This window comes from Micromonospora salmantinae, assembly GCF_022230905.1.
Taxonomy (GTDB): Bacteria; Actinomycetota; Actinomycetes; order Mycobacteriales; family Micromonosporaceae; genus Micromonospora; species Micromonospora salmantinae.
Map to the genome: position 1 here is coordinate 1 of NZ_JAKKFG010000023.1, position 114,249 is coordinate 114,249.

The following is a 114,249-nucleotide window of genomic DNA, read 5'->3' on the forward strand; positions in this document are numbered from 1 at the left end:
GGCGGCCCCGGCGCGACGCCGGGTCCGCCCGTTTCAGGTTTGCTGATCTCGCCCTGCCGTTGGTCCATCTGCACACAGTCGAACGTGCTGCGAACTTGGCTGTGATCAGCGGGCGAGGGCGGCGAGTCGGAACTGTTGGTTGGTTTGTCCGTGGCAGTCGTAGAGCTGGATTTGGGCTCCGTTGGTGGTGCTCCAGGCGTCGAGGCATCGTCCGGATTGGACGTTGCTGATGGTGCCGTTGGAGTTGACGTTCCACTGTTGGTTGGTCTGGCTGTGGCAGCTGTAGATCTGTACTGCCGCGCCGTTGGCGGTGCCTGCGGCGTCGAGGCACATGTTCCCGTACACCTGGAGTTGTTTGGTTGTGGTGTAGGTCCATGCCTGGTTGGTTTGTTTGTTGCAGCCGTAGAGCTGGACCCGGGTGCCGTTGTTGCGTGAGGCGTTGGGTACGTCGACGCACCGGCCGGATTGGGTGCCGACGATCTCGCTGGCGGAGCCGGGCGGAACGGTGGGTGAAGGGGTGGGGGTCGGCGGGTCGGTGGGGGTCGGCGTCGGGGTGGGCGAGGTCGTGCGGTCCAGCCCGAAGAACTGGATGGCGACACGCGCCATGCCGCTGGAGGGCAGGCTGTGCCCTGCGCCCTGGATGGCGTACGCCTCGACCTGGGTGCCGAAGCGGCGGCGGTTCCAGTTGGGCTGCGGGGTGTCGGTGGACGTCGGAGTCTGGCTCAGCCCGTGCACGTTGGTCCACTGCTCGACCGACTCCTGCAGCAGTGAGTAGGGCACGAGGGTGTCGTTGGTGCCGTGCCAGAGCTGGATCGGCGGGCGCGGGCCGGTGTAGCCGGGATACGCCGCCCGGACCATGTCGCCCCATTGCTGCGGGGTCCGGTTCATGCTGCCGTTGGTGCACGGCCCGCCGGGTGGGTAGGCGGCCGCGTTCGCGAAGCAGTTGAAGGGCACGCCCATGAATGACGCGCCCGCTTTGAACAGGTCGGGGTAGACCGCGAGCATGTGCTGGGTCATCATCCCGCCAGACGAGCTGCCGGTGGCGTAGACCCGGTTGATGTCACCGCCATGCTGCTGCCGGGCGTAGTTCACCATCGACTCGATGGAGACCGGGTCGCTGCCACCACCACGGCGCTTGGACGCGTCCGACCAGGTGTCGAAGCACTTGCCGAACCCGGCCTCCTGCATGGCGCTCGGGTAGATGACGATGAAGCCGTACTGGTTCGCCAGCGAGGCGAACTCGCTGCCCGAGTAGAAGCCCGGGCCGGAGCCGCCGCAGCCGTGCATGGCGACCACGATCGCCGGGTTGGCCGGCCGGGCGTCGGGCACATAGATGTGCATCCGCATCCCGCCCGGGTTGTTGCCGAAATTGGTCACCTCGGTCAACGAGGCCGCAGAGGCTGGTTTCGTCAGTCCGGGTATCACCAGTGCCAGGCCAGCCGCCGCGAGGAACACGGCGAAGCCGACCAGCAGCCGTCGATAGGGTTTCACGCTTCACTCCCTTGACGCTTGATTGGACACGGTGAATCGCGCCACCGGGCACCGGAGGCGGTACATCACTGTGGTTGGACAAGACGCGCCGGACCGGCCTCACCGTCAACCCGTCCATGGTGAAGTGGGTCGCGGCAGGTTTATGCCGGTCGGCTCGTCAGGTGACCTCCGCCCGGGGAGGTCGGTCAGCTGCCCGCTGGCTTTGCGCGCTCCCGCAGCGCCAGACGCATTACAAAAAGTGTCTCTCTGGTCGGTGAAACTGTCAATCGACGGATCGCTATGGATGCGGCGAGGTGAGCGGAAATCAGCTCCGGATGACGGGGGGCGGACGAACGTGGCCGGGCACCTGCCACAATCGGATCTACTAGCGGTCTTCCCCGATCTGCGCCGGAGCGTCGTGTGGTCAGCCCCTTCAACATCGACGAGATTTTTCCCGACAGCGCGGACGGCTCCACCCGACTGCCCCGCAGGCAGTCAGGCAGCTCACCCCAAGGCTTGGCCGTGACGCTGCTGGCCGACTACACACTTCAGGGCCGCACCTGGCTACCCTCCGCCGCCCTCGTGGCGTTGCTTGCCGAATCGGGCGTCAACACGGCCGGGGCGCGGACCGCCATCAGCCGCCTGGCGCGCCGCGGAGTGCTTGAGATCAACCGTCAGGGACGGAACAGCTTCTACCGGTTGACCCAGCCCGCCGCCCACAACCTCGCGCGCGGCGCACGCCGGATCGCTGTCTTTGATGCGCAGGCCGAGTCGTGGGACGGCTGGTGGACACTGGTTGCGTTCTCCCTGCCGCAGGAGGCGAGCGCCGAGCGACGCGTCCTCCGCGGACAGCTTCGATGGCTCGGGTACGCACCCCTGTACGACGGACTGTGGGTATCACCGCACAATCTCGGCCACACGCCCAGAGCGAAGCTCTCGGCCATCGCGCTCGGCGCCACGACCGTGTTCCGCGCTCGGCACGTGGAGATCGAGGCGCACACCAATCGGGTACCGATCGACGCCTGGGACACCGCCGCGCTCGTGCAGCAGTACGACTCATTCATCCGACGCTGGGATGCCCTGTTGCCAGGTGTCCGGTCGGGAGACATCACGGGGGCGGCTGCGGTACGGGCGCGTACCGAGGTGATGGATGCCTATCGGCGCTTCCCCATCCTGGATCCGCTGCTGCCGATCGAGCTGATGCCTGCGGGATGGCCCAGGAGGGACGCGCGGGCGGTGTTCGTCGCGGTGTACGACGGGCTCGCCGACCCCGCAGAGGAGCACGTGCGGGCCGTAGCTCACCGGTACGCCATCGGACCGCAACCCGACATCCGGGCCCACCGCGTCGACCAGCTTGGAGACCTCTGGGCCGATTGCGGCGACCCTCGCCCTGCTGCGATGTTCGAGGAAATGAATCAATAGGGGACCGGCTCGCGTGGAGTGTCCCGGCAGCGAGGCGAGCTGATGGGACAGGCCCGGTGTTTCCGTGCGGCCGCCGGGACCGCCAGCAGCTTCAGCTGCTCGAACCGACGGCGTTCCGCCGACGCGGTGGCTGAAAATTCGCGCCGAAAGCCGGTAACCAAATCGGCTGGCCAACCCGTCAGGTCAGTGACGGATCGCCACTGGGGGCGGCCGGCCGAGGAGGAACAAGGGACATGGGCGACGTGCGTGGGCGTTTCAGGGACGACCTGGCCCAACATCCCGCCCCGCCACTGGGTGACCTGGTCCAGCAGTCGGTGGTGCAGGGCCGCCGACTTCGTCGCCAACGCCGCCTGGCGCAGTTCGGCGTCGGCGGATCGGCGTTGGCGATGCTGCTCGTGATCGGCCTGGCCGCCGGGCCGTTCGGCGTCGGAGCGGATGACGCCGGTCAGCCCGGCGGAGCGAACGTGGGCTTGCCGGGCGGATCGGTCGACACCACCACGCCGTCCCCGGCTGGGTCCTCCGGTGGCGCCCCGGGCGGGCTGGAAGAGGGCGCCGAAGGAAACCTCTTCCGGTCAGCGCCGCCGACTCCCTCGACCACGGTGATCGACACCGTGAGGATCGGGGCGGGGCCGGACGGTGAACTGCTGACCACCACACCGCAGGGCGCCCTGGAACTGCTGACCCGGCTGCTGCCCAGGGGGAAGACCAGCGGTTACGCGAGTCTGGAGAGCAGCGGGTCAGGCCCCGGCATGCCGTACGTCCAGCTCTACCTGGACCGAGGCGATGGACCGGGCATGCTGCGGCTCTCCATCTACCGGGACCGCGTCGGCGGCGACCCCGCCCCGGGGACGGTGGAGCTGACCGAGGTACCCGACAACTGCGTGCAGAACCAGACGGTCACCGTGCACCACCGCGCTGGCCTCCAGGTCGATCTCATGATCGCCACCTGTCTGGTCTGGGACGCCAAGGGAACGTCGCCGGCGCCGCCCGTCCTCTCCGTGAAGGAGGCGATCGCGATCGCCGCGAACCCGAACTGGGGGACGACACTGCCGGCCGAGTACGTCGTCAACGGGACCAAGAGGTTCCCGAAGCTGGCCCGGTCGAATGGCTGACGAAGACTTCGTGGAGTTCGCGCAGGCGACCGTTGGTCGGCTGCGCGACGCGGCCTTCCTGATGTGCCGCGACTGGCATCTCGCCCAGGACCTCACCCAGACGACGCTGGCCAAGGTGTACGCCAACTGGAGGCGGGTCCGCCGGGCCGACGACCCCCACGCGTACGCCCGCAAGATACTGCTGCGCTGCATGATCGACCAGCAGCGACGTCGCTCCAGCCGCGAGTTGGCGATGTCGGCGCCGCCGGATCGGGGCGAGGAACATCCGGCCGAGCTGCGCATGACGTTGCTGGACGCGGTCGCCACATTGCCGTTGCGGGATCGGGCGATCATCGTCCTGCGTTACTGGGACGACCTGAGCGTGGAGACAACCGCCGAGGTTGTGGGCGTCTCCACCGCCGTTGTCAAGAGCCAGAGCATGCGCTCCCTCAACCGCCTGCGTGAGTTGCTCGGCGAGACCCGTGCCGAGCTGTTCGCCGAGGAACGCCATTGACGGGTCCTGTCTGCGGCCGGGGTGTGGCGGATCCCGATGGTGTCGGACCGTTCGGCCGGTAACCGCCGCGTCGGTGCTGCGGCGGCGGCGAACGTGCCGCCCCGCGTCGTCGGCTGAGGCGCCACCTGCGGTGGCAAGTATCTGCGTCTGGGGAGGTTTCGGTGTTCGTATCGAGCAGCAGGACGAGCCGAGGCCGGATCCGCGGCAGCGGCCGAGGTTCGCTTGCGGTCGTGCCGGCGGTCCTGGCGGCGTTGATGGTGATGGCCGCGGGGTGCCATCGGGGGGAGTCCGGTATCGGCCCCGACGAGCGACACACCGCAAACGCGGAACGGGGCGATCCGAGCCCGCTGCTGGGGGCGGGCGATCTGGGAGCGGACTGGCGTGCGGACGACGCGCGAACCGGTCTGCCGCCCTGGCCGTGGGAGCAGGACAGTTGCCCTAGTTATCGGAGCAGCGACTACCCGGCCAAATCGCATCGGCGCGCTGCCGTGGAGCGCTACTACCGGCCGTCTGACGGCTCGTCGCCGGCCCATCACGTCGTGGAGACGTACGAACCTGGATGGGCCGAGCGGAACGTCGACGACGTCCGTCGGGTCCTCCTGCGGTGCGCGAGCTACCCGGTCCTCGGATCGCAGGTCTCGTTCGACGTCGTCGACCCGCGATATCTGGACGGCGCCGGCATGCTCGTTCGAGGTCGCATCGCGCGTGCGGACACCTCGAACACCGTCACGTACTTCGTGATGGTGCAACGAGGCGAGACGGTCTCGACGGTCCGCCTGCCCGATCCGGGCAGCCAGGCCGCGGTGGACGAGATCGCGGCGAGGGCGGTGGCCCGCCTTGGCTGAGCGGAAAGGGCGGCAGCTGCCGCGACGCTGGGTCATCTCCGCTGTCACCACGTCGCTGGCCGGCGTCGCGACGGCCGCCCTGGGTGCCACGCGCGGCCGCGACGGCGACCGAGCCGGACCATCGCAGGGTTCCTCCCCTGCCACTCCGATCCCCACGACGCCGGCCGTCGACCGGATCGACCAGGCGAGAACGCGCATCAAGGCCTACGTGCAGCGGTACGACGGCCACCTGGCGGTCGCGGCACTGGATCGACAAGGAACGGCTGCGGTGACGGTCGGCGCCAAACGGTTCGAGACCGCCAGCATCGTCAAGGTCAACATCCTCGCGGCCCTTCTGCTGCGCCAGAACCCGCCGGGCAAGGCCCTGGGTTCCGACACCCGGCGGTTGGCCGAGGCCATGATCGTGTCCAGTGACAACGATGCGGCGGTCGCCCTCTGGCAGCGGATCGAGGGCTCGCGCGGCCTCACCGCCGCGAACCGCGCGCTCGGTCTGCGCGAGACGAAGCCCAACTCGCACTGGGGCCTCACCACGACCACGGTCGCCGACCAACTCCGTCTGCTGACCGCGCTGACGTCACCGACAGGACCGCTGACCCCGCAGGACCGTACCTTCGTCATGGGCCTCATGAAGAAGGTGATCCCCGAGCAGCGGTGGGGAGTCACCGCCGCGCGGGAGGCGGGCAGTCGTTCGGAGTACGTCAAGAACGGTTGGGACACCGCTGATGTCGACGGGGGCCGCTGGCTGGTCAACAGCATCGGGCGGATCGTCGAGGCCCGTCATGACTGGCTGATCGCCGTGCTCTCCGACCATCACGTGAGCCAGAAAGAGGGCATCCGCGTCGTCGAGAAGGCTGCCACGTACGTGCTCAAGGAGCTGCGTACCGCCACTGCGGGCGACGGCCCGTCGCAGGGGTAGCACTCGGCGCCGCTCGCCCGCTCGGCCTGGGGCCGGGGCTGCGCTACCGAGGGGCCGCTGGCGGTCCTGGCCCACGGCTTCGACGATCCCACCGAACCCGACGGGGCACTGCGTCCGAACGTCCTGTTCGGCATTTCCCGCAGTGTGCGGATGTGACGGTCTCCGATTCGGCGCCCCGATTCGTCGAGCACCTGCCAGAGTGGTTCATGCCCTTGAGTACGTACCACCTCAGAGCCTCGGTCGCCGTGTCCGACATTCAGACGGCCGTGGCCTTCTACGAAGGCGCGCTGGGCCTGCGGGCGTTGCGGTCGGGCCCCAGCGCCACCATCGCCGACGGTAGCCGTGTCTATGGCTCCGGTGGCGGGCCGGCGCTGAACGTGTATCAGTCGGTCACTGCCGGGCAGACCTCGGCGACGGTGGCGACGTGGTACGTCGACGACATCGACCAGATCGTCGACGAGCTCACCTCGTCCGGCGTCGAGTTCGTTCGCTACGAGCAGTTCGAGCACGACGACAAGGGGATTACCGCGCGGGCCGGAGGTGGACGTATCGCCTGGTTCCAGGACCCGGACGGCAACACCTTCGCTCTCGAAGCCGACGCGTGACCTCCACCTGAGACAACCAATCCGGCTCAGGGCGTTGACGCCCTGAGCCGGAATAGTTCTGTAGCTGTTGGTACTGCCGATCAGGTGACGTTGATGTCGCTGCACCACATGTAGGTCTGGTCCAGGTGCGACGCCCTCCAGAGCACGAACAGGATGTGGTTCCCGCTGCGCGACGGGAGCGAGACGTTGAACGAGATGTTCTGCGCCGGCGCGTAGCGCCCCGTCGTCGTGATCAGGTCGAGGTTGCCCCATCCGAGCTTCTGGGTGGCCGGGTTGAACCCCTGCTTGGTGACGTAGACCTGGAAGTAGTCAGCGCCGTGACTGGCCTGGTCGTACAGCTGGACCGTGAGGTTGCGGCTGACGGTGGTCGTCTTCCACGCCCCGGGCTGGTTCACGCTGTCGTTCCTGGACAGGGCGTTGCTGCACAGTTGACCGTCCGGGGTGCGGGCCTGGTACTGGCCGCCGAGGCCGTCGCGCAGCTGGCTCATCCAGTTCCACATGGTGTCGGGATTGGCCTGGAACGCCCGCCAACACATGGGGTCTTGCTGCTGCATGGCGGGGTTCATGTGCTGGTTGCCCCACGCCTTCCAGCATTGGTAGGCGCGACTCATCGGGTTGATGATGGTGCCGTGGGCCTGGGCTGCCCCGGTGAAGGGCAGCATGCCGGCCACGATGGCGAACACCATGACGAACGCTCGAAGGGACCGACGGACTGGTGACCGGGATCGTCCGCCGGATCGATCGGACTTGAGTGAACGCACTGTTCATCCTCCGCTCTTCGGGACTACAGATCAGTATGGGAACGCTCCCAAACCAACTGTTGCATCTATCGACTCAAATATCAATCGTTATCTATCTATGGTCGGATGTGGATCGAGCTGACCGGGCTGTCCGCAGCCGCCCGGTTCGGATCCGGGTGCGGGTAACGACCGCGCCGCCTGCCGCCCGGCACTGTCACAGGCCGGCTGCGGCGTCGTATCGGCGGCGCTGGTCGACCATCTCCGACTCGGACAGCGCCTCCTTGAGCGCCAGCTCCGCGTACTTGGGCGGGAGCATCTGCCGCACCCGGTCGGTGAACATGACCTCGGCGGTCGCCTCGACCACCTGGATGCCCGGAGGCTGGGTGGACATGTCCATGACCACGGGTCCGGCCAGTTTGACCGCCACGTCCCAGGGGCGCTTCTGTTCGGCGACCCCGCAGAGGTGGAAGCCGTAGACCGTCTGCACGTCGGCGAGCGCGGTGGCCTCGGTCGGCTCGTAGCCGTAGACGCGGACCCCGCAGATCACTGCCGGCTTCTCCGTGGTGGCCGCCTGCTGGGCGCCGTGTCCGGCGTGGTTGTGCTGCCCCGGGTCTGCCTGTTCGAGCGTCGTACGCATCCGGGCGATGATCTGTGATTGCAGATCCGCCGGCTTCGCCTCCGGGCCGGCCCGGTTGACCAGTACGACCGCGCCGGCCGACACCACCAGCAGGATCACCGCCACCCACACGAAGCGGTTTCGGTACCAACCCGCGAAGTTCTCTCGGGAAATCATGATTGCTTCTCACCTCGTCGCCGGTTTCTGGTGCTGGCAGGCCGAATCGGACGCCCCCGGCGGGTCAGGCGTCGAGCGCGTCAGCCGTTGGGGGGACACGTGCCGGGGGTTACCTACGGCGGGCGAGAGTGGTTGCCCGGCAAGGCGCCCGTCGTCGTAGAGGTGACCCGGCGATTCGCCAGGCGAGCGTCCGCCAAGGCGGCGCGCTGCCGGCGCTGCGATGCTCCCGTGCTGGCCGTTCCCAGCGCGGTTGCCCCCGCGCTGCGGCGATATGAGCCATTCCAACACGTCTGGATCGACTTTGGCAACATCGACGGGCATCAGCGTGCTTTCGGGGCCGGTCCACCCGCGCCTTCCTCGCGCACGGGTGCTGTCGCCGCACCACCGCCGGTCCCCCGGACCTCGACGTCGACAAGCCGATGGGCGCCGCCGTCTACGGTGTGCGGGCCTGACTAATGTCATGAGTACCTGTGCACCCCGCATCGAACGTCGTGACTAAGCGCACTGGAGCCCACTCGTCCCGTCGATGAGACTCGATTCATCGCCGGAACAACAGCCGGCCGAGTTCGAGGGGCGGCGGGACGGTGGACGAACGCTACGACAGCTACTGCGCCGCGGATCGGCTGTTCTACGACTCGCTCGGCAGCGCCGTCGCACAGCCGATCTTTCCGGCCGCCGAACGGCCGACGCCGACCGGCTGGCGCCGCGAGCCGCTCGACGACTGGCTGATCTACGCGCCCGACGGCGGCTCCCTGCCGCAGCAGGGCTGGAAGATCCATGTGTCGGCGGGTCTGGCGAACGCCGAACGGGTGCTGGACGCGGTCTGGAACTACTGCGTCCCCCGCGGCCTGTCCTTCAAGTTCCTGCGCGGACCGCGCACGCTGCTGCTGCGCAATTCCAAGTACGCCGCCCGGGCCGCCAGCGGCAAGTTCATCACTGTCTATCCGTGCGACGACGCGGAGCTGGAGTTGGCCTGCAAGGAACTCGACGAACTGCTGACCGGCGAGACCGGGCCGTACATCCTCAGTGACCTCCGCTACGGCGCCGGCCCGGTCCACGTGCGCTACGGCGGCTTTGCCGCCCGCTACTGCCACTCGCCGGACGGCCAGGTGGTGCCGGCGATCGAGGACGACGGCGGCACGCTGGTGCCGGACCGGCGGGAGCCCGTCTTTCACGTACCGTCCTGGGTCACCCTGCCGGACTTCCTCGGCCCGCACCTGGCCGCCCGGAGCGGCACCAGCACCGACCAGGTGCCGTACCGGATCGAGCGGGTGATCCACTTCTCGAACGGCGGCGGGCTGTACGTGGGCAGGGACCTGCGTACCGACACCGAGGTGGTGCTGAAGGAGGCCCGACCGCACGCCGGCCTGGACGCCGACGGCACCGACGCCGTCGCCCGGCTGGCCCGCGAGGCGCAGGCCCTGCGGCAACTCGCCGACCTGCCGCAGGTGCCTCGGGTGCACGACGAGTTCGTCCTCGGCGAGCACCGGTTCCTCGCGCTCGAGTTCATCGAGGGCCGGCCGCTGAACAAGGTGCTGGTCGACCGGTACCCGCTGATCGACGCCGACGCGACCGACGACGACCGGGCGGCGTACGCCCGGTGGGCCCGCCAGACCTACGAGCAGGTCGAAGCCGTCGTGGCGGCGATCCACGAGCGCGGCCTGGTCTACGGGGACCTGCACCTGTTCAACATCATGATCCGGCCGGACGACCGGGTCGCCCTGGTGGACTTCGAGGTGGCCGCCCCGATCGCCGGGCACCGCCGACCCGGGCTGCGCAACCAGGGCTTCGCGGCACCGAGGGACCGCAGCGGGCCGGCGGTCGACCGGTACGCCCTGGCGTGCCTGCGGTTGGCGCTGTTCCTGCCACTGACCCAGCTGGTCCGGCTCGCCCCGGCGAAGGTGACTCACCTGGCCGACATCATCGCCGCCAACTTCCCGGTGCCGAGGTCCTTCCTCGATCCGGCGGTCGAGGAGATCACCGGTGAGCCGTGTGTCGCCGCGGAACCGCGAGGGAATCTCGGCACTGATGACTGGCGCACCATGCGGGACCGGCTGACGACGGCGATCGTGGCCAGCGCCACCCCCGAGCGCGACGATCGGCTCTTTCCCGGTGACATCGAGCAGTTCCGCAGCGGCGGCCTCAACCTCGCCCACGGGGCGGCGGGGGTGCTGTACGCGCTCGACAAGAGCGGTGCCGGGCGGTGGCCCGAGCACGAAGACTGGCTGGTGCGGCGGGCGACAACGCCCCCGTCCGGCACCCGCTGCGGCTTCTTCGACGGGCTGCACGGCGTCGCGTACGCGCTGGTCCACCTCGGACGCCGGCAGGACGCGCTGGACGTTCTCGACATCTGCCTGCGGGAACCCATGGACGGGCTCGACCACAGCCTGGCCAGCGGACTGTCCGGGATCGCGCTCAACCTGGCCGAGTTGGCCGCACGCACCGGGGAGGTGTCGTTGCGCGACGCCGCCTGGCGGGCCGCCGAGCGTGTGATCGGGCAGCTGGCCGACGACCCGGGCCCGGACGTCAGCGGCGGCCGTAACCCGTACGCCGGGCTGTTGCGGGGCCGGACCGGACCGGCGCTGATGCTGTTGCGCCTCTACGAGCTCAGCGGCGACGACGAGCTGTTGGGGCACGCCGCCACCGCGCTGCGTCAGGATCTGCGGCGGTGTGTGCTGCGCCCGGACGGTGCCCTGGAGGTCAATGAGGGCTGGCGCACCATGCCCTATCTGGCCCACGGCAGCGTCGGTATCGGGCTGGTCCTCGACCAGTACCTGCGCCACCGGGCCGACGACCGGTTCGCCGAGGCGAGCGCCGGGGTTCGGCGCGCGGCGCGCTCACCGTTCTACGCACAGTCCGGGCTCTTCGCCGGCCGGGCCGGCATCATCGCCTACCTCGCCGCCTCGACCGACGAGGCCGACCGCGGCGAACTCCGCGCGCAGATGGATCGGCTGGACTGGCACGCGCTGCCGTACCGGGAGGGGATCGCATTCCCCGGCGAGCAGTTGCTGCGGCTCTCCATGGACTTCGGCACCGGCACCGCCGGCGTGCTGTACGCGCTGGCCAGCGCGGAGCACGACCAGCCGCCGACGCTGCCCTTCCTCGCGCCCCTGCCGGGCGCGAACAGACTCCCCCGCGACAGCGGGGGCGACCTGATCGGCGAACGGAAGGAAGGGAGGTGAACGACATGGCACTTCTGGACCTCCAGGGCCTGGAGATGGCTCCGGCCGACCGCACCGGTGGCGGTAGCCGGGCGAGCCTGCTGCTCTGCGGCGACAGCTCGCTCTCCGTCACGACCTGCAACTGATCCACGCACACGTGGGGCCCTGGGTGGGTAGACGTGCCCACCCAGGGCAACCGCGTACCAACGGGAGGACCGATGCCGACGTTCGCCGTGGGGGACAGGCTGCTGCGGCAGACGGTCCTGGCGGGCGGCGGCTGGACCGCTGGACTCGCGGCGGTCGCGCTGCTCGGCGCGGCCGCCGAACTGTTGCTACCCGCGGCCCTCGGCCGCGCCGTCGACGCCGCCCTCGACGGCGGCTCCGCCTGGTGGGCGGTGTCCGCCTGCGCCCTGGTCGTGGTCCTCATCTGCGTCGACACCCTGACGGACCTGGCCAGCGGCTTCGGTGCGGCGCGCGCCACCGCCGGGCTGCGCCGACGCCTACTGCGTCACCTGTTCGCCATGGACGTCCGCGTCACCCGCCGGCACCCGGTGGGTGATCTCGTCGGCCGGTTGGTCGGCCAGGCCGCCGACGCCGGACAGGCCGGCAACGCCGTGGTCCTGGCCATCGTGGCGGTGCTTCCGCCGCTGGGCAGCGTCGTCGCGCTCGCCATCATGGAACCGGTCCTCGGTCTCACCCTGCTCGTCGGTCTCACCCTGCTCGCCGTCCTCATGCGCGCCTTCGTGGCCGACGCCTCGGCGGCAACCGCCGGGTACCAGCGGGTGCTCGGCAACATCGCCGGCCGGCTGTTGGAGTCGCTGACCGGTGCCCGGACCATCGCCGCCGCCGGCACCACCCGTCGCGAGGAGGACCGGGTGCTGGCGGCCCTACCGGAGCTGGACCGGCACGGCCGGCACACCTGGGGACTGCTGGCCCGGGCGAGTGCGCGCACCTCGGCCGTGGCGCCGCTGCTGAACCTGAGCGTCATCGCGGTCGGCGGGTACGCCCTGACCGCAGGCTGGCTCACGCCGGGTGAACTGGTCGCCGCCGTCCGGTACGCGGCCATGGGCGCCGGGCTCGGTGCAGTGCTCGCCACCCTGAACCACCTGGTCCGCAGCCGCGCGGGAGCACACCGGGTCGCCGAGCTGCTGACGCAGTCCGCCACGCCGGCAGGCGATCGGCCTCTTCCACCCGGCGGCGGCGCCCTGCGACTGCGCGGGGTGTGCGTGCACGCCGACGACGGCCGGCCCATCCTGGACGGCGTCGACCTGGACGTGCCGGCCGGCGCGACAGTGGCAGTCGTCGGAGCGTCCGGTGCCGGCAAGTCGACCCTGGCGGCCGTGGCGGGACGGCTGTACGACCCCGACGGCGGTGAGGTGCGACTGGACGGGGTGCCGCTGCGGGACCTCGACGCGGCGGCGCTGCGCCGGGCCGTCGGCTACGCCTTCGACCGGCCCGTGCTGATCGGCGCGACAGTCCACGACGCGATCGGCTTGGCGCTGCCGGTCGACGCGGCGGCACCGCCGGCCGATCGGAGCCCGGCCACCCCGGAGGTTCTGCGAGCGGCCCGGATGGCGGCCGTCGCCGACGTGATCGAACGTCTGCCCAGCGGTTACCGCACCCCGCTGGTGGACACACCGCTGTCCGGGGGTGAGAACCAACGCCTCGGCCTGGCCCGCGCGTTCGCCGCCGAACGCCTGCTCATCCTTGACGACGCGACGTCCAGCCTCGACACCGCTACCGAACACCGGATCACCGAGGCGGTTCTCGGGAGCGCCGGAGGGCGTACCCGACTGGTGGTCACCCACCGGACCGCGGCGGCCGCGGCGGCCGACCTCGTCGCCTGGCTGGACGGCGGTCGGCTGCGTGGCCTGGCACCGCACCGGCAACTGTGGGCCGATCCGGACTACCGTGCCGTCTTCCAGCCTGCCGACGGTGGATCGTGAGCCGTCCCGGCGTACGTCGGGTGACCTGGCGGGCGCTGCGCGCCAGTCGGCGGGAGCTCGCCGGGCTCGGCGGCTGGTCGCTTGTCGAGTCGCTGCCCGCGCTACTCGCCGGCTACCTGGTCGCCCGCGCCGTCGACGAGGGTTTTCTGGCCGGACGTCTGCTCAACGGCCTGGCCTGGTTGGGGGTCCTCGCCGTGGCCGTACTGGTCGGCGCGGCGGCCACCGGTCGGACGTACCGGAGCCTCGGCGCCGTGGTCGAGCCGTTCCGCGACGAGGTGGCCGCCCAGGTGATCCGCGGCGCGCTACGCGACGCCACCCGGACGGGTGGCCGCCCGGACAGCGCCGCCGTGACCCGGCTGACCCACCAGATGGAGATCGTCCGCGACACCTTCGCCGGTCTGCTGATGGTGACCCGCGGTTTCCTCTTCTCCGCTGGCGCGGCCCTGCTCGGCCTGCTCGCCCTGGCGCCGGTGGTGGCGGCGCTGGCGGTCGCGCCGCTGGTCGCCGGTCTGGTCGTGTTTCTCGCCGCGCTGCCGGCGATGGTCACGCACCAGCGCGCCTACGTCCGGGCCGGTGAACAACTCGGCCAGTCGGCGGCGACCGCGCTGGCCGGTCACCGCGATGTGCTGGCCTGCGGCGCACAGACACGCGTGGCGGCGGAGGTGGCCCGCTGGGTGTCGGCGCAGGCCGCCGCCGAACGCGTGCTCGCCCGGATGGCGGCGATCCGCAGCCTCAGCCTCGGCATCGGCGGCTGGCTGCCACTGCTGGTGCTGATGGTGGCCGCCCCGTGGCTGGTCGAGCGTGGTCTCACCGCCGGCGCGGTGCTGGGCGCGCTGATCTACGTCTCCACCGGGCTGCAACCCGCCCTGCACACACTGGTGCAGGGTCTCGGCGGCGGCGGGCTCCGCTACGCGGTCACGCTGGAGAACATTCTGCGCACCTGTCCGGTCTCCGACGACCAGCGCCCGCCGGCCCTCGCCGCCCGGATGCCCCGCCGCCGACCACCCGCCGGTCCGGCCGGTCGCCCGCCAGCCCTCGAGGTCCGGGGACTGACCTTCGGCTACGGCCCGCACGCCCGGCCCGTCCTGCAGAACTTCTCGCTGACACTCGTCGACCGGGACCATCTCGCCGTGGTGGGCCCGAGCGGTGCGGGCAAGTCCACCCTGGCCGCCCTGATGGCCGGTCTGGTGCCGCCGCAGGCAGGCACCGTCCACCTGGCCGGCACGAGGGTCGCCGAGGTCGAGCCCGCCGCTCTCGCCCGGATGCGAGTGCTGGTGCCCCAGGAGGCGTACGTCTTCACCGGCAGCCTCGCCGACAACCTCCGCTACCTCCGGCCGGACGCCGACGATCACACGCTGGAGGTCGCCCTCGACACGCTCGGCGCGCGTCCCCTGGCGACCCGCCTGGGCGGCCTGGGCGCGCCGGTCGCGCCGGCCCTGCTCTCCGCCGGCGAGCGGCAGCTCATCGCGGCTGTCCGGGCCTGGCTGGCACCCGCCCCGCTGGTGGTCCTCGACGAGGCGACCTGCCACCTGGACCCGGTGCTGGAAGCGACGGTCGAGGCCGCCTTCGCCCGGCGGCCCGGCACCCTCGTGGTGATCGCGCACCGGATCAGTTCCGCGCTTCGGGCCGCACGGGTGCTGGTCCTCGACGGCGACGAGCCCGTGGTCGGGACGCACGAACAGTTGATGGCCCGCTCGGCCACCTACCGGGTGCTCGTCGGCTGCTGGGACGACCCGGTGGTGCCGTCCCCGGCGGTGTCGACGCGTCGAGGCTGAACCTCGCACATGCACGCCGACGGCGCCGGTCAGATCCAGCCCGCCTCGCCGGCCATCCGCACGGCCTCCACCCGGGTACGCGCACCCACCTTGCGCGCGATCCGCCCGAGATGGTTGCGCACGGTGCCACGGGTGAGCCCGAGCGACACCGCCACCTCGGCGACCGGCGCACCCGCGGCCGTCAGCCTCAACACCTCCGTCTCACGGCTGGTCAGTGGGCCGTCCGAGCGCAGCGCCGCGACGACGAGATCCGCGTCGAGCACGGGCTCCCGGCGGGCGAGCCGCCGGATCCCGTCGATGACCCGCTGGGGCGCGGCGTCACTGCGCAGGATGCCGACCGCCCTGGTCGGGCACAACATGCCCCGCAGTCGCCGGGCCCGATGCGGGTGGGCCAGCACCAGGACGGGACACCGGCCGAGACGGTCGGGATCGACTCCCTCGACGAAGTCGAGGTCGGCCACCACCACGTCGGGGCGTTGGGCCCGAACGGCCGCGGAGACCGCGTCACCGCGATCCACCTCCGCCACGACACGGATGTCCTCCTCAGCGGCGAGGACCAACGACAGCGCGCCCAGAACCAGGGCACCGTCCAAGGCGAGCAAGGTACGGATCACGATGAACCTTCCCGCACTCCGATGGTGATCACACAACGTCAACATTCAAACACGCATCCGATGGGACCGCACGGCGACGGGGCGGGTCCGGAAACTCCACCGGGCCCGCCCCCAACGGTCACAGCCAGCCGTTACGCCGCGCGCGCGACACCGCCTCCAACCGGTTGCGGGCCCCGGTCTTGCGCAGAATCACCGACAGGTGATTGCGCACCGTCCCGTGTGCCAGGTAGAGGCGTACGGCGATCTCCTTCAGGGGCAGGCCCTCGGCCGCCATCCGCAGCACGTCCATCTCCCGAGGCGTCAACGGCATCTCCGGGGGACTCAGCACCGCGATCGCCGCAGCCGGGTCGATCGCCCGTTCCCCGGCCGCGAGCGCGCGGATCGCCCGCACCAACTCGGCCAGCGAACTGTCCTTGCCGACCAGGCCGCGCGCGCCGGCTGCCAGCGCCGCCTCCACCAGCGCCGGGCTCCAGCGAGGGCTCATCGCCAGCACGGCGGCGTGCGGCGCCTCGACGTCGATCCGGGCGACCACCTCCACCGGGTCAGGCAGCTCCGGCGTCAGTGCCAGCACCACCACCTGCGGTCGGCACCGCCGGACCACAGTCAACAGTTCACCGACACCCTCGACGTCGGCGACCACCTCCATGTCCTCCTCGCGTGACAGCGCGGCGCAGAGCGCTCCGCGGAGCAAACCCATGTCCTCGGCGACGACAACGTGGATCACCACGTTTTCTCCGATCTCCGATACTCGTCACGACGGCCACCGATCCCGGAACATCCACGGGTTGGTCAGGGCGGTCGTGCGCTACAGACGGGTGGGCATCGGCCCGCGACACCGTCACGGTGGACGGGCACGGGCACTGATCGACCGACCAGCGGGTGGAACAGGCCGGCCGCTCGGGCCAGCCACCGGGGTCGGTCGACCCGCCTCAGCCTGGGCGGGCGATCCCAGCAGGAGTTCGGCTCGCGACCAGAAGCCGCACGAGATCGCAGCGTTGCCCGGCACCGAGGTGGGACTGCCGGTCGAGTGGCCGGACCAGCCCCGGCCCGGGCGTCGATCCATTGTCGACGCAGCCGGCGTCCTGGTCGGCGGGCGCGACGGGCTGGCCAGGAATGACAGCCCGCGCGCTCACCGGCACCGGGCGTGCGGCGAGGTGCGCCGTCGGGGCCGCGGCACGCGCGGGGCCGACGACGGACATTGGCGGTGGCGCGGCCGGGGCCGGCGGCGCGGCGACGCGTACGGGGGCCGGCGCCGGCCCCGCCGGTGGCGTCGGCACTGTCGGTACGGCAGCCGGCTCGGTCACCGACACGGCGGCTGGCCCGAGCGCTGGGGGAACGGGCAGTGCGGGTGTCGCCGCCGGAACGACCACCGGGCCGAGAACGGGCGGTAGAACGGCATCGGTGACCCGGAGGAGCGCCACGACGACGGGCCTGATCGGCACCGTGCTCACGATGTCGACGACGTACGGCAGGGGAGCGGTGACCAGGCCGACCACGGGCGGACCGGCCGGCGTACGCACCGCCGACCGGTCGGGGGCGGCGGTGGTCGGCTGTCGCGGTGGATCGGCGGCCGGCAGCGACAGGTCCACCCGGTGAGCCGAACGGTGAGCCGCGCGGGCCACGGAGGCCGGTCGGAGCCTTTCGCGCTCCGCCGTGCCGGCTGAGACGGATGCGCCGAGCCTCGACGCACCCGCCGACCGTCGAGGCTCCGTCGAAGGGGAATCCTCGCGGGGGGCGGCCACCGCACCGGTGGGCGCTACCAGCGGGGCACGGGGCCTGTCGTGGCGGCGGTCGTCGGCAGCCGCCGCTCGTTGACGGTCCTGGTCGGGGCGCTCGGCGACCGAGAGCCGTACGACTGACTCGACCAGAACGCCGATCCTCCGATGAGGCTCGTCGCCGGACCCGCTGCGCATCCCGTCGGCGGCGGCCGGCCCCTGAAACAGGGCGGCCACGACGAAACCGGCCCCGACGGCGACCGCGATCAGCGCCATCCGCCGGGTGAGCCTGCGCAGCCGTCCGGCCGCAAGCGGCGCGGACCGGTCCGGCGCAGACGCCGACGCGGTTCCGCTGACGGGACTTCGCACGCGGGCACGACCCCTTCCCTCTGGGTTGCTGACCCATGGTAGCGATGTGCTCACGTAACCGCATCCCGGTGGGGGCGCGCTCGTCGGCAGGATGCGGGAAGACCGCCTACGCGGGTGGCGGCGCGGTCGACCCCCGGATCCGCAGCGACGGGCTGATGACGATCCGGTGGGTGGGACGGTCGGGGTCGGCGAGCCGGTCGGCGACAAGACGCACGGCGGCTCGTCCGATCGAGCGTCGCGGCGGTCGGACCGCTGTCAGCGGCGGGCTGAAGAGCCCGGCTACCTCGTCGTCGTACGCCACTATGGAGAGATCGCCGGGTACGGTCAGGTGCCGCTCCTCGCAGTGCTGCACCAGCGCGATCGCTTCGGCGTCGGCGTGCACCAGCAGCGCCGTCGTCCCGGTCGCCTGGCACTGGTCGAGGATGCCGTTGAGCACGGTGTCTCGCTCGGATGACCGTGCGTCGGGTACCACAGCCACCACCGTCGCGTCCGAGTCGAGGCCGCACTCGGACGTGGCGTCGAGCCAGCCGCGCCGTACGTGCTGGCTGGTGGGGCTGTTGGCGTCGAGCACCAAGCCGACCTTGCGGTGTCCCAGCGAGGTGAGGTGGCGCACCGCCATGGCCGCACCGAGCGCGTGGTCGGTGACCACCGATTCCATGACGGCGTGGTGGCTGCCTACCGTGGCGGTGCGTTCCAGCAGGACGACCGGGACGCCGACGTCGTCGAGCCACTCGATGGTGCGCTCGGCGGTCGGTGTGTCCATGCTCGGCGCGATGATCAGCGCGTCGACGCCCATCCGCCCCACCATGCGGGCCAGTTGGGGCTGGTCGTCCTCACTGTCGTAGGACGAGCCGCGCAAAACCACTCGCATGTCCAGCTCGCGGGCGGCCCCCTCGACACCGCGAGCCACGTCCGGCCAGTAGTAGTCCAAGGAGGGCACGAGCATGCCGAGGGTGCGCCCGACCAGCGGGTCCCGACCAGCGGCGGGCGGCTCGTCGGCTGCCGGGACGTCGTCCGGCAGGATCAGGGCGACCCCACCGTGAACCCGGCGAACCAAGCCTTCGGCGGCGAGCTCCGCAATGTCGCGCCGGATGGTGACCGGCGCGGCGCCAAGCACGTGGGACAGGTCAGAGATGCGCATCGAGCCGTCGCGTTGCAGGGCTGCCAACAGTTGCTGGCGGCGGGCGACCTGAAGCGGCCCTCGGGGGGCCTCCGCCGTGACGACGACGGGGCTGTCCTTGGTCATGGGGACCTCCGAGGAACGCTTCGTGCGGTGAAAGCTCTTGCCTGGTGCGGACGACCTCGCCGGCCGGGCCGAACGCGTCGATCGCGAGCCGGATCGGCTGATCTCCCCATCCGACGAAGAGCATAGGAGTCGTGCTCCGCCGGGTCGGTCATGACTTCTCTGACGGTAGAGCGGTTGTGAACGATTGTGATCGTATCAGAGCGCTTGGCGCGTCAAGGCGGTGTTGTGCACGCTCTTGATCGGCTGTGTCCACATCGGTTTGGGAACGGCATTGACTTGCTCCTTTGTGAGCGTTTTACTTCGGAAACCCTGCGGATGCCTGCTCGTCACATTCATGGGCAACGCCCCGCTCGCCACAGTCGACGGAGACGGATCGATGCGACAGGACCACGGATGACGTCCGGGACGACGGGCCAGGTGGCGCCGGCGACCGACTCGGATGTCGCTACCGCCGCGACCTGGAGCCGGGATGACTGGTTGGCCCTCGCCGACCGGATGCTCACCGCCGCCCGGCCGTTCGCGTCGCCCGGACACGCCCTCGTCACCTTCCCCGGGCCGGAGGGCGGTTACGGGCGGGCCGTCGACGGACTGGAGGGTTTCGCCCGCACCTTCCTGCTGGCTGGTTTCCGCATCGCGGGTGCCAGAGGAGTGGGCTTGGACGAACTCGTGGACCGGTACACGGCAGGCATCACCGCTGGCACCGACCCGAGCTCTCCAGACCGTTGGGTGCGCTTGGACGAGCACCCCCAGGCGAAGGTGGAGGCCGCCTCCATCGCGCTGGTCCTGGACATGACCCGCCCGTGGATCTGGGACCGACTGCCGTCAGTGGTGCGCGAGCGGGTGGTGGACTACCTGCGCCCGGCGGTCGGCGACGACACGTACCCACGGATCAACTGGGTCTGGTTCCGGCTGGTCGTACAGACGTTCCTGCGTTCGGTGGGCGGGCCGCACTCGCTCGACGAGATGAACGAGGACCTGACCACGCACGACGGCTTCGTCCGCGAGGACGGCTGGATGTCCGACGGGCCGCACCGTGCCTACGACCACTACGTGGGCTGGGCCCTGCACCTCTACCCGACTCTGTGGGCCCGGATGGCCGGCGCGGCGGACCTGGCCGAGCAGCGCCGCGATCGGGACCTGGCCGGCCTGGACCGCTTCCTGAGCGACGCGGTCGCGCTCGTGGGCGCCGACGGATCACCGTTGATCCAAGGGCGAAGCCTGACCTACCGCTTCGCCGCCGCGGCACCCTTCTGGGTTGGCGCCATCGCCGGCGTGCCCTCGGTCAGCCTCGGCCGGTTGCGCGGCGCGGCCACCCGCATCGTGCGTCACTTCGTCGCCAACGGCGCCCTGGACGAACGCGGCCTGCTCAGCCTCGGCTGGCACGGGCCGTGGCCGCGACTGGCGCAGTCGTACTCCGGGCCGGGCTCGCCGTACTGGGCCAGCAAGGGCCTGCTCGGCATCGCGCTACCCGCCGACCATCCGATCTGGACGACTCCCGAGGAGTCGTTGCCGGTGGACGAGCGCGATGCGGTGCGGGCGATACACGCGCCAGGCTGGCTGGTCTCCAGCACCCGTGCCGACGGCATCGTCCGCGTCGTCAACCACGGCACCGACCACGCCGTCGAGGGTGCCACCGTCTCAGATTCCCCGCTCTACGCCCGGCTGGGCTACTCCACCGCCACCACTCCGGTCCTCGACGACAGCGGCTGGGCCAGTCCGCTCGACCAGTCCGTCACTCTCGTCGACGACGCGGGCCGGGTCACCCACCGCGCCGGCATGCGCCTGCTGACCGTTCACGTCGACGCCGACGGCGTGGGCGTGGCCGGGTCACGTGCCCTCGCCCACTGGGTCGACCCGGATCCGGGTCAGCGCGATCACGGCGGCGGCCGGGTGGGCCGGTTTCGACCGGCCGGGCACCTGACTGTGTATTCGCTGGTCCGCAGCCCCTGGGAGCTACGTCTGACCCGCGTCGACGACCTCGCCGACGGCATGGAGGCGGCTGCGCTGAGGCTACGGATCGGCGGCTGGGCCATTGCCGGGGATGCGACGGCCACCGCCGGCGGCGGTGTGGCGGTCGTGACCGCGGCCGACCTGACCAGCCGGCTCGAAAGCCTTCAGGGTGGCGGCACGGCCGGCGTCACCGCCGTTCCGCACGGCGGGCCCCTGGCGGGCGGGCTGGTCGTGCCTTGGCTGGACCACCCCGTCCGGCTGGGCGCATGGGCTGCCACCTTAACCGACCTGTCCAGGGTGCCGGTGGCCACGGCCGGGCAGGCATGCCAGGCCGTGGTCGACGAGGACGGCCGGGGCCTCCACCTGGCTGTCGACTGGCCCGACGGGATCAGTACGTCGACCCGCCTGGACACGGAGCATGCCAGGCCCACCCAGGCGTCCTGGTAGCAGTGCGGGCCCGTCCGGGCCCCTTGACCTGAAGGAGAAAGGGATGAAGCGTGCGATACCGGCCGTCATCAGCGCTGCGACGGCCCTGACGCTTGTTCTCGCCGGTTGCGGCGGCGGAGACGAGCCGGTCGACCCCAATGCCCCGGTGACCATCACCCTGGCCGGCTGGAGCCTGTCGTCCACGCCCGAGTTCAAGACGCTCGCCGACGGCTTCAAGGCGACCCACCCGAACGTGACGGTGGAGCTCAAGGAGTACGCCCCGGGCAACGACTACGACACCCAGATGATCACGGACCTGGCCGCCGGCACCGCCCCGGACGTCTACGTCATGAAGAACCTCAAGAACTTCTACACGTACCAGAGCGGTGGTCAGCTGCTCGACGTCTCCGACGCCACCTCCGGTCTCGGCTCGAGCCCGGCGCTCGCGTCGTACCAGGTGGACGGCAAGGCGTACGCGGTGCCGTACCGACAGGACTCGTGGGTGTTGTTCTACAACAAGGACCTGTTCGCGAAGGCGAAGGTGGCACCGCCGGACGGCAGTTGGACCTGGGACGACTACACCGACGCGACGAAGCGACTGCACACCGGGCTGAAGGGGGCCGGTTCGAACGCGACCGGCGCGTACCAGCACACCTTCCAGTCGACAGTCCAGGGATTCGCGCTCGCCCAGACCCCCAACGCGGACCTGCTCTCCGGGGACTTCGGCTACCTGAAGCCGTACTACGAGCGGTCACTGGACCTGCAGGCGGCCGGCGCGCAGCCGACCTTCGGCACCGCGAAGACCAACAAACTCACCTACCAGGCGCAGTTCGGCAAGCAGCAGTCGGCGATGCTGCTGATGGGCACCTGGTACGTGGCCACGCTGCTCAACCAGCGACAGAGCGGTGACGCCGACAAGTTCCAGTGGGGGATCGCCCCGGCGCCGCAGTTCGACAAGTCCACCACCGGCACCTCCGCCACACCTGTCACCTTCGGTGACCCGACCGGCTTGGGAATCAATCCGAAGATCAGCAAGTCCAAGACCGCCGCGGCGAAGGCATTCCTCCAGTACGCGGCCGGCCCGGATGCCGGCAAGGCGCTTTCCGGGATCGGCATCACCCCGGCCCAGGTCACCGACGCGGTCACCGCGACGCTGTTCGGGCTGGACGGCGTACCGCAGGACGACCTGTCGAAGTTCGCCTACGCCAAGCACACCATCAAGCCGGAGAACCCGGTGTCGAAGCACACCGCCGGCCTGCAGAACCTCCTCAACGAGACGCACTCGGCGATCCTCTCCGACAGCAAGGGCGTCGACGCGGAGCTGAGCAAGGCGCAGGCCCGCGCCAAGAACGAGGTCCTCAACCAGTGAGCTGATGGCGGGTCCGGCGCGCCTGAACCGCACGCCGGTCCCGCCACCATGCCGAACGCTCCCGGAGACTCCCTATGGCAACATTGCCGCGCACGAGACCCAGGAACCGGCGGCTGGTGTCGCGCAACACGGTCGCCGGCTGGTCGTTCATCCTGCCCAACTTCGTCGGCTTCGCCGTGCTCACCCTGCTACCCGTGGTCGTGCTGTTCTACGTGGCCTTCACCAACTGGAACGTCTTCGGGGTGGCCGAGTGGACCGGCACCGCCAACTTCCGGCGAATGTGGGGCGACGCGAGCTTCTGGACCGCACTGCGCAACACCGTCTACTACACCGTCTTCCACATCCCGCTGACCCTCGCGGCGTCACTCGGGCTGGCGCTGCTGCTCAACCGCAAACTGCGCGGAGTGCGGTTCTTCCGCACCGTCGCGTTCTTCCCCTACATCACCTCGATCGTGGCGATCGCGATCGTCTGGAACCAGCTGTTCAGCCCGGAGTACGGCCCGATCAACGCTCTCCTCGGCGCCGTCGGGGTGGCCGACGCGCCGGGCTGGACCACATCGTCGACCTGGTCGATGCCGGCCGTCATCATCGTCGGCACCTGGCGGTACATGGGTTACTACATGCTGCTGTTCCTGGCCGGCCTGCAGACCATCCCGGCCCAGCTCTACGAGGCGGCCGAGACCGACGGCGCCACACCGTGGCAGCGGTTCGTGCACGTGACCCTCCCCGGGTTACGGCACACCACCTTCTTCGTCACAGTGCTGCTCACCATCGAGAGCTTCAAGGTCTTCGACCTCATCCTCGTGATGACCGGCGGCGGACCGGGCCAGTCGACACTGGTGCTCTCGCAGTACATCTACCAGAAGGGCTTCGAGGAGAACCAGTTCGGCTATGCCTCGGCGGTCTCCGTCGTCCTGTTCGCCATCTGCTTCAGCATCACGGTCATCCAGTTCATGGTCAACAAGCGGAGGAACAGCTGATGACCGCTACCGACCTCTCCCTGCCCGCCCCGGCCGTCGCCGCGCCCGGCAACCGCACCGCGCCCGGCCGACCGGTCCGGTCCCGGGGTTGGCGACTTGTCGGGTACGCCGCCCTCGTGCTCGCGGCGGCGGGGCTGCTGCTGCCGTTCTACTGGATGGTGGTGGCGTCGTTGAAGACCAACAGCGACGTCTTCACCATCCCGATCACCTGGCTCCCCGATCCCGTGGTGTGGCGAAACTACCTCGACATCTGGCAGCGCTCGGACATGACGACGTGGTTGGGGAACACACTGCTGCTGTCGGTGGTCGTCAGCCTCCTCCAGGTGGCGACCGGCAGCTTCGCCGCCTACGGCTTCGCCCGGGTCCGCTTTCCCGGCCGCAACGCGCTCTTCCTGGCGTACGTCGGGACGATCGCGGTGCCGTGGCAGTCGTACATGATTCCGCAGTTCATCCTCATGTCGAAGCTGCAGTTGTCGAACACGCTGTGGTCGATCGTCGCGCTGCAGGCGTTCGGCGCGTTCGGCGTGTTCCTGATGAAGCAGTTCTACGAGACGATTCCCGAGGAGCTCAGCGAGGCAGCTCGGGTGGACGGGCTCAGCGAGTTCGGCATCTACCGACGAATCATGCTGCCGCTGTCCCGGCCGGCACTGGCCAGCCTGGCCCTGCTGACGTTCGTGACCACCTGGAACGACTACCTCGGCCCGCTTGTCTACCTGCGGAGTCCGGAGCTGCGCACCATCCAGTTGGGGCTGAACACCTTCGTCTCCCAGTACAACGCCGAGTACGCGCTGATCATGACGGGCTCGGTGCTGTCAGTGCTGCCGGTCGCCGTCATCTTCCTGCTCGGCCAGCGCTACTTCATCGAGGGCATCGCCTCGACCGGACTGAAGGGTTGAGGCCCATGCGTTCGCGCCACAACACCATCACCGCCGTCTTCGACGGGTTCTACGTCGCGCTCGTCACCAACCTGCTGCTGGTGCTCGGTTGCCTGCCACTGGTGACGCTCGCGTTCACCACCGAGGCGGCGCGCTCCTGGCCGCTGTACGCGCTGACCGCCCCGCTCTGCGCGCCCGGGCTCTGTGCGGTCTTCGCGGTCATGTCCGCCTACTCTGCCGGCGACACCGGCGGCGTGCTGCGCACCTACTGCCGCGCCTGGCGAGCCACCGCCCGACCGGCGATGCTCTGGACGGTGGCAGCCACGGCCGCTCTGGTGGTGCTCGCCGTCGACGCCCGCGCCGCGTGGGGCCACCGGGTCGGGGCACTCGCCCTGCCGGTGCTGGCGACCCTGATCGTCCTCACCGTCGCGACCACGCTGCTCGGGCTGGTGACCCTCGCCGACCGACCCACCGCGCGGTTGCGTGAGGTGGCCCGTGCCTGCGTGTACCTGGCGGTGCGCCGCTGGTACCTCACCGCCGTGTCTCTGCTCGTCCTCGTGCTGCTCGCCCAGCTCCTGGCGGCCCGCCCCGCGATCGCGCTCGGCCTCGCCGCCGCGCCACTGCTCTACGTCGTATGGGCCAACAGCCGCTTCACCCTGCGCGCCGCCCTCGACCCACCGACGACAGCACCCCAGACCACCTGAGCGCCACGTTCCGGCCACCGAGCCGGGACGCCGACGACACACCTGCCCGGCACCGGACCGGACCCACGAGGGAGAACAGCATCCATGACGGCGACCGACGTCCGTCCCAACTCCGACGCAGAAGCCACGGCGGCCGCGGTGGCAGCCGCGATACGTACCGTCGACGCGAACATCGCCACCTTCGGCGACCGGTACCCCGCGGACACCACCGACGCCAACCGCTACCCGCTCCGGCCACCGAGCGGAGACCAGCCGGAGGGCGCCAACGTCGGCTGGACCACCAGCTTCTGGCCCGGCATGCTCTGGTTGGCACATGACCTGACCGGCGACGAGCGCCACCTGCGGGCAGCGCTCTCCCACGTGGACAGCTTCGCGGCCCGGATGACCCACGGCATCGACCTGGACACCCACGACCTCGGGTTCCTCTACACCCTCGCCTGCGTCACCCCGGCCCGCCGTACCGGCGACCCAAAGGCCCGAGACGCGGCTCTCGCCGCCGCCGACCACCTGATGACGCGCGTCCTCGAACCCGCCGGAATCATCCAGGCCTGGGGCGACCTGAACGACCCCCGCCAACGCGGGCGCACGATCATCGACAGCCTCATGAACACGCCGCTGCTCTTCTGGGCCAGCCAGAGCACCGGCGACGACCGCTACGCCGCCGCGGCCCGCCGGCACACCGCTCAGCTGCGCCAGCACATCCTGCGTCCCGACGGCACCACTTTCCACACCTTCTACTGGGACCCGGCCAGCGGCGCGCCGCTACGCGGCGAAACCGAACAGGGCCACTCCGACCACTCCTGCTGGGCGCGCGGGCAGGCATGGGGCATCTACGGGTTCAGCCTCAACCACCGGCACCTCGGCGACCCGGCGTTGCTCGCCGCCGCGAGGACCTGCGCCGACCGCTTCCTCGCCCACCTGCCCGACGACCACGTCGCGTACTGGGATCTGGAGTTCGGCGACGGCAGCGGCCAGGAGCGGGACAGCTCGGCGGCGGCCATCGCCGCCTGCGGCCTGGTGGAACTGGCAGACGGCCTTACCGACGACACGGTCAGCGCCGACCGGTACCGGAAAGCCGCCGCCGAGATCCTGCGCTCGCTCATCGGCCACTACTCCACCGGCGGCCATCCGGTCTCGAACGCGCTGATCCTGCACGGCGTCTACGACAAACCCAAGAGCGTCGGCGTCGACGAGGGAACCCTGTGGGGCGACTACTTCTACCTGGAAGCCCTCACCCGCGCCACCATTGCGGGCTGGACCAGCCCCTGGTGACCGCCACGCACCGACCCGCTCCGCCCCGCATCCCGAAAGGTGACCATGGACTACCGCTACCACTGCTCTGTTCCCGCCGTCGACGGCCGCAACACGCTGCCCTTCAATCCCTGCCGGCTGCTGGACTTCACCCTGCTGCGGCTGTCGGCCGGCGAATCCTGGACCGGCGAGTCCGGTGACCGGGAGATCCTGGCCGTCATCCTCGGTGGTACGGCCAGCTTCACCGTTGCCGGCCGCCACTTCCCGCAGGTCGGCCAGCGTCCGGACGTCTTCTCCGGCAAGCCGCACTCCGTCTACATCCCGGCCGGCTCCTCGGTGACCGTCGAGGCCGTCACCGCCGTGGAGATTGCCCTACCCAGCGCACCCAGCGAGTTGGCCACAGACCCCTATGTCATCGCACCGGAGCAGGTCGTGGGCGGCCGCTGGGGAGCGGCAAACTTTGGCCGCACCTACCACCAGATCCTCACCGAAGTCTCCCAGCCGGACCTGCCGGCCCGCCGGCTCATCGTCGGCGAGACCTACACGCCGTCGGGCAACTGGAGCACCTACCCACCGCACCGGCACAAGGTCGACGACCTGCCCGCCGAGGCCGCACACGAGGAGATGTACTACTACCGCGTCAACCCGGCGAACGGGTTCGGCATCAGCCGGGTCTACACCGACGACGGGTACGAGGAGAACGTCACCATCCGTGACCACGTGATGCAGATGATGCCCGAGGGGTACCACACAGTGGTCAGCGCACCCGGCTACACCACCTATTTCCTGTGGTTCCTGGCCGGCACGCAACGCACCCAGGGTGCTCGCGAGGACGCCGATCTCGCCTGGGTGGGCCAGACCGTACCGTCCCTGCGGAGCCTCGGCCTGTAGTCACGCCGGTGGGACCCATCGCAACGAGCTAGCGGACAGACCCTCCATGCCCCTATTGTGCTAGGCAACTAGTGGAATGGGGTGGCGAGGTGATCGAGTTTCACCTGGACGCACGGTCCGGGGTAGCGCCGTACATGCAGCTCATCCGACAGGTACGGCACGCGCTCCGGCTCGGCGTTCTGAACGAGGGCGACAAGCTGCCCACAGTGAAGGAGGTGGTGGCCCGGGTCGCTATCAACCCGAACACGGTGTCCAAGGCGTACCGCGAGTTGGAGTACGAGGGCCTGGTCACCGCCCGGCCCGGGCTGGGCACGTTCGTCACCCGCACGCTGGTCGGCGACTCGCTGAGCAAGCACGAGCCACTGCGGCAGGGCCTGGCCCGCTGGCTGACCGAGGCACGGGAGGCGGGCCTGGACGACGAGAGCATCGAGGCGCTCTTCCTCAGCAGCTTTCGGACATTTTCGGAGGCCCGAGGATGACTAGCGCCCTGATTGCGGACGGTCTGACCAAGCGGTACGGGCGGCGCTCCGCACTGAATGACTGCACTCTGGACATTCCGGCCGGCCATGTCGTGGGTCTGGTCGGGCCGAACGGCGCCGGTAAGTCCACGCTGCTGCAACTGGCCTGTGGGCTGCTCGATCCGACCGCGGGGCGGATCGAGGTGCTCGGCGCGCGGCCGGTCAGCGGGTCGCCGCAGGTCGGGTTCGTCGCGCAGGACACCCCGGTCTATGCCGGCCTGACCGTCGCCGACCACCTGCGGATGGGCGCGCACCTCAACCCGTCCTGGGACGCTGCGCTCGCCGAGCGGCGCATCGCCCAGGTCGGCCTGGACCCGAAACAGAAGGCGGGCAAGCTCTCCGGCGGCCAGCGCGCCCAACTGGCCCTGACCGTCGCCGCGGCGAAGCGGCCCAATCTGCTGCTGCTCGACGAGCCGGTGGCGGCACTCGACCCGCTCGCCCGGCGCAACTTCCTGCAGGGGCTGATGGAGCTGACCGCAGAGCAGGGCATGAGCATCGTGATGTCCTCGCACCTGGTCGCCGACCTGGAACGGGTCTGCGACCACCTGATCGTGCTTGTCGCCTCCCGGGTGCGGGTGGCCGGCGACGTGGACGACCTGCTCGCCACCCACCACCGCCTGGTCGGCCGGCGGCGCGACACCACAGAGCTGGGCGTCGGGCGAGCCTTGGTCGAGCAGAGTCACACCGAGGTGCAGTCGACCCTTGTGGTGCGCAGCACCGCGCCGATCGTCGACCCGTCCTGGCAGGTCGACCGGCTGGACCTGGAGGACATCGTGCTGGCGTACATGAGCGGTGCCACCGGCGACGGTACGGGCCGGGTTCTGGAGGGGCAGCGATGATCTGGATGACCTGGCGGCAGTTCCGCACCCCGGCCCTGGCCACCGGCACCCTGTTGCTGGCGCTGCTGGGCGGTCTGGCGCTGACCTGGTCGGAGGTGACCGAGTTGGCCACGCAGACCGGATACACCGGCTGCCAGGGCGATGCCTGTCGTGCCGCCGCCGAGACGTTCCTCCAGGCGCTGCAACCGGGATGGGCGAGTGAGTTCCACATCGCCGCCATCGGGGCGCTCTACCTGCTGCCTGCCCTGGTGGGCATCTTCTGGGGCGCGCCGCTGGTGGCCCGGGAGCTGGAGTCCGGCACGTACCGCATGGTTTTCAGCCAGTCCGTCAGCCGCGGCCGCTGGCTGGTGGTCAAGCTGGCGGTCGGGGGCGGCGCCGCCGCGCTCGGTGCCGGCCTGCTCAGCCTGGTGCTGACCGAGTGGGCGCAGCCGATCGACGGGGCCTCGGCGGACCGGATGAACCCGCTGGTGTTCGCGGCCCGAGGGGTCGTCCCGGTTGGCTACGCGACGCTGGCCTTCGTTGTGGGTGTCGCCACCGGGCTGCTGCTGCGGCGGACCCTGGGCGCGATGGCGGTGACCCTGCTGGTGGTGGTCAGCCTCCAGATCGCCGCGCCGTTCGTGGTACGCCCCTGGCTGGCCCAGCCGATCACCACTGTCACCCCTCTGACGTTCGACGGCGACTTCGGGATCTCGATGAGCCCCGACACCGGGCGGATGACGGTCCACGTCGAGCCCGACCGCAGGGGTGACTGGGTGGTGTCGAGCACCACGATCACCTCGACCGGAGCGGAGTTCACTGGTCCGGCCGATTTGACCCGGTGCGGACCGAGGGCGCTCGGCGGGCGCGAGGCGTGCCAGAGATGGCTGGGCGAGCAGAACCTCAGCCTGAAGGTGAGCTACGTGCCCGGCTCGAAGTTCTGGGGCCTGCAATGGCGGGAGTTCGGCGTGCTGATCGCGTTGACCGTCGTGCTGTCCCTGTTCTGTCTCTGGTGGGTTCGCCGCCGACTCGTCTGACAGCAGAGCCGGTGGGGGCAGGCGGAGCGCCTGGCCCCACCTGCCTGTCGGCCCGTAGCTACCGGCCAGCGGGCTCGGGGGAGGGTCAGAAGCTGCTGACCAGCTTCACGAACGCCTCGTCGATCTTGGTGGGGTCGGTGGCGTCGAAGGCCTTGCCCGACGATGCCTTGGCGATCCGGTCCAGGGTGGCGAAGTCCGACTCCCGGTCGAGGGCGATGCAGAACACCTTCACCGGACGCTGCGGGTCCAGGGCGACCTCGGCGAGCAACCGGGCCAGGTCGTTGTCCTTGCTGTACTCGTTCTTGCCGTCGGTCAGCACGACGATCGCGTTGATCCGCTGCGGGTCGTACCGGTCGAGCAGTTCCCGGTGTGCGGCCCGGACCGTCGCGTAGAGCGCGGTATCGCCAGCGACCTGCAGGCCGGCGATCTTGCTGTTGATCCGCTTCTGGTCGAACCCGCCGAGCGGGACCTCCTCCCGCCAGGGGCTCTTCGGCCGCTGCTGCGTCTCCGAGGAGAACGACCAGAGACCCACCCGGTCTTCGGTGTTGAGCAGGGCGAGGCCCTTGCCCGCCGCCGCCGCGGCCACCTGGAAACGGGTACGGGTGCCGACCATCGCCTCCATCGACCCCGAGGTGTCCAGGGCGATCAGGATGTTGGCCTTCTTGCGCAGGGTGCGCCAGCCGTCCAGCATCGCGCTGACCACCTGCGGGTCTGGTGGCTCGAAGTAGTTCAGCCCGCCGGTGGGCTCGGCGCCGACGCTGGCGAGCAACTCCGCCGAGGCGCGGCGCTCATGGTCGCGGAAGCCGAGGCGGGCGAAGCTCGCCTGCTGGTCACTCTCGGTCAGGAACTTCTGGAAGTCGGCCGCCGCCGCGCGTTGCCGCTCATCGGCGGAGGGCAGCACCACGAACGGGTGGTCCAGGTTGAACGTGCCCTCCTTGGGATGGACGGCGACCAGCGGGACGTTCGGCCGGCGGCCTCGCTCCTGCCCTTCCTGCCGAGGACTGAGCGCACCCGTGTTGTAGAGGTCCACCAGCTCCTCCTGAAGGACGATGGCGCTCATGTCGTCGGTACTGCCTGCCCCGCCGGCCAGGTCCGCCTCGGCGAGGCTGCGCAGCAGGTCCACCGAGTCGTCGCTGTAGTGCGACACGTTGGCCTCGATCCGGCGGACGAACTGGGTGACCGTCGGGTCGGCCAGGTCGGACCGGGTCAGGTCGCTGGCCCGTCGCACCGCCGCGTAGTAGGTGGCGATGGTCGCCGCCAGCCCGGATGTGGACAGGTTCGGGTTGTCCTTGCCGAAGGTGAAACGGCCCCACTCCGGCTTGCCGAAGTCCGCCCACCCGTCCCGCCCGGACAGGCCCAGGATCTCTCCCCAGCCCAACGATCCGCGCTTGCGTACCAGTTCGGCCTTGGGCTGCGGCATCGCGATCACCAGCGGGCTGTTGGCGATCGACGGGTAGCGGTCCGGAGTCTGCAACTCCCGCCCGGCGGCTTTGTCGAGCAGCCGGAGTTGGCCGGTCCAGAGGCTCGACGTCGGCAGCCAGACCTGTGGTTGCGGCAGGCCGGTGTGGGTCCAGCCGGAAGCCAGCGCCTCGGTGGCCTTGCCCGAGTTCAACGCGCTGACGTGCACCTGGGCGCAGCCACCGTCCTTGATCGACCGGTCGCTGCGGTTGTAACGCTCGGCCAGGTCAACCAGCAGAGCCGCCTTCTCCGTCGAGGAGTTGACCTGGAGGATCGTGGCGCAGTCGGTGCCCGCTTCGCGCTGTCGGACGAACACGAACGCCCCGGCGATGACCACCAGCCCGGCGGTGACGGCGGCGGTGTACGGCAACCACTGCCGCGTACGCGTAGCGGGTGGGGCCATCGGGACGTCCTCCTCGGCGGGCGGCTGGTGGCAGTCAACCTATCGATGCGGCGCCAGTCGGCGAACCCGACCCCAGCGCGCCGGTCACCTGCGGTCGGGCCGTCTCCCGAGGGCCGTCGCGACCAGCAGCCGAACCAGGTAGACCACGACGAAGGCGACCGCCCCGACCGCGGCGGCCGGGCCGACAGCGCTCGACGCGACGTAGCCGGCGGCGGCCCCAACCGAACCGAGGAAGAGCGCTGTCGAGATGCCCCAGGCGTCGAGGGCCTCACGACGCAGCCGCCGCAACCTGCCACCGCCTTCAGCACCCATGCCGGGCCCCGTCGCCGGCAGGTGTGCCGGCTGGGTCTGCACCGGCGGGTGTGCCGGCTGGGCCGGTCGGGCCTGGGTCGGCACCGTCGGCCGGGCCGGTACCTGCGGCTGCGTCGCGCCCGGTTGCGACGCCGTCGGCGTGAGCTGGGGGAGCGGTTGGTTCGGCGTCGGCGCGCCCGCGGTCTCGTTGCCGGCTTCGAGCAGGCTCTCCCGACGTAGCGGCTCGGTGACCCTGCCGTCCTGCCGAAGCAGCCGCACCAACACGCGCTCGGCAGCCGGCCGGTCCGCCGGGTCCTTGGCCAGGCACTCCCGGATCAGCTCGTCCAGTACGGGAGGCATCGCCGGCAGGTCGGGCGGATCGTTCAGCACCCGGTGCATCACGGCGAAGAGCGAGTCGTTGCCGAACGGCGGCCGACCACCGGCGGCGAAGGCGATGGTGGCCGCCCAGGCGAAGACGTCGCACTGTGGACCGATCACGTCGTTGCGGAACCGCTCCGGTGCCATGTAGGCGGTGGTCCCCATGACCCGGCTGGAGGCGGTCTCGGTGTTGCCCAACGCCCGGGCGATACCGAAGTCGATCACCCGAGGACCGTCCACGCCCAGCACCACGTTGTCCGGCTTCAGATCGCAGTGCACCACCCCGGCACTGTGGATCGCCGCGAGCGCCGTGACGGTGCCGACCGCGAGCCGGTGCAGGGCGTTACCGGTCACCGGACCACGCTCGCGGACGTGCCGGTGCAGGGTCAGGCCCTCGATGAACTCACTGACCACGTAGGGCCGCTCGCCGTCCACCTCCGCGAAGAGCACCTGCGCGGTGCAGAACGGCGCGACCCGGCGGGCTGCGGCGATCTCCTTGACGAACTGCGACCGCGCCCGTGGATCACTCAGGTCGACGTTGACCATCTTGACCGCGACCCGGTCACCGGCGTCGTCCTCGCCGAGATAGACGACCCCCTGCCCACCCGCACCCAATCGCCCGACCAGGCGATACGGGCCGGCGGTGACCGGGTCGTGCGTCCACAGTTTCGCCAACCCCGGCACCGGCGGGCCGGCCAGCTCTGACATCCCGACTCCATCAGTGTCGTGCCCGGCCACCGGCGGCGCAGGACACGGCCATCGTGCCATGTCGGCCGCCGGCGACCGAGGACGTTCGACAATGGGTCGAGTCGAAGAAGACCCATTCGCCAAGGGCCATCCGGTACGACGACGCAACCGGTGCGACAGCGCCGGCCCCGGTTTGTCGCAGGGTGCGCTGAACAGGTCTTCCATGGCCCGCGTGAGATCACCGCCGGCTCCTTGTCAGCTCTGTTGGCCGGGCTCGGGCCGGCACGGCTGCTGAGTGGCAGAACCCTGCCGACCGTTCTAGGCTCTTCTCTGGGTCAAGCCACGTGCCCGACACGATCCCGAGTCTCGGGAGGTCCGCACGTGACCGACGAGCCAGCAACCGCATCGGCCGTGAAGGCCCACCTGATATCCATTGATGCAGGTTTGCGGGCGGCTGGCGACCCGCCCGGTCTGAGCACGACGCGGCCTCCCCACGCGGGGTCGCGACGACGCCCAGACCGGACAGCGGAGGAACCCATGACCACCACTTCGACGGGTCGGCCCGCACAGACGAACAGCCCGGCCGACCGCGGCACCACGCCTGAGTCGCCGGCCAGCCAACTCCTCGCCGTGATGGTCGCGCTGCCGGCTGGCCATCCGTCCAGGCCCGCCGCCCGCGCCCAGGCCATCGAGGCATGGCTCCCGTTGGCCCATCACCTCGCCCGGCGCTACAGCGGCCGCGGCGAGCCGAACGAGGACCTGACCCAGACGGCAGCACTGGGCCTGATCAACGCGATCGACAGGTTCGACGCTTCGCGTGGGATCGAATTCGTCAGCTACGCGGTCCCCACAATCGTGGGAGAGATCAAGCGTCACTTCCGTGACCGCACCTGGGACGTGCGGGTTCCCCGGCGGTTGCAGGAGCGGCGGATGGCCATCGGCGAGGCCAACAACAGCCTCACCCAGTTGCTGGGCCGCTCGCCGACCGTCGCCGACATCGCCCGACATCTCGACCTCACGGAGGAGGAGATCCTCGAAGGGTTGGAAGGCGCCCGCGCGTACAACGCGGTCTCACTGTCCACCCCGTTCGGCGATGGCACCACCTCCAGGGAACTGGGCGACACTCTCGGCGGCGACGACAACGAACTCGCCCTCGCCGAGCTGAGGGTGGCTCTCACGTCGGCGGCGGCGGTCCTTGACGACCGGGAACGGAGGGTCATCGCACTGCGCTTTCACGGCAACCTGACCCAGCAGGGCATCGCCGAGCAGATCGGGGTGTCACAGATGCACGTCTCCCGGCTGCTGACCCGCGCGCTGGCCAAGCTGAGGGTGCAGCTCACTGCCACCCCTTGAGGGCGGGCCGGTGACCTGCGGCGATCGGTGGATCCGGCCGCCGCCGGGCCGACGGGCAGGAGTCGCCGGATGGGATTCCTGACATCTTCGTCAGACAGCCACTAGCGAGCCGGTTTTCGCTGCAATCGGCGCAGCAAGGTGCGGGTGACCAGCTAGCGTGGGCTATCGCTAGCGGCGTTGCCAGCTCTGTGACGGTGGTCTTGACGTCATAACCTCGGGCAACCTGGGGCGCGGTTCGCGACAAGTGCCCCGGTCAGGCCCCGGCCGGTAAGAAGGTTCCGTCCGGGGCCGCCCGCCTAGGTGAGGGAGCAGCGGGATGGCTGGCAGTGACAGCGGTGCGGGCACCGACGAGCCACGGCCCGCAGCGGTGGACGATCTCGCGGCGAAGCTGAGTGACCTGGCTCGGAGGTTGCAGCACGAGGACAGCGTGGAGGCGACCCTGCAGGCGATTGCCGGCGCAGCGGTGGGGACGGTTCCGGGCGCGGAGCAGGCCGCCCTGTCCGTGGTAGAACACCGCCGGGAGATCCACACTCGGGCCGGTACCTCCGACCTGGTGTACGCGGTGGATCGGGTGCAGTACGAGGTCGGTGAGGGCCCGTGCCTGAGCGCGGTGTATGAGCAGCAGACCGTGCACGTGCCGGACATGACGGTCGAGGGGCGGTGGCCCCGGTTCACCCAGCGCGCCGCCGAGTTGGGCGTGTCGAGCATGTTGTCGTTTCAGCTGTACGTGCAGGACGACAACCTCGGCGCGCTCAACCTGTACTCGTCGCGCACGCACGCCTTCGATGACGACTCGGCGCACGTGGGGCTGCTGTTCGCCGCGCACGCCGCAGTGGCGATGTCCGGCGCGCAGCACCTCGAACAGCTCAATCAGGCGATCTCGGTGCGGGACGTCATCGGGCAGGCGAAGGGCATCCTGATGGAGCGTCACAAGCTGACCGCCGATCAGGCATTCGCTGTCCTGGCACGGGCCAGTCAGAACACCAACCGGAAACTCGTCGACGTCGCAAGGTACCTGACGGCGACGGGTCAACTGACCCACCGCACACCCCGGTGAACGGCGCCTCCGTGTCCCTCATGCTTCGGATCGAGAAGGCGGGGACAGGCGGTCGGGCACGCCGAAAACACCCAGTAGCCCGGTGATGGCCAAAACCCTGTGCACGGTCGGAGTCAGGTTGCTCAGACGCAGCCGGCACCCTGTCCCGTAGGCGTGTTCTCGGCAGGTGAGTAGGCACCTGATGCCGGCAGAGTCGATGAACGTCACGCCGGCGAGGTCTACCTCTATGTCTCGGAAGTCGCGCTCGCGCAGAATGCCCTGCACAACCTGTTCGAAATGATCAGTGACGCACCCGTCCAGCTCACCGACGGCAGCGACTCGCGCCCGCGTCGAGGTTTCGACGTGTACGTCGACCCGCAGGAGGCCTTGCTCGGTCGGACATTGACCGGGTGAGTAAGGGTGCACGAGGTACCTCCCGCAAGAGCGGCGGTCATGGTCCCTCGCTGCTGAAGGTAGAACTTGTTCGACGGCAACTATAACCGTTGTCGCTCCGCCGTCCACCATCGATGCGGACGTCTCCGGGGCGATGACGTGCCGGCTCAGGGCCTCCGGATCGTCGCGGCGCGGGCGACGAGCGCCGCGGCGACGTCGCGAAGTTTGCGGTTGGAGTTTTGGGAGATCTTCGCGAGGATCGTGAAGGCTTCGTCGGCGGTGCAGCGTCGCTCGCCCATGATGATTCCCTTGGCCTGCTCGATCACCGCGCGGCTCTTCATCGCGGCCTGCATGTGCTGCGCCAGGGTCACCTGGGTGTCGTACAGGTGGGCGTTGGTCATGGCCACGGCGGCGTAGTCGCCGAAGGTCTCCGCGAGGGTCACCGCCTCGGCGCGGAAGGCGTCGGGTCGGGTGGCGTAGAGGTTGAGCGCACCGGTGACGGACTCGTGCATCGGCAGGCCGATCGACAGGGAACTGTGCGCGCCGGCGGCGACGGCCTGGCCGGCCCAGTCCGGCCAGCGGCTCTCAGCCGTCATGTCGACCACGTGGATGGTGACGTTGGCCGCCGCCGCCACGAGACATGGACCCTGGCCCTGTTCGTACTGCGCTTCGTCCAGCGCGAGGGCAAGTTCGCCGGTGAAGGCCGCGGTGTGCGCGCCGCCGGCCCCGACCAGGGTGACCGAGACCTGGTCGGCGCCAGGAACGGTCCGGGTGGCCAAGCCGGCTACCCGGGACAGGACACCGCTGAAATCGGTTTCGGTGAACTTGATCCGACCCAACTCCGCGAAGGCAACGGCAGGCAGCAGTGGGTCTACGTCACTCATGTCTGTGTCCCTCTGAAGGGCACGTCACAGACGCTCCAGCGGGCGCCCGGGCATGCGGATCACTGCAGGGCACCCAAAGAGAAACCCAGGAACCGCGCCGCTTCATGACGCCGGATCGCCGACACCCGGAGAGGCATCGGCCACAGATGAGCCAGCATAGCGGCTAGATCCAGCTTCGCCACATGCCTGCCTCGGCGGCCTAATCCGATGGTGGTTGGCGGCGGATGACGAGCAGGGCGATGTCGTCGGTGGGGTGCTCCTCCGCCGTGGTGGCCATGATGTGGTCGCACAACGCCTCGGCGGGCCCGGACCGCACGGCGTCGGCGAGGCGCTCGATGCCGGTGTCGATCAGTTCCCTGCGGCGTTCGACCAGTCCGTCGGTGTAGAAGACGAGCGCCGCGCCTGGCGGTAGGTCCAGAACGGTGGTGCGGCGACTGGTTGATGGTCGGCCCACGCCGAGTGGCCGGTCCACCGTCAGGTTGACGAGCTGGGTGGGATGGCCGGGGACAGCCAGCAGTGGTGGCAGATGGCCTGCGGAGGAGAGGTGGACCGTTGTGCGGTCGGGCGCGATCAGGGCGTAGACGGCGGTGGTGAGGGTGCCCGCCTCAAAGTGGTGGATCTTGCGATCGAGGGAGGTCAGCGCCACGGCGGGATCGTCGGAATCGAGGGCGTAGGCGCGTAGCGCGCTGCGGATGCGTCCCATGACGACGGCGGATGGCAGCCCGTGGCCGGAGACATCACCGATGACGGCGCCCAGCCAGCCCGAGGGCAACGTGAACACGTCGTACCAGTCGCCGCCGATGCCCAGGTCGTGGCCGGGCACGTACCGGGCGGCCAGGTCCAGGCCGGGAATGTCGGGTAGCCGGCCGGGCAGCAGGCTGTGTTGCAGGGCCAGCGCTGCCTGCCGGTCGAGGACCTGTGCTCGGGCCTGACCTGCGAGGCTGGCACGATCGGCTACAAGCTGCAACAGCTTCACGTCTTCGGGGCCGAACCGCCGCAGGGCGAGGGAGCCGACGTGCAGCACGCCGACGAGGATGCCGTTGGCGAGCATGGGCACACCCAGCAGGGCACGTATGCCCGTGGCGAGCAGGACCGGATTGACCACGTCGTCGGGAGTAACGTCATGGATCGTGACCGGCGCGCGTGTCGCCGCCACCCGCCCGGCGAAGCCGCGTCCGACCCGGATGCGGAATCCGCGGCGTACCTCCTCCTCCAGGCCCTTGGCCGCGGTCGCGACGAGCTCGCCGGTGTGGTCGTCCAGCAGGAGGATGGTGGCGGTATCGACCTTGAGCAGATCCCGGACCCGTTCAAGGAGCTCGTCGAGCAGGTCGGCGATGTTCAGCCCCGACAGAGCGGCATCGGTGATCGCCTCGATACGTCGCAGGCGCTCCTCATTCGTCACCACCTCGGCATCAGCCACCCAGGCAGCCTAGACGCGGGCACCCGGCCGGTGGCACGTCAGGAGCAAGATCAACAGTGTCGCGCCGTCGACGCGGGGTACCTTCCGACGTCACATCGATGCACTGCCCGACTGGTGAACCCGTTCCGGAGAGCTATCCTCCCTCGTGCCACCGGTAAGGTCACCGGCTCCACGTCCGACAGGGAGGGGAAGCAGTGGTGAACCCGCCGCTCGATCACCACGCTCCCACCGTCAGGAAGCCCCTGCTCTCGACGTCATTCACCCTCGCCGACTCAACCGCGTCCGACACGAGGTCGAGGCCGTCAGTCGCCGGTGCGGCCTCGACCACGACGAGATCGAAAAATGGGTCATCGCAGTCAACGAACTGATGATCAACGTGATTCGGCACGGGGGCGGCGCCGGCGGGCTACGTCTGCTTCTGGACGGCCAGCTCGTCTGTGAAGTCACTGACCAGGGGCGCGGGTTCAACACCGCTCGCTACGTTCCGCGCACCGAGCGACCGCCCCTGTCCGATACAGGAGGAATGGGCCTGTGGGTGGTCGGGCGCATGGCCGTCTACCTCCTTGTCGACAGCGGACCCGCAGGCACCACCATCCGCATCGCGGCACGCACCCGCGGCACTCTCGGATAGCCGGGGTCGCTCGGCCGGATCGTCAGATCACTGGTTCCCGTGGTTGCCCTCCCAGTGGCCACCTCCGGGCGGAGTGTCGGTCTGGATGGCGAACCGGTTGCCGTCGAGGTCGTTCTCCACGACGCGGCAGTTGACGCAGTTACCCCGATCGGTGATCAGGATTCCGTGGGTCTGCGTGTGGGACTTGGTGTCGCGGATCAGGTTGCCCCGGATGGTGACCGAGTCGGCGGCGGCATTGATCATGATGCCGGCTCGTCTGGTGGGAGCGGCCGGCAGTTCGTACGGTGTGCCGGGCGGCGGTGTGTCGGCGCTCCAACTGTTGGCGCTGCCGGGGCGGATCGGGGTGAGGGTGAGGGTGGTGGCGTCGTTGGCGGCCACGACGGCGTACCGGTGGCTGACACGGAGCACCTTGCCGCGGTGGCCGTCGGCAGGCCAGCTCGCATGCTGGTCAACCAGCGTGTTCTGGCTGTAGCGAACCGATTCGCCGCCCCCCTCGGCGGCGTCGGCACACTGGCGGCCGTTGTTACGGATCCGGTTGTTGATGATGACAGCGTCGGTCAGTGGGCGGTCGAAGCGGATACCGTCGAGACTGTTGCCCCAGATGTCGTTGCTCTCGATGACGATCTCCTCGGCGGCGGCCTGGTCGCCGTCGCCGAGGTCCTGGTGGTGGTAGCCGTAGCGGCCGTTTCCAGTGATCCGGTTGCCCCGCACCGTGTAGGGGCCGGCGGTGTTACCGATGCTGACACCGTCGCGAAGGTTACCGTCCAGGACGCAGTCGGTGAGCAGGCCGCCCTTGCCCGGGATGCCGGTGGTGCCCTTCGCCGAGACCTGGAAGCCAGCCTCGAGATTTCCGGTCATCGTGCATCCGGTGACGATGAGACCGTCGGCGCCCCAGTCGGAGATGCCGAACCGGTTGGCCTCGGCGTGGCAGGCGACGATCCTGATCCCCCGGGGCTGGGGTCGATCGGGGTGCTGCATCTCCAGGAAGATGCCGTTGGTCGCGTTGCCGACCGTGACGCAGTTGGCGATGGTCAGCCGCTCCATCGCCCCCCATCCGCCGATGCCGACACCGATGCCCGCGCCGCCCATCTCCATGCCGTTGTCGATCCGGCCGCATTCGAGCACCCGGACCGCCTGGATCAGGGTGTCCTGGAGGAAGTCGCAGCCGAAGCCGGTGGCTGCCGTGTGGTGGATGAACAGGTTTCGGAACAGGCCGCCGGTCACGTACTGCAACCCGAGCCCCTTGGAAAGGGGGTCGTACGCCGGCTGCGCCACCCCCGACCCGTCGATCTCGAAGTCCGCGAAGGTGCAGTAGGCAAGGTGACGGTCCGGACTCGCCCCGTGCAACTGCGCGGTGTAGAACGCCAGGGGTACCGCCTGGGACCGGTTGCCCTCGTTGCTCAGGACGAACCGGGTGGCGCCGGGCCCGGCGCCCATCAGCGACACGCCGCTGCGCCAAACGGTGGCGGCGTCGCGGATGGCGTACACCCCGGGCGGGCAGTAGATCACCCGCGCTCGCCCGTCCGCGGCGAACGCGTCGCCCAGTTGATCGACGAGCGCGGCGAGCGCGGGCTGGTCGTTGGTCGTACCGTTGCCGGTCAGGCCGTGATCCTGAGCGTTGCAGAGCAGCGGGGCCCCGGCCACGGGGTACTGACGTACTCCCGGGCTGGCCGGGGTCATCTGGCTCGGCACCGAAAAATCTCCCCTCGTGACCCCCGGCGGGCGACCGGTCCCTCAGCCTCGATCCGGCCTGGGATGCGCGAGTTGGCCTGCTCCGACGGTACGGCGATCCACGCCGCCCGACGGGTCAATCGCCGTGAACACCCACAGATCATCACCGACGGCCTGTGGACCTAACCGACATCCCGCTTGCTGACATGGTGCTCCCGCTGTCCACCGACCGCCTCCCTGCCGTACGAGACGCGCACGTCGGTCACGGCGAACCGGCTGCGGGGCAGCGTGGGGATTCGGCGCAGCGAGATCGTCAGGTCCTGCTCGGGCACCGTGTAGTCCAGCCGTGCCAACCAGCCGGCGAAGGCCGCGAGCAGGGCCACCGTGACGTCCTCACCCGGGCAGCGGTGCCCGGTGCTCGGATCGGCCCCGCCCTGGGGGATGAGTTCGTACGGATCGGGAGTGCGCCCGACGAATCGCTGGGGGTCGAAGCGGTACGGGTCGGGCCACAGCCCCGGGTCGTGGTTCTGACCGTATATGTCGAGCAGGACGAGCGACCCGACGGGAACGTGCTGGCCCTGCCAGGTCAGGTCGGTCACCGCTCGGCCACCGACGAACGGGGCGAACGGATAGAAGCGGCGCACCTCGTGGGCGAAGGCGACCGCATAGCCGGTGTCGTCGGCGCGCAACTGGTCGCGGTGTTCGGGCCAGCGGTGCAGCGCGTGTGCCGTGAACGCCACGAACCAGGACACCGCGACGGTGGGACGGATGATGTTGAGCAACTCGACAGCGGCGAGCTTGGCGTCCGCCAGTTGACCGTCTCGGTGGCGGTGCCCGGCGACCGCTTCCAGTGCCGATCCGGCAGGTGCGGTGATCGCGTTAACGCGGACCTGCTGGACGAGCCCGGCCAGCCAGTTCTCCCGCCGCCCACGGGCGCGCCGTGCCCGCCAGTGTCGCGGGCCGAGCGTGGCGAAGCCGTCGACCAGGGCGGTCAGGTCGCGGGCCACGGGCCCGACAGCGGCGTCGCCGAGTGGGATTCCGGCCCAGCGGCAGACGCCCTTGGTGATCGCGTGGCTCGCCTCGTCGAAGAGCACCACCGGTCGCCCGTCACCGCTCGTCGCGATCGCCTCGTTCCAGGCCGCGCCCACCTGGTCGACCAGGGCGGCAACGCCACTCGGATCGGTGAGCAGGGACAGGAACATCGCCTTGCGGTGACGATGGTCCGCACCGTCGAGGGTGTGCACAGCCTGGTGACCGAACAACGTCCCCTGTACCGGCTCCGGGATGGCCGCGTGCCGGCACACGTGCCGTTCGTCGTAGAAGAACCGCACCGCCTCGGGTCCGCGGAGCGCCAGTGCGCGCTGACCCAGCACCCGGATCCGCGCGCTGGATGCGCCTTCACGTCTCAACAACCCGGGCAGCCAGGCGTAGCCGTTGAGGATCGCCCCGAGGGTGTCGTCCAGATGTGGTCCGCGCTGGTCGGTCATGAACGGGCAGTGCCCACAACGCCCGGCGCGAAACCCGCCTGGCCGACCCGAACGACAGTGTGAGCAGGAACCCGCGACGTCGGCGGCGGGCGAGGTTCGGGGCAGCGGTGTCCATCGCGGCAAGTGGCTCGTCCCAGGTCCATCGTGGAGGTTGAGCGGGTGTAGCGTCGCCGCATGACGGTGCTGCAGGAGTTTGTCGCCGCTCTCGCCAGCGGCCGGATCCAGGTTGTCGACCTCACCGCTCCGCTCTCGGACCAGACCCCGATCCTCGGTCTGCCCGAGCAGTTCGGCCAGACCTGGCCGTTTCAGCTCAGCGAGATCAGCCGGTACGACGACCGTGGCCCGGCCTGGTACTGGAACAACTTCTCCACCGGCGAGCACACCGGCACCCACTTCGACGCGCCGGTGCACTGGGTCACCGGTCAGCAGGGTGCCGACGTGTCGCAGGTTCCGGTGAGCCAGTTGATCGCGCCGGCGGTGGTGATCGACCACGCTGCCGACGCCGCCGACAACAGTGACTTCCTGCTCGAGGTCGAGCACGTCAAGGCGTGGGAGGCGGAACACGGCGCCCTGCCCAGCGGTGGCTGGCTGCTCTACCGCACCGGCTGGGACGCGTACGGCGACGACCCGGAGCGGTACGCCAACGCCGGCCGCACCCCGGGCATCTCGGCGGAGTGCGCCCGCTGGCTGGCGGAGGAGTCGCCGATCCAGGGCGTCGGAGTGGAGACGGTCGGGACCGACGCTGGTGCCGCGCACTCGTTCGACCCGCCGTTCCCGTGCCACTCGTATCTGCTCGGCCAGGACAAGTACGGCCTGACCCAGCTCCGTAACCTGGCGCAGTTGCCGGCGACCGGCGCGGTGGTGATCGCCGGGCCGCTGCCTATCGTCTCCGGGTCCGGCAGCCCGTGTCGGGTCCTCGCCCTGGTCGAACGGTAGGCCGAGCCACCGATGCGGGTAGCCGAGGTGGTCGGGCGGGTCCTGTACGGACACGGCGCGCGGCACGTCTTCGGGGTGGTCGGCAGTGGCAACTTCCATGTCACGAACGCGCTCGTCGCGGCCGGCGCCCGGTTCGTGGCGGCAGCCCACGAGGGCGGCGCGGCGAGCATGGCCGACGGGTACGCCCGTACCGCCGGGACGGTGGGGCTGCTCTCGGTGCACCAGGGCCCAGGTATCACCAACGCGTTGACCGGGCTCACCGAGGCGGCGAAGAGCCGTACCCCGATGGTGGTACTGGCCCCGGAGGCGACCGCGCCGGTGTCGAACTTCTTCATCGACCTGCCGGCGCTCGCCGCCGCGGTCGGGGCCGACTTCCACCGGGTACGCGCGACGCACGCGGCTGAGGACACCGGCGCGGCGTACCGGGCCGCCGCCCGGGGCGCGACTGTGGTGCTGGGCCTGCCGTTGGACGTGCAGCAAGCCGTGACCGAACCGTGGTCCGGCCCGGTCCCTGCGGCCGAGCCGACCCCCGTCACCGCCCCGCAGGTCGTGCCGTTGCTGGCCGCGCTCCAGGCCGCCCGTCGACCGGTCTTCATCGGCGGTCGGGGCGCCCGGTCGGCCCGGGAACCGCTGACCCGGCTCGCCGACGCGTGCGGCGCGCTGCTCGCGGTCTCGGCCGCGGCGAAGGGGCTGTTCGCCGGCAACCCGTGGAACCTCGACGTGGCCGGTGGCTTCGCCACCCCGCTCGCCGCCGAGCTGATCGGCAGGGCGGACCTGGTCGTGGCGTGGGGCAGCACGCTGAACATGTGGACCACCCGGCACGGCGAACTGATCCCGCCCTCCGCCGTCGTCGTCCAGGTCGACAGCGACCCGGCCGCGTTCGGGGTGAACCGCCCGGTCGACCTGACCGTGGCCGGCGAGGTGACGGCGGTCGCCGAGGCGGTGCTCGCGCGGCTGGGCGTCGGCTCCACCGGGGCCGGGGACGCCACCACCGGCGGGTGGCGTACGCCGGAACTGGCCCGACACATTCGCGACCACGGTCGGTGGCGGACCGTTCCCTACCAGGATGAGGGCGGCGGCGCCCCGGCGACGATCGACCCGAGGACGCTCTCGGCCGCCCTGGACGACCTGCTGCCGGCCGACCGGACGGTGGTGGTCGACTCCGGCAACTTCATGGGCTACCCGTCGATGTGGCTCGACGTTCCGGACGTGGCTGGATTCTGCTTCACCCAGGCGTTCCAGTCGGTCGGGCTCGGTCTGGCCAGTGCGCTCGGCGCGGCGGTCGCCCGGCCGGACCGGCTCACCGTCGCCGCGGTCGGCGACGGTGGCTTCGTCATGTCCGCGACCGAACTGGTCACCGCCGTCCGGCTGGCGCAACCCCTGCTCGTGGTGATCTACGACGACGCGGCGTACGGGGCCGAGGTGCACCACTTCGGCCCGGACGGGCATCCGTTGGAGACCGTCACCTTCCCCGAGACCGACCTGGCCGCGATCGCCAGTGGTTACGGCTGCGACGGATTGACCGTCCGGACCGTCGACGATCTTGGACCGGTACGCCGCTGGCTCGCTGGTCCCCGTACCCGGCCGTTGGTGATCGACGCCAAGGTCTGCGCCGCGCGCGGCTCGTGGTGGTTGGAGGAGGCGTTCCGTGGTCACTGAGCCACCGCCGCCGTGCCCAAGGCCAGGCCAGACCCGGCGCTCCGGGCGTCAGCCGGGGCAACGCCCGGTCAGGTCGGTGACAGGGTGTCATAGCTGACGTACGTTGGCGCGGTGGCCACTCTTTGGACCTTGGGATGCGATGCCGACGATCCCCAGCGGATCGCTGCCTTCTGGGCGTTGGCCCTCGGCTACGTCAAGGAGCCCGGTTTCGATGAGCCCGACAACGCGTCCATCATCGATCCGGACGGCAGGGGTCCTGCCATCAGTTTCCTCAAGGTCCCCGAGGGCAAATCCGCCAAGAACCGTATGCACATCGACATCCGGGTGGCCGATCCAGGCTCCGGGGACATGGCCGAGCGCGCCCGGTTGATCCGGCAGAAGGTGCCCGATCTGGTTGCCGCCGGCGCGACTGTGGTCCGCGAGGAGTGGTACGGCGATGTCCTCGGCCACGTCGTCATGCTCGACCCCGAGGGAAACGAGTTCTGCGTCGCTTGAGGCCAGGATCAGGGCCGCACCCGCATGTGGCCGCCGGCCGGCTTCTCGACCGGCGGCCGCGGGATGCCCGCCGCTGCAGCGGCTGTGGCATCGTCGCCATTTTTCCCCGTGCCGGGCGAATTAAGCGCGGGCGAGCCGCCGTCGACTACTGACCGGCGGTTTCAGCGGTGCGCTCCACCGATGCTTGGGCGACCTCGCGGACGGTGCGGTTGGTGTCGTGCGCCATCCTCGTCAGGTCGGCGAAGGCCCGCTCGGGGGTGCAGCGCCGGTCGCCCATGACGATCCCCTTGGCCTGTTCGATGATGGCTTCGCTGTCCATGGCGGCGCTCACGTGTTGCGAGAGGGTCGCCTGGGCGTCGTTGAGGTGGTCGTTGGCCATGGCGAGAGTGCCCCGCACCTTAGAAAGGGCACTTCACCGGTGCCCTCGACAGGGCCGGCGTGCGTAGGTCGCTGCAGGCCCCCGCTCAGGGGAGTCCTAGACCTACGCCGCTTCTTGACGATGGTTCGGTCGACGTTGAAGGCGTCGACCACAGACCCCGAGCGTACGCGCCCTCGGCAGCCGCCGCCGATCGTCGCGAGGGGCGCCACGCCATTACTGCGGGACGTGGATGACGGCCGACGCTCCGCTACGGGTAGGCTGGAGATCTGTGGCACGGCGCCTTCGATGGGCGTCGTCGAGACCAGCGTCAAGAAGCGGCGCGGATCCCGGACTCCGCCCGCGGAGTCCTGCAGCGATCCGCGCCCCCACCCCAGGCACCTGCTGGTGGTACGCGCCCTCGTTAAGGACGCTTTGATGACGCACGTCGAACCCATGGACCCGCACGAGGCGTTCGCCGAGCTCGGCCGCATCCGACTCGCCGACGTTGACATCGACACCCTGCTGGACAAGATCGCGCAGCTGGCCAAGCGCACGATCCCCGGGGCCAGCGAGGTCAGTGTCACCCTGCTGCACGACAACAAGCCGCAGACCGCCGCGTTCACCGGCGCCCTCGCCCTCGCCCTCGACGAGAAGCAGTACGAACGTGGCTACGGCCCATGCCTGCAGGCCGCTGAAAGCACCTCCAGCCTGATCGTGCCGGACACCGGCAGCGAGCAGCGGTGGCCCGGCTGGGCCGAGACCGCCGCCCAGGCCGGCGCGCACAGCTCCCTGTCGGTCGGGCTGCCGGTGCACGAGCACGTCACCGGCGCGCTGAACATCTACGCCACCACACCGAACGCCTTCGACGACGACGCGATCGCTATCGCTCAGACGTTCGCCGGGTTCGCCGCCGTCGGCCTGGCCAACGCCCACCTGTACGAAACCCAGGCCACCCTGGCCGGGCACATGCAGAAGGCGATGGAGAACCGCGCCGTCATCGAGCAGGCCAAAGGCATCATCATGGGCGAGCGTCGTTGCACCCCCGAGCAGGCCTTCGCCATCCTGAGCAAGCTGTCGCAGGACAGCAACCGCAAGGTGCGCGACGTCGCCTCGGCGGTGGTCGAGAACGCACGCCGCCCACAGCGGTAGCACCGGCGAGATCGTTTGCTGGTGGACCCGGAGGGTAGGGGGAATCCATGACTACGCCCGAGCAGAGTCAGCAGGAGAGAGCCCTCGAGACCGGCGCGGTGTACCAGGACGCCGAGGGGCGCCGGACGACGGATCCCGGGTCCGGGGCTGCGCACGCCGACAGCGAGGCCGACCGCAACGCGGAGCACCTGAGGCGGGGAGAGGTCGGGCCGCGCATCCCGGAGGAGTAGCGGGCCGGGGTGTGTGGGAACCACCCCGGGGTAGCGGTAGGGGGAGAGCGAAACCCCCGAGGAGGACGAGATGACCGATCCCAGGTACGTACCGGTCGGACTGGCCGACGCCGGACGGCTGATCGACGACGAGGGCGCGGGCGCCGGTCCCGCCGGGGAGATCGTCGGCGCGGACGACGCGAAGGCGGACGCCGCCCGGACGGGTGCCGACGTGGACCTGTCCCACGCGGCCCGCGACGGCGACGGCACCCCGACCGGCGCGGCGGACGCCGAAGCCGACCGTGACAGAGCCGCCGGCGGCGAGTGACCCGACGAGGCGCCAGTTGGCCCGCCCCGCCGCCTCTCGGCGGCGGGGCGGCTCGCGTTCCAGACCTGTCAACCGGGCCCGCACCGGCCCCCGGCGACAGGTCAGCGGCGGGCGAGTTCCGGGGCGGCGGTGTCCAGGGGAACGGCGGCGTCGGGCACCAGGCCGAGTTGCACGCTCGGCCGAGATCCGATCGCGGCGAAGAGCCAGTCGGCGGCGGTGCGGGCGCGGTTGGCGGGCAGGGACAGCAGGTGGTAGCCGCGCGCCACGGCGCGGGCCGGCAGCCCGGACAGGGGTACGTGCAGCGGGTTCGCGGTGGCCTGCCACCCGCCGAGGTCCACCACGAAACCCAGGTCGCGATGCCGGTACGGGCGGCGTCGGCCGACGCCGTAGGAGGCGGCGATGTTGTCGGCGGCCAGCCGGCCCTGCCGCACGGCGTGCTGGGCGGTCATCGGGGTGATCTCACCGGGTCGGGCCGGGTCGGGTACGGCGGCGGCGTCGCCACAGGCCAGGATCTCCGGGTGGCCGGGCACCGTCAGGTACTCGTCGACGGTGACCCGTCCGCGGGTCGTCGGCAGCCCGGTGGCCTCGACGAGTGGGTCGGGCCGTACCCCGACGCACCACACGAGGGTCCGGGACGGCAGGAAACGGCCGTCGGAGAGTTGAACCCCGTCGGCGGTGGCCTCGGTGACCGATGTGCCCAGGCACACCTCGATCCCGCGCTCGCGCAGCACCCGCTCGGCTGCCCGCGACATCCGGGCGGCGAGGCCGGGTAGGACCCGGTCGGCGGTGTCCAGCAGTAACCAGCGTGGACGGATCCCGTCCAGCCGCGGGTGGTGGCGGACGATCTCGTCGGTGAACAGTTGCCCCTGAGCGGCGACCTCGGTGCCGGTGTAGCCGGCGCCGACCACGACGAAGGTGCAGCGTGCCGCCCGTTCGGTCGGGTCGTCGGTGGCGTCGGCCAGTTCGATCTGCTGGATCAGCCGCTCCCGCAGGTACACCGCTTCGGGGATGCCGCGGAAGCCGTGCGCGTGGTCGGCGACTCCGGGGATCGGTAGCAGTTTGTTGACGCTGCCGGCGGCCAGGACGAGGCGGTGGTACGACAACCGGCTGGTGCGTCCTTCCGGGTCCACGTAGGAGAGGGTCCGCCCGTCGACGTCGATGCCGTCGACCTCGCCGAGGACCACTCGTACCCCGGGCAGGGTGTCGGCCAGCGAAACGGTGACCCGGCGCGGGTCGAGCACGCCGCCGGAGACCTCCGGCAGTAGCGGCAGATACAGGAAGTAGTCGGTCGGGTTGACAAGCACCACGTCGGCGGCGCCGCGCGAGACGCGGGCCAGCCGACGCGCGGCGTGGAAGCCGGCGAATCCCGCGCCGACGATGACGATCCTGGGTCGGGCCATGGCGGTTCCCCTCAACGGTCGACTGTCGTTCCTCGTCTCGTTCAGGTGGTAACCCCACGCTGGAGGCGGAAACGTCCGAATCCTGGAACCGGGTGCCGGCTGGCGCCGTTTGCGCCTCCCGTCGTCGGGAAGGCGGCTCTCGCTTGCCGGCACCCCCTTGCCTGTCGCTCAGCTCATGGTGGCCAACAGGTCCCGGCAGGCCCGCTCGCACGCCCGGCACGCCTCGGCGCAGACCCGGCAGTGTTCGTGCTTGTCGGCGTGAGCGGCACACTCGTCCCCACACGACTTGCAGGCGGTGGCGCACGCCTCCAGCAGGCTGCGGCTGATGTTGGCGTCGTAGCCGGTGTGTCGGGACAGCACCCGAGCGGTCGTGGTGCAGATGTCGGCGCAGTCCAGGTCCGTGCGGATGCACTTGGTCAGCTCGGCGACCATGTCCTCGCTCAGGCAGGCGTCCGCGCACGCGGTGCAGGCCTGGGCGCAGTCGTTGAGCGTGTCGATCGCCGCCGCCAGCTTCGCGCGGTCCAGGTTGATCGATTTGGGGTACGTCTCCAGCATCTTCATTGTGGTGCTCGGCATCAGGAATTCCTCTCTCTCGGTTCCTGATGCCCTACCCCAAAAGCCCCGGGACACACCGGGTGGACGTCGGCGGCCGACCGGAGGACCAGCGGACCGAAGCGGCCGCCTGCCCCGGTCGGCGCCGTCAGTCGGCGACGACGAGCGCCTGGGGCGCGGCGGCCTTCATCCGGGTACGCAGCCACTTGAGCTGGATCGCCGTTTCTCCCTCGCAGCGTCGTACAACAGCGAGCAGTTCTTCGTCGCGGGCACCGTAGGCGGCCTGGCCGACGACCGTCCAGGTGATGTCGCACTCGGCGGCCATCAGGTAGAGGTCCTGGAGGTCCCGCAGGACGCCGATGCCGCCGGTGCGGGTGCCGGTGAACAGTTGCGAGTGCAGCCGGTCGGGTTCGTCGGGGGCGTCCTCGGAGTAGCGGACCACGAACGGGTGCAACTGCTCGGCGTGCGCGTCGCAGCGCTTCGCCTGCTGCTGGCAGAGGTGCTCGACGTCGGGTTCCTCGGCGTGCGCCTCGGCGACCTGCCGGAACGCGTCGGCGAGGTTGACCTGCGCGCGGTGCAGGAGACCGAGGTAGTGGGCGAGGTGCACGGCTCACTCCTTCCCGCTGGTGGCCTCGGCCGCCGGCCCACCAACGGTGGGCGGCACGTCAGCGCCCGCTGGTGGTGCGCTGCCGCCGACGGTCGGCGCCGGCGAGGGTACGCCCCGCCCGTCGGCGAGTTTCGTCACCGCGACGGCGGCGACCTTGAACAGGGGCTGCTTGGACACCGGGTCCCAGGCCGTGATGGTCAGCTCGTTCGCCGCCCGAGGGGTGCGGGCGGCGGGGTCCTGGTCGAAGTAGCCGTAGTGGAACGGCAGGAAGACCACGCCGGGGCGGATGCCGCAGAGCCGGGCGCGGGCCTGGATGGCGCCGCGCGTCGAGGAGACGCCGACCAGGTCGCCCTCGGCGATGCCGAACCGGGCCGCGTCGGCGGGGTTGAGCTCGACCCACACGTCCGGTGCCGCCTGGTTGAGTTGCGGGGCCCGGCCGGTCTTGGTGCGGGTGTGGAACTGGTAGACGGTGCGACCGGTGGTCAGGAGCAGCGGATGCTCGTCGTCGGGCACCTCAGGTGAGGGTTGGTAGTCGACGGTGTGCAGGAACGCCCGCCCGTGCGGTTCCTTGGCCCGGTATTCCGCCTCGGTGAACTCCGCGCCGGTGGCCAGGTCATGACCGTACGTCTCGCAGTAGTCGGGGTCGGTGTGGAAATGTCCGTCGGTGTAGAGGCGCTCCGTGCCGTCGGGATGCTCGTCGGTGCAGGGCCACTGGATGCCCGAGCCGCCGCGCAGCTTCTCGTAGGTGATGCCGGTGTAGTCGCACGGCCGGCCCCGCGAACACTCCTTCCACGCCTCGAACACCTCCTCCGGCCCGCTCCAGTCGATCAGCGGCTGGCCGTCGCGGTCGCGGAAGTCCATCCGGCGGGCGTAGTCGAGGAAGATGTCCAGGTCCGGGCGGGCCTCCCCGGGCGGGTCGACGGCCTTGTCGGAGATGTGCACGGTCCGGTCGACGCTGGTGAACGTGCCGGTCTTCTCGCCCCAGGTGGCGGCGGGCAGCACGACATCGGCCAGCTCAGCGGTCTCGGTGAGGAAGAGGTCCTGGACCACCACGAACAGCTCCGGCCGGGTCAGGATCTGCCGGATCCGGTGCAGCTCCGGCAGTGAGACGGCCGGGTTGGTGGCGGAGATCCAGAGCAGTTTGATCGAGCCCTGCTCGGCGTACCGGAAGATCTGCATGGCGTGCGTCGGCGGCGCCCAGTGCGGAATGGTGTCCACCTCCACGTTCCACAGCCGGGCCAACTCCTCGACGTGCCGCTCGTTGTCCCAGTTGCGCAGGCCGGGCAGGTCGCCGTCGGCGCCGGTCTCCCGGTTGTTCTGGGCGGTGGGCTGGCCATTCATCTGGTAGATCCCGGCGCCGGGCCGGCCGATCATGGCGCGGATCAGGTGCAGGTTGTTGACGGCGCAGGCGGCGGCGGTGGCCTGGTTCGACTGGTAGAAGCCCTGCAACACGGTCGACAGCAACCGCTGCGAGGTGCCGAGCAGTTCGGCGGCGCGCTCCACGTCGGCGGCCGGCACGTCGCAGATGTCGGCTACCCGCGACGGCGGGTAGCCGTCGACAATCCGGCACAACTCCTCGAAACCCAGTGTGTGTGCGTCGACGTAGTCGTTGTCGTACCAGCCCTGCCGGATGATCTCCCGGAGCAGGCCGTTCATCAGGGCAACGTTCGTGCCGTTACGCACCGCCAGGTGCAGATCGGCCTCCCGGGCGACCGGGGTGGCGCGCGGGTCCACCGCCAGCATCGCCGGGGGGTTGGGGCCACGGCGTCGGTCCAGCATCCGCATCCACAGCACCGTCTGCGTCTCGGCGACGTTGTGACCCCACAGCGCGATGGCGTCGCAGTGGTCGACGTCGGTGTACGAGCCGGGCTGCCCGTCGGTGCCGAAGCTCGCCTTCATCGACGCCGCCGCGGTGGCCGTGCAGAGCCGGGTGTTGCCGTCCATGTGCGGCGTGCCCAGACCGGCCTTACCGATCACACCGAGCGTGTAGTACTCCTCCAGGAACAGTTGCCCGCTGGTGTAGAAGCCGAAGTGCCCCCACCCACCGGGCCCGTCGAGGAGGTCCTTCGACCGGGCCACGATCCGGCCCATCGCCGTGTCCCAGTCCGTCTCCACCAGGCGGCCGCCGTCGCGGACCAGCGGTCGGGTCAACCGGTCCGGGCTGTGGTTGGCCTGCCAGCCGTACAGGTCCTTCGGGTCGACCCGACCCCGGTTGATCCGGTCCACAACCCGCCCGCGCACCCCGACGATCCGCCCGTCGGCGACCGCGATGTCCAGCGCGTCGCCGTTGGAGTGCAGCACCGACGCCGACTGCACCCACCGGTCCACGTCGGCATCGGTCCGGCCGTCGGCCAGGTACCGGTCCACCCGCACCGGCCACTGCTGTCCCGGCCCGTACGGGGTCCGCTCACCCCACGGGTCGGCGATCCGGTCCACCACGATGTCCTCCTTCCGGTGACGGCGCGGACGCCGCCCACAGCGGCATCGGCCGGCCCGACACCCGTCCGTACAGCCAGTCGACGACCGTGACCAGCACCACAGCGCCGGCCGCGACGAGTAACTGGGTCGGGGTACGGAGCAGGCCCAGGCTCACGATCAGTGTCGTCGCGCCCGCCGGGGCGTGCGACGCCTTCAACAACACCAGCACCGACGCGGTGACCGCCAGCGACCCGGCCACCGCCACGATCCTCAACCAGGTCACCCCCTCCTGGAGCGCCGAGGGTTCGTCGGCAAGCCCGCAGACCACCAGGAACAGGTACCCGGCCAACAGGGCCACCCCGTGCCCGATGAACGTGTTGCGCGGCGAGGACTCCGGCGACGCCGGCTTCTCCACGTGCAACATCACCGCCGGCCCCAGACTGGGGAACAGCCACGGCTGGTGGGTGACGAGGGCGACCAGCCCGGCGAGCAACACCGCCAGTGCGCCGCCGGCGAAGGCGTGCGCGGAGCGCCCCGCTCGGCCCATCACCTTCCCCCTGTCGCTCGTGCCGCTCCGCGCTTGCTCGGGAACACTTCTCCCGAACCTTGTTCGTCATGGCTGCCCGGCGTCACAGCGGATCGTCGAAGCCTTCGGTGGCCCGTTCGCGGCGCAGGTGCGCCAGCGCCCGCCGGCCCAGGTCGGTGTCCTCCCGACCGAGCGCCTCGTACATGGTGGCGACCTTCTCGTAGCGCTGCGCGGGCGGAAGCAGCGGGATCGCCGGGTCCACGATCGCCTCGATCAGCGTGGGCCGGTCCGCCGACAGGGCCTCGTCCCAGGCCTTGTCGACCTCGGTCGGGCTGGTGACCCGGACGCCGCGCAGGCCCAACAACTCGGCCCACCGGGCGTACGGCGCGTCGGGCAGGCGCTGGGAGTCGACGAAGCGGGGATCGCCCTCCATCTCCCGCTGTTCCCAGCTCACCTCGGCCAGGTCGCGGTTGTGCAGCACCAGCACCACGAACCGGGGGTCCGCCCAGTCGCGCCAGCGGTGCGCGACGGTCAGCAACTCGGCCAGCCCGTTCATCTGCATCGCCCCGTCCCCGGCGAGTGCCACCACGGGTCGGTGCGGGGTGGCGAGTTTCGCGGCCAGCCCGTACGGCAGCGCCGAGCCCATCGACGCCAGGGTGCTGGACAGGTGCGCGTCCACACCGACGGGCAGCCGCAGGTGCCGGGCGTACCAGTAGGTCACCGACCCGACATCCACCGCCACCTGTGCGTCTGCGGGTAGCCGGTCGGTGAGGGCGTGCAGGACGTACTGCGGGTTCACCGGCTCGGAGGTGGCGGTCGCCCGTTGCCGGGCGATGTCCCGCCAGCGGGTCACCTCGCCCTCGACGCGCTGACGCCAACTCCGATCTGGCCGGGCGGTGAGCAGCGGCAGCAGCGCCCGGATGGTCTCGGCGGCGTCGCCGAGCAGCGGCACCTCCACTGGGTAGCGCATCCCCAGGCGTCGACCGTCGATGTCGATCTGCACCGCCCGCGCCTGCCCCGGTGTCGGGTAGAACTCCGACCAGGGATCGTTGCTGCCGACGATCAGCAGGGTGTCGCACCCGTTCATCAGCATGCTGCTGGCGGTGCTGCCCAGGTGGCCCATCACGCCGGTGTGAAAGGGCAGCGCCTCGTCCAGCACCGGCTTGCCCAGCAGCGACGCCGTCACGCCGGCGCCGAGGGCCTCGGCCAGCTCGACCACCTCGCCGGCGGCGGCTCGGGCACCCTGCCCCACCAGGATCGCCACCCGCTCGCCGGCGTCGAGCACGTCCGCGGCTGCCCGCAGATCACCGGCGCGGGGTCGCAGCTCGGGCACCGGCAACCCGGGGTTGGTCACCATGATCCCGTGCTCGTGCGCGCCGAGGTCCGGGGCCGGGGCGGTCTGCACGTCGTGCGGCAGGATCACACAGGTCGGGCTGCGGGTCGCCAGGGCGGCGCGGATCGCCCGGTCGAGCAGCATGGGCAGCTGCTCCGGGGTGTACGCGGTCTGCACGAACTGTGCGCACACATCGCCGTAGAGGCGTACCAGGTCGATCTCCTGCTGGTAGCCGCTACCGAGAACGGACGTCACCTGCTGGCCGACCAGGGCGAGCACCGGCTGGGAGTCCAGCCGGGCGTCGTAGAGGCCGTTGAGCAGATGTACCGCGCCCGGTCCCTGGGTCGACAGGCACACCCCCAGCCCGCCGGTGTACTTGGCGTGCCCGCAGGCCATGAACGCCGCCGTCTCCTCGTGCCGGGCCTGCACGAACTCCGGCCGACCGGCCCGACGCAGCGCCCCCATCACCCCATCGATACCGTCCCCGGAGTAGCCGAAGACCCGGTCCACGCCCCAGTCGGCCAACCGGGCCACCACCAGGTCCGCCACCGTCGCGTCCGCCACCGTCGCCTCCTCGCCTGGACCGCCCTCCAGCATGTGGCCCTACCCTCAGCCCGGCAGACCGAACCGGACGAGGGGCACCTCTTCGGGGATTCTCGCCAGCACTGCCGGATCGATGCTTGCCCACGGCTCGAATGGTGTGGGCGGCGAAATCGTGGGTAGGGTGGTCCGCGGGTCAAGACATGCGCCCAGGTCCGCCTCCCGCGCCTCGTCGCCGCGGCAGGGTCCGACTCACCGATGCAGCAGATCGGGAGGCGTCATGTCCATCCTCGAACAACCCACCCGGCAGCACGCTCAGCCCACCAAACCGATCATGACGCTCGACCTGCGCAATGATCGGCATGCGCCACTGATCGCCGTTTCCGGCGAGGTCGACATGAGCACCGCTCATCTCATCAGTGAGCTGGCCGAACACGTGATCACCAGGCGACCCGCACGTCTGGTGCTCGACCTCTCCGAGGTGACGTTCTTCAGCGCCCACGGCATCAGCGCCCTGCTGCGTATACAGCGCGCGGCGGAGTCTGCCGAGGTCACGTTGGCTCTGCGCGCCGCCGCCTCATGCGTCAGCTACCTGCTGGCAGTGACCAGCGCCGGGATAAACCTGGATATCCCGGCGGCCAACGCGAGTCGGTTATCCCATTCTCGATTGGGGAGCGTCGATCGGGGGGAGTAGCCCTACATGAGGGGTGCAGGCGCTGCGGTGGGCGCGGCTCTGGTTCTGGTGACCGGGGCGGGTTGCAGCTCGGTACCGGTCGGCGCGGCCCACTCCGCGACCGGGGTCGAGGGCTGAACAGGAAAACCGCGCTCTGGGCGATCGGCTGCGCGCCGCCTTTGCGGACCATCGACTGGCGCTGGCCGCACCGCGCTGGCTCGCCCCGATGCTCGACCTGATCGGCGCAGTCCACCAGCTCATCGATGTCGACGGGCTGGGGCCGTACCGGTGGCCACCGCTGTCGCCGGACTGGGCGGTGAACCTGCATGGGCGGGGGCCGCAGTCGCGCCGATTGCTGCACATCGCCCAACCCCGGCGACTGATGGCCTTCGCCTGGCCGGAGGCGGGACACCACACTGCACCGGAGTGGCGGCAAGACGAGCACGAGGTCCGCCGGTGGTGCCGGCTACTGGCCTGGTACGGCATCGTGGCCGACCCGGACGACCTCGCGCTGCGCCGACCACCGGCGCAGAAGCTGCCGATCGGGGTGACGATCGTGCACTGGGAGGAGGCCGAACGGATCGGACACGAATTGTCCGCCGCGGTGACGGCCATCGCCACCAGGGAGCGGTTCACCTGCCGATCCTGGTGATCATCGCCCATCGGGTCTGCCAGGGTCGTTCGTGCGGCGACGTTCGCCCAGGTGAGCCGGCGCTTGGTCCAAAGATGCGGGTGGTGGAAAATAGGCGAATGCGCGTACGCAACCGCAACAACGTGGTGGTGACCGGTCGTCAGGGCGGCCCTACCGTTGTGCTCGCGCACGGCTTCGGCTGCGATCAGCAGATGTGGCGTCATGTGGTAGCCGAAATCGGACAATGGGCCCAGCTGGTGTTGTTTGATCACGTCGGATCGGGCAAAGCCGATCCGGCGGCCTGGGACGCTGACCGGTACGCCTCCCTGGACGGCTACGCCGACGACGTGCTGAGCATCTGCCAGGACCTCGACCTCCAGCAGCCGGTCTTCGTGGGGCATTCGGTCAGTTCGAGCATCGGGGTCCTCGCGGCGAACCGCGAACCGGACCGCTTCTCCGCGCTTGTCCTGGTCACCCCCTCACCGTGTTACATCGACGACGAAAACTACCGGGGCGGTTTCACCCGCGACGACATCGACGACCTGCTCGGTTCACTCGAGAGCAACTACCTCGGCTGGTCGTCGAGCATGGCACCTTTGATCATGGGCAACCCGGAGCGGCCGGAGCTGGGTGAAGAGCTGACGGCGAGCTTCTGCCGGACGGATCCCGCGATGGCGCAGGTGTTCGCCCGTGCGACGTTCCTGTCTGACAACCGCGCGGATCTCGCCGCGGTGAGCGTTCCCACGTTGATCCTGCAATGTGCTCAGGACGCCATCGCGCCGCCCGAAGTCGGCGCGTTCGTGCATGCGCAGATAGCCGGAAGTCGGCTCGTGACCTTGGATGCGACAGGGCATTGCCCCCAGTTGAGCGCGCCGGAGGCCACCGCCGCAGCGATCACGTCGTTTTGCAGGGCCGCCTACCGATGACCGCAACTTCGGGGCACGACCCTCGCGGCCAAGGTTCCGGCGACGACAGGAGTGCCCAGCCGAGTGAAGCCGGGTTCCCGGCCCTGCTGGAGGACGACCTCGAAGACCTGTACGAGAACGCGCCCTGCGGGCACCTGTCCACCCTCCTGGACGGCACCATCGCCAAAATCAACGGCACCCTGCTGACGTGGCTCGGCTACCGCCGCGAGGAACTCGTCGGTCAGCGCCGCTTCAGCGATCTCCTCACCGGTGGCGGCAGGATCTACCACGAGACCCACTTCGCGCCGATTCTGGCCATGCAGGGCGAGATCGGCGGTGTGTCCCTCGAACTCCGTACCAAGGACGGCACCCGGATGCCGGTCCTCGTCACGTCGATCGTCAAGGCCGGCAGCGAGGGTCAACCCCAACTCATCCGGACGGCGATTTTCGACGCCAAGATGCGCCGTGCCTACGAACGAGAGCTCCTCGATGCCCGTAAGGCCGCCGAACGCGAGGACGAACGGCTGCGGCACCTCGTCGGCAAGCTCCAACGCAGTCTCCTCCCCGCTGTGCTGCAGACTCCGCCCGGACTGGACAGCGCCGCGTACTACCGGGCGGCCTCCACCGACCATGTCGGCGGCGACTTCTATGACCTGTTCCCCCTCGTCGACGGCCGCTGGGGGTTCTTCCTGGGCGATGTCAGCGGCAAGGGGGTCGAAGCGGCTGCCGTCACCGCCCTGGCCCGCTACACGTTGCGGGCCGCAACCGTCTACGACCCCGACCCCGCCGCCGCGCTGCACAACCTCAACACGGTGCTCTGGCAGGAATACCGGGAGGACGCCCGCTACTGCACCGTCGTGTTCGGCATCCTCACACCCACGACGGCCGTCGGCGGCTTCACCGCGATCATCGCCAGCGGTGGGCACCCGGAGCCCCTGCTACTGCGGGCCGATGGCTCGATCCACTACCACCCCACGAAGGGCCGCATCGTGGGGGCCTTCCCGGACTCCCGATACACCAACACCACGGTGGTGGTGAACCCTGGCGACACGTTCCTCCTCTACAGCGACGGACTCACCGAGGCTCGTCCCGTCGGCAGTGAGACCGCCGACGGCCGCTACGGAGCGCCGGCCCTCGCCCGATTTGCCCGCTCTCTCGCGCCCACCACCGCCGCCGCAGCCGTCACCGCCGTCACCGCTCTACTCGATACGTTCGGCGCCGGACTCACCGACGACACCGCTGTCCTGGCCATCGGTGCCCCACCGCACCGAGCCTGACCGGCCGGACTCCGACACCCGGCTGTGCAGCCGGCGAATCGGCAATGTTCTGGCCGGCCGGCCCACGCTCCGACGCCCTTGCGACGCACCGACGCGGCCTGCCGAGGGGGTGCGCTCAGGCCGGTCGTCCGGGGGCAGGTGGCAGACTCATCGGCGTGGACGACGTGGCTGCATCGACGGTGGATGGTGAGCTGGAGAGCGTCAGCCTGGTGGACCTCGCCGTCTCTCGGCTGACCCGGGAAATCCTCAGCGGCAAGAGCGACCCGGGCGAGCGCCTGGTGGAGGAGCAGTTGACCCGGCGGCTGGGGATCAGCCGGGCTCCGTTGCGGGAGGCGCTGCGGTTGCTGGCCCAGCAGGGGCTGGTCGAGCACGTGCCCCGGCGTGGAGTCCGGGTAGCCACCCTGTCGGACCGCGACGTGCAGGAGCTGTACGAGCTGCGTGACATGCTGGAACGCTTCTCGGTGCGGGCGGGGATCCCGGTCGCTCGGGAGAGTGACCTCGCCGGATTGCGTGCGACGCTCGATCAGTTGAGGGAGGCGACCCGGGCCGGTGACCGGATGGCGGTCGCCGAGTCGCACCGGGAGTTCCACGTCGCGCTGGTGGCGCTCGCCGGCAACCGGCAACTCTCCGCCGTGTACGGCTCGATCCTGGTGAAGCTCCAGCTCTACATGGCGATCAACCTGCGCCGGGAGGCGGAGCTGGCGCAGCCGCTGGACGGGGTCCACCGGCACGAGCGTTTGTTCGAGGCGGTCGCCGGAGGAGACCCGGAGGAGGTGCTCGCCGTGCTCTCCGGGCACGGCGCGCGTTCGTACCTCGGCTAGCTGACGTCAGCCAGGGCCGGCGGGCTGCAGCCACGCGCCGTCATGTCGTCGTTACGTGCCGCGCGGTTTCCTGAAACAGAACAGTCGACAATCGACTGTATGCCAGAGCGAACGAGGTCCATTGCGGAGCTTCGGTCGGCGTACCGCGAGGGCGGCCTGACCCCGGCGGACCATGCCGAACGCGTCCTGGACGGGCTTGCCGGGCGCGACGACGGGCCGGTCTGGATCAGCGCGGTCCCGGCCGAGCTCCTACGTGAGCGCGCCGGATCGCTGACCCGCCACGGTGATCCCGCGCTGCCGCTGTACGGGATCCCGTTCGCGGTCAAGGACAACATCGACGTGGCCGGCATGGTCACCACCGCGGGCTGCCCCGACTTCGGTTACCTGGCCGCTGAGGACGCTCCGGTGGTGCGCCGGCTCCTCGACGCCGGGGCGCTGCTGGTCGGCAAGACCAACCTCGACCAGTTCGCCACCGGCCTGACCGGCGCCCGCTCGCCGTACGGCAGTTGCCAGAGCGTGTTCGGCGGCGGCCTCATCTCCGGGGGCTCCAGCTCCGGCTCGGCGGTCGCGGTGGCCGCGGGCCAGGTCAGCTTCGCCCTGGGTACGGACACCGCCGGCTCCGGCCGGGTGCCGGCGGCACTCAACGGGATAGTCGGCCTCAAGCCCACCCGAGGTCTACTCAGCACGGCCGGCGTGGTGCCCGCCTGCCGCTCACTGGACTGCGTGTCGGTCTTCGCCCCCGACGTGGCCGGCGCCCTCGACGTGCTGCACGCCGCCCGTGCCGTCACCCCCGCCGACCCCTGGGGGCGTCCGTTCCCGGCCGAGCGGGTCGTGCCCCGCCCGCCGGGGACGCTCCGCCTCGGGGTGCCCCGGACAGAAGACCTGGAGTTCTTCGGCGACACCGGGCAGGAGACCCGCTTCGCTGCGGGCGTGGAGCGGCTGCGCACCTTCGTCGGGTCCCCCCGGTCGGTGCCGCTCGGCGCCTTCTTCGAGGCGGGCGACCTGCTCTACCGGGGACCCTGGGTGGCCGAGCGACTCGTCGCCCTGGACGGCTTCCTGCGCTCGCACCCCGAGTCGGTCCTCGCTGTCACCCGGGCCGTACTGGAGACCGGGCGGCGCTACGACGCGATCGCCGCCTTCCGGGGTCAGCACCGCCTGCGCGAACTGCGAGCGCAGGTCGACCAGCTCTGGCAGGACATCGACGTGCTGGTGGTGCCCACCGTCGGCAGCACCTTCACACTCGACGAGATCGCCGAGGACCCGATCGGGCGCAACGCCATGCTCGGCCGCTACACCCAGTTCGCGAACCTGCTCGACCTGGCCGCGGTGACCGTACCCAACGGGTTCACCAGCTCCGGCCGCCCGGCGAGCCTGACCCTCGTCGGCCCGGCGTTCAGCGACACCACACTGGCCCGGCTGGCCGCCACCCTGACCGAGGGCGGTGCGCCGCCCGGCGCGGTCGAGGCCGTCTCACCGCCGTCGCAGCGCTCGGCGGAACTGCTGGTCGCCGTGGTCGGCCGGCACCTCACCGGTGAGTCCCGCAACGGCGAGTTGCTCGGGCACGGCGCGGTCCTCGCCGGCACCGCCCGCACCGCACCGCTCTACCGGCTGTACCGGATGGACACCCCCGACGGCGAGGGACTGCCCGGCCTCGTCCGGATCGGCCCGGACAGCTCGACGGGCCATCCGATCGAGGTCGAGCTGTGGCGGCTGCCCACCGCCGCGGTCGGTGGCCTGCTGGCCGGCGTGCCGGCACCCCTCTCGCTCGGTTGGGTCCGGCTGCACGACGGGCGGGACGTGCTCGGTTTTCTCTGCGAAGCGTATGCGGCGGGCCCACCGGCCGAGGACATCAGCGCCAGCGGTGGGTGGCGGGCGTACCGGCGTTCCGCGGCCCGGCGCTGACGCGGCAGCACCAGCGATCACGACAGGAGGCGAGAGGATGGGCAGCATCGGGCCGGTAACGGCCAACCCCTACCCGTGGCCCTACGACGGCGCGGCGGACACCGCGCGTACCGCACTGCTCTGCATCGACTGGCAGACCGACTTCTGTGGACCGGGCGGCTACGTCGACGCGATGGGTTACGACATCGGCCTCACCCGGGCCGGCCTGCCGGCCACTGCCCGGCTACTGGAGCACGCACGATCGCTCGGGATGCTTGTCGTACACACCCGGGAGGGACACGACCCGCAGCTGTCGGATCTGCCGGCGAACAAGCGGTGGCGTTCGGCGCGTATCGGCGCCGAGATCGGCGCCGCCGGACCGGCCGGCCGGATCCTGGTCAGAGGTGAGCCGGGCTGGGAGATCGTGCCCGAGGTGGCCCCGGTGTCCGGTGAGGTGATCATCGACAAGCCGGGCAAGGGCGCCTTCTACGCCACCAACCTCGACCTGGTGCTCCGCACCCGGGGCATCACCCACCTGATCCTCACCGGCATCACCACCGACGTCTGCGTGCACACCACAATGCGCGAGGCGAACGACCGTGGGTACGAGTGCCTGATCCTCTCCGACTGCACCGGCGCCACCGACAAGGCCAACCACGACGCGGCACTGCACATGGTCACCATGCAGGGCGGTGTCTTCGGCTGCGTCACCACCTCCGACGACGTCATCGCCGCCACGGCCAGGTGAGGTGCGCCCATGTTGACCATCGCCGCCGCACGGCCCGGACCGTACTTCTTCGACCTCTCGACCACGGCGCTGCTCGTCATCGACATGCAGCGCGACTTCCTGGAACCTGGCGGTTTCGGTGAGAGCCTGGGCAACGACGTCGGTCAGTTGCGCCGGACCATCGCGCCGCTCGCGGCGCTGCTGGCCGACGCCCGAGCCGTCGGCCTGAGCATCCTGCACACCCGCGAGGGGCACCTGCCCGACCTGTCCGACTGCCCGCCGGCCAAGCTCAGCCGCGGCGCGCCGAGCAAACGGATCGGTGACCCCGGACCCAAGGGCCGCATCCTGGTCCGTGGCGAGTACGGCCACGACATCGTCGACGAGCTGACGCCGCTGCCCGACGAGCCGGTCATCGACAAGCCCGGCAAGGGCGCCTTCCACGCCACCAACCTGGACGTCCTGCTCACCGAGCGGGGCATCCGCAGCCTCCTGGTCGCCGGGGTCACCACCGAAGTGTGCGTGCACACCACCGTCCGGGAGGCCAACGACCGCGGGTACGAGTGCCTCGTGCTCGCCGACTGCGTCGGGTCCTACTTCCCCGAGTTCCACCGGGTCGGACTCGACATGATCGCCGCCCAGGGCGGCATCTTCGGCTGGGTCGCCGACTCGGCGCAGGTACGCGCCGCGCTACCCACCACCGGAGTGTTGCAGCCCTCCTCCTGACCGGGAGCAGCCATGACCTCGACCAAACCCACAGTCGCCCCGCTCCCGTACTGGGTCCGCGGCGACACCAACGCGTTCTTCGGTTTCGGCGTCAACGTCCTGGTCAACGTGCTCACCCTGACCGGGCTCTGCCTCGCCGTGGTGAACCTTCCCGAGGGGGAGGTGTTCGGCACCATCCTGCCGGCGCTCGGCATCGCCCTGGTCGCCGGGAACATCTACTACACCTACCTGGCCCGCCGGCTGGCTCGACGGGAGAACCGCACCGACGTGACGGCACTGCCGTACGGGCCGAGCGTGCCGCACATGTTCATCGTCATCTTCGTCATCATGCTCCCCATCTACCTGCGCACCCAGGATCCCGTACGGGCCTGGGAAGCCGGTCTGGCGTGGGCCTTCATCATCGGCGTGATCGTGTTGATCGGCGCGTTCGTCGGGCCGTACATCCGCCGGTACGCGCCCCGGGCCGCGCTGCTCGGCACCCTCGCCGGAATCTCCATCACGTTCATCTCGATGAACCCGGCCGGGCAGATGTGGCGGATGGCCTGGGTCGCGCTACCGGTCTTCGCGTTGCTGCTGATCGGTCTGCTGACCGATGTGAAGTTGCCGTTCAACTTCCCGATCGGGCTCGCCGCGCTGCTGCTCGGCACCGCTATCGGCTGGGTCGGTGGGGCGATGTCGGTGCCGGACGTGACGGCCGCGGCCCGGGACATCGCGATCGCCGTCCCCTCGTTCAAGCTGGACCTGCTCTTCACCGGGCTCGCCGACATGGCGCCCCTGCTGGCGACGGCGATCCCGCTCGGCGTCTACAACTTCACCGAGGGCATGACGAACGTGGAGAGCGCGGCCACCGCCGGGGACAACTACAACCTGCGCAGCGTGCTGCTCGCCGACGGTGCGGGCGCGGTGATCGGGGCAGCGCTCGGCTCGCCGTTCCCACCGGCCGTCTACGTCGGGCACCCGGGCTGGAAGGCCGCCGGTGGACGCAGCGGTTACTCGATGGCGACCGGTGTGGTGATCGCGCTGCTCTGCTTCCTCGGCATGTTCGGGCTGCTCGGCGCGATCTTCCCGACGGCGGCGATCGTGCCGATTCTGCTCTACATCGGATTGCTGATCGGTGCACAGGCGTTCCAGGCGACCCCCAGGGCGCACGCCGCGGCAGTGGTCGCCGCGCTGATCCCGAACATCGCGGCCTGGGCCACCGGGCAGATCGACAACACCCTGGCGGCGGCCGGCACCACCGCCGCGGCGGTCGGTGACGATGCGCTCAACGGCGCCGGAGTGATCTACGACGGGCTGATGGTGCTGGGTCAGGGCGCGATCCTCGCCGGCCTGGTGCTCGGCGCGGTGGTGGTCTTCATCATCGACAAGCGGTTCGGTCGGGCCGCGATCTTCGCCGGCTCCGGTGCGCTGCTGTCATTCATCGGGTTGATCCACGGCGAGCGGATCGAGTGGAACGCCAACGGTCAGGTGGCCCTCGGCTACCTTTTCGTCGCGGTGATCTGTGTGGTCTTCGCGCTGGGCCGCCCCACGCCCCGCGAACCCGGACCGGAGGAGGTCGATCCGGACCGGGAGCCCGGCCGGGCCGATCCCGCCAATGACCCGTCGGCCGACGAGCAGCGGACCTCGGCGCTGAGAGGCTGACCCGGCGGGCCCGGTCGGGGGCGTCACGGCTCCCGACCGGGCCGGCAAGTTCCCGGACCGAACGGACCGAAGGGACGTACCGCATGGAGATCGACCGGACGGACGTGGTCGCCGAGGTGGCGGCGGCCTTCGCCGACTACGAACGGGCGCTGGCCGACGGGGACGCCGACCGGATCTGCGGGTACTTCTGGGATTCCGAGCGGACAGTGCGGTTCGGCCTCGCCGACCATCAGTACGGGCTTGACGAGCAGCGCAAGTGGCGTGCCGCGCAGCCACCGCTGCCGGCCGGTCGCCGGCTGGTCGACCCGATCGTCACCACGTTCGGCCCGGACCTGGCGGTCGTGACAACCCGATTCGGGTACGACGGCACCGCCGCCACCGGGCGGCAGACCCAGACCTGGGTACGCCTGCCCGTCGGCTGGCGGATCGTCACCGCGCACGTCTCAGTCTCCGCCGCTCCCACCGCCTGACGGCAACGCGCCGCCCGGGAAAGGACCCGAGCGGCGCGTCTCCGACATGAGGGGCGTTGCCTGGTGCGGTACTAGGCGCGCCTGGCCCACTGCTGGTTGGCGCCGCCGTGGCAGGCCCAGAGGTGAAGTTGCGTCCCATTGGCCGTGCCGGATGCGACGGCGTCGAGGCACAGCCCCGATTGGGCGCTGGTGATGGTGCCGTTGGAGTTCAGGTTCCACTGTTGGTTGGCTTGGCCGTTGCAGTCCCAGATGAGGACCGCGGTGCCGTTGCTGGTGCCCGCGCCGCTGGCGTCGAGGCACTTGTTGCCGTAGACGGTCAGGGTGCGGTTGGCGGTGTGGGTCCAGCGCTGGTTGGTGCCACCGTGACAGTCCCACAGCTGCGGGCGGGCGCCGTTGGCGGTGCTGGAGTTGGGGATGTCGATGCACCGGCCGGACTGGCTCCCCGCGATCAGCACGTTCTGCTGGCCGGGCGGCGGGGTGGTCGGCGGGGGAGTGGTGGGTGGCACGTCCGACCCGAACTGGGTGAAGAACCGCCACACTTCCTGCTTGACCCAGCTCCGCGCGCCGCTCTCACAGCCGGCGCACCCGTCCACCGGGCCCTGCTGGTGGCCGCCGTCGAACGCGGCCCAGAGCACCGGGTATCCGGGCTGGCAGGAGTACGCGGTGGTGATGTGGGTCAGGCTGCCAGCCCTCGGCTCGGGCGGGCTCTGTGCGGCGCATCCGTTGTTGCGGACGAACCTGTCGCGCAGCGACCGTCCGCTGGGGATGTTGTCGTTGATGCCGTGAATCCCCAGGTACGCCACTGGCTGGGTGCCGCCGCTGCATCCGCTGATCGCCCCCGGGGCCGCGATCGCCGCGACCGCCCGGAACACCGTCGGCCGGGAACACGCCAACGAGTAGCTCATCGCGCCGCCGTAGCTGAACCCGACCGAGAAGCGTTGTGTGGTGTCGACGCAGAGAGCGTTGTCGATCATGCGGATCATGTCGTCGGTGAAGGTGACGTCCTCACCGTTGGAGTTGCCCCAGCCGTTGTTGAGGCCCTGCGGGGCGACGAAGATGGTGGTGTTGTTCGACTGGGAGAGCATGCCGTAGTAGGCCCACGCGGCCCCGTCGGAGCCGCCGCCCGCGACCTGGCTGGCGGTGCCGCCCAACCAGTGGAACCCGAAGGCCAGCCGGTGGGCGTAGGTGTTGTTGTAGTTGTCCGGCAGTCGAAGGATGAAGCTGCGGCTCTTTCCGCTGCTCTGGATGGTGTGGGTGCCGCTGTTCAGTCCGGGCGCCTTGCCGCAGCCGGCAGTGGTGGCCGCTGCCGCCGGTGAGACTGTCGTGAGGACGTACATTCCTACGGCGATCAGGACCATCACCGCCATGGCTGCCCCCAGCCAGGGGGCGGAGAGTTTGCGAATTGGCACGGCCGATCCTCCTTGTGGGTGGTTGAACATCCGTTGGGCCGGTCCCCGTCCCGGGAACCTCGCCGGGCTCAGCTCCGGCTCCAGCGTTGGTTGGCCGCGCCGGTGCAGTCCCAGATCTGGACGCGCGTGCCGTTGGCAGTGCCGTTGCCGACCATGTCCAGGCACCGGCCCGAACCAACTCCGGTGATCGAGCCGTCGGTGTTGAGCCGCCACTTCTGGTTGGACTGGCCGTTGCAGTCCCAGATGATCACCGTGCTGCCGTTCGCGGTGCCGGCGCCGTTGACGTCGAGGCACTTGCCGCCGAAGACGCGCAGCTCCTGGGCGGCGGTCGAGGTCCAGCTCTGGTTGCTCTGGCCGTGGCAGTCCCAGATGATCGCCGCCGCGCCGTTGGTCTGCGAGGCGCCGTTGACGTCGAGGCACCGTCCGGAGGACGTGCTGCGCAGGGGCGACGTGCCGCTCGGTGGCGGGGTGGTGGTCGGTGGCGGTGTCGTGGGGTCGGTGCTACCGAACTGGGTGAAGAACCTCCACACCTCGCCCTTGGTCCAGGTCCGGGCGCCGCTGTCCCCGCCGCCGTCCACCGGGCCGGGGGTGTGCCCGCCGTCGAAGGCGGCCCAGACCACCGGATAGCCGGACTGGCATCCCGAGTAGGTGGTGGTGATGTGGGTCAGGCTGCCCGCCCTCGGCTCCGGCGGGTTCTGCGCGGTGCACCCGTTGTTCCGCACGAACCTGTCACGCAGGGACCGTCCGGCGGAGATGTTGAGCACCGAGTCTCCGATGCCGTGGATCCCCATGTATGCGATCGGCTGGGTGCCGCCGCTGCACCCGCTGAGCTGCCCGCCGGCGTAGACCGCGACAGCGCGGAATACCCCTGCCCGGGAACAGGCCAGTGAGTAGCTCATGCCGCCGCCGTAGCTGAAGCCGAGCGCGAAGCGTTGCGTGGTCTCGACGCAGAGGTCTGCCTCGATCACCCTGATCATGTCGTCGACGAAGGTGACGTCCTGGCCGCCGGGGTTGGCCCAGCCGTTGCCGTTGCCCTGGGGGGCGACGAAAATGGTGCTGTTGTTCGCCTGCTGCCGCAGCCCGTAGTAGGACCAGGCGGCCCCGTCGGACCCACCGCCGTCGACGTCGTTCGCGGTGCCGCCGTTCCAGTGGAATCCGAAGATCAATCGGTAGGGATGGTTCCTGTCGTAGTTGTCAGGAATCCTCAGGATGAAACTACGGTTCTGGCCGCTGCTCTGGATGGACCGTTGGCCGCTGGTCAACGTGGGCGCCTTGCCGCACCCGGCGGTCGCTGCGGCCGCTCCGATGTTCGCGGCCGACGCGGTGGTGCTCAAACCACCGGCCAGTGCCCCCGCGCTCACTGTCATGACGACGGCCGCCGCCGTCGCAAGCAGTCCAAGGATGGGTCTACGTCTTGTCATGAAAGGGCTCCCGCCACTCGGCACGAACTGGTTGAACAGGTCCACGGCAACCCGCACGCCGCCACGACGCGCCGCTGCGGGTCACCCCATCGACCACGTTCGCCGCGGACGAACCCCAGAGGACGCGATGTGCCGGCGGCGCCCGGCCGGTTCGTCGACGCAGGTTTCCGCCACTGGTCTCGCTGCCCACGCAGGACCAGTCGGTCGTCGAATCGACTGTGGCCACACAGTGCGCCCGAACACCACGCGACCGTTCGCCCGACGGTGTCGGAAGACCCGGCTCGGCGTCGAATCGATTCGCTCCGACGCTAGATCGCGCAGTGAAAGATGTCAATGCCGTGTCCGGCAGGTTGCGACCCGGCTGGGCCGGTCAGGCGCTCGTGAGATCTGCCGCGCCGAAGGAGACCGCGAACCGCTTGCACCAGATGGAGACGCTGCGGAAGTCGGCCGGGTCCACCGACGCCGGCAGCTCGTACACCTGGTTGCCCTTGTTGCCCTTGAGCTTGGCGAGCTCGACCCATTCGCCGTCGTCGAACACCCGCCAGCCGGCCGTGCCCCGGATGACCGGTTGGTCGGTCAGCCACACCCGAAGGTCCGGACCGTTCGACGTGTTCAGGTCTCGGATGATGAGCTGGTGGCGCCCGTCGGCGAGCCGGTGGATCTCGGCACTGCCTGTCGTCCGGTGCTCATGGGTGACGAACTCGCCGGTGGTCAGGATCTCGTTCGCCGCTGGGGTGGCCGCCGAGGTCGCGGGGGCCGGCGTCGAGGACTCCGGGGTCGCGGACGCCGGGACTGGGGCGGCCGATGTCGTCGCTACGCGGGGAATCGCCTCGTCGACGTAGGTGTCGGTGAACAGCTTCCACGGCTGGAACCAGTAGAGGCCCAGCATCGCCACGACGACAGCGACTGCGAGACCGGCTCGGACCACCGGCGACCGGAACATCCGTTTTCTCACCCCCGCAGCGTACGGCCGCAGCCGCCGTCGAACTGTTCGCGAACCCTTTCGGAACTCTTACGACGCTCACCGCTCCGTATCTGCCAGCGCCAGTCCGCACGGGCAGGCTCCCTGGTCCTCCGGCAACGTCTTCACCGCGTCACCGAGCAGGAGGCGCAGGCGATCGATGTTCCGGGCGAAGACAGTGAACACCTCCTGCTGGGTCACGCCCTGGCCAACCTCGACGCCCGAGTCGAGGTCGGTCACCACTGACAGCGCTGTGTAACACAGTGCCAGTTCGCGGGCCAACACCGCTTCCGGGTGGCCGGTCATGCCGACGACCGACCAGCCCTCCCGGCCGTACCAGCGCGATTCGGCGCGGGTGGAGAATCGGGGCCCTTCGATGACGACCATCGTCCCGCCGTCGACCGGCTGCCAACCGGCGGATCGGGCGGCGTCGAGGACAGTGGCCCGTCCGACCGGACAGTAGGGGTCGGCGAAGGGCACGTGAACGACCTGGGAGGGCTTCCCGTCCGCGCGGGGCTGCCCGTCGTAGTAGGTCTGCTCCCGGCCGCTGGTCCGGTCGACCAGTTGGTCCGGTACGACGAGCGTCCCCGGGCCCAGATCCGGTCGCAGGCCGCCCACGGCGCCCGGTGCGAGCACCTGGCGGACGCCGAGTGCGCGCAGCGCCCACAGGTTGGCCCGGTAGTTGATGCGGTGTGGGGGGAGGGTGTGCCGGCGTCCGTGGCGGGGCAGGAACACCACCGGCCGCCCGGCGACACTCCCGACGGACAGCGCGTCGCTCGGCGGTCCGTACGGTGTGTCGACGGTGACCTCTGCGACGTCGTCGAGGAACTCGTAGAACCCCGATCCGCCGATCACGGCGATCGGTGGGCGATCGGTCGTGCTGGTGTCTCCTGCTGACATGTGTGCCCCTCCTGGGCGAACAGTGAAAACGGGTGGGGGTCGACTCAGCGACGGTCTGCCCGTCGGTGCGCGACGCGGCGGTCGACAGTGGTGGCGACGACCAGGACGACCACGATCACGGCCCACACGACAGCCAGCCCGACAGCGAGCCCCAGCGGGTAGTCGCGGTCCGGTAGGCCCGGGTTCGGAGGCGCCGAGGGTGGTCGCCACAGCAGGGGCACCGCGATCAGCAGCAATGTGGCGCTGGCCAGCAGACCCGCGGCGATCCAGGCCCGGCGCAACCGATTCGTCACCAGTCGACCCAGCGCCAACCCGGCCAGTCCGACCAGCGGTGCCACCAGGACGTCGTGCAGCACCGGGCCGCCGATCAGCCATGGCAGGGCGGTGCCGAACTGGGGAAGCAGCAACCAACCGCCGTACGCGGTGGCCGCGGCACCGACCACGAACAGGAGCAGCCGGACCGTTCTCACCGCAACACCTCCAGCCGGGCCACCCACTTGGTCTGCAGGACGCCGGGCCGGCTCGGCGCGATGAGTCGACACGGGTAACCGTGGTCGGGCGAGAGTTGCTCGCCATTGATTCGCAGGGCGAGCAGGGTCAGCGGGTCGCGGGCATGGGCCGCAGGGAGCGTGCTGGCCGCGTACAGGCCGTCGGTCTCCAGCGAGGTGACCCGAACCGGTCGGCCGGTCGGTGCGCCGGCCCGGCGGAGCAACTGAACGACGGGCACGCCGGTCCAGTGGGCCGAGACGCTCCAGCCCTCCACGCAGGCGATCGGCAGTTCCGCCGTCCGTTGCGGCAGGGCCGCCAGGTCGGCCAGGGACAGGCTGTCTCGCCCGCCCGGCCAAACGATCTCCAGACGCCAGTCCGGGGGAACGGTGACGCGCGCGGCAGCCGCCGTACGGTTGATCGGTACGCCCTGCGGCCCGGACGCGGAACGCCACGCCAGCGGTGACACCCGACGTAGCCACGGCACTGTGACCCCGGCGGTGGCCAGCACGGCGACGCCGGCGACGCCCACCGAGGTACGCAGGAACGCGCGTCGCGCGGACGAGTCCCGATCGTCGGGCCCTGGTGTCGCGGCCGGTAGCGCTCCGCTGCGCCGCAGTGGCGTGCTCAGCGCCGCGCGGGCCACCGGGAGCTTCACCGCGACGTGCAGCAGCATCGCCCCGACCACCAGCCAGGCGACCGCGTAGTGCGCCGTCGGGAAGAAGAACCCCCACGGGTACGACTGGGCGACGTTGAAAAGGCCCGTGACCAGTTCGAAGAACGCGCCGCAGACCAGCACCAGGACGGAGATCCGTTCGAGGGTGTGGGCGGACAACCGGATCGGCTGACGGAGGGGCGGACGGACGAACAGCCGGGGGTAGACGCTCCACAGTTTGGCCAGCAGCAACGGGATCGCCGCGACACCGGAGAGCACGTGAACGCCCTGGGTGACCCGGTACAGGTTGACCGGTCGGGTCGGCCAGGTGAACCAGCCCGGTGGGTGCTGGATGTAGTGGCTGAGCAACCCGGTGCCGAAACACAGCCCGAACGCCACCCCGAGCCAGAGGCCGAGCCGGGCGGTGACCAGCGGTGAGTGCGAGGGCCCGGTGAAGTCCTCGGGGGCGGGGACGCGTGGCCGGCGGATCATGAGTGTGCCAACTCGACGAACCAGCGTGGACCGAACCGGAAACGGTCGACGACGCGCAGGCCGGCAGCGGCGGCGGCACGGGCCACCGCCTCCGCCCCGACCCGCGCCCAGCGAAACGCCGGCCCGCGCAGTTCCCGATCGCCGGACGATCCGGACAGGACGTACGCCTGCCCCTGCCACAGCCCGGCCCCCGGGGGTTCCACCTCGACCACCAGCGTTCCGTCGGCCGCGACCAGGGTGCCGCACCGGCGCAGCAGGCGGACCGGGTCGCCGCCGATGCCGATGTTGCCGTCGATGAGCAGGGCGTGCGCCCACCTCCCCTCGCCGGGAAGCGGTTCGAAGACGTCGCGTCGCAGGGCCACCACACCTCGGCCCTGGGTCAGACGTACCGCCTCGGCGGAGATGTCCACACCCAGTGCGACGAGGCCGCGCTGGGCGAGTGCCCTGGTCAGCCGGCCGGGGCCGCAGCCGAGATCGATCGTGGGCCCGGTGCAGCGTGCGGCGACGGACTCGATTGCCGGTTCGGGCGGGCCGTGCCAGCGCCGTACCGGCAACAGGTCACGTCGCCCGTCGGTGTGCACCAGCCAATGCTCGGGTTGGGTCGCCGGCCTCGGGCCGACCGGCGTGCCATGGGCGTCCTGGTCGGCGGACCAACCGCCGAGTCTGCCCAGCACCACGTCGAAACCGTCGAGACTGATCGTCGGATTCACCGGGGGTGTCCGCTCAGCAGATGGCCGCCCACCGACGCGACGGCGTCCGCGAACCGGGTGCCGGGTAGGCCGGCCGCGACCGCCAGCGCCGTCGACCAGTCGTCGACATCGCGCAGCACTGGCAGGATCGCCGGTTGTACGCCGTGCCCGCGCAGCGCGGCGAGGGTGCGGCGCCCGGTGTCGTCGGTCGACATGGGTACGTCGCGTAACGCGCTCGCGTACCTCGGATCGCGTAACCCGAGTGCCCACCAGCCACCGTCCAACGCCGGCCCGAACACCGCCTCGTGTTCGGCGAGCCGCTCCAGCGCGGTGGTGAGCACTGCCGGCCCGATCTGCGGGGTGTCCATGCCGATCTGCAGCACCGGTCGGCCGGGAAATGCCGCAGCGGTGTCGGCGTGGGCGTTCGCGAGGCGGTCGGCGAACGTGCCGCCGCGCTGCGGAAGCAGGTGCCAGCCCGCCAACGCTGCGGTCAACTCCGCGCCGAACTCGGCATCGGCGAACCGACCGGTGTGGGCCAGCACGGGAATGGTCGAGGCGGTGGCGCGCACCGCCGCGAGAGTGTCCAGCAGCGACGCCGCCGCGATCCGGGCCGCCTGGGTGGGATCGGCTGGCGGGCAGAGGCGCGTCTTCGCCTGCCCGGGGACCGGCGCCTTCGCGACCAGGAGCAGGACGTTCACCGGCCACCACCGGCGTCGGCGCGCAGCACTCCGGCGAAGTCCCGGGTCGCCCGCAGCGTGCCCCGGACCGACCCGGAGACCTTCGAGCGGGTGCCGGCGGCCCGGGGCGCGTACGCGACGTCCAGTTCGAGGATCCGCCAGCCCGCTCCGGCGGCGCGCAGCAGCAACTCCAGGGGGTAGCCGAACGCCCGGTCGTCGACCCCGAGGCCCAGCAGCGCCGCCCTGCGGGCCACCCGGATCGGGCTGATGTCGTACACCGGCACGCCACGACGCCGCAGCAGGGCCGCGACCAGCGCGTTCCCGGCGCGGGCATGCCACGGCCAGGCATCCGCCGAGACCGGCCGACGCCGCCCCACGGCGAGATCGGCTCGCCCGTCGAGCACCGCCGAGGAGAGCCTGGGCAACTCGGCCGGGTCGAACGAGCCGTCCGCGTCGAGCACGCAGACCAGATCCGCCTCCGCCGCCAGCAGGCCGGCGTGCACGGCAGCGCCGTACCCGCGTCGCGGCTCGTGGACGACCCGGGCTCCGTGCTCGGCCGCGACGCCCGGCGAACCGTCGGTGGAGCCGTTGTCGACCACGATGGCGCGGTAGCCGGGCGGTAGCCCGCTCAGTACGGCAGGCAGTGCGGCCGCCTCGTCCAGACACGGCAGCACCACGTCGATCGTTGTGTGCATACCGGCGACGCTAGGCCCGCCACCGGCCGCCCGGACCGCGGTTTCTCCTTACGAATCGCTTACACGGCAACGGATCTTACGACTCGCTGACGTCTCACCGTCTGGCCGCCGAATGCCTGGTGGGAGGTCGTATCGTCGGCCGTCACCATGACCATGATGACCCGGCCGGGACGAACCCGGTCCGCCGACCTGATCGTCCTCGGCGCCGAGGTGGCTCTGCTCGCCGTCGCCGTCGCCGTCGGCGCCCTGCTCAACCACCAGGGCGTACGGCTGCACGCCGACGCGGCGCCGCTCTACGCGAGTTGGCAGCCCCACCTGGGGCCCGGCACCCCCGCCGCGCTTCTCGTCGCCGCGCTGTTCGTCTGGCGGGGCGTGCGCTGGGCAACCGACACGCCGTGGCCGCGACTGCTGGCGGTCGGCTACCTCGCCTCGCTGCTCTGGACGCTGTCACTGGCCCTGGTGGACGGCTGGTCCGCGGGGTTGACCGAGCGGCTCACAGTGCAGGCCGAGTACCTGCACGAGGTGCCCCGGGTGACTGACGTCGGCATCATGCTGTCCGGCTTCGCCGACCGGATTCTCGACTTCCAGCCCGACTCGTGGTCCACCCACGCTGCCGCTCACCCACCGGGAGCGTTGCTGTTCTTCGTCTGGCTGGAGCGGATCGGCCTGGGCGGCGGGACCGCCGCCGGGCTCGCCTGCGTGCTGCTCGGCGCCACGGTGTCGGTGTCGGTTCCGGTGACGTTGCGGGCACTCGGCGCCGAGGACGCGGCCAGAGCGGTGTGGCCGTTCCTGGTGCTCCTCCCGGGGGCGGTCTGGGTGGGCGCGTCCGCGGACGGGATCTTCGCAGCGGTGGTCGCGGCCGGGCTGGCGTTGCTGGCGGTGGGTGGCCGACCAGGGGCTGTACTGGGCGGCTTGCTACTCGGCTTCGCGCTCTACCTGTCGTACGGGTTCGTCCTGGTCGGGTTGCTCGCGTTGACAGTGGTGTTGCTCCGGGCGCGGGACCGCCTCGGCGTGCTCCTGGTCGCGGCGACGGCGGTCGCGGGCGTCGTCGCCGTGTTCACCCTCGCCGGCTTCTGGTGGCTGGACGGCTACCACCTGGTGGCACGTCGTTACTACCAGGGCTGGGCGGCGGAACGTCCGTACGGTTACTGGGTCTGGGCGAATCTCGCCGCCCTGCTGCTCTCGGCCGGCCCGGTGGTCGGGCCGGCGCTGCGGCGGGCGGTGGCCGCCGTGTCGATCCGAGCACCGCACCCGCCGCTCGCGACGGCCCTCCGGCAGCGGATCGCCAGCGCCGGGCCCACTGTGTGGCTGCCCATCGCGGCGACGGCGGCGGTGCTCGCGGCGGACCTGTCCGGGCTCAGCAAGGCCGAGGTCGAGCGGATCTGGCTACCGTTCGCCGTCTGGCTGCTGGTCGCCACCGCGCACCTGCCCCACTCTCACCGACGGTGGTGGTTGGCCGCCCAGGCCGCCACGGCTCTCGCCGTCAACCACCTACTGTGGACGGTGTCGTGACCGATGCCGGGTCCCGCATCACCGCCGTGGTGAAGTCGGCGATGCCAGCGGCGAAGCCGACTCGGGCGGTGAAACCGAGCACCCGGGCGGCGCGCGCCGGATCCGCCACGACGTGCCGTACGTCCGCCGCCCGTCCGCCCCCGACCGTGACCGGCGGTGGCCCGCCCATCGCCGCCGCCAGCTCGTGGGCCAACTCGCCGACGGTGTGTGGTTCGCCCGAGCAGACGTTGATCGGGGTCAGGGGATCCGGTGCCGGTGTCGTGAGGGCCAGCAGGTTGGCAGTGGCCACGTCGGTCACGTGCACGAAGTCGCGCCGTTGCCGGCCGTCCTCGAGCACCCGGGGCGGTCGTCCGGCGGCCAGGGCCGACCGGAAGATCGACGCGACCCCCGAATACGGAGTGTCACGGGGCATTCGCGGACCGTAGACGTTGTGGTAGCGCAGGGCCCAGACCGATCCGCCGGTCTGCCGGGCCCAGGCACCGGCGAGGTGTTCCTGAGCCAGCTTGGTGGCGGCGTACGTGCTGTGCGGCTCCAGCGGCGCGTCCTCGGGCACGAGACCGGGGGAGAGCTCCTGGTCGCAGCGAGGGCAGGTCGGCTCGTACTGGCCCTCGGCCAGGTCGACGACCCGGCGGTTGGCCGGCCGGACGATCCCGTGGGTGGGGCAGTGGTAGCGGCCCTCGCCGTAGACCACCATCGAGCTGGCCAGCACCAACCGGCGTACGCCGGTGGCGTGCATCGCCGCGAGGAGGGTGGCGGTGCCGAGGTCGTTGTGCGCGGCGTACCGGGGGGCGTCGGCCGGGTCGATGCCATGGCCGACCATGGCCGCCTGATGGCAGACCGCGTCGACCCCGGCCAGTAGCCGGGTCAGCAGCTCGCCGTCGCGTACGTCACCGACCACCACGTCGTGCCGCTCGGTCCACGGCGGCGCCGTCGCAGCGTGCGCCTCGGGCAGGAGCGCGTCCACTGCCACCACCTCGTGCCCGTCGTCGGTGAGCAGGTCGGCGACGTGTGAGCCGATGAACCCGGCCGCACCGGTGACAAGGATCCGCATTCCGGTCACCGTATGACCTCGCGTACGCCCGCTCGGGTTTTCGCGCGCAGCCGTAAGAACCTCGCAAGGTTTGCCGGTGCGGGCGGAGTCTGGTACGTGGCTACGCTGGGCCGATGGACATCTGGGGGAGACGTTGACGGGGCAGAACGGGGAAGGTCCGTGACACAGCGGGTGCTGGTGGTCGACGACGATCAGACAGTGAGCGACGTCATCCGTCGTTACCTCGAGAACGACGGCTTCCAGGTCAGCCTCGCGGCGGACGGTGCGGCGGCACTGGCGGCCGTGGAGCGGCAGGCACCACACCTGGTCGTGCTCGACCTGATGCTGCCACTGATCAACGGGCTGGAGGTGTGCCGGGCACTGCGGGTACGCCCGGACGGCGTACCGATCGTCATGCTCACCGCCCGCGGTGACGAGGCCGACCGGATCCTCGGGCTGCAACTCGGCGCGGACGACTACCTGACCAAGCCCTTCTCACCCCGGGAACTGGTGCTGCGGGTCCGTTCGGTGCTCCGTCGCGCCGGCGGTGCGACGCCACCCGAGCGGCCGGAGGCACTCACCGACGGCAACCTGGTGGTGCACACGGCCTCCCGAACCGCCCGCCTCGCCGGTGCGGATCTGGCCCTGACACTGCGCGAATTCGACCTGCTCGTCCACCTCATGCGGCATCCGTCCCGGGTGTTCGGCCGGGCCGAACTCCTTGAACAGGTCTGGGGCTGGAACTTCGGGGACCACTCGACAGTGACAGTGCACGTACGCCGGCTGCGGGAGAAGATCGAGGCAAACCCGGCCGATCCGCAGCGGATCGTGACCGTCTGGGGCGTCGGCTACCGCTACGAGCCGGCCCATGCGTGACGTACTCCTGATCTTCGCGCTCGCCCTCGGCGCGGCGCTCGGCATCGGGCTCGCCGGCGCGGTGCTGCTGCGCGCGCTTCGACGCAGCTCGATCACCGTGCACCTCAACGTGCTGCTCACCACCACCGTGGTCGCCGTCGCCGTCGGGGTGATGGCGGTCGCGGAGGCGATGTTCCTCTCCGCGCACGACCTTGAGGTGGTCCTGATCACCGTCGCGGCGGCAGCGGTGGTCAGCCTCGCCGTCGGCGGGCACTTCGGTCGGCGACTGGCCCGCGCCGCGGTGTGGCGCGACCAGGCCCGGGAGCGGGAACGGCAACTGGAGAAGGGCCGGCGCGACCTGGTCGCCTGGGTCTCCCACGACCTGCGGACCCCGCTCGCCGGGCTGAGAGCCATGGCCGAGGCGCTGGAGGACCGGGTGGTTCGTGATCCGGACACTGTCGACGAGTACCACCGACGCATCCGACTGGAGACCGACCGGATGACCCGACTCGTCGACGACCTGTTCGAGCTGTCCCGGATCAACGCGGGAGCGTTGCGGTTGTCGCTGACGGCGGTGCCGCTCGGAGAGGTGGTCTCGGACGCGCTGGCCAGCACCATCCCGTTGGCCGACGCTCGCCGGATCAAGTTGATCGCCAGCGAGTCGGGGTGGCCGACGGTCGCCGCGAGCGAACCGGAGCTGGCCCGGGTCGTGGCCAACCTGCTGCTCAACGCGGTCCGCTACACCCCTGAGGACGGCACCGTACGCATCGAAGCCGGCCGGGAGGACGACCATGCCTGGCTGTCGGTAGCCGACACCTGTGGCGGCATCCCCCCGGCCGACCTTCCCCGGCTGTTCGACATCGCCTTCCGTGGTGAACCGGCCCGCACGCCCGGTCCCGGCGACGGCGGGGCGTCCGGAGGGCTCGGCCTGGCCATCGTGCATGGCCTGGTGGAGGCGCACGGCGGTCGGGTCGAGGTGCGCAACACCCCCGACGGCTGCCAGTTCATGGTCCGCCTGGCGACCGCCTGAGGCAACGAACGGTGGCGCCGCCGGCCAGCGTCTCCCACAGCGCGCGCAGGGCGTACCCGTCGCCTCTCCAGGTCCGTCGACGGCTCGTGCCATTCGACAACCCTCGATGGGACGTGCACCTCCCGGGACCACGCGATTTGCCGGATCTGACTACGCTTTCCACTGTCTCGGAGGCGATCGATGGAGGGCGCATGTCGGTGAATGAGCCGGCGAGCGGGGAGTTCGCTCGCATGCTGGACGCGACGGTTGGCGCGCTGCGCGCCGCCGGCACCGCGCCGGAGGACGAGGAGGCCGCGCGCCTACGTCGGGTCGGTGAGTCCGCCGAGGGGCAGGTCCGCGCCGAGTTTGGCGCTGACGGCCGGTTGGAGTCGCTGACGCTGGATGCACGGATGATGCGGCTCGGCGCGGCCGAGGTCTGCGACAACGTGATCGCGGCCGTGAACGCGGCGATCGACTCGATGCGCGGCGGTGGCCCGGCGGTGGCCTCCGGCGACCTCTCGCAGCTCACCGAGCAGCTGGAGCAGGTTCGTGACACGGCCGTGCCGCGGCTCGGTGCGTTCCTGCAGGCGCTCACTGACGCGCAGGAGCGGATGGCCCGAGGAGGTTCCCGATGAACGGCTTCGAGGTCGAGCCCGCGCTGCTGCGTTCCGGCGGCGATGAGGTCATCGGCGCCGCCGAACGCTTCATCGGGCAGTTGGAGAGCTTCGAGGCACAGATGCAGGGGTACGGCGAGCCGTGGGGCGCCGACGACATCGGCTCGCTGATCGGCATCGCGTACACGGAGGCGTCCACCTGGGTTCTGGACTGCATCGGCGTTGCCGCCGAGGAGATCGGCTCGGCCGGCAGCGACCTGACCAAGATGGCCGACAACTTCGAGCTGGTCGAGGACGCCGCCGCGGGCGCGCTGCGGGACATCCAGGGAATGCTGGGGTGACAGTGTGGGACTCCAACTGCCGGGTGAACTGATCACGGCACTCGGCTGGATCGGCTACAGCTGGCCCGAGGCCGACGAGGAGAAGCTTTTCGAGATGGGCCAGGCCTGGCTGGACTTCTCCGGCACGGTCGCCGACGCCTCAGGGGAGGCCGGTTCGGCTGCTGCGGCGATCTGGTCGCAGCACCGGGGCGAGTCGATGCAGGCGTTCCAGAAGTGGTGGTCCAACCCGGAGACCGGTCCCGGAACACTGCCGGACTACGCCGAGGCCGCGATGCTGATCGGCACCGGGCTGATCATCGCCGCCGCGATCGTGCTCGCACTGAAGATCCAAGTGATCGTGCAGCTGGCGATCCTCGCCTTCGCGGTGGCTCAGGCGATCGCCACCGCCGTCGTCACGTTCGGCGCGTCGCTGGCCGAGGTCCCGATCTTCCAGATGATCACGCGAGAGATCGTCGGTCTGCTGATCGACCAGGTGATCCAGGAGCTCCTCGATGCCTAGCAGGGCGCCGAAAAGCTCGAAGAAGCGCGGCGGCGCGGGCAAGCCGAAGGTTGGCAAGGGCGTCCGCGCGGCGGTGAAGAAGGCCGCCGCCAAGCCGGTGGTGCGCAACAACGACCTGCCCGAGGTCACGATCAAGGTGCAGCGCAGGCCGTTCCACGCGCGCGGCCAGTTCGACCGCAAGATGAACGCGCTGAAGAAGCTCAGCGACGAGGGCAAGTTGTTCAAGCAGGCGAACCCGGTCGGCCGGGACAAGACGATCACGGCCGACTACAAGAAGCGCATCCGGCAGAAGATCTTCGACAAGTACTGGCCCCACGACAAGAAGATGGCGAACGCCCTCGCCGCCCGGCTCCGCAAGCAGCAGCCCGACCATGTGTGGGAGCTGCAACTCGGCGGCGCCGACGACGTTAGTAATCTGAAGCTCCTGGACGGTAGAACAAACTGGGATGTCGGCGGGCAAATCTGGCGTCAGATCATGAACCTGCCTGACGGCACACCGATCCGAATAGAGGTAGTGGATTGAATCTCGAGTTGCGGGAGCTCATCGCGGAGCTGCGTACCGACCTGGAGGCGGGCCAGCCGACGACGCTGGCGTGGGCCCAGATCAACGAGGGTGCCCCGGCCGACCAGATTCCCGCCGAGCTGCCGCAGCCGGTCCGGGAGCTGCTGGCGACCGCCAACGGCATCCTGGCCGGCGCGTTCGACCTGCCCGCGCTCGCGGACCTCGACGACGTCCAGTACTACATCGAGCAGATGCCCGAGTTCACCGGTGTCGCCGACGAACCCGCCGAATGGCTGGTCATCGGCACACTGAACGACGAGCCGCTGCTGATCCGACGCGACACCGGCGCGGTCTGGTACTTCCCGGCGGAGACCACCGACGAGTGGTTCATGCGTGAGATGTTCCTCGACGTCGCGCCGGACCTCGACTCGTTCCTCGCCTACTACGTCTTCGGCGCCGGGTACGGGGAGGTCGCCTTCGACGACGACGAGTGGTGGGGCTTCCTCGACGAGCACGGTCTGACGACGCCCGGTGACGATGACGAGGAGGCGGACGATTGACCGCGACGCATGAGGAGCTCACGGCGCTCTGGGGCGCCGGTGGGATGATCTACTTTCCGCTCGACCGGTTCGACGACGTGCTCGGTCCGCTGACGCCAGAGGTCTTCCCGCCGTTCGGGGCCATACCGGTCGACGTGCCGATCCTGTTCACTGTCGACGTCGACGTTCCCGGCATGGAGTTGTTCTCCAAGCTGAAGATCGAGATCGGGGAGGCCAGCCCGCGCATCCACATCGTCCTCGGCAGTTCACCCGAGGACCCGCAGCTGCTCTTCTGCCTCGACGCGCTGACCGGTGCCGTCGTGTTGCTGGATCTGGAAACCCCCAACTTCGAGACGGTCAACGCGACCTTCGCCGCGTTCGTCGAGTTCCTCTACCGGCTCGGAGGGCTCATCGCCACGGATCCGGGCGGTCGGGCCCGCGCCGCCCGCGCCGCCGCGATCCGCGAGGAACTGACGGGCGTCGACTCGTCAGCGTTCGCCGACCCGAAGTCCTGGTGGAGCGCGGCCTTCGATCAGCTGGAGTCCACCAGCGGCTAGCCTCGCCGCTGCCGGCCGTGAACGCCGTAGGTTCACCGCGCTCGCGGCACCGGTATGGACACGGCCGGCTGCTCCGACGGTGCTGCCTCTCGATGCCATGCCTCGGCGAGGAGGGCGTAGGTGTAGCCGTCCACCCAGCCCAGTTCGGCGTGCCAGGAATCGCCGACGCCGTGCTGCTCCCGACGCATGCCGACCTTCTCGAGGATTCGCACCGAGGCGAGGTTGTCCGCGAAGCAGCCGGCGGTGATTCTCCGAACGCCGAGCCGGTCGAATGCGTGCGCCACCACAGCGGTCACCGCCTCGGTCGCGTACCCACGTCCGCCGAAGGCGGGATCGAAGATGTAGCCGAGCTGGGCCTCGGTCCGTGGTGGCATGCCGGGTTGACCCATGCCGTCGACGACGTCGAGCGAGACGGTTCCGATCACCACGCCGTCGAGCGTGGCCGCCATGCTGTGGTCGTCGGGGTCTGCGGCCGCGCGTCGCCACGCCGCGCGGAAGGACGCGGGGTCGACCTGCGTGCGGAGTAGCCAGCGCGTGACCTGCGGCAGATTGCGGTACTCCAGCATCCGGTCGACGTCCTCGTCCCGCACCGGGCGAAGCTCGAGGCGTTCAGTGCGTACTGTGGTGTTCTCCATGAGGCGGGACGCTAGTGGACGCACCCCGGCGAGACGCCCGAATATCGGCCCGATGGCCCCTGCCCCGTCCTCGGTGGGAGGGGGCGCACGGCTCAATCGACCCGCTGGGCCAGCACCTGCCCCGGCCAGGATCCGGCCAGGAACGTCTCGGTGGGAGTGAACCCGTTGCGCTCGTAGTACGCCACCAACTCGCCGCCACCGCCCGCCCAGCAGTCGACCCGTAGCAACCGCACGCCGGCTCGCCGGGTTTCCTCCACCGCGTGTGCCAACAGGGCCGACCCGAGCTTCCGCCCGGCGAATCGTCGATCGGAGACCAGGAGGCGGACGAATCGCTCGGGTTCTTCCGCAGGCGCGATCGGTGCCCGCGGGTCGGGCCCGGAATCCAACACGAGGGCTGCGGCCGGCGTCCCGTCCACCTCCGCGATGAACGGGAGGTTCTCGGTCAGGTACCGATCGACCTGTGCGGCCCTTTCGGGTTTCTCCGAGAACGGCGTCGTGCCCCACTGCTCGGTGTTGCCGCGGTCGTTCATCCACGCCACCGCGGAATCGAGCATGGTCAGTACGGCGGGCGCGTCGGCCGGGCCACCGCGTCTGATGCGTACGCCGGCGGTGGTGTCCATGACCGAATGGTAATCCGAGGAATGGCCGATCACGATCGAGGGTGTCACCCGTCCTGACCCCCACCCCCAGGTCCGAAGTCCCCGGAGGTCAGGGTCCGACTCATCGCCGTCAGTAGGCGCTCGAGGGTTCGGCGGTCGTTGTCGGTCAGGCCGCGGAGGATTGCCGCCTCGTTGGCCAGATGTTCCTCGATGAGCCGGTCGGTCAACGCCACGCCGGTCGGCGTCAGCCCGACCACTCTGCCGCGCGCGTCGGCTGCGGAGACCGAGCGCGACACGAGGCCGCGGGCGATCAGCCGGTCCACCCGCTTGGTCACGGCTCCGGTGGTCACGAGCATCCGTTGGCTCAGCTGGCCTGCCGTGAGCGTGTAGGGCTCGCCCTCGCGGCGCAGCGCCGCGAGCACGTCGAAGTCGCCGTTGCCGAGGTCCGCCGCGGCGAACGGCGGCCGCAGGGCCTCATCGAGTACGGCAGCCAACTGTTGGATGCGACCGATGATCAGCAACGGGGTGGGGTCGAGGTCCGGTCGCTCGCGACCCCACTGCCCAACGATGTCGGCGATCCGGTCGTCATTCACCGTTGCATCTTACCTTCCAGGGAAGATAAGTTGCCTTCCGTGGAAGACAACTCGCCTCGAACGTCAACTCCGGTGGTCACGGCGTACGTGGATCCGTCCTGTCCGTTCGCCTGGATCACCTCCCGTGATGGAGGTCGCGAAGATGCGGCCGCTCACTCTGCGGTTCGAGGTGATGAGCCTCGCGGTGATCAACGAGCACCGTGACCTGGAACCCTGGTACCGCGAATTCAACGATCGGGCGTGGGGGCCGGCCAGGGTGTGTGTGGCGGCAGCCGCGCATCACGGCCCCGCCGCCCTCGCACGGCTGTACCCGGCGCTCGGCCGCCGGATCCACGACGCCGGCGACAAGGACTTCGACACCGTCGTCCCGCTGGCCCTGGCCGAGGCCGGCCTCCCCGCCGACCTGGCCGACGCCGCCCACCGCAGCGACCTCGACCCGCAGATGCGGGCGAGCACCGCCCACGCACAGCAACTGGTGGGCGAGGACCTCGGCACCCCGACTGTCGTCGTCGACGACGTGTCCTTCTTCGGCCCCGTGCTGACCTCGATCCCTCGTGGCGAGGAGGCCGTCCGCGTCTTCGACGGCGCTCGCCTGCTGGCCGGCTGCCCGGCCTTCTCCGAACTCAAACGCGCCCGGTCCGACGGCCTCACGTTCGCGTAGCTCCACCGCTGCCGGGGGGAGAGCTGGGTGCCCCCCGCACTGGTCGACCCAGGTCTGTCGATGCTTCGTCACCGGATGTTCGGCGTCGCGTCGGCTCGAATCGATAGTGTCCGTTGGTCGGCCAGCGCCGGCGGCCCATGCGGAGGGAGTTCGATGCGCACGACAACGGACTGGTCGGCCCGCGCCCTGGGCGCTCTCGCGGGCGCGGTCGCGCTGGTGGCGGCCCTGCTGCCGGCGGCGCCGGCTGCTGCCGCGAGCGTGGGCTTCAAGGCGGCCACGCTGAACATCTACTACGGGCTGAGCCAGGCCGACTTCGTGCACGACCTGAACCTGATCGCGTCCAAGGCCGACCTCGTCGGACTCAACGAGGTCGGCGCCCGCAAGGCTTTCCTGGCGAACTGGGCCGCCGACAACGGCTGGTGGCTGTACGCGCCGGGCGGCACCAACCAGGCCGGCGAGGCGTTGATCGCCAAGAAGAGCATGTTCGACGTACTCGACAAGGGCTCGATTTTCGTCTGTGACACCAACGGTCTGGGCGAGGTGCCGCCAGCGCGGTACAACAACTGGGTCAAGTACCGGGACAAGGCCAGTGGCCGCAACGTGACCCACGTCAACGCCCATGCGGTGGCCGGCATCGAAACCGCCGGCCGGCCGCCATCGAGGACGGGCGGCCGTTCCGCGACATCGCAAGATAGTGGAGTGGCGGCGGGTTCGCATCGAGGGTGTGCGGGCTGACGCCCATCATCGGCGCTCGGGATGTCCCCGGTGCTCCGCCCACTCGGGCGCGAGGATCGACATCACAGTGGCGTCAACCCAGTCGTCGCCGTCGCGCAGGACCTGCCGCAGCGCACCCTCGGCAACGAAGCCGACCTTCTCGTACACCCGCCGCGCCCGGGGGTTGAAGGCGAACACCTCCAGGGAGATGCGGTGCAGGCCGAGCCTCTCGAAACCGTGGCCGACGATCAGGCGTACCGCCTCTGTGCCCAAGCCGCGGTCGCGGCCGGCGGCGGTGAGCAGGGTGCGGAAGTTGCAGTTCCGGTTGGCGGGGTCCCAGTCGTTGAGAACGACCTCGCCGACGCAGGCCCCGGTGGCGCGGTCCACGACCGCCAGGTCGAGTCTGTCGGTCTGCGCGTTGCGGCTGCCGTACCAGGAACGCATCCGCTCCTCGTCGGGAGCGTCGTCGGCCGGGCTGCCGGTCAGCCTGGCCACCTCGGGGTCGGCCACCGCCGCCCGGAAGGTGTCCAGGTCGTCGTCGACGAAGGGCCGCAGGATCACTCGCTCACCGGTGAGGGTGGGCTTGATCGAGAAGTCGGGGGTCTCCTGGTCACTGGGCATCGAGTGATCGTCGGCGCGACCCCCGCGACAGGCAACCAGTTTCCGGGGGCAGGATACGGGGGTGATCCTGATCGTTCCCGCGAACCCGCTGCGTCCACGCCGCCCGGACGAGCACTTCGTGGCCGAGGCTGAAGCGGCCCGTGCTGCGGGATTCGAGGTGGCGATGGTCGACCACGACGCGTTGGCGCGGGGCGGTGACGTACGTCCGGCGATGGCCTCAGTCTCGGGGACCGGTGCGGCGGTCTACCGCGGTTGGATGCTGCGCAGCGAGCGGTACGCGGCGTTCGCCGAGGCTCTCGCCGAGCGCGGTGTGGTGTTGAGAACCACTGCTGAGCAGTATCGGCGGGCACATGAGCTGCCCGGCTGGTACGCGGCGCTGGCGGCGGTCACTCCCGCATCGGTGTGGACCCGGGGCTCGGATCAGGCGGATCTTGACCAGGCGCGCGTCGCGCTCGGGGCGGGACCCGCGGTACTACGTGACTACACCAAGTCGATGAAGCACTACTGGGACGACGCGGCCTTCATCCCCGAGCTCGACGACGCGGTGGCCGTCTGGAGAGTGGCGAGCCGCTTTTTGGAATTGCGTGAGGACGACTTCGTGGGCGGGCTCGTGCTGCGCCGCTTCGAGCGGTTCACCTCCGCCGAGGTACGCACCTGGTGGGTCAACGGAGACTGCGTCCTGATCGGCCCTCATCCGGACAGCCCGAACGACCGCCCTTCGGTCGAGGTCGACCTGGAGTCGCTCGCGCCGATGATCGCCGGGCTCGGTCTGCCCTTCGTCACCGTGGACCTCGCCCTACGCGCCGACGGCGTGTGGCGGGTCATCGAACTCGGCGACGGGCAGGTCAGCGATCGACCAACCACCATCGAGCCCGAAACGATGGTTGCCGCCCTACTCGGGCCCGCCACGCCCGTAGCGTGCGCACGTCGATGAGAGCGCGTGCCCGGCTGACCACATTCACCGAAGCAAAGGGATCGAAGCTGCCGGGTTAGACGGCTCGCACCCGTACGCGGCCGGAGGTCCGTGCTGTCGGACGCGACGATTCGGGTGTCACTGCCGCAGGACCCGCTGCGCATCGCTGATGACCTGCTCCGAGGCGATCGGGGCCCACGACGCGAACAGCTCCCGGAAGTAGGCCCCGTGCCGGTCCGCCACCGCAGGATCGTGCTCGATGACGTCCAGCTCGTTGACGATGCTCAGGTCCACGAGCGACCGAAGTTGAGTCTCATCGGGCGTCCGCACCTGACGTGCGAAGCGGTCGAACACCTCGCCGGTCCTCGCCAGCTCCTGCCAGCTGCGTCCACGGTCGCAGGCACCGTACAGATAGACGAGCTCCTCGGCGTCGGCGCCAACGAGATCCCGCAGCACCGCACGATCGGCCCGATCAACCAGGGTGACGTCGAACCCGTCGGTCCCGTAGGCGGCGTGGGTGAGGCCCGCTGCTTGCCCGTCACGGGCGCAGCCGAGCACGGCGAGTCGTTCGCTGACTCGACACAGGTGGACGTACAGGTTGCCTCCGGGATGGGCGATCTGTTCAGCTCCCTGCCGGCGGAGCCAGACCCGCACGCCGTCGTCGATGGTCATGGTCCGACTGTAGGTATCGGCCGTCGGGTTCGATGGCCGCCGGACGTGGGCAATATGTCACAGCGCTGTGGGCATGCCTGGCGTCGCGGCGGCCGCGAGCAGTCGTCGCGGTCGAAAATTGCGGGGTACGCGGAGCGCTGGTGCCGCACACTTACCCATCATGCTGGCATCGGTTCGGAGCGTCGCGAATCTGGCCGCTGCGCAGGCGCAGGGTCGTCAGGTCAAATTCCTGTTCTTCTGGGGGCACCAGCCCGAACGTGACGGTGGTGTCGGCGCAGGTTGCCTGAGTCAGTGGTGGCCGGCGCCGTTCACCGCCGGCGACATGCGGTTCGCCACTGCGGAGCACTACATGATGTGGCGCAAGGCCATCCTGTTCGGCGACCGCGCGATGGCGGAACAGATCCTCGCCGCGCCGCATCCCCACGCCGCGAAGGTGCTGGGCGGACGCGTCGCGGGTTTCGATCAGCAGACCTGGAGTGAACACCGCATCGCGATCGTGGTGGCCGGCAACCTCGCGAAATTCGATCAACACCCCGCGCTCCGGGCGTTTCTGCTGGCCACCGGGCAGCGAGTCCTGGTGGAGGCCAGCCCGGTCGACCGGATCTGGGGCATCGGCCTGAACCGCGACGATCCGGCTGCTGTCGACCCCGCCTGTTGGCGAGGCCTCAACCTGCTGGGCTTCGCGCTCATGCAGGTGCGTGAGGTGCTTGAGGATCACGGTCGGCAGGGGACGGTTCCGGCGTGACTCCCGGCTTCGCCGGACGTCCGGTCATCGTCCTCGATGTGGACGGACCGCTGATCACTTTCAAGGCCCGACCGGTTGGCCAGCCGACCGCCGATGGGTGAGGGCTCACCACCCGGCGCGGGCGCTGCTGCACCGCGTTGACTCGTACACGGGCCTGACCGAAGCGGACTTCGCCGTCGTCCATCGATGGCTTCAGGAGGGTGGCGGCACGGTCTGACCGGGACTGTGGATGACGGGTGGCGTGACCGGGGTCCCGGGGGAGTGGCCGCGGTCGATCCCTTGACACTCGTAGATGCGATCGCTAACACTTGTCCGCAACGCGAACTTAACGAGCCGAACACATTGCGTCTGTGGTCGTGTGACGCGCCAGAGGCACCGCATGCGAACACTCCACCCCGTCGCCAGGGCCGCTCAAGCCTGAGCCCGGATACCGCCTGCTCTTGTTAACGCTAACATAGATGATCTTGCGAGAGGGGTCGGGACGGTGATTCTGTCGGGAGCATCGACCAAGCGTCCACGTGCCCTCCTCGTGCTCTCCGCCGTGGCCGCCGCGGCTGTCGTGGTGGTGGCCGACGGGCCGGCGCAAGCCGCCAGCCTGCCGACCGGCGCGGTCTCGCTGGAGGCGATCAACCAGTCCGGACGGTACGTGCGGCACATCGACTATCTCGGTCAGCTCGACCCGGTCACCTCCAGCAGCGCCAACCAGACCAAGCTCGATGCCACCTTCACCGTGGTCAACGGTCTGGCGTCGCCGACCTGCTACTCGTTCCAGACCAGGACGGGCATGTTCCTGCGGCACCGCGACTACCGGCTCCGGGTCGATGCGAACACCGGCGACGCGGCGTTCCGGGCCGACGCCACCTTCTGCGCCGTGGAGGGCTCGGTCAGCGGATCGGTGGCGCTCGTCTCGTACAACTACCCGAGCCGGCGGATCCGGCACCGCGACTTCGCACTCTGGCTCGACGCCTACCAGGACACGGCCGCGTTCCGGGCGGACAGCGCCTTCCGCCTCGTCGCGCCCTGGGCGCCCAGGACCACCAAGGGGCCGGTGATTCCGGGTCTCTTCGCCGACCCGCACCTCACCGCGTTCAACGGCCGCTACTACCTGTACCCGACCACTGACGGCTACGCGAGCTGGGCCGGCACCTACTACAAGGCGTTCTCCTCGACCGACCTGGTCAACTGGACCGACCACGGCGTGATCCTCGACCACGGTCCGGACGTGTCCTGGGCGGACAACTCGGCCTGGGCGCCGGCGGTGGCCAGCGCCAACGGCCGCTACTACCTGTACTTCAGCGGTGGCGCGGCCAGCGGCAACACGGCCAAACAGCTAGGCGTGGCCGTGGCTGACCACCCCACCGGACCGTTCCGTGACGCGCTGGGCCGGCCGCTGATCCGCAGCGACCAGTTCTCCGGCGGGCAGACGATCGACCCCATGGTGTTCACCGACGACGACGGGCAGTCCTACCTGTACTGGGGGCAGGGCGTCGCGCGGGCGGTGGAGTTGAACGCCGACATGGTCTCCTTCGATGCGGCGCAGGCACGGGTCATCACCCCGTCGGGCTACAACGAGGCACCGTTCGTGTTCAAACGCAACGGTCTCTACTACTTCATGTGGTCGGAGAACGACACGCGCAGCGAGGACTACCGGGTCGCCTACGCCACCGGCCCCTCACCCCTCGGGCCGTGGACAAGGCGCGGCGTGGTGCTGCAGAAGCGCCTCGACGTCGGCATCAAGGGCACCGGTCACCACTCTGTGGTCCGCGCCCCCGGCAGCGACACCTGGTACATCGCCTACCACCGCTTCGCCGTGCCGACCGGCAACGGCACCAATCGCGAGACCGCCATCGACCGGATGGAGTTCAGCACCGACGGCACCATCCGGCCTGTCGCACCGACGCTCTAGCTGACCGGTAAGCCCCCTGCGCGAAGGAGAGAGACACATGTCGAGAGTCCTCGCCCGGCTCTGCGCGGTTGCGGTGGCCGCGAGCCTGCTGTTCTCCACCTGGTCGGCGGCGACACCCAAGGAGGCGGCCGCGCTCGACCCGACCGTCGGCTACCTGATGGCGCACTTCACCGGTGAGTCGTCGACCGACCAGCAGATCTACCTCGCCCACAGCACCGACGGCCTACGCTGGACCGACCTCAACAACGGTGGGCTCGTGCTGCGGTCCACGGTCGGCACCCGCGGCGTCCGCGATCCCGCCCTGGTCCGCTCGCCGGCCGGCGACCGGTACTGGATCATTGCCACGGACCTGTGCATCGGCTGCGGTCAGGACTGGTCGACCGCAATCAACAACGGCAGCCGCAACCTCGTCGTGTGGGAGTCCACCGACCTGGTCAACTGGTCGGCGCCGTGGCTGCTGAACGTCGCCGGCGCGATTCCGGACGGACGCAACGCCTGGGCACCGGAGGCGATCTGGAACCCGGCCACCGGCGACTACGTCCTCTACTGGGCGACGAACGTCCCGCTCAACGGCGCGACCAAGCACCGCATCTACTACGCGCGCACGGCGAACTTCCGCAGCGTCACCACGCCGCAGGTCTACGTCAACCGGCCGGGAAACCAGGAAATCATCGACACGCAGATCGTCGAGGTGCCGGCCGGAGTCGGCGCCTACCGCTACGTCCGGGCCTCCCGGGACGGCCAGATCACCCTCGAGGGCAGCAACTCGCTCCTCGGCACCTGGACGAACCTCGGGAACCTGTCCGGCATCGGGCTGACCGGCGCCCAGGTCGAAGGGCCGATGTGGATGAAGGTCAACGCCCGCAACGAGTGGGTGCTCTACCTGGACCAGTACGCCAGCGGGCGCGGTTACCTGCCCGTCCTGACCACCAACCCGTCGAGCCCGGGCAGCTACCGACTGCCGGCGTCCGGCTCGTACGCGATGGGCGGCACCAAGAAACGGCACGGTTCGATCCTCAACCTGACCGCTGCCGAACAGAACCGGGTGCTCGCCCGCTGGCCCGCCACAGCGGTCAACCGGATCCAGTCGTACAACTTCCAGGACCGGTACGTGCGGCACTACGACTACGACGTCCGCATCGACCCGAACGTGAGCCCTGCGCAGGACGGCCAGTGGCGGGTGGTGCCCGGCCTGGTCGGCTCCGGCACCGTCTCCATCCAGTCGGTCAACTACCCGGGCCACTACCTGCGCCACTACGGATACGACTTCCGGTTGGAAGCCAACGACGGCACCGCCACCTTCGCCGCCGATGCCACCTTCCGGCAGGTCGCCGGCCTGGCCAACTCGTCGTGGACGTCGTTCCAGTCCTACAGCCACCCGGACCGCTACCTCCGGCACTACGCCTACCTGCTCCGGCTCGACCCGGTGTCCGACGCGCAGAGCCGTGCCGACGCCACCTTCCGCGTGACCAGCTGAACCTGGTCCCTCTTCAAGGAGTTCCGACTGTGGCACTACATCGACGGGTGCTCTGCGCCCTGGTGGCCGCGTTGACGGCGATGGTTGGCATCGTCGCCGTCGCGTCGTCGCCGGCGACCGCCGCCACCAACCAGTTCCGAGGCATGAACTGGGCCATGCTGGGTGACAACTTCAAGACCAGCCCGCTCGTCGTGCAGGGCCTGAGCATGTCCGACAGCAACGCGACCGTGCGGGCCAAGGCCAATGCCCTCTACGACGACATGGCGTCCACCATGGGGGTCAACACCATCCGACTGCCCATCAACACCCACACGGTGGGGACGGCCTGGTGGGAGGCATATCGAGGCGCCATCGACGCGGCCACCGCCCGCGGCTTCAAGGTCATCCTCGCCTACTGGGAGGACGGCGCCGCCTCCGGCGGCAGGATCACGAACCTCGCCGCGTGGAACGCGATGTGGTCCACAGTGACCAACACGTACGGCACGAACACCAACGTCTACTTCGAGCCGATGAACGAGCCGCACGGCTACAGCTCGGCGGAGTGGCGCAACGTCGCGGCGAACTGGCTCAGCTACCACTACTCGGCGGTGCCCGGCCGGGTGCTGATCGGCGGCACCGGCTTCAGCCAGGACCTGCGCGACATCTGCAACGACAGCCGATTCAACTCGACGCTGCTGTCCTTCCACTACTACGCCTTCTTCTACGGCGCGATGACCTACGACGCCTTCCGCAGCCACATCCAGGCCCGCCTCGGCAACTGCGCATCCCGCGCGGTCGCGACCGAGTTCGGCGCGCCCATGAACGACGGCCGCAACTACGCCGACGCGGGCAGCACCGACAACTTCGTGCGCTACATCCGCGCCATGGCCCAGGTGATGCGCGACAACCAGATGGGCGGCACCTACTGGCCCGCCCTCGGTGGCAAGACCGGCTCCATCGGCTACGACTGGTACTCGATGTTCGCGCTGAACGGCACCGGCACCGACCTCAACCTGACCGTCCGCAACACCTCGGGCGCGGACCGGATCCGGTACGCGTGGGGCGACACCGTCGGCGGCGACCCGACGACGCCTCCGCCGTCGACGGGGACGTACTACCGGATCAACGTGCGGCACAGCGGCAAGGCCATGGACGTCCAGTCACCGAACACCGACAACGGCGCGCGCGTCGGCCAGTACACGTACGGCGGTGGTGCGTGGCAGCAGTGGCAGTTCCAGGACGCCGGCAGCGGCTACTGGCGCATCATCAGCCGTAACAGCGGAAAGTGCCTCGACGTGGTGAGCGCGTCGACCGCCGACGGCGCCGAGCTCGTCCAGTACACCTGCGGCACCGGCACCAACCAGCAGTTCCAGATGGTCACCAACGGCGGCTACTTCCAGCTCCGGGCACGACACAGCAACAAGTGCGTGGACGTGCCGGCAGCCGCGACCGCGGACGGAGTGGTCCTCAAGCAGTACTCGTGCAACTCCGGCACCAACCAGCAGTGGTCACGCACCACAGTCTGAATTGTCGTCCCGACCGAGTCACTGATCCACGCTCCGGCCCGCACAACCCGGTACTCGGGATGTGCGGGCCGGAGCGACGCCGTCTGACGTCGGTCTTTCGGCGTAGGCGTCGGCCACCTGGAATGAGTCCTCGTGGAGGCGCACCTCGCGCCGACCTCGTCCACCTGCCGGAGGAGCCCACCATCGTCTGAGCGCTGAAGACGCTGCCTGCGCCGGCAGCCAGCAGGTAACGACTGTCCCGTCGGAGTGGGGGAGCACTCAGCTGGGCCTGGCGTTGCGCTACCGTCAAGGCGCGCACCTCGGCGTCGATCAGTCCACGTCCGCCGGCCGTCGATGGTCCGCAGGACCCCACCAAATCAAGGAGAACCCGATGCCGGAGCCTGAACCCGCCCAAGACGACCCCGCGGTGGCTGCCGACACCTCAACGGCCGAGACCGAGACCGAACAGCCGGCCGTTCCCGCGAATCGGGCTGCCCGACGCGCGAAGGGCAAGGTGGCCTCGCCTCAACCGCATGGAAAGGGTCAGCACCTCGGTGGCCGCGGCTCGGTCCAGAGCCCTCGCCAGTACGGCAACCGCCGTAGCGGTTGATCAGCGGGTCCCGCCACGACGCTCGCGATTGCGACCCGACCTGCCCGGAGTCTCTCGCCGGTCCAGCACCGGTGCGTTCGTGGTGCGGCGTATGCCGACCGGGCAAAGTGGCACCCGCAAGCCGGCGTAGGTCGGCTTTGTCGGCGACCACGGGTACGGTTTCGGTGCTCGGCACGTACGGGCGTCGGCGGCACGTCGTCGGGGCCGGAGCGGCCAGCCCGGTGGTGACGGACCGTGGGAGGGAGCGACGGTGGCGCAGCGGAGAGCACTGGTGGTTCGGGGCGGTTGGGAGGGGCACCAGCCGGTCAAGGCGACGGAGTTGTTCCTCCCCTTCCTCGAACGTAGCGGCTATGCCGTACGGGTCGAGGAGTCGACTGAGATCTACGCCGACGCCGCCGAAATGGCCGCGACCGACCTCGTCGTGCAGTGCATGACGATGTCGCAGATCACCGCGGACCAGGTGGCGGGCCTCAGCGCGGCGGTCATCGCCGGCACGGGCTTCACCGGCTGGCACGGCGGCATCGTTGACTCGTTCCGCGCGTCTTCCGAATACCTGCACCTGGTGGGCGGCCAGTTCGCGACCCATCCGGGCCGGGAGCCGTGTGAGCGTCACGGTGGCCCGGAGGACAACTTCCTGCCGCACACCGTGCGCGTCACCGACCTCGGCCGGGAGCACCCGATCACTGCGGGCATCGAGGGCTTCGACCTGGTCACCGAACAGTACTGGGTGCTGCACGATGATCTGATCGACGTGCTGGCCGTGACCACCCACCCGACGCAGGCGTGGCATCCGTGGCGTCGCCCGGTCACCTCACCGGCGATCTGGACCCGCGAGTGGGGTGCCGGGCGCATCGTCGTGACGACCCCGGGACACAGCCTCGACGTGCTGGAGCACGCGGATGTCCGTACCGTGATCGAGAGGGGGATGGTGTGGGCGACCCGCACCGCGTCGGCGTCATAGGTCTCGGGGTCATCTCCCGCGCATACCTGGACACACTCGCGGGCCACCCTGAGGTCGACATCGTCGCGGTGGCCGACCTCGACGTCTCCCGGTCGGCCGAGGTCGCTGCCACGATTCCTGGAGCCGAGGCGATGAGTGTCGAGCGTCTGCTCGCCCGCCCGGACGTGCAGACCGTGCTCAACCTCACCATCCCCGCGGCCCATGCCGACATCTCGCTGGGCACGATCGACGCCGGCAAGAACGTGTATGTGGAAAAGCCGCTCGCCGTGACGTTTCCGGACGGCCGCTCGATCATCGATCGGGCCGTGTCGGCCGGCGTCCGCGTCGGGTGCGCGCCGGACACCGTCCTGGGTACGGGTACGCAGACGGCGCGGGCGGCGATCGACGGCGGGCTCATCGGCCGCCCGATGTCCGCATCGGCTGTCATGGTCACTCCGGGACACGAGCGCTGGCATCCCAATCCCGACTTCTACTACGCCCCGGGCGGCGGCCCGATGCTGGACATGGGGCCGTACTACATCTCGGCGCTCATCCACCTGCTCGGGCCGGTCCGGGCGGTGACCGGAGCCGCCAGCCGCCTGCGCGCCGAGCGCGTCATCGGCTCGGGCCCGCGCACCGGCCAGCGGATCCCGGTGGGGGTGGACACCCACCTCACCGGCGTACTCGAGCACACCAACGGTGCGCTCTCCACCATCACGACGAGCTTCGACGGCGTCAGGACGACGGCCGCACCGATCGAGGTGCACGGCGAGGCCGGCACGCTCGCCGTACCCGATCCGAACTACTTCGACGGTGAAGTCCGCCTCTTCGCGCTCGGCGACACCGAATGGCGCGCTCTCGAACCGCGGGCCGGTTACGCCGGGGCTTCCCGGGGCATCGGTCTGATCGACCTGGTCAGGGCCGACGATCAGCGTCCCCCGCGCGCCGACGGTGACGTCGCACTGCACGTACTCGAGACCATGACCAGCCTGCTCCGGTCGGCGACCGAAGGCCAGCGGATCGAGCTGACGACGGTGGTGGAGCGGCCGGTGCCGGTTCCGCTCACTCCGATCGAGGACTGGACGGCCTACCAGGCGTCGTGAGCTGGTCGCGTTGACGGGCGGAAGGGCCGGCCGGCGCCGACAATGGGGGAGTGGCACCCGCCTTTGTCCTGCATCACCACCGCAAACCACGACCGCACTTCGACCTGCGGCTCGAAGAAGACGGTGTGCTGCGCTCATGGGCGGTGCCTCGCGGTCTGCCGGACAGCTCCAGCGACAACCGGCTCGCGATCGCCGTGCCCGACCACGATCTCGATCACCTCACCTACGAGGACGTCGACAAGTCGATCGCCGACATCGGCACCTGGGAGGAGCATGATCGCACCGACCGCCGGATGCTGTTCACGTTGCACGGCCGCACCGGTCGCCGGCGATACGCGCTCATTCGCACCGGCGAGGGATGGCTGCTGCACCTGACGAGGGAGCAGCCTGCGGACCAGCACGGATAGCTGGCCACAGGCTCCAGTGGTGCTCGCGTGGCTGTGCCGGCGGTCGGTGTGAGCCCGTCCCGTCACGTCAGGTCGGGTGCCACCGTCGACTCGATAGGTCCTAGCATCACGGCATGGCGACACGGCTTGTTCAGATCAACATGAAGGCTCGCGACGACTCCGCGCTGGGCGGTTTCTGGGCGCAGGCGCTGGGTTGGGGAGTCTCCAGTGAGGGACCCGGCGTGACCAACCTCGAACCCGAGGGCTTCGTCTACCCTGACCCCGTCGCTGTCTGCGTCGACCTCGTCGTCTCCTCGGAGCCCAAATCGGTGAAGAACCGCGTGCACGTGGACCTCGCCACCACCTCGACGGCCCACCAGGCGCAGGTGGTCGCACGCCTGATGGATCTCGGCGCAACCGTTGCCGACGTGGGCCAGGGTGACGTGCCGTGGACGGTCATGACCGACCCGGAGGGCAACGAGTTCTGCGTCCTGGAGCCCAGGGCGCTCTACCGGGACACCGGACCGATCGCCGCCGTAGTGGTCGACTGCGCTGATCCGCGAGCCATGGCCCGATTCTGGAGCGAGGCCACGGATTGGACCCTGCACGAGGTCACCGATCAGGGTGCGAGATTGCGCTCCGCCAAGGGCGTCGGGCCCTACCTGGAGTTCGTCCGTACCCCTGACGTGAAGAGCGGGTGGAACCGCGTCCACCTCGACGTCCGTCCGTACCCCGGTGACGACCCGGAGGTCGAGGCGGCCAGGCTGCGGAGTCTCGGCGCGAGCCCCATCGACCTGGGGCAAGACGTTCCGTGGCGGGTGCTCGCCGACCCGGAGGGCAACGAGTTCTGTCTCCTCACCCCGGGCTGATTCAAGCTTGAGCGCCGCGGTTCAGGCCGAGGAACCGGGTGGCGACGGGGACGCCTCGACCGTCTGTCGCCCACCGTGGACGGCGACCCCGGTCAGCCGGATGTTCCCCAGCGCCTCGGGAACGTGCGGATCGGTGGCGAGGATCCCGTCGTTCACGTCGAGCCCGAGCATCGTCCGCAGGAACAGCAGGGGTGCGCCGCTGGCCCAGGCCTGGGGATTGCAGGCGGTGGGGTACGGCACGGGTCGTCGGCCGAGCGAGCGGTCGTACCCGGAGATCGCCTCGGGCAGGCGGTGCTCGAAGTGGGCGGCGGCCTCCAGCATCGCCACAGCGATGCGGTTCGCGGCGTCGCGGTGGCCATACCGAGCGAGCCCGGCGGCGATGATCGAGTTGTCGTGTGGCCACACGGTCCCGAGGTGGTAGCCGATGGGGTTGTAACCCACGTCCTCGGTGGAAAGGGTCCGGACACCCCAGCCGGAGAACATCTGGTCGGACATCAACTGCCGGGCCACCGTGGCGGCACGGTCCGGCGGGACGATGCCGCTCCACAGCAGGTGACCCATGTTGGAGGTCATCGAGTCGATGGGGCGCTTGTCGGCGTCGAGGCCGATCGCGTAGTAGCCGCCGCGCGCGGGCAGCCAGTAGTCGCGGTTGAAGCGTTCGCGCAGCTCGGCGGCCTCGGTACGCAACCGTCGCGCCAATGCGCGGTCGGCCCACGGGCCGTCGGCGAGTTGCGCCGCGCGAAGCTTCGCGTCATAGGTGTAGCCCTGGATCTCACAGGTCGCGACCGGCAGGGAGGGAAGGCTGCTGTCGGCGAACTGGACCCCGTCCGGTGAGTCGCGCCAGCAGTGGTTGCGCATACCTTCGGGGGAGCGGGTGGCGTACTCGACGTAGCCGTCGCCGTCGCGGTCCCCGAAGGTGTCGATCCACCGCAGAGCCGCGTCGGCGTTCGGCCGCAACCGCTGGACCAGTGCGTCGTCGCCCGTCCACCGCCAGTACTCGGAGAGCAGGATGAGCCACAGTTGGGTGGTGTCGGCCGCACCGAAGCATGGGCCGTACGGCATGATGCCGAGCTGCGTCAGCTCGCCGGAGCGGAACTCGTGAAGGATCTTTCCCGGTTCCTCGTCGCTGAAGTCGTCGATGGCGCCGCCCTGGTGCGCGGCGAGAGTGACCAGCGCGCCCCGCGCGACGTCGGGTCCGCAGCTGACGCTCTGGTAGGCGGTGATCAAAGTGTCTCGTCCGAAGACCGCCAGGAACCAGGGCATGCCGGCGGCCAGCAGAACGACCTGCTCACCCCGAATCTCCTTGGCGATCCGCATCGACACCAGATCGCTGGCCGACTTGTGGTACACGTCGCGCAACAGGTCTGATTCGGCGCTCAGGTGCGGCTTGTTCGCCCTCCACCGCCAGGCTGCGTCGTCGGCGCCGGGGTCCTGCTCTTCGCCGAAGGTGCGGCTGACGGGCTGGTAGTCCCTGCCCCGACAGTTCAGCAGCACCCGCAGCTCACAACCCCAGGTCTGACCTCGCCCCAGGTGCACGTCCCAGACCAGTGCGTCGCCCTCGACCCGATCGGCACGCGGCTCGGCCTCGATGGTGGTGACGGCCGACCAGTGCGAATTCTGGTAGGAGAAAGACAGCGCTGAGCCGTCCGACCGGTGGGTCCGCCGGATGTCGGCCAGCCTGCTCCGTCCCGTTCCCTTTATCTCGAACAAATCAGCGAAGTCCGCGCCGACATCCAACCGCAGACGCACGGAGACCGGCTCGGCACCGAAATATTGCACAGTGATCCGCTCGTGCATGCCGTCGCCGACGAAACGCTCCCGTCGCACGCCGACCCGGTTCGCCGCCAGGCCCTCGATCTCAGGGTTCGCCAGAAAGAAGGCCGCTGAGTAGGGATCGACAGGGTTTGCGCTGAGGACGAGTGGAGCATTCCCGTCGAGGGTCAGCTCCCAGCGGCTGAGGTAGCGGGTGTCGTCGTGTACCAGGCCAGCGATGGAGTCGCTCGGCACGTTCCCGGCCGGATCGGACAACATGAAGGTGCGGCCTTCGAATATGCCGACAGCGTCCGATCCCAACTCCGGAGGCATGTCCCGGTTGGCTCCACCGTGAGCCTTGTCGGATTGTTGCGTTGTCGACGGGGACCCGGACGGTGTCGACTGAGATTGCATGCCATTCTCTCCCCCCGGTTGGCAGGGTAAAGACCCCGCCACGCACCGCAGTCTAGGACTCGAGAAGATGACCTCGCTGCGATATCGAAAGGCGCGAACCGGGTTCGGGCAACGGCGCTATTGCGGCGAAAAGCGGCAGTTCGTGGCCCGAACGAGGCTCCACCGCGAACGTTGGCATTAGGGCAACCCCGCTCTATGGTGGGGGCATGCCGCCGGTGACGTTCCGCTCGCCCGCCGCCACCGAGGTGGCGGTGAGCGGTGCTGTGCGCGTGCCGACGACGACACGCCCCAAGGCCGACATGCGGGTGCCGGTTGTCCGCCCGCCGCACACCGCGCCCACGTGCACAACGTCGAGCCCGATGCGAACCGGCCGAGGCCCACCTGCGGAGTCGTTGCATACCCAGAACGACCGCCAGGGCGAAGCTATCCAAGCTTCGGCCCTTTTTGTTTTTCCCACCCATTCCCCTTGAAAGGCAGATCATGAGCGTCGATCATCGTCGTACTCTCGACCAGAGTTGGCTGGCTGACCTGCGAGTGTCCCTGGCGGACGACTTCGCCACCCAGACGGCTCGGCTGCGGGAACTGACCGAGCTCAACGCGGACACCGGCGACCCCGGCGAGGCCCACAACCAGGCCGCGCTGCTGCTGGCGACCCGTCAGAACATCGAGCAGATCACCGGTGCGTTGAACCGGATCAGCGACGGCACCTACGGTGCCTGCCAGAGATGCGGCCAGAGCATCCCGACCGAGCGGCTCGAAATTCTCCCGCACGCTCGCTTCTGTGTGCCGTGCCAGGAGAAGCAGAACAGGTGACGCCGGGGTGTGGCTGCCGTACCGCCGGCGCGGCAGCCACACCGTCAGGTGCGAGAGGGGAGACAACAGCCCCTCAGCCTCTCTGCGGCGCGGGCTCAGCTCGGCGCAGGGCCACCGCGGCGACGGCCCGAGTCGGACGCCGCAGGTACCACTCGGCCACCGCAAGGTTGATCAACCAGCCGGCGACCACCAGGCCGGCCCGGACGTTACCGTCGGGCTGTTCACCGGTCGCGATGAAATACGGCGCGTGGGTGAACGCCTGGGTACCGGCGCCGAGGCCGATCGCGTAACCGCGCGCCATCCACCTGCGGTGCTGGGCGATGTCCCGGCGTAACACGGCGGCGAGGCCGAGCAGGATCGCGCCGGCCATGGCCGAGCCGAAGACGAGTCGCATGCCGGCGAGCACGTCGTTGTCATGGGCCGGCAGGTCGTACGCGACGGCCATCCACAGGCCGGTGAAGGCGACCGTCAGCCCGCAGGGGACGAGCACGCGGCCGGTACGGCGGTGCCAGGAGTGGCGGCGCAGACGGGGCACGAACTGGAACGCGCCGAGGATCGTGTAGACCGCCGCGCCGACGATGTGCAGCACCACCGGCAGCGGATCGGCGACGAAGCGCGCGTTGGCCGGGGTGACCTCCGGTCCGCTGCCCAGCTCGGTGAGGCGTCCGGCGCCGGCGAGCATCGGTATCAGGCCCAGCAGGATCAACGCGGCCGGTAGCCGCCACTCGCGCATCGTCATGCCATCGATGGTGTACGCCGCACCCGCCCTCGCTCATCGGCACATGGGCCGCAGTCGGGTCGGCCCATGGTCGGACGCCGTCGTCGTACTTCCGCCGGTCACCACTGCCGTCGGCGGCGGTTGGTCTCGTACGCCCACATCGCCAACTCGACCCGGTTACGCACCCCCAGCTTGGTCATCAGGCTGGTGACGTGCGACTTGACCGTGCTCAACGTGATGTAGAGCTCGTCGGCGATCTCCTGGTTGGTGCGTCCCCGCGCAACGGCGACCAGGACCTGCTCCTCCCGGTCGGTGAGCGCCTCGATGGGCTGCCTGCGCGGTGCGGCCGGATCGGCGTCGGCGAACGCCTTCAGCAGCCGCGTGGTGACGCTCGGCGCGATCAGCGCGTCCCCGTTGGCGGCGGCGTGCACGGCCTGGCTGAGCAGATCGGGGCCGGCCTCCTTGAGCAGGAAGCCGCGGGCGCCCGCCCGCAGCGCCGCGTACACGTACTCGTCGAGGTCGAAGGTCGTGATGACGACCACCGCTAGCGGATCAGGGACCGTTGGCCCGGCGAGCGCCCGGGTGGCCTCGATGCCGTCCATGCCCGGCATCCGGATGTCGAACAGGCACACGTCGGGGCGGAGCCGACGGGCGAGTTCGACCGCCTGGCGGCCGTCGCCCGCCCCACCGACGACCTCGATGCCGGGCTGCGTGTTCAGGATGATGGTGAGGCCGGTACGGACGATCTCCTGGTCGTCCGCCACGAGGACGCGAACCGTCACGCGCCGACCCCCTCGCGCGGAAGCACGGCCGTGACGGTCCATCCACGGTCGGGATCGGGGCCGGCCTCGCAGGTGCCGCCGAGCAGGTCGGCGCGCTCCATCATGCCCACCAGGCCGAAACCGGGCGAGCCGGTCGGACGAGCGGCGCCGGCCTCGCCATCGTCGCTGACCCGCAGGCGCACGGACGTGTCGTCGGCAGCGACGCTGACCTCGATGCGGGTGGCGTGGCGCGCGTGGCGACGGGCATTGGTGACCGACTCCTGGGCCAGGCGGTAGAGCGCGGAGCCGACAGTTGGCGGAAGCTCGCCGAGGTCGCCGCGCAGCTCCACGTCGACGGTCGGACCGGTGCGGAACTGGCCGGCGAGCCGCCCGATGTCGGCGACCTGCGGGTTGGGCGCCAGGTCGGCGGGCTCGTTGCGGCGCAGGACGCGGACCATCGCGCGCATCTCGGCAAGCGCACGGGACGCTTCGGCCTCGATGGTGCGCAGCGCCTCGACGGCGGCATCCGGCTGGGTCGCCGACGCGGCGATGCCGGCCTGGGCTCGGATCGCCATCGCCGACACGTGGTGGGCAACCGTGTCGTGCAGGTCGCGGGCGAGCCGTTCACGCTCCAACAGCTTCACCCGATCCAGCTCGCGCAGCCGGGCGGCGGCGCGGAAGCGGATGGCGACACCCAGCGTGGCGGCGGCGAACATCACCGCGAAGCCGGCGACCAGCTCACCGCCGTCGGCCGAGCCGACCAGGCCGGCGGCGGTCACCTTGGTCACCACGAAGAACGAACCGAGCACGGCTTCCCGGCCGGAGCCCCAGCGGAACAGCGCGTAGACCAGGAGGACCAGGAAGCTCGCCGTGAACAGCTGGCAGGGATCGCCGGGTAGCACGAACGGGGCGACCGTGGTGCAGCCGAACGCGATCACCACCATCGCGAGCGGCGCCGTACGCCGCCACAGGAGCGTGGGCAGCAGCGCGAGCGCGACGACGACGCAGCCCACCCGCCAGGGCAGATCGGGTCGGAAGATTCCTTCCACCACGATCGCCGGCGCGAGGGCGGCGACCATCGCCCAGTCGCGCCACGTCCGCGACGGGGCGGGGGAGACACGCGGCTCGGTCAACACCGCGTGCAGGCGAGGATGCATGGGACTCATCGTACGAACGGTGGTGCGACTCCAGATCGTTCCAAAGTACGACCCGGGTGGCCGGTCGCTGGGCGATGGTCTCGATTACGTGAGCTGAAGTTTGGCGCGGACGGCGGCGGCGTCCGGATGGTCGAGGGCGGTGAAGATGTCCAGTGCCCGCTGCCAGTCGGCCCGACCGGAAACGGGGTCGCCAAGGGCGTGGCGGGTGTCACCGAGCCGGCTGAGGGTGTCCGCCTCGCCCCAGCGGTCCCCGAGGTCGCGCGTCAGCTCGAGCGTGCGCTCGTAGCACTCCACGGCCCGGCCGTACTGGCCGAGGTGATGGTGTGCGAAGCCGAGGCTGTCCCAGGTGGCGGCCTCACCGGCCCGGTCGTCGAGCTGCTGAAGGAGTTCGAGTGCCTGCTCGCAGTACGCCAACGCCCCGAGGTGCTCGCCGAGCTGGGCGAGGCACCAGCCGACCGCGTTGAGCGCGTCGGCCTGGGCCCTGCGGTGGCCGGCGGCCTCGGCCAGCACAAGGGTCCGCTTCGAGTGCTCAAGGGCCTTCCGGGGCTCGCCCTGCCGGTCCCACAACGAGGCGAGGTTCTGGTGCGTACGCGCCTCGCCCTCGGTGTCCCCGGCGCGGACGTACAGGTCGAGGGCCTGTTCGAGGTGGCCCAGCGCGTCGGCGTACTGGCTGACCACCGTGTGGGCGCCGGCCAGGAAGCGGTGCGCGACCGCCTGTGCGACCGGGTCGCCGAGGCGCTCGGCGGCGAGCAGGGCCGCCCGGCAGGTCTCGACACGGTCGTGCCAGTGCCCCTGCCGGTCAAGGAACGTGTCGAGGGCCCGCCCCAACCGCCAGGTGTGCGCGTCGAACCCGGCACCGGCGGCCTGCCGGAGCGCGGCGAGCAGGACCGGATGTTCCGCGGTCAACCAGGCCATCGCCTCCGCGTGGGTGGTGGGTCGCTCAGGATGCACGCCGTCAGCGGGCGGCGTCACGAGGTGGTCGACCGGGTCGCCGTACGGGCGCAGCAGGGCGTCGGCGGTGTGGGCGGTGTGGGTGTAGTGGTCGAGAAGCCGAGTGGTGGCGGCCCGACGGTCCGGCTCGGGATCGGTGCCGTCGCTGAGTTCAGCGGCGTACGCCCGCAACAGGTCGTGCGCCGTGAACCGGCCGGGCCGGTACTCGGCGAGCAGGTTCGCTCGGGTCAGCTCGGTCAGCGACCGGCGGGTGCCTTCCGCCGGAAGACCGGCCAGGCTCGCCGCCGCGGGCACAGTGGTGTCCGGGCCGGGGTGCAGGCCCAGCAGCCGGAACAGGTCGGCCGCCGGCGGGGTGAGCGCGGTGTACGACCAGGAGAACACCGCCCGTACCTCACCGACCGCGTCACCTGCGTCCAGTACGCCGAACCGCCGACCGACCGTCCCCAGCTCGGTCGCGAGGACGGCCAGCGGGAAGCCGGACTGCTGGGCTCTGGCGGCGGCGATGCTCAACGCGAGCGGTAGCCGGGCGCAGGCGGCGATGATCGCCTCGGCGGCCTCCGGCTCGGCGGCCACCCGTTCAGCGCCGAGCCGGTTGGTGAGCAGGTGACTGGCCGCGGCGCGGCTGAGCAGGCCGAGCGGTAGTGGGTGCGCGCTGTCGAGGCTGACCAGAGAGGTGAGCTGGTTGCGGCTCGTCACCAGCACCACGGTGGTGGGTGTGCCGGGCAGCAACGGACGGACCTGTTCGGCGTCCCGGGCGTTGTCGAGCACGATCAGGACCCGTTTGCCGGCCAGCGCGCTGCGGTACAGGGCGGCCTGGGCGTCGAGGTCGGCGGGCACCCGGGCGGCCGGCACTCCGAGCGCGTCCAGGAAGCCGTGCAGCGCCTTCGCCGCGCTCAGCGCCTGCCCGCGCGGGTCGAAGCCGCGCAGGTTCACGTAGAGCTGACCGTCGTCGAACCGGTCGGCGACGCGATGCGCCCAGTGCACGGCCAGGGCGGTCTTACCCACCCCGGCGGTGCCCGAGATGGCGGCGACCACGACGGCGGTGGGCGCGGCGACCAGCTTGTCGAGAAGGGCCAACTCGTCCTCACGACCGGCGAGGCTGGCCACGTCGGCGGGCAACTGCCGGGGCACCATCCGGGCGGGTGCGCGGGGCGCGCGACGGCGGCTCTCCTCGATCCGGTCCCGGGCGGTGGCCAACGCGCCCTGCTCGGCCGGCGTGGCACCGAGGAGCCGGACCAGGGCGTCGAGCCGGTCGGTCGGTGGCAGCGTTTTCCCGGTGAGGTACTCCGCGATCGCCGTGTGCGACCAGCCGGTGCGGGCGGCCAGCTCGCGATAGGTCAGCTCGCTGTCGCCCTGTTGGCGTGCGTGCCTGCGTCGCAACGCCCGCAACAACCCGGCAAGGTCGTCGGACGTTCGCGCCGTCGCAGCATCCAGCGTCCTGCCCCCCACAGTCAAAATAGACGTTCGTCAGTGTACGGCGGTGTACGGAATCCCGGCCAGAGGGCCGGCCCGCTCGGCGATTCTGCTCGGGTGCAGAGCGCACTGATCGAACCATTGGAGGTTACGTGTCCGTACATCTCAAGCCTCTGGTCCTGGCCCTGACCGTGCTCGCGGCAACGCTCACCGTCCCGGCGGCGGCCGCGTCGGCGGCGCCCGACGCGGCCATCTGCAAGACGAAGGCGGCCTGCTCCGACGGCGGCCTGCGCGCGACGTCGTCGGGCAGCTCGACCCGCACCACCGGTGACATCACGACCAACGCGATCCCGGTGCCCACGCCACCCGCGTTCCCGCCGGGCACCCCGTGCTACCGCGAGGAGGTCTCCGAGGAGGTGTACGAGACCGCCACCTACACCACCATCTACGAGTTGTACTTCCAGGCGAGCGTCTGCCTGTTCGCCAACGAGATCGTGCTCTACGGCCTGGACACGTCCCTCGCCTTCCCCAACGACGTGCAGGACCCCCGACTGACCTCGCTGCAGTTCGTGGTGCGGGACCAGATCGTCAGCTACAGCCCGACCGAGAAGGACGGCTACTCCGAGCTGTGGGTGACGTTCTGCCCCGACCCGGCGCAGCCGAGCACCTGCCAGCGGTACCTGCACCGGCTGGGCCTCATCTTCAACCCCGCCTGGGTCTACCCGTTCTCCGTGTTCGAGCGCCTGAGCTGACCGTGCCGGTGGCCTTCCTCCCGTGACTGATCAGGGCGTCTTCCGCGTAGCTTCACGACGTGGGGCGCCCTGATCACTCGTGCCGGCACCGGTTGCCAGCGGATCTCCGCGGCGTTACGTTGAGGTGCCATCGATAAGCTTCTACATCGCAAGCTACGGGGGCCCGCATGTCCACGTCTGTCACTCGCCGCACCGTCCTGGCCGGTGGGGCCGGTGCCGCCATCGGCCTGGCCCTGCCCGGCGCCGCCGCCCACGCCGGTGGACACCATCCCACCAACGTGAGCTTCACCCTCGGCGCGAGAACGCTCGACGGCGGTGAGCAGGTCACCTCGGTCACCCTCGACACCCGCCGGCTCGGATCGATCGACCCGGCCGCGCTGACCCCCGGCACGTTCACAGTGCACGCCAAGGCCACCAGCCCGATCCCGATCGCTCCCGGCGACCAGATCTTCAGCGAGTACGACCTGGACCGCACGGTGACCGCGGCCCGACTCGACCGGCACGGCAACATCGTGCTGGAGTTGAGCCACGCCGAGGGCCAACCCGGCGGTGGCACCCTCGGCTACATCCTGAGCAGGGGCCGCAACGTCCGGCTGGACCTCGTCTACACCATCACCCAGAACACCCCGATCGTCCGGCGGCACGGCTCGCCGGTGACCATCAGCCGCTTCGTGCAGGCAGGGCTGTCAAACCCCGAGGTGGACGCCTTCAGCCACCACGTCTCGGGCTCGGGTATGAAGTACCGGCTGTACTCGCCCGACCACTCGCCCCGGCATGGCCGGCGACCACTGATCGTCTGGCTGCACGGTGGCGGCGAGGGCGCCTCGCTGCCGGACGACTACTACGACAACGAGACCACGCTGCGCGCCAACCGGGGAGCGCTCGGCTTCGCCACCCCGCAGGCCCAGCGGATCTTCTCCGGCGCGTACGTCGTCGCGCCGCAGAGCACCTCCTACTGGATGGAGGACGGCCCCCGGTTCGCCCCGCTGATCCGCGAGATCATTCAGGACCTCGTACGCCGCAAGCGTGTCGACCCGGACCGGATCTACGTGGTCGGTTGCAGCAACGGCGGCTACATGTCCCTGGAGATGACCTCGACCTACCCCGACCTGTTCGCCGCCTCGGTGCCGATCTGCGGTGTCGTCGAGCCGCTCAGCGGGGAGGGCCCGCCGCTGATCACCGACGCGGAGCTGGCGAAGATTCGGACCCCGACCTGGCTGGTCACCTCGCGCGACGACGACACCGTGCCACCCGAGACCAACACGATCCACGCCCACGACCTCATCCCGGGATCACTGATCAGCCTGTACGACCACGTCGTCTGGAACGGCTACCAGTTCCCCGGTCACTGGTCCTGGATCTACGTGGCCCGCAACGACCCGAGGCTCAACGGCACCCACATCTGGCAGTGGATGGCCCGCCGCCGTCGGTGATCTGCCCTCCGAGGGCAGGCCGACGAGTGCCGACCGGCCGGCCGGCACGGCCTACTTGCGGCGTAGCTCGCGCAACACCCCGTGCCGGCGCAGGGCCCAGGCGAGGCGCCGGACGCTCGGGTGCCGCACGAACAGCACCGCCGCCCGGCGGATCAGGCCGAACCGGTCGTCGCTCAACTGGTTCTCGATCGCCTGCCAGATCAGCTCGCGCACCTTGGCGCTGGCCAACACCGCCCTCACCTCACGCCGCACCACAGGATCCTCGGCCGCCGACGCGATGGCGGCAGCCCGACCCGGCCGGTCAGCCAGCGGCTCCACCGCGGCCGCGACGAGCGGTCTGCGCACCTCGTCCTGCTCCAGCAGCAGCAACACCGCTTCCCGAATCTCGACAGTGTCCAGGGCGGACCGCAGCAGGCTCAGCAGGCTGCGCTCCACCTCGTGGTCATGGTCCGGAACGGACAGCGTGGCCAGCAGCACCGCGACCTCATCGAGATCGACGACGTGTCGCACCCCGGTGCGGAACTCCGGCAGCTCCCACGCGACCTGTAGAGCCTTGACGAGATTGCGGTTCATGGGCCATCGGCTACCCGCAAGCGACAGCCGACGAAACCCCGCGACCGGCCCGGGCCGGAGCACACCAACCTCGATCCGACTGAGAGCGGCCGCCCCTACCGGGGCGGCCGCTCTTCACCGGGTCAACACCACGTCAGGGTCGAGTTGACCCGGGTGACGTTGCTGATCGTGTTGTTCGCCCCACCGCAGGGGCTCTGGGTGATGTTGGTGCCGCTGACGGTCAGATTCTGGAACCGGATGCCGGAGGAGATCGGGAACTCGCTCCGGGCCGCGATCCGCACCTCGCCGCCGCCCGTCACCGTCCCGGACACCCCGGCGATGACGACGTTGTAGCAGTTCTCCACAAGGATCGCGTTGTTGCCCGTGTTCGAGATCGTCACCCGGTCGATGACCGCGCCACCGGACTCCGACACGCAGAAGATCCCCCGGCCACCGCCGGACGCGAGCACGGTTCCCACCCGGATATTGGTCGGGTACGAGTTGCCCACCCGGCCGTTGCGGTTGGCCATCCGGAACGCCGCGTACCCGGTTCCGGCCCCGGCGCCCTGCGCGTCGACAGTGCCCACCGTGGCGTTGATCGTGTCGTTGAGCAGCAGGCCGGAGTCCCGGGTGTTCCGGGCCGTGACCGTGCCGATCGTCAGACCGTCCACGCCGTACGTCTCCACCCCGTGGGTGCCGCTCCCCGACACGTACACGTTGTCGATGCGGACGTTGCGAACCTTCACCGCCCGATCTCCACCGTGGTTGTCGATGCGTACGCCCAGCCCGGCGGAGAGCCGCATGTCGATCTGCCCGAGAGTCAGGTTGTTCACGTTGCGCATGAAGATCCCGTACAACGGTGAACCGGTCAGCGTGAGGTTCTGCACCTCGACGTCAGTGGTCCCCCGCGAGTACACCGGCGCCTGGTCACCCGAGCCCGACCCGGTCACGTTGATCGTGCCGCACACCGCCAGAGTCGTGTACGACGGCAGCGACAACCGCGAGCCCGCGCTCATCGAGCCGGAGCCGCGAACCACCACCCGCTGCTTCGACGTACGACCCGTCGAGAGCGAGTTGACCGCCGCCTGCATCGCCGACAGCATGTCCGAACCCGAGTAGACCGTCGACGAGCCGTTGCGGGCCGTCCAGGTGCTCCCGCTCAGTACGGCCTCGGCGTTGCTCGACCCGCTGCCACAGCCGGTGGTCGGTGGCGTGCCGCCGCCTACCGCGACCAGCTGCCACTGCTGGTTCGGGCCGTTGAGGTCGGCGTACTGACTGATCCGGCCCCCGTCGGCGGTGGACCGCTCCCAGACCTCAAGTGCCTTGGCCGAGTGGCGGTTGATCAGCCGGACGTAACCGCTGTCGGAGTCGAGGACCTGGAACTGCTGGTTGATGCCGTTGACATCGGACCACTGGCGGTACTCGGCGCCGTCAGCGGTGTTCCACTCCCAGAGGTCGACGACCTTGCCGCTGTGCCGGGCCTTGAGGCGGTAGTAGCCGCTGCCGGAGGAGACGAACTGGAACTGTTGCCACGCGCCGTCGTTACGGGACCACTGCTGGATCACCGCGCCGTCCGCCGTCGAGGTGTCCCGGACGTCGAGGACCTTGCCGCTGTTCCGGTTGACCAGGACGTAGTAGGCGTTGGTGTCGATGCTCGCCGCCGCTGCCGGCGGTGCGCCGACCAGAACGGCACCAACCGCGCCGACCAGCATGGTGATCATGGCGAGCACCAGGCCCGTACGCCGGCCGCGACGCATCGTCCCACTGCCGGACGGTCTTCTCGTGCTGGTAGCGGACATCGCTCCTCCTGGCTGGAATGGGCTCCGGGCGAAACTGGACGGGTGTCGACGACCGCGGGCGCCTACTCCAGGTGGAAGGTGGCCGAGGCGCGTTCGGCGCTCGAACTGACCGCCTCGATGTAGAGCAGTCCGTCGCGGTGGCGCACGTGGCGGCCCGGGAAGTTCTGCGACTCCAGGGAGATCCCGGCGCTGTCGGCGAGGCCGCCTTGACGACGGAAGCTCGCGTCGCCGCCGAACAGCGCCGAGCCGTCGTTCTTCTCCACGTACAGGGCGTAGCCCCGGTGACGTAGGTAGTAACCGGGGAAGTTGGTCGACTCCAGCGACACCGAACCGCCGCCGGCGAGGCCGGTGACGATGCGGAACTGGGAGTCGGCCAGGTTGGTCACGTTCGGCTCGATCCGGGCCCGATAGTCGTAGTGCCGGATGTAGCTGCTGGCCTGATCATGTGACCGCAGCCGCACCGGTGTGGCCCCGTCGGGCACCGGGATGCCGAAGTTCGGGGTGCCGTCGGCGTTCCAGTACACCTTCTGCAGCCGGGTGCGTCGGTTCGGGTCGTTGAGCGGGTCGCCGGTGATGTCGCGGTAGTTCCGGTCGTGGTAGACGAGGATGTCGCTCTGCCCGTCCTCGGAGACGGTGAACGAGTTGTGGCCGGGGCCGTACTGGCTGGTGGCCGCGTTGCTGGCGAACACCGGGCTGGGGCTCTTGCTCCAGGAGGCGGCGTCGAGCAGGTTCGCGCTGGCGGAGGCGCTCAGCATCCCGAGGCAGTAGTTGGCGTCCGTGGCGCTGGCGGAGTAGGTCAGGAAGATCCGGCCATTTCGTTGGATCACCGCCGGTCCCTCGGCAACCCGGTAGCCGCGGGTCTCCCAGTCGTACGTCGGCACGACGAGCCGAGTCACGGTGCCGGTGATCTGCCACGGGTTGGCACCCATCCGGGCGAGGTAGACGTTGGAGTTGTTTCCGATCGCCGGTTCCTGCTGGGCCCAGGTCAGATAGCGCACCCCGTTGGCGACGAAGGTCGAGGCGTCCAGGCTGAAGGTGTCCCAGGGCGTGGTGATGCGGCCGCGTTCCGTCCACGAACCGGTCAGCGGATTCGCGTTGGCGTTCTCCAGCACGTACATCCGGATCCGCCACACGTCGTCGGTGCGGCCGGCAGCGAAGTAGATGTACCACCGATTGTTTATGAAGTGGATCTCTGGCGCCCAGATGTGGGCGCCCATCTCTCCGCTGGTGTGGCGGCTCCAGATCGTCGTCTCCGCGGCCGTCGCCAATCCTTGCAGTGTGGTCGCTCGGCGCAGGACGATCCGGTCGTACTGCGGCACCGTCGCGGTCAGGTAGTAGTAGCCGTCGGTGTGCCGGAAGATGTGCGGGTCGGCCCGCTGGTTCACCAGCGGGTTGGTGTAGTTGACGGCCGGCGCGGCCTGCGCCGGCGCCGCCACGAGCAGGCCGGCCGACACGGCGAGGACCACCAACACCGCGGCCAGCATCGACCGCAGACGCCAAGTGACGCCGTGGCCGGCAGGCCCCCGACGGGTGTTCGGGTCGGTTCGAGGGGATGGCAGCGGCATGTGTCCTCCGCGAGCTTGGGAACGGCCATGACCAGCACCGGTGGCACCGCGACAATCCCGTGGCCGGTCCGGTCGACGCCGGGCGGCGACGTCGGGCAGGACCGGGGGAGAGGCGCGAAGGGCTGGGAATGTGACGGTGGCGTTGCTATCAGGTGGCGGAGTTCATGTTGGCGTTAACATCGATGGCTGTCAAGGTATGGTGGCCGCCCTCCTGGCCGGAGCAGCCGCCGTCGCGCACCTGGAGGTAGTGTCCTCGGCGTGCTGCGACGGTGGGCTCTGGCGATCCTGATGGCGGCGTTCGGCGTGCTGGTGGCGGTGACGCAACTGGCCGATGGTCTGCCCGTCGTCGGCGGCGTCGAGTTGGTGGTCTTCCTGGCGTTGGCGTTGCTGCTGTCACCGTGGGCCTTTCCCCGCTCGATGGGCGCCGCCGAGGCGCAACGGGCCAGCGCGGTCGACGGCCGGCCGATCGTGTACTGGCGTCCCGGCTGTCACTACTGCCTCCGGCTCCGGTTCTCCCTCGGCCGGCTCGCGCGGCGGGCGCACTGGGTGGACATCTGGCGTGACCCGGCCGCTGCCGCCGCCGTCCGGGCGGTAGCCGGCGGCAATGAGACAGTGCCCACCGTCGTGCTCGGCGACCAAGCCGTCGTGAACCCCGACCGGGCCTGGTTCCGCCAGCAGCTCGGCTCGTCCTGACCCGACGGCACCCTCATCTCAGGAGGTCACCGGCGAGGTACACCGCGAGCGGGCGGCGCAGCACAGTGATGTCGCTCGTCGGGTCGCCGTCCACGATCAGCAGATCAGCGTTGAACCCCGGGCGGACCCGGCCCTTGCGTCGCCCCAGACCACACACCTCGGCACCGACCGAGGTCGCTGCGGCGAGAGCGACCGTGGCGGGAATGCCGCAGACCACGTACTCGACCAGCGTCTCGGGCAGGATCCCGTGCGGCTTCGCGGGGCCGAGACCCGCGTCCGAACCCGCCACCAGGCGGACCCCGGCCCGGTGCAGCGTGGCAACGCCGTCGCGCAGCGCGGCCTCGCTGAGCCCGGCCCGCGCCGCCATCTCCACCACCTCGAGTGGCGTGACCACGGCCGGGTCGGTGCCGAGCGTGGCACAGACTGCCACCCCGGACGCGGCCAGTCGGTCCGCGAGCTCAGCGGGGACACGGGCGCCGGCCGAGGTGACGCAGGTGCAGTGTTCGATACCGTCCACACCGACGCGCAGCGACTGCTCGACCGCGCCGAGCGCGTGCGCGTGAGCGGTCACCGGCAGGCCCAGATCGTGGGCCTGCGTCAGCGCGGCGGTCAGCTCCTCGTCGGTGAACTGCGGCCTCGTGGTGTCGGTGCCCGGGGTGAACACCCCGCCGCTGGCCATGACCTTCACCAGATCGGCCCCGGCCGCCGCCCGCAGACGTACGGCCTCGCGGACCCCGTCGACACCGCTCGCCTCACCCCCCAACGACCAGCAGTGCCCGCCGACGCTGGTGAGCGGTGCGCCCGACCCCACCACCGTCGGAAGGTCGTCCCGCACCCGCCGATCCCGCCAACGCAGCACCGCGTCACGCCGGTCGCCCAGGTCCCGGACCGTCGTGACGCCGGCCGCCAGGTGCCTACGTAGTGACGCCTCGACGACCGTGTCGAGGTCTGACTCGGGACGATCGGCGAGCCGGCCGAGCGCGTCGGGCCCGGCGTCGGCGCACAGGTGCACGTGCGCGTCGACCAAGCCGGGCAGCAGCGTGCCGTTCGGCTCCTCGCGCACCGGCCAGCCTTCCGGCGCCCCGGCGCTACCCCGGCGCACGTCGGCGATGCGCCCGCCGTCGACCAGGACCAGCACCCCGCCGTCCACGAGCCGTTCGCCGTCGAACATCCGGGCCACCCGGACCGCATGTTTCGTCATCGTCACCCCATCCCACACCGCTCGGCGCAGCTGCCACCGGTCATGGCCTGACCATCGCACCGCCGAGTGCGCGCAGCCTCCCTCGCCAGAGCGATGTCTCGTCCCCCAGCCGAGTTAGCGATCCGCCCGTACGGTGTCCGTGCGGAATCCGCCCTTTGCTCTGCACCCGCCCACGCACCACGCACGGTCCGTAACTGGCGAATGGGCGGGTGCAGAGCAAAGGTGGGGTGCCTCTGGTGTGGCCGGTGGGGGTCGGCGCCCCGCGCCACCTGCGCGACCCGGACGGATGTCTGGTCGAGGTCGGACAGGGTCCTTGGCCCACCCGTTCGCCGGGGTCGTCGTCCCGTCGTATCTCCATGGCATCATGCTGGGCCATGGATCATCAGGGGCAGTTTCGTCGTGCAGCGCTCGAGGTGGGCATTCCGGATGACGAGCTCAGCAGGTTCACCGACCACCTGCGTCTGTCGATCCGGTTGAGCGGCGGTTCCGGCGGTGCCCCGGTCGGGCAGTTCGGTGGGTTGCCCCGACTACCGGTGGGCACCGACTGGCCGACCGCCGGAACCAGTCCGTTGCCATTCATCTTCTCCGTGGACTGTGCGGCGCTGCCGAGAATCGACGGCTTCGGCCTGCCGGCAGACGGCTCGCTGCTCTTCTTCCTGGCCCACCAGGAGGACCACCTGGCCGGTGGCACCGGAGACCGGAGGTACGCGCGGGTCGTGTACGTGCCGGCCGACACCGATACCGAGGTGGCGGAAGAACCGAGCATCCCCAACTTCGTCGGCGAGCAGTACGACGTCCGCGCCACGCTGGTCGCGGAGCTGCCCCCTTGGATCGCGACGCACGACGACGACGAGGACGACGAGGACGACCTGTCGCCCTTCCAGCAGCAGTTGGTCCGTGACCTGGAGCGTGACCTGCCGCACCTGGAGGAGCTCCGTGCGCTGGCCGACGACCTCTGGTCGCCCGATGGAGGGCTTGCCAGCGCCGATATCGGCGGGTACGCCGACGACGAGGTGATCAGGAGTATCGCGGAGCAGACCCTCGCCGGACGGGAGAAGGCCGGCGAGATTGTCGTCCCGGTGGCGCAGTGGTATTCCCAGGTGGAGAAGGAGAAGCACCGGCTGACGAGCGAATGGGTGTCGCTCGCCCGTTTTTCCGTGGCCGACGAGTTCTACTACGGCAGCTTCGTCATCCGCCACGACGACCTGGCCGCCGGTCGGCTGGACGAGGCGCTCTCCGTGACCGATTTCAGTGAGTAGAACAGCGCCAGGCAGCGCAGGTGCGCTGCCTGCGGTCGTCCGTCGATCGAGCGGCCGGCTACCCTGACCTGCGGTGCCTCGACACCGCGTGACACGAGGAGTCGATGCTGACATGACGGCAGGGCGACCGATGCCGACCCAGGACGAGGTGCTCGGGTACTTCGACACGCTGTCCAACTGGGGGCGATGGGGCGACGACGACGAACTCGGCACGCTGAACCACATCACCGACGGCGTCCGGCTCGCGGCGGCGCGGGCGGTGCGGTACGGCAGGAGCGTGTCCTGCGCGTGGGAGGTCGTCGCACCGGGAGACATGGAGCGGTCGACGACGACGTGCCCGTGCACCGCCGACATGCCGGGTGCCGAGAACATGCCGCCCGCGTTCCACGCCGACCGGCGTTGGGGCTTCTCGTCCGAGCGGCTGGGCATCTCTTTCCACGGCAACACCCTCACCCACCTCGACTCGCCGTGCCACATCTACTGGGACGGCACGATGTACAACGGGCGGTCGCACTCGTTCGTCGACGCCGCGACGGGCTCGGCGTGGGCGGCCGTCACGGCGGCCGCGAACGGGATCGTCACGCGTGGTGTCCTGGTGGACGTCGCGGCGGCCCGCGGTGTGCCGTGGCTGGAGCCGGGGGAGGGCGTGTCTCCCGACGATCTCGAGGAGGCCGAGCGTCGCCAGGGGGTGCGGGTGCGCCCCGGCGACGCGATACTCCTGCGGACCGGCTATGGCCGTTTCCGGCACGAGAACGGTGCGGCCAGCGGCTTCACGCAGGCCGGCTGGCACGCGTCCTGCCTGCCGTGGCTGCATGAACGGGGGGTGGCGTTGATCGGCGCCGACACACCACAGGACGTTCAGCCGTCGGGGTACGACGACGTGTTGATGCCGGTCCACGCCGTGAGCCTCGTCGCGATGGGCCTGTGGATGCTCGACAACTGCGACCTGGAGGCGTGCGCGACGACGGCTGCCGAGCTTGGCCAGTGGGACTTCCACCTGGCAGTCGCACCGGTCCGCTTCGCCGGCACGTCCGGCAGCCCGGTCAACCCGATCGCCACCTTCTGACCGTCGCGGCGCACTCCCAGCGCCAGCCTCGCAGTGGTAGCCACCGCACCGCGGTACGGGCCCCCGGGTCCGACGCGGTGCGGCATAATGCGATGAGTTATCGAAGTACGTAAATCTATGGCAGGGGTGTCCGCCGTGGTGCGATGCGGTCGGAGCAACCAGGCCGGGCCGGTAGCCGCAGGCCGGCACCGGGTCAGGTTCCGAGAGGGCTACCACCATGACCATGCCACGTTGGCGAGGCGTACCCGCCCGGGTCCGCGCGGTCCTCGCCGCCGCCGTGTCCGTCCTCGTCATGGTGCTGCTCAGCGCCGCCGGTCCGGCCAACGCCGCCGATCCGCCGCACCGGGTGGCCAACCCCTACGTCGGAGCCCAGCTCTACGTCAATCCCGAGTGGGTCGACCGCGCCATCGCGGAGCCCGGCGGCGACGCGGTCGCCGGCCAGCCGACAGCGGTCTGGCTGGACCGGATCGCCAGGATCGAGGGAGACGACGGAAGGATGGGCCTGCGCGAGCACCTGGACGCCGCCGTGGCACAGCACGCCGACCTCGTCCAGTTGACCCTGTACAACCTGCCGGCCCGCGACTGCGGCCGGCGGGCCCCGCAGGGTGAGCTGTCGATCGGGGACCTTGCCCGGTACCGGGCACAGTTCATTGATCCGATTGTCGAGATCCTCGCTGCGCCCGACTACGCCGACCTGCGGATCGTCGTTTTCGTCGAACCGAATTCGCTGCCCGACCTTGTCGTCAACACCGGCAACCGGTACGCGGCCACACCGGCCTGTGACGACGCG

111 protein-coding genes (1 of these 111 only partly in view) are annotated in these 114,249 nt (G+C 70.1%); 66 read left to right on the forward strand and 45 right to left on the reverse strand.

Annotated elements, in window-relative coordinates; all coding sequences use genetic code 11:
- Positions 1–105: 105 nt before the first annotated feature.
- The gene (locus tag PSH03_RS18335) at positions 106–1,491 is read right to left on the reverse strand and encodes an extracellular catalytic domain type 1 short-chain-length polyhydroxyalkanoate depolymerase (RefSeq protein WP_238689868.1); all 1,386 of its coding nucleotides are present in this window, start codon (positions 1,489–1,491) and stop codon (positions 106–108) included.
- A gap of 399 nt (positions 1,492–1,890) precedes the next feature.
- On the opposite strand from PSH03_RS18335, the gene PSH03_RS18340 reads away from it, so the two are divergent.
- The 6 genes from PSH03_RS18340 to PSH03_RS18365 all read left to right on the forward strand — a co-directional run bounded on the left by PSH03_RS18340 (position 1,891) and on the right by PSH03_RS18365 (position 6,863).
- Positions 1,891–2,892 (forward strand): PaaX family transcriptional regulator, encoded by a 1,002-nt coding sequence (locus PSH03_RS18340; RefSeq protein ID WP_210780434.1) that lies wholly within the window; start codon positions 1,891–1,893, stop codon positions 2,890–2,892.
- A gap of 233 nt (positions 2,893–3,125) precedes the next feature.
- Entirely contained in the window at positions 3,126–4,004 is an 879-nt protein-coding gene (locus PSH03_RS18345) for a hypothetical protein (RefSeq protein ID WP_238689869.1), read from the forward strand.
- Positions 3,997–4,497 carry a SigE family RNA polymerase sigma factor gene (locus PSH03_RS18350; RefSeq protein WP_210780432.1) on the forward strand — a complete coding sequence of 167 codons (501 nt, stop codon included), beginning with the start codon at positions 3,997–3,999 and terminating at the stop codon, positions 4,495–4,497. The genes PSH03_RS18345 and PSH03_RS18350 overlap by 8 nt, the downstream gene beginning before the upstream one ends.
- A 161-nt stretch (positions 4,498–4,658) precedes the next feature.
- On the forward strand, positions 4,659–5,342 hold the full coding sequence (locus PSH03_RS18355) for a hypothetical protein (RefSeq protein ID WP_238689870.1): 684 nt from the start codon (positions 4,659–4,661) through the stop codon (positions 5,340–5,342).
- Positions 5,335–6,258, forward strand: coding sequence for a serine hydrolase (locus PSH03_RS18360; RefSeq protein WP_238689871.1), 924 nt, complete (start codon positions 5,335–5,337; stop codon positions 6,256–6,258). The genes PSH03_RS18355 and PSH03_RS18360 overlap by 8 nt, the downstream gene beginning before the upstream one ends.
- A 245-nt stretch (positions 6,259–6,503) precedes the next feature.
- Positions 6,504–6,863 carry a VOC family protein gene (locus PSH03_RS18365; RefSeq protein WP_238689872.1) on the forward strand — a complete coding sequence of 120 codons (360 nt, stop codon included), beginning with the start codon at positions 6,504–6,506 and terminating at the stop codon, positions 6,861–6,863.
- An 80-nt stretch (positions 6,864–6,943) separates the two neighbouring features.
- Here the strand turns inward: PSH03_RS18365 and PSH03_RS18370 are convergent, their stop codons facing one another.
- Together PSH03_RS18370 and PSH03_RS18375 are read right to left on the reverse strand one after the other, a co-directional pair.
- Positions 6,944–7,549 carry a lytic polysaccharide monooxygenase auxiliary activity family 9 protein gene (locus tag PSH03_RS18370; protein WP_231396184.1) on the reverse strand — a complete coding sequence of 202 codons (606 nt, stop codon included), beginning with the start codon at positions 7,547–7,549 and terminating at the stop codon, positions 6,944–6,946.
- A 268-nt stretch (positions 7,550–7,817) separates the two neighbouring features.
- Positions 7,818–8,396, reverse strand: coding sequence for a hypothetical protein (locus tag PSH03_RS18375; protein WP_238689873.1), 579 nt, complete (start codon positions 8,394–8,396; stop codon positions 7,818–7,820).
- Between the two features lie 584 nt (positions 8,397–8,980).
- Between PSH03_RS18375 and lanKC the strand changes: the two genes are divergently transcribed.
- From lanKC to PSH03_RS18395, 4 genes are all read left to right on the forward strand, one after another.
- A complete protein-coding gene (gene lanKC / locus PSH03_RS18380) occupies positions 8,981–11,578 on the forward strand; it encodes a class III lanthionine synthetase LanKC (protein WP_238689874.1) in 2,598 nt (865 codons plus the stop codon).
- Between the two features lie 5 nt (positions 11,579–11,583).
- Positions 11,584–11,703 (forward strand): SapB/AmfS family lanthipeptide, encoded by a 120-nt coding sequence (locus PSH03_RS18385; protein WP_013734295.1) that lies wholly within the window; start codon positions 11,584–11,586, stop codon positions 11,701–11,703.
- Between the two features lie 72 nt (positions 11,704–11,775).
- Positions 11,776–13,503 carry an ABC transporter ATP-binding protein gene (locus PSH03_RS18390; RefSeq protein WP_238689875.1) on the forward strand — a complete coding sequence of 576 codons (1,728 nt, stop codon included), beginning with the start codon at positions 11,776–11,778 and terminating at the stop codon, positions 13,501–13,503.
- The gene (locus PSH03_RS18395; RefSeq protein ID WP_238689876.1) at positions 13,500–15,278 is read left to right on the forward strand and encodes an ATP-binding cassette domain-containing protein; all 1,779 of its coding nucleotides are present in this window, start codon (positions 13,500–13,502) and stop codon (positions 15,276–15,278) included. Before PSH03_RS18390 ends, PSH03_RS18395 begins: the two co-directional genes overlap by 4 nt.
- A gap of 29 nt (positions 15,279–15,307) precedes the next feature.
- Here PSH03_RS18395 and PSH03_RS18400 read toward each other — a convergent pair whose 3' ends face one another.
- From PSH03_RS18400 to PSH03_RS18415, 4 genes are all read right to left on the reverse strand, one after another.
- The gene (locus PSH03_RS18400) at positions 15,308–15,892 is read right to left on the reverse strand and encodes a response regulator transcription factor (protein ID WP_210786724.1); all 585 of its coding nucleotides are present in this window, start codon (positions 15,890–15,892) and stop codon (positions 15,308–15,310) included.
- A gap of 118 nt (positions 15,893–16,010) precedes the next feature.
- Positions 16,011–16,619: a response regulator transcription factor gene (locus tag PSH03_RS32915; protein ID WP_210786722.1), complete on the reverse strand. Its 609-nt coding sequence runs from the start codon at positions 16,617–16,619 to the stop codon at positions 16,011–16,013.
- 202 nt (positions 16,620–16,821) lie between these two features.
- Complete coding sequence (locus PSH03_RS18410; protein ID WP_238689877.1) at positions 16,822–17,481, reverse strand: hypothetical protein; 660 nt, start codon at positions 17,479–17,481, stop codon at positions 16,822–16,824.
- Positions 17,482–18,082: 601 nt separating this feature from the next.
- Positions 18,083–19,222 (reverse strand): substrate-binding domain-containing protein, encoded by a 1,140-nt coding sequence (locus tag PSH03_RS18415; protein ID WP_238689878.1) that lies wholly within the window; start codon positions 19,220–19,222, stop codon positions 18,083–18,085.
- A gap of 393 nt (positions 19,223–19,615) precedes the next feature.
- Between PSH03_RS18415 and PSH03_RS18420 the strand changes: the two genes are divergently transcribed.
- From PSH03_RS18420 to PSH03_RS18465, 10 genes are all read left to right on the forward strand, one after another.
- Positions 19,616–21,619, forward strand: coding sequence for a DUF2264 domain-containing protein (locus PSH03_RS18420; RefSeq protein ID WP_238689879.1), 2,004 nt, complete (start codon positions 19,616–19,618; stop codon positions 21,617–21,619).
- Between the two features lie 43 nt (positions 21,620–21,662).
- Positions 21,663–22,967 carry an ABC transporter substrate-binding protein gene (locus PSH03_RS18425; protein WP_238689880.1) on the forward strand — a complete coding sequence of 435 codons (1,305 nt, stop codon included), beginning with the start codon at positions 21,663–21,665 and terminating at the stop codon, positions 22,965–22,967.
- Between the two features lie 116 nt (positions 22,968–23,083).
- Entirely contained in the window at positions 23,084–23,947 is an 864-nt protein-coding gene (locus PSH03_RS18430) for a carbohydrate ABC transporter permease (RefSeq protein ID WP_238689881.1), read from the forward strand.
- Positions 23,947–24,843: a carbohydrate ABC transporter permease gene (locus PSH03_RS18435; RefSeq protein ID WP_238689882.1), complete on the forward strand. Its 897-nt coding sequence runs from the start codon at positions 23,947–23,949 to the stop codon at positions 24,841–24,843. Before PSH03_RS18430 ends, PSH03_RS18435 begins: the two co-directional genes overlap by 1 nt.
- Before the next feature lie 5 nt (positions 24,844–24,848).
- Positions 24,849–25,526 carry a hypothetical protein gene (locus tag PSH03_RS18440; RefSeq protein ID WP_238689883.1) on the forward strand — a complete coding sequence of 226 codons (678 nt, stop codon included), beginning with the start codon at positions 24,849–24,851 and terminating at the stop codon, positions 25,524–25,526.
- 84 nt (positions 25,527–25,610) lie between these two features.
- Entirely contained in the window at positions 25,611–26,798 is a 1,188-nt protein-coding gene (locus tag PSH03_RS18445; RefSeq protein WP_238689884.1) for a glycoside hydrolase family 88 protein, read from the forward strand.
- Positions 26,799–26,843: 45 nt separating this feature from the next.
- Positions 26,844–27,668, forward strand: a complete 825-nt coding sequence (iolB, locus tag PSH03_RS18450) for a 5-deoxy-glucuronate isomerase (RefSeq protein ID WP_238690119.1) — start codon at positions 26,844–26,846, stop codon at positions 27,666–27,668.
- Positions 27,669–27,757: 89 nt separating this feature from the next.
- Complete coding sequence (locus PSH03_RS18455; RefSeq protein ID WP_210786704.1) at positions 27,758–28,147, forward strand: GntR family transcriptional regulator; 390 nt, start codon at positions 27,758–27,760, stop codon at positions 28,145–28,147.
- Entirely contained in the window at positions 28,144–29,025 is an 882-nt protein-coding gene (locus PSH03_RS18460; RefSeq protein ID WP_210786702.1) for an ABC transporter ATP-binding protein, read from the forward strand. The genes PSH03_RS18455 and PSH03_RS18460 overlap by 4 nt, the downstream gene beginning before the upstream one ends.
- Positions 29,022–30,038 carry an ABC-2 membrane transporter-related protein gene (locus tag PSH03_RS18465; protein ID WP_210786700.1) on the forward strand — a complete coding sequence of 339 codons (1,017 nt, stop codon included), beginning with the start codon at positions 29,022–29,024 and terminating at the stop codon, positions 30,036–30,038. Before PSH03_RS18460 ends, PSH03_RS18465 begins: the two co-directional genes overlap by 4 nt.
- A gap of 85 nt (positions 30,039–30,123) precedes the next feature.
- Here PSH03_RS18465 and PSH03_RS18470 read toward each other — a convergent pair whose 3' ends face one another.
- Together PSH03_RS18470 and PSH03_RS18475 are read right to left on the reverse strand one after the other, a co-directional pair.
- On the reverse strand, positions 30,124–31,899 hold the full coding sequence (locus PSH03_RS18470; RefSeq protein ID WP_238689885.1) for a substrate-binding and vWA domain-containing protein: 1,776 nt from the start codon (positions 31,897–31,899) through the stop codon (positions 30,124–30,126).
- A gap of 84 nt (positions 31,900–31,983) precedes the next feature.
- Positions 31,984–33,276, reverse strand: coding sequence for a serine/threonine-protein kinase (locus tag PSH03_RS18475; protein ID WP_238689886.1), 1,293 nt, complete (start codon positions 33,274–33,276; stop codon positions 31,984–31,986).
- 516 nt (positions 33,277–33,792) lie between these two features.
- Between PSH03_RS18475 and PSH03_RS18480 the strand changes: the two genes are divergently transcribed.
- Together PSH03_RS18480 and PSH03_RS18485 are read left to right on the forward strand one after the other, a co-directional pair.
- Positions 33,793–34,608, forward strand: a complete 816-nt coding sequence (locus PSH03_RS18480) for a SigB/SigF/SigG family RNA polymerase sigma factor (RefSeq protein WP_210783726.1) — start codon at positions 33,793–33,795, stop codon at positions 34,606–34,608.
- 316 nt (positions 34,609–34,924) lie between these two features.
- Entirely contained in the window at positions 34,925–35,665 is a 741-nt protein-coding gene (locus tag PSH03_RS18485; protein ID WP_238689887.1) for a GAF and ANTAR domain-containing protein, read from the forward strand.
- Positions 35,666–35,683: 18 nt separating this feature from the next.
- Here PSH03_RS18485 and PSH03_RS33055 read toward each other — a convergent pair whose 3' ends face one another.
- The 3 genes from PSH03_RS33055 to PSH03_RS18495 all read right to left on the reverse strand — a co-directional run bounded on the left by PSH03_RS33055 (position 35,684) and on the right by PSH03_RS18495 (position 38,341).
- On the reverse strand, positions 35,684–35,965 hold the full coding sequence (locus tag PSH03_RS33055) for an STAS domain-containing protein (protein WP_372494821.1): 282 nt from the start codon (positions 35,963–35,965) through the stop codon (positions 35,684–35,686).
- A 239-nt stretch (positions 35,966–36,204) separates the two neighbouring features.
- Entirely contained in the window at positions 36,205–36,921 is a 717-nt protein-coding gene (locus PSH03_RS18490) for a GAF and ANTAR domain-containing protein (RefSeq protein ID WP_238689888.1), read from the reverse strand.
- 199 nt (positions 36,922–37,120) lie between these two features.
- Positions 37,121–38,341, reverse strand: a complete 1,221-nt coding sequence (locus PSH03_RS18495; RefSeq protein ID WP_238689889.1) for a PP2C family protein-serine/threonine phosphatase — start codon at positions 38,339–38,341, stop codon at positions 37,121–37,123.
- Positions 38,342–38,486: 145 nt separating this feature from the next.
- On the opposite strand from PSH03_RS18495, the gene PSH03_RS33060 reads away from it, so the two are divergent.
- A complete protein-coding gene (locus tag PSH03_RS33060) occupies positions 38,487–38,972 on the forward strand; it encodes an ATP-binding protein (protein ID WP_372494798.1) in 486 nt (161 codons plus the stop codon).
- Positions 38,973–38,999: 27 nt separating this feature from the next.
- On the opposite strand, the gene PSH03_RS18500 is transcribed toward PSH03_RS33060, so the two are convergent.
- A complete protein-coding gene (locus PSH03_RS18500) occupies positions 39,000–40,652 on the reverse strand; it encodes a right-handed parallel beta-helix repeat-containing protein (RefSeq protein ID WP_238690121.1) in 1,653 nt (550 codons plus the stop codon).
- 173 nt (positions 40,653–40,825) lie between these two features.
- Positions 40,826–42,130: a cytochrome P450 gene (locus tag PSH03_RS18505; protein WP_238689890.1), complete on the reverse strand. Its 1,305-nt coding sequence runs from the start codon at positions 42,128–42,130 to the stop codon at positions 40,826–40,828.
- Between the two features lie 174 nt (positions 42,131–42,304).
- On the opposite strand from PSH03_RS18505, the gene PSH03_RS18510 reads away from it, so the two are divergent.
- The 3 genes from PSH03_RS18510 (at position 42,305) to PSH03_RS18520 (ending at position 45,220) form a co-directional block, all read left to right on the forward strand.
- The gene (locus PSH03_RS18510) at positions 42,305–43,066 is read left to right on the forward strand and encodes a cyclase family protein (RefSeq protein WP_238689891.1); all 762 of its coding nucleotides are present in this window, start codon (positions 42,305–42,307) and stop codon (positions 43,064–43,066) included.
- A 12-nt stretch (positions 43,067–43,078) separates the two neighbouring features.
- On the forward strand, positions 43,079–44,725 hold the full coding sequence (locus PSH03_RS18515) for a thiamine pyrophosphate-binding protein (RefSeq protein ID WP_238689892.1): 1,647 nt from the start codon (positions 43,079–43,081) through the stop codon (positions 44,723–44,725).
- Between the two features lie 111 nt (positions 44,726–44,836).
- On the forward strand, positions 44,837–45,220 hold the full coding sequence (locus PSH03_RS18520; protein ID WP_238689893.1) for a VOC family protein: 384 nt from the start codon (positions 44,837–44,839) through the stop codon (positions 45,218–45,220).
- Between the two features lie 145 nt (positions 45,221–45,365).
- Here PSH03_RS18520 and PSH03_RS18525 read toward each other — a convergent pair whose 3' ends face one another.
- On the reverse strand, positions 45,366–45,599 hold the full coding sequence (locus PSH03_RS18525) for an ANTAR domain-containing protein (RefSeq protein ID WP_238689894.1): 234 nt from the start codon (positions 45,597–45,599) through the stop codon (positions 45,366–45,368).
- Positions 45,600–46,013: 414 nt separating this feature from the next.
- Between PSH03_RS18525 and PSH03_RS18530 the strand changes: the two genes are divergently transcribed.
- The 3 genes from PSH03_RS18530 (at position 46,014) to PSH03_RS18540 (ending at position 47,264) form a co-directional block, all read left to right on the forward strand.
- Positions 46,014–46,727: a GAF and ANTAR domain-containing protein gene (locus PSH03_RS18530; RefSeq protein WP_238689895.1), complete on the forward strand. Its 714-nt coding sequence runs from the start codon at positions 46,014–46,016 to the stop codon at positions 46,725–46,727.
- A 47-nt stretch (positions 46,728–46,774) separates the two neighbouring features.
- A complete protein-coding gene (locus PSH03_RS18535; protein WP_210783706.1) occupies positions 46,775–46,957 on the forward strand; it encodes a ribonuclease in 183 nt (60 codons plus the stop codon).
- Between the two features lie 70 nt (positions 46,958–47,027).
- Positions 47,028–47,264 carry a hypothetical protein gene (locus PSH03_RS18540; RefSeq protein ID WP_210783704.1) on the forward strand — a complete coding sequence of 79 codons (237 nt, stop codon included), beginning with the start codon at positions 47,028–47,030 and terminating at the stop codon, positions 47,262–47,264.
- A gap of 101 nt (positions 47,265–47,365) precedes the next feature.
- Here the strand turns inward: PSH03_RS18540 and PSH03_RS18545 are convergent, their stop codons facing one another.
- The 6 genes from PSH03_RS18545 to PSH03_RS18570 all read right to left on the reverse strand — a co-directional run bounded on the left by PSH03_RS18545 (position 47,366) and on the right by PSH03_RS18570 (position 54,697).
- Positions 47,366–48,664, reverse strand: coding sequence for an NAD(P)/FAD-dependent oxidoreductase (locus PSH03_RS18545; protein ID WP_210783702.1), 1,299 nt, complete (start codon positions 48,662–48,664; stop codon positions 47,366–47,368).
- 168 nt (positions 48,665–48,832) lie between these two features.
- Positions 48,833–49,240, reverse strand: coding sequence for a four-helix bundle copper-binding protein (locus tag PSH03_RS18550; RefSeq protein ID WP_210783700.1), 408 nt, complete (start codon positions 49,238–49,240; stop codon positions 48,833–48,835).
- Positions 49,241–49,364: 124 nt separating this feature from the next.
- Complete coding sequence (locus PSH03_RS18555) at positions 49,365–49,823, reverse strand: hypothetical protein (RefSeq protein WP_210783699.1); 459 nt, start codon at positions 49,821–49,823, stop codon at positions 49,365–49,367.
- 3 nt (positions 49,824–49,826) lie between these two features.
- The gene (locus PSH03_RS18560; protein WP_210783697.1) at positions 49,827–52,262 is read right to left on the reverse strand and encodes a molybdopterin oxidoreductase family protein; all 2,436 of its coding nucleotides are present in this window, start codon (positions 52,260–52,262) and stop codon (positions 49,827–49,829) included.
- Entirely contained in the window at positions 52,231–52,788 is a 558-nt protein-coding gene (locus PSH03_RS18565) for an HPP family protein (protein WP_210783695.1), read from the reverse strand. Before PSH03_RS18565 ends, PSH03_RS18560 begins: the two co-directional genes overlap by 32 nt.
- Positions 52,789–52,870: 82 nt before the next feature.
- Positions 52,871–54,697, reverse strand: a complete 1,827-nt coding sequence (locus PSH03_RS18570) for a thiamine pyrophosphate-requiring protein (RefSeq protein ID WP_305076090.1) — start codon at positions 54,695–54,697, stop codon at positions 52,871–52,873.
- A 223-nt stretch (positions 54,698–54,920) separates the two neighbouring features.
- Here PSH03_RS18570 and PSH03_RS18575 point away from each other — a divergent pair, with 223 nt between their 5' ends.
- The 10 genes from PSH03_RS18575 to PSH03_RS18620 all read left to right on the forward strand — a co-directional run bounded on the left by PSH03_RS18575 (position 54,921) and on the right by PSH03_RS18620 (position 64,389).
- The gene (locus PSH03_RS18575) at positions 54,921–55,334 is read left to right on the forward strand and encodes an STAS domain-containing protein (RefSeq protein ID WP_210783691.1); all 414 of its coding nucleotides are present in this window, start codon (positions 54,921–54,923) and stop codon (positions 55,332–55,334) included.
- Between the two features lie 205 nt (positions 55,335–55,539).
- On the forward strand, positions 55,540–55,965 hold the full coding sequence (locus tag PSH03_RS18580; protein ID WP_210783689.1) for a hypothetical protein: 426 nt from the start codon (positions 55,540–55,542) through the stop codon (positions 55,963–55,965).
- A 98-nt stretch (positions 55,966–56,063) separates the two neighbouring features.
- Positions 56,064–56,870, forward strand: a complete 807-nt coding sequence (locus PSH03_RS18585) for an alpha/beta fold hydrolase (protein ID WP_210783687.1) — start codon at positions 56,064–56,066, stop codon at positions 56,868–56,870.
- A complete protein-coding gene (locus PSH03_RS18590) occupies positions 56,867–58,126 on the forward strand; it encodes a PP2C family protein-serine/threonine phosphatase (RefSeq protein WP_210783685.1) in 1,260 nt (419 codons plus the stop codon). The genes PSH03_RS18585 and PSH03_RS18590 overlap by 4 nt, the downstream gene beginning before the upstream one ends.
- A gap of 155 nt (positions 58,127–58,281) precedes the next feature.
- On the forward strand, positions 58,282–58,947 hold the full coding sequence (locus PSH03_RS18595; RefSeq protein ID WP_238689897.1) for a GntR family transcriptional regulator: 666 nt from the start codon (positions 58,282–58,284) through the stop codon (positions 58,945–58,947).
- A gap of 99 nt (positions 58,948–59,046) precedes the next feature.
- Positions 59,047–60,849 (forward strand): allophanate hydrolase, encoded by a 1,803-nt coding sequence (gene atzF / locus PSH03_RS18600; protein WP_238689898.1) that lies wholly within the window; start codon positions 59,047–59,049, stop codon positions 60,847–60,849.
- A gap of 37 nt (positions 60,850–60,886) precedes the next feature.
- Positions 60,887–61,576 (forward strand): biuret amidohydrolase, encoded by a 690-nt coding sequence (gene biuH, locus PSH03_RS18605; RefSeq protein ID WP_210783679.1) that lies wholly within the window; start codon positions 60,887–60,889, stop codon positions 61,574–61,576.
- A gap of 9 nt (positions 61,577–61,585) precedes the next feature.
- Positions 61,586–62,278: a cysteine hydrolase family protein gene (locus tag PSH03_RS18610; protein WP_238689899.1), complete on the forward strand. Its 693-nt coding sequence runs from the start codon at positions 61,586–61,588 to the stop codon at positions 62,276–62,278.
- Between the two features lie 12 nt (positions 62,279–62,290).
- Entirely contained in the window at positions 62,291–63,919 is a 1,629-nt protein-coding gene (locus tag PSH03_RS18615) for a SulP family inorganic anion transporter (RefSeq protein ID WP_238689900.1), read from the forward strand.
- 83 nt (positions 63,920–64,002) lie between these two features.
- Complete coding sequence (locus PSH03_RS18620; RefSeq protein ID WP_210783675.1) at positions 64,003–64,389, forward strand: AtzH-like domain-containing protein; 387 nt, start codon at positions 64,003–64,005, stop codon at positions 64,387–64,389.
- Positions 64,390–64,460: 71 nt separating this feature from the next.
- Here PSH03_RS18620 and PSH03_RS18625 read toward each other — a convergent pair whose 3' ends face one another.
- The 9 genes from PSH03_RS18625 to PSH03_RS18665 all read right to left on the reverse strand — a co-directional run bounded on the left by PSH03_RS18625 (position 64,461) and on the right by PSH03_RS18665 (position 72,774).
- A complete protein-coding gene (locus PSH03_RS18625) occupies positions 64,461–65,798 on the reverse strand; it encodes a ricin-type beta-trefoil lectin domain protein (RefSeq protein ID WP_372494802.1) in 1,338 nt (445 codons plus the stop codon).
- A 68-nt stretch (positions 65,799–65,866) separates the two neighbouring features.
- On the reverse strand, positions 65,867–67,219 hold the full coding sequence (locus tag PSH03_RS18630) for a ricin-type beta-trefoil lectin domain protein (RefSeq protein ID WP_210783673.1): 1,353 nt from the start codon (positions 67,217–67,219) through the stop codon (positions 65,867–65,869).
- Positions 67,220–67,589: 370 nt separating this feature from the next.
- Positions 67,590–68,174: a DM13 domain-containing protein gene (locus PSH03_RS18635; RefSeq protein WP_372494803.1), complete on the reverse strand. Its 585-nt coding sequence runs from the start codon at positions 68,172–68,174 to the stop codon at positions 67,590–67,592.
- A 66-nt stretch (positions 68,175–68,240) separates the two neighbouring features.
- Positions 68,241–69,080, reverse strand: a complete 840-nt coding sequence (locus PSH03_RS18640; RefSeq protein ID WP_238689901.1) for an S-methyl-5'-thioadenosine phosphorylase — start codon at positions 69,078–69,080, stop codon at positions 68,241–68,243.
- A gap of 44 nt (positions 69,081–69,124) precedes the next feature.
- A complete protein-coding gene (locus PSH03_RS18645) occupies positions 69,125–69,550 on the reverse strand; it encodes a hypothetical protein (RefSeq protein WP_210783669.1) in 426 nt (141 codons plus the stop codon).
- Positions 69,547–70,713, reverse strand: coding sequence for a molybdopterin-dependent oxidoreductase (locus PSH03_RS18650; RefSeq protein ID WP_238689902.1), 1,167 nt, complete (start codon positions 70,711–70,713; stop codon positions 69,547–69,549). Before PSH03_RS18650 ends, PSH03_RS18645 begins: the two co-directional genes overlap by 4 nt.
- Complete coding sequence (locus tag PSH03_RS18655; protein WP_372494804.1) at positions 70,710–71,423, reverse strand: class I SAM-dependent methyltransferase; 714 nt, start codon at positions 71,421–71,423, stop codon at positions 70,710–70,712. The genes PSH03_RS18650 and PSH03_RS18655 overlap by 4 nt, the downstream gene beginning before the upstream one ends.
- Complete coding sequence (locus PSH03_RS18660) at positions 71,420–72,100, reverse strand: TIGR04282 family arsenosugar biosynthesis glycosyltransferase (protein WP_238689903.1); 681 nt, start codon at positions 72,098–72,100, stop codon at positions 71,420–71,422. The genes PSH03_RS18655 and PSH03_RS18660 overlap by 4 nt, the downstream gene beginning before the upstream one ends.
- Positions 72,097–72,774 carry a glycosyltransferase family 2 protein gene (locus PSH03_RS18665; protein ID WP_238689904.1) on the reverse strand — a complete coding sequence of 226 codons (678 nt, stop codon included), beginning with the start codon at positions 72,772–72,774 and terminating at the stop codon, positions 72,097–72,099. Before PSH03_RS18665 ends, PSH03_RS18660 begins: the two co-directional genes overlap by 4 nt.
- 147 nt (positions 72,775–72,921) lie before the next feature.
- Between PSH03_RS18665 and PSH03_RS18670 the strand changes: the two genes are divergently transcribed.
- Positions 72,922–74,286: a hypothetical protein gene (locus tag PSH03_RS18670; RefSeq protein WP_238689905.1), complete on the forward strand. Its 1,365-nt coding sequence runs from the start codon at positions 72,922–72,924 to the stop codon at positions 74,284–74,286.
- On the opposite strand, the gene PSH03_RS18675 is transcribed toward PSH03_RS18670, so the two are convergent.
- The gene (locus tag PSH03_RS18675; RefSeq protein ID WP_238689906.1) at positions 74,258–75,337 is read right to left on the reverse strand and encodes an NAD-dependent epimerase/dehydratase family protein; all 1,080 of its coding nucleotides are present in this window, start codon (positions 75,335–75,337) and stop codon (positions 74,258–74,260) included. The genes PSH03_RS18670 and PSH03_RS18675 overlap by 29 nt on opposite strands.
- A 159-nt stretch (positions 75,338–75,496) precedes the next feature.
- On the opposite strand from PSH03_RS18675, the gene PSH03_RS18680 reads away from it, so the two are divergent.
- From PSH03_RS18680 to PSH03_RS18715, 8 genes are all read left to right on the forward strand, one after another.
- On the forward strand, positions 75,497–76,192 hold the full coding sequence (locus PSH03_RS18680) for a response regulator transcription factor (protein ID WP_238689907.1): 696 nt from the start codon (positions 75,497–75,499) through the stop codon (positions 76,190–76,192).
- Entirely contained in the window at positions 76,185–77,201 is a 1,017-nt protein-coding gene (locus PSH03_RS18685) for a sensor histidine kinase (protein WP_210783655.1), read from the forward strand. Before PSH03_RS18680 ends, PSH03_RS18685 begins: the two co-directional genes overlap by 8 nt.
- A 191-nt stretch (positions 77,202–77,392) precedes the next feature.
- Positions 77,393–77,815: a YbaB/EbfC family nucleoid-associated protein gene (locus tag PSH03_RS18690; RefSeq protein ID WP_238689908.1), complete on the forward strand. Its 423-nt coding sequence runs from the start codon at positions 77,393–77,395 to the stop codon at positions 77,813–77,815.
- The gene (locus PSH03_RS18695) at positions 77,812–78,135 is read left to right on the forward strand and encodes a hypothetical protein (protein ID WP_210783651.1); all 324 of its coding nucleotides are present in this window, start codon (positions 77,812–77,814) and stop codon (positions 78,133–78,135) included. The genes PSH03_RS18690 and PSH03_RS18695 overlap by 4 nt, the downstream gene beginning before the upstream one ends.
- A 4-nt stretch (positions 78,136–78,139) precedes the next feature.
- Positions 78,140–78,634: a WXG100-like domain-containing protein gene (locus tag PSH03_RS18700; protein WP_210783649.1), complete on the forward strand. Its 495-nt coding sequence runs from the start codon at positions 78,140–78,142 to the stop codon at positions 78,632–78,634.
- A complete protein-coding gene (locus PSH03_RS18705) occupies positions 78,627–79,157 on the forward strand; it encodes an endonuclease (protein WP_210783647.1) in 531 nt (176 codons plus the stop codon). Before PSH03_RS18700 ends, PSH03_RS18705 begins: the two co-directional genes overlap by 8 nt.
- 8 nt (positions 79,158–79,165) lie before the next feature.
- The gene (locus tag PSH03_RS18710; protein ID WP_238689909.1) at positions 79,166–79,696 is read left to right on the forward strand and encodes an SUKH-4 family immunity protein; all 531 of its coding nucleotides are present in this window, start codon (positions 79,166–79,168) and stop codon (positions 79,694–79,696) included.
- On the forward strand, positions 79,693–80,232 hold the full coding sequence (locus tag PSH03_RS18715; RefSeq protein WP_238689910.1) for an SUKH-4 family immunity protein: 540 nt from the start codon (positions 79,693–79,695) through the stop codon (positions 80,230–80,232). Before PSH03_RS18710 ends, PSH03_RS18715 begins: the two co-directional genes overlap by 4 nt.
- A 32-nt stretch (positions 80,233–80,264) precedes the next feature.
- On the opposite strand, the gene PSH03_RS18720 is transcribed toward PSH03_RS18715, so the two are convergent.
- The 3 genes from PSH03_RS18720 to PSH03_RS18730 all read right to left on the reverse strand — a co-directional run bounded on the left by PSH03_RS18720 (position 80,265) and on the right by PSH03_RS18730 (position 82,059).
- Entirely contained in the window at positions 80,265–80,867 is a 603-nt protein-coding gene (locus PSH03_RS18720) for a GNAT family N-acetyltransferase (protein WP_210783641.1), read from the reverse strand.
- Positions 80,868–80,959: 92 nt separating this feature from the next.
- Positions 80,960–81,487, reverse strand: a complete 528-nt coding sequence (locus PSH03_RS18725) for a GNAT family N-acetyltransferase (protein ID WP_238689911.1) — start codon at positions 81,485–81,487, stop codon at positions 80,960–80,962.
- A gap of 44 nt (positions 81,488–81,531) precedes the next feature.
- Positions 81,532–82,059, reverse strand: coding sequence for a MarR family winged helix-turn-helix transcriptional regulator (locus tag PSH03_RS18730; protein ID WP_210783637.1), 528 nt, complete (start codon positions 82,057–82,059; stop codon positions 81,532–81,534).
- Positions 82,060–82,186: 127 nt separating this feature from the next.
- Between PSH03_RS18730 and PSH03_RS18735 the strand changes: the two genes are divergently transcribed.
- Both PSH03_RS18735 and PSH03_RS18740 read left to right on the forward strand, forming a co-directional pair.
- Positions 82,187–82,720 (forward strand): mycothiol-dependent nitroreductase Rv2466c family protein, encoded by a 534-nt coding sequence (locus PSH03_RS18735; RefSeq protein ID WP_372494806.1) that lies wholly within the window; start codon positions 82,187–82,189, stop codon positions 82,718–82,720.
- A gap of 153 nt (positions 82,721–82,873) precedes the next feature.
- Positions 82,874–83,455: an exonuclease/endonuclease/phosphatase family protein gene (locus PSH03_RS18740; RefSeq protein ID WP_238689912.1), complete on the forward strand. Its 582-nt coding sequence runs from the start codon at positions 82,874–82,876 to the stop codon at positions 83,453–83,455.
- A 6-nt stretch (positions 83,456–83,461) separates the two neighbouring features.
- Here the strand turns inward: PSH03_RS18740 and PSH03_RS18745 are convergent, their stop codons facing one another.
- Entirely contained in the window at positions 83,462–84,055 is a 594-nt protein-coding gene (locus PSH03_RS18745; RefSeq protein ID WP_210783633.1) for a GNAT family N-acetyltransferase, read from the reverse strand.
- Between the two features lie 61 nt (positions 84,056–84,116).
- Here PSH03_RS18745 and PSH03_RS18750 point away from each other — a divergent pair, with 61 nt between their 5' ends.
- The gene (locus PSH03_RS18750; protein ID WP_210783631.1) at positions 84,117–84,989 is read left to right on the forward strand and encodes an ATP-grasp domain-containing protein; all 873 of its coding nucleotides are present in this window, start codon (positions 84,117–84,119) and stop codon (positions 84,987–84,989) included.
- Between the two features lie 117 nt (positions 84,990–85,106).
- Here PSH03_RS18750 and PSH03_RS18755 read toward each other — a convergent pair whose 3' ends face one another.
- A complete protein-coding gene (locus tag PSH03_RS18755) occupies positions 85,107–85,640 on the reverse strand; it encodes a DUF6817 domain-containing protein (protein ID WP_210783629.1) in 534 nt (177 codons plus the stop codon).
- A 160-nt stretch (positions 85,641–85,800) separates the two neighbouring features.
- Here PSH03_RS18755 and ybiA point away from each other — a divergent pair, with 160 nt between their 5' ends.
- The 8 genes from ybiA (at position 85,801) to PSH03_RS18795 (ending at position 95,160) form a co-directional block, all read left to right on the forward strand.
- On the forward strand, positions 85,801–86,385 hold the full coding sequence (gene ybiA / locus PSH03_RS18760) for a riboflavin biosynthesis intermediates N-glycosidase (protein ID WP_210783627.1): 585 nt from the start codon (positions 85,801–85,803) through the stop codon (positions 86,383–86,385).
- A gap of 529 nt (positions 86,386–86,914) precedes the next feature.
- On the forward strand, positions 86,915–88,291 hold the full coding sequence (locus tag PSH03_RS18765; RefSeq protein WP_238689913.1) for a family 43 glycosylhydrolase: 1,377 nt from the start codon (positions 86,915–86,917) through the stop codon (positions 88,289–88,291).
- 37 nt (positions 88,292–88,328) lie between these two features.
- Positions 88,329–89,768 (forward strand): glycoside hydrolase family 43 protein, encoded by a 1,440-nt coding sequence (locus tag PSH03_RS18770; protein WP_238689914.1) that lies wholly within the window; start codon positions 88,329–88,331, stop codon positions 89,766–89,768.
- Positions 89,769–89,848: 80 nt separating this feature from the next.
- A complete protein-coding gene (locus tag PSH03_RS18775) occupies positions 89,849–91,273 on the forward strand; it encodes an RICIN domain-containing protein (RefSeq protein ID WP_255750851.1) in 1,425 nt (474 codons plus the stop codon).
- Between the two features lie 839 nt (positions 91,274–92,112).
- Positions 92,113–92,823: a ThuA domain-containing protein gene (locus PSH03_RS18780; RefSeq protein WP_210783621.1), complete on the forward strand. Its 711-nt coding sequence runs from the start codon at positions 92,113–92,115 to the stop codon at positions 92,821–92,823.
- A complete protein-coding gene (locus tag PSH03_RS18785) occupies positions 92,793–93,905 on the forward strand; it encodes a Gfo/Idh/MocA family protein (RefSeq protein WP_210783619.1) in 1,113 nt (370 codons plus the stop codon). The genes PSH03_RS18780 and PSH03_RS18785 overlap by 31 nt, the downstream gene beginning before the upstream one ends.
- A gap of 50 nt (positions 93,906–93,955) precedes the next feature.
- Positions 93,956–94,312: a DNA polymerase ligase N-terminal domain-containing protein gene (locus PSH03_RS18790; RefSeq protein ID WP_210783617.1), complete on the forward strand. Its 357-nt coding sequence runs from the start codon at positions 93,956–93,958 to the stop codon at positions 94,310–94,312.
- Positions 94,313–94,425: 113 nt separating this feature from the next.
- Positions 94,426–95,160 carry a VOC family protein gene (locus tag PSH03_RS18795; RefSeq protein ID WP_210783615.1) on the forward strand — a complete coding sequence of 245 codons (735 nt, stop codon included), beginning with the start codon at positions 94,426–94,428 and terminating at the stop codon, positions 95,158–95,160.
- 21 nt (positions 95,161–95,181) lie between these two features.
- Here PSH03_RS18795 and PSH03_RS18800 read toward each other — a convergent pair whose 3' ends face one another.
- The gene (locus tag PSH03_RS18800) at positions 95,182–97,326 is read right to left on the reverse strand and encodes an amylo-alpha-1,6-glucosidase (protein WP_210783613.1); all 2,145 of its coding nucleotides are present in this window, start codon (positions 97,324–97,326) and stop codon (positions 95,182–95,184) included.
- Positions 97,327–97,806: 480 nt separating this feature from the next.
- On the opposite strand from PSH03_RS18800, the gene PSH03_RS18805 reads away from it, so the two are divergent.
- Complete coding sequence (locus PSH03_RS18805) at positions 97,807–98,139, forward strand: TraR/DksA family transcriptional regulator (protein WP_210783611.1); 333 nt, start codon at positions 97,807–97,809, stop codon at positions 98,137–98,139.
- Between the two features lie 73 nt (positions 98,140–98,212).
- Here the strand turns inward: PSH03_RS18805 and PSH03_RS18810 are convergent, their stop codons facing one another.
- The 4 genes from PSH03_RS18810 to PSH03_RS18825 form a co-directional block, all read right to left on the reverse strand.
- Entirely contained in the window at positions 98,213–98,878 is a 666-nt protein-coding gene (locus PSH03_RS18810) for a DUF2306 domain-containing protein (RefSeq protein WP_210783609.1), read from the reverse strand.
- Between the two features lie 98 nt (positions 98,879–98,976).
- Positions 98,977–99,639, reverse strand: a complete 663-nt coding sequence (locus PSH03_RS18815) for a response regulator (RefSeq protein WP_210783607.1) — start codon at positions 99,637–99,639, stop codon at positions 98,977–98,979.
- Positions 99,636–100,784 (reverse strand): sensor histidine kinase, encoded by a 1,149-nt coding sequence (locus tag PSH03_RS18820; RefSeq protein WP_238689917.1) that lies wholly within the window; start codon positions 100,782–100,784, stop codon positions 99,636–99,638. The genes PSH03_RS18815 and PSH03_RS18820 overlap by 4 nt, the downstream gene beginning before the upstream one ends.
- A 75-nt stretch (positions 100,785–100,859) precedes the next feature.
- Entirely contained in the window at positions 100,860–103,175 is a 2,316-nt protein-coding gene (locus PSH03_RS18825; protein ID WP_210783603.1) for an ATP-binding protein, read from the reverse strand.
- A gap of 116 nt (positions 103,176–103,291) precedes the next feature.
- Here PSH03_RS18825 and PSH03_RS18830 point away from each other — a divergent pair, with 116 nt between their 5' ends.
- Entirely contained in the window at positions 103,292–103,891 is a 600-nt protein-coding gene (locus PSH03_RS18830; protein ID WP_210783601.1) for a hypothetical protein, read from the forward strand.
- A 167-nt stretch (positions 103,892–104,058) separates the two neighbouring features.
- Entirely contained in the window at positions 104,059–105,324 is a 1,266-nt protein-coding gene (locus tag PSH03_RS18835) for a prolyl oligopeptidase family serine peptidase (protein ID WP_210783599.1), read from the forward strand.
- A 51-nt stretch (positions 105,325–105,375) separates the two neighbouring features.
- On the opposite strand, the gene PSH03_RS18840 is transcribed toward PSH03_RS18835, so the two are convergent.
- The 3 genes from PSH03_RS18840 to PSH03_RS18850 form a co-directional block, all read right to left on the reverse strand.
- Positions 105,376–105,897 carry a hypothetical protein gene (locus tag PSH03_RS18840; RefSeq protein ID WP_210783597.1) on the reverse strand — a complete coding sequence of 174 codons (522 nt, stop codon included), beginning with the start codon at positions 105,895–105,897 and terminating at the stop codon, positions 105,376–105,378.
- Between the two features lie 122 nt (positions 105,898–106,019).
- Positions 106,020–107,675, reverse strand: coding sequence for an RICIN domain-containing protein (locus PSH03_RS18845; protein ID WP_372494807.1), 1,656 nt, complete (start codon positions 107,673–107,675; stop codon positions 106,020–106,022).
- 62 nt (positions 107,676–107,737) lie between these two features.
- Complete coding sequence (locus PSH03_RS18850; protein ID WP_238689919.1) at positions 107,738–109,240, reverse strand: family 43 glycosylhydrolase; 1,503 nt, start codon at positions 109,238–109,240, stop codon at positions 107,738–107,740.
- A gap of 258 nt (positions 109,241–109,498) precedes the next feature.
- Between PSH03_RS18850 and PSH03_RS18855 the strand changes: the two genes are divergently transcribed.
- On the forward strand, positions 109,499–109,933 hold the full coding sequence (locus tag PSH03_RS18855; RefSeq protein WP_210783595.1) for a glutaredoxin domain-containing protein: 435 nt from the start codon (positions 109,499–109,501) through the stop codon (positions 109,931–109,933).
- Between the two features lie 13 nt (positions 109,934–109,946).
- Here PSH03_RS18855 and PSH03_RS18860 read toward each other — a convergent pair whose 3' ends face one another.
- The gene (locus PSH03_RS18860) at positions 109,947–111,134 is read right to left on the reverse strand and encodes a metal-dependent hydrolase family protein (protein WP_210783593.1); all 1,188 of its coding nucleotides are present in this window, start codon (positions 111,132–111,134) and stop codon (positions 109,947–109,949) included.
- Between the two features lie 413 nt (positions 111,135–111,547).
- Between PSH03_RS18860 and PSH03_RS18865 the strand changes: the two genes are divergently transcribed.
- From PSH03_RS18865 to PSH03_RS18875, 3 genes are all read left to right on the forward strand, one after another.
- On the forward strand, positions 111,548–112,393 hold the full coding sequence (locus tag PSH03_RS18865) for a DUF1963 domain-containing protein (protein ID WP_238689920.1): 846 nt from the start codon (positions 111,548–111,550) through the stop codon (positions 112,391–112,393).
- A gap of 112 nt (positions 112,394–112,505) precedes the next feature.
- Entirely contained in the window at positions 112,506–113,459 is a 954-nt protein-coding gene (locus tag PSH03_RS18870; protein ID WP_238689921.1) for a cyclase family protein, read from the forward strand.
- Positions 113,460–113,676: 217 nt separating this feature from the next.
- Positions 113,677–114,249 carry the beginning of a glycoside hydrolase family 6 protein gene (locus PSH03_RS18875; protein ID WP_238689922.1) on the forward strand. The gene runs 783 nt beyond the window's last position, so only the first 573 of its 1,356 coding nucleotides appear in the window; the start codon lies at positions 113,677–113,679; its stop codon lies off the right edge, out of view.

Coding starts and splice junctions, on each gene's coding strand:
- PSH03_RS18345 (WP_238689869.1), top strand. CDS start 3,126: ATGGGCGACGTGCGTGGGCGTTTCAGGGACGACCTGGCCCAACATCCC.
- PSH03_RS18350 (WP_210780432.1), top strand. CDS start 3,997: ATGGCTGACGAAGACTTCGTGGAGTTCGCGCAGGCGACCGTTGGTCGG.
- PSH03_RS18370 (WP_231396184.1), bottom strand. CDS start 7,549: ATGGTGTTCGCCATCGTGGCCGGCATGCTGCCCTTCACCGGGGCAGCC.
- PSH03_RS18375 (WP_238689873.1), bottom strand. CDS start 8,396: ATGATTTCCCGAGAGAACTTCGCGGGTTGGTACCGAAACCGCTTCGTG.
- PSH03_RS18385 (WP_013734295.1), top strand. CDS start 11,584: ATGGCACTTCTGGACCTCCAGGGCCTGGAGATGGCTCCGGCCGACCGC.
- PSH03_RS18390 (WP_238689875.1), top strand. CDS start 11,776: ATGCCGACGTTCGCCGTGGGGGACAGGCTGCTGCGGCAGACGGTCCTG.
- PSH03_RS18415 (WP_238689878.1), bottom strand. CDS start 19,222: ATGACCAAGGACAGCCCCGTCGTCGTCACGGCGGAGGCCCCCCGAGGG.
- PSH03_RS18420 (WP_238689879.1), top strand. CDS start 19,616: ATGACGTCCGGGACGACGGGCCAGGTGGCGCCGGCGACCGACTCGGAT.
- PSH03_RS18425 (WP_238689880.1), top strand. CDS start 21,663: ATGAAGCGTGCGATACCGGCCGTCATCAGCGCTGCGACGGCCCTGACG.
- PSH03_RS18435 (WP_238689882.1), top strand. CDS start 23,947: ATGACCGCTACCGACCTCTCCCTGCCCGCCCCGGCCGTCGCCGCGCCC.
- PSH03_RS18440 (WP_238689883.1), top strand. CDS start 24,849: ATGCGTTCGCGCCACAACACCATCACCGCCGTCTTCGACGGGTTCTAC.
- PSH03_RS18445 (WP_238689884.1), top strand. CDS start 25,611: ATGACGGCGACCGACGTCCGTCCCAACTCCGACGCAGAAGCCACGGCG.
- iolB (WP_238690119.1), top strand. CDS start 26,844: ATGGACTACCGCTACCACTGCTCTGTTCCCGCCGTCGACGGCCGCAAC.
- PSH03_RS18460 (WP_210786702.1), top strand. CDS start 28,144: ATGACTAGCGCCCTGATTGCGGACGGTCTGACCAAGCGGTACGGGCGG.
- PSH03_RS18465 (WP_210786700.1), top strand. CDS start 29,022: ATGATCTGGATGACCTGGCGGCAGTTCCGCACCCCGGCCCTGGCCACC.
- PSH03_RS18470 (WP_238689885.1), bottom strand. CDS start 31,899: ATGGCCCCACCCGCTACGCGTACGCGGCAGTGGTTGCCGTACACCGCC.
- PSH03_RS18475 (WP_238689886.1), bottom strand. CDS start 33,276: ATGTCAGAGCTGGCCGGCCCGCCGGTGCCGGGGTTGGCGAAACTGTGG.
- PSH03_RS18480 (WP_210783726.1), top strand. CDS start 33,793: ATGACCACCACTTCGACGGGTCGGCCCGCACAGACGAACAGCCCGGCC.
- PSH03_RS18485 (WP_238689887.1), top strand. CDS start 34,925: ATGGCTGGCAGTGACAGCGGTGCGGGCACCGACGAGCCACGGCCCGCA.
- PSH03_RS18490 (WP_238689888.1), bottom strand. CDS start 36,921: ATGAGTGACGTAGACCCACTGCTGCCTGCCGTTGCCTTCGCGGAGTTG.
- PSH03_RS18500 (WP_238690121.1), bottom strand. CDS start 40,652: ATGACCCCGGCCAGCCCGGGAGTACGTCAGTACCCCGTGGCCGGGGCC.
- PSH03_RS18505 (WP_238689890.1), bottom strand. CDS start 42,130: ATGACCGACCAGCGCGGACCACATCTGGACGACACCCTCGGGGCGATC.
- PSH03_RS18510 (WP_238689891.1), top strand. CDS start 42,305: ATGACGGTGCTGCAGGAGTTTGTCGCCGCTCTCGCCAGCGGCCGGATC.
- PSH03_RS18515 (WP_238689892.1), top strand. CDS start 43,079: ATGCGGGTAGCCGAGGTGGTCGGGCGGGTCCTGTACGGACACGGCGCG.
- PSH03_RS18525 (WP_238689894.1), bottom strand. CDS start 45,599: ATGGCCAACGACCACCTCAACGACGCCCAGGCGACCCTCTCGCAACAC.
- PSH03_RS18530 (WP_238689895.1), top strand. CDS start 46,014: ATGACGCACGTCGAACCCATGGACCCGCACGAGGCGTTCGCCGAGCTC.
- PSH03_RS18535 (WP_210783706.1), top strand. CDS start 46,775: ATGACTACGCCCGAGCAGAGTCAGCAGGAGAGAGCCCTCGAGACCGGC.
- PSH03_RS18540 (WP_210783704.1), top strand. CDS start 47,028: ATGACCGATCCCAGGTACGTACCGGTCGGACTGGCCGACGCCGGACGG.
- PSH03_RS18545 (WP_210783702.1), bottom strand. CDS start 48,664: ATGGCCCGACCCAGGATCGTCATCGTCGGCGCGGGATTCGCCGGCTTC.
- PSH03_RS18550 (WP_210783700.1), bottom strand. CDS start 49,240: ATGCCGAGCACCACAATGAAGATGCTGGAGACGTACCCCAAATCGATC.
- PSH03_RS18565 (WP_210783695.1), bottom strand. CDS start 52,788: ATGGGCCGAGCGGGGCGCTCCGCGCACGCCTTCGCCGGCGGCGCACTG.
- PSH03_RS18570 (WP_305076090.1), bottom strand. CDS start 54,697: ATGCTGGAGGGCGGTCCAGGCGAGGAGGCGACGGTGGCGGACGCGACG.
- PSH03_RS18575 (WP_210783691.1), top strand. CDS start 54,921: ATGTCCATCCTCGAACAACCCACCCGGCAGCACGCTCAGCCCACCAAA.
- PSH03_RS18580 (WP_210783689.1), top strand. CDS start 55,540: ATGCTCGACCTGATCGGCGCAGTCCACCAGCTCATCGATGTCGACGGG.
- PSH03_RS18585 (WP_210783687.1), top strand. CDS start 56,064: ATGCGCGTACGCAACCGCAACAACGTGGTGGTGACCGGTCGTCAGGGC.
- PSH03_RS18590 (WP_210783685.1), top strand. CDS start 56,867: ATGACCGCAACTTCGGGGCACGACCCTCGCGGCCAAGGTTCCGGCGAC.
- atzF (WP_238689898.1), top strand. CDS start 59,047: ATGCCAGAGCGAACGAGGTCCATTGCGGAGCTTCGGTCGGCGTACCGC.
- biuH (WP_210783679.1), top strand. CDS start 60,887: ATGGGCAGCATCGGGCCGGTAACGGCCAACCCCTACCCGTGGCCCTAC.
- PSH03_RS18610 (WP_238689899.1), top strand. CDS start 61,586: ATGTTGACCATCGCCGCCGCACGGCCCGGACCGTACTTCTTCGACCTC.
- PSH03_RS18615 (WP_238689900.1), top strand. CDS start 62,291: ATGACCTCGACCAAACCCACAGTCGCCCCGCTCCCGTACTGGGTCCGC.
- PSH03_RS18620 (WP_210783675.1), top strand. CDS start 64,003: ATGGAGATCGACCGGACGGACGTGGTCGCCGAGGTGGCGGCGGCCTTC.
- PSH03_RS18630 (WP_210783673.1), bottom strand. CDS start 67,219: ATGACAAGACGTAGACCCATCCTTGGACTGCTTGCGACGGCGGCGGCC.
- PSH03_RS18640 (WP_238689901.1), bottom strand. CDS start 69,080: ATGTCAGCAGGAGACACCAGCACGACCGATCGCCCACCGATCGCCGTG.
- PSH03_RS18650 (WP_238689902.1), bottom strand. CDS start 70,713: ATGATCCGCCGGCCACGCGTCCCCGCCCCCGAGGACTTCACCGGGCCC.
- PSH03_RS18665 (WP_238689904.1), bottom strand. CDS start 72,774: ATGCACACAACGATCGACGTGGTGCTGCCGTGTCTGGACGAGGCGGCC.
- PSH03_RS18670 (WP_238689905.1), top strand. CDS start 72,922: ATGACCATGATGACCCGGCCGGGACGAACCCGGTCCGCCGACCTGATC.
- PSH03_RS18675 (WP_238689906.1), bottom strand. CDS start 75,337: ATGCGGATCCTTGTCACCGGTGCGGCCGGGTTCATCGGCTCACACGTC.
- PSH03_RS18685 (WP_210783655.1), top strand. CDS start 76,185: ATGCGTGACGTACTCCTGATCTTCGCGCTCGCCCTCGGCGCGGCGCTC.
- PSH03_RS18690 (WP_238689908.1), top strand. CDS start 77,393: ATGTCGGTGAATGAGCCGGCGAGCGGGGAGTTCGCTCGCATGCTGGAC.
- PSH03_RS18695 (WP_210783651.1), top strand. CDS start 77,812: ATGAACGGCTTCGAGGTCGAGCCCGCGCTGCTGCGTTCCGGCGGCGAT.
- PSH03_RS18705 (WP_210783647.1), top strand. CDS start 78,627: ATGCCTAGCAGGGCGCCGAAAAGCTCGAAGAAGCGCGGCGGCGCGGGC.
- PSH03_RS18720 (WP_210783641.1), bottom strand. CDS start 80,867: ATGGAGAACACCACAGTACGCACTGAACGCCTCGAGCTTCGCCCGGTG.
- PSH03_RS18725 (WP_238689911.1), bottom strand. CDS start 81,487: ATGGACACCACCGCCGGCGTACGCATCAGACGCGGTGGCCCGGCCGAC.
- PSH03_RS18735 (WP_372494806.1), top strand. CDS start 82,187: ATGGAGGTCGCGAAGATGCGGCCGCTCACTCTGCGGTTCGAGGTGATG.
- PSH03_RS18740 (WP_238689912.1), top strand. CDS start 82,874: ATGCGCACGACAACGGACTGGTCGGCCCGCGCCCTGGGCGCTCTCGCG.
- PSH03_RS18745 (WP_210783633.1), bottom strand. CDS start 84,055: ATGCCCAGTGACCAGGAGACCCCCGACTTCTCGATCAAGCCCACCCTC.
- PSH03_RS18755 (WP_210783629.1), bottom strand. CDS start 85,640: ATGACCATCGACGACGGCGTGCGGGTCTGGCTCCGCCGGCAGGGAGCT.
- ybiA (WP_210783627.1), top strand. CDS start 85,801: ATGCTGGCATCGGTTCGGAGCGTCGCGAATCTGGCCGCTGCGCAGGCG.
- PSH03_RS18770 (WP_238689914.1), top strand. CDS start 88,329: ATGTCGAGAGTCCTCGCCCGGCTCTGCGCGGTTGCGGTGGCCGCGAGC.
- PSH03_RS18775 (WP_255750851.1), top strand. CDS start 89,849: ATGGTTGGCATCGTCGCCGTCGCGTCGTCGCCGGCGACCGCCGCCACC.
- PSH03_RS18795 (WP_210783615.1), top strand. CDS start 94,426: ATGGCGACACGGCTTGTTCAGATCAACATGAAGGCTCGCGACGACTCC.
- PSH03_RS18800 (WP_210783613.1), bottom strand. CDS start 97,326: ATGCAATCTCAGTCGACACCGTCCGGGTCCCCGTCGACAACGCAACAA.
- PSH03_RS18805 (WP_210783611.1), top strand. CDS start 97,807: ATGAGCGTCGATCATCGTCGTACTCTCGACCAGAGTTGGCTGGCTGAC.
- PSH03_RS18810 (WP_210783609.1), bottom strand. CDS start 98,878: ATGACGATGCGCGAGTGGCGGCTACCGGCCGCGTTGATCCTGCTGGGC.
- PSH03_RS18820 (WP_238689917.1), bottom strand. CDS start 100,784: ATGAGTCCCATGCATCCTCGCCTGCACGCGGTGTTGACCGAGCCGCGT.
- PSH03_RS18835 (WP_210783599.1), top strand. CDS start 104,059: ATGTCCACGTCTGTCACTCGCCGCACCGTCCTGGCCGGTGGGGCCGGT.
- PSH03_RS18840 (WP_210783597.1), bottom strand. CDS start 105,897: ATGAACCGCAATCTCGTCAAGGCTCTACAGGTCGCGTGGGAGCTGCCG.
- PSH03_RS18845 (WP_372494807.1), bottom strand. CDS start 107,675: ATGTCCGCTACCAGCACGAGAAGACCGTCCGGCAGTGGGACGATGCGT.
- PSH03_RS18850 (WP_238689919.1), bottom strand. CDS start 109,240: ATGCCGCTGCCATCCCCTCGAACCGACCCGAACACCCGTCGGGGGCCT.
- PSH03_RS18860 (WP_210783593.1), bottom strand. CDS start 111,134: ATGACGAAACATGCGGTCCGGGTGGCCCGGATGTTCGACGGCGAACGG.
- PSH03_RS18870 (WP_238689921.1), top strand. CDS start 112,506: ATGACGGCAGGGCGACCGATGCCGACCCAGGACGAGGTGCTCGGGTAC.